Annotated in this window: 99 protein-coding genes and 1 other RNA gene (1 of these 100 only partly in view); 34 read left to right on the forward strand and 66 right to left on the reverse strand. The window is 57.4% G+C overall.

What is annotated here, in order from left to right; all coding sequences use genetic code 11:
• The 15 genes from ftsZ to rnpB all read right to left on the reverse strand — a co-directional run.
• Positions 1-532, reverse strand: partial view of a cell division protein FtsZ gene (gene ftsZ / locus KOE80_RS08760; protein WP_035271073.1) — the 5' end (the start) only. 635 nt of this gene lie to the left of the window's left edge; 532 of the gene's 1,167 nt are visible here — the first part of the coding sequence; the start codon lies at positions 530-532; the stop codon falls past the left edge of the window.
• Positions 533-703: 171 nt separating this feature from the next.
• Positions 704-1,930 (reverse strand): cell division protein FtsA, encoded by a 1,227-nt coding sequence (gene ftsA / locus KOE80_RS08765; RefSeq protein WP_009455039.1) that lies wholly within the window; start codon positions 1,928-1,930, stop codon positions 704-706.
• Positions 1,931-1,937: 7 nt separating this feature from the next.
• Entirely contained in the window at positions 1,938-2,729 is a 792-nt protein-coding gene (locus KOE80_RS08770) for a cell division protein FtsQ/DivIB (RefSeq protein ID WP_009455041.1), read from the reverse strand.
• 17 nt (positions 2,730-2,746) lie between these two features.
• Positions 2,747-3,697 carry a D-alanine--D-alanine ligase gene (locus KOE80_RS08775; RefSeq protein ID WP_035271076.1) on the reverse strand — a complete coding sequence of 317 codons (951 nt, stop codon included), beginning with the start codon at positions 3,695-3,697 and terminating at the stop codon, positions 2,747-2,749.
• Positions 3,694-5,100 (reverse strand): UDP-N-acetylmuramate--L-alanine ligase, encoded by a 1,407-nt coding sequence (gene murC, locus KOE80_RS08780; RefSeq protein WP_022983453.1) that lies wholly within the window; start codon positions 5,098-5,100, stop codon positions 3,694-3,696. The genes KOE80_RS08775 and murC overlap by 4 nt, the downstream gene beginning before the upstream one ends.
• Positions 5,097-6,170 carry an undecaprenyldiphospho-muramoylpentapeptide beta-N-acetylglucosaminyltransferase gene (gene murG, locus KOE80_RS08785; RefSeq protein ID WP_226348922.1) on the reverse strand — a complete coding sequence of 358 codons (1,074 nt, stop codon included), beginning with the start codon at positions 6,168-6,170 and terminating at the stop codon, positions 5,097-5,099. Before murG ends, murC begins: the two co-directional genes overlap by 4 nt.
• On the reverse strand, positions 6,167-7,360 hold the full coding sequence (gene ftsW / locus KOE80_RS08790; RefSeq protein WP_022983452.1) for a putative lipid II flippase FtsW: 1,194 nt from the start codon (positions 7,358-7,360) through the stop codon (positions 6,167-6,169). The genes murG and ftsW overlap by 4 nt, the downstream gene beginning before the upstream one ends.
• Positions 7,357-8,886 carry a UDP-N-acetylmuramoyl-L-alanine--D-glutamate ligase gene (murD, locus tag KOE80_RS08795; protein WP_226348923.1) on the reverse strand — a complete coding sequence of 510 codons (1,530 nt, stop codon included), beginning with the start codon at positions 8,884-8,886 and terminating at the stop codon, positions 7,357-7,359. Before murD ends, ftsW begins: the two co-directional genes overlap by 4 nt.
• A complete protein-coding gene (gene mraY / locus KOE80_RS08800) occupies positions 8,883-10,055 on the reverse strand; it encodes a phospho-N-acetylmuramoyl-pentapeptide-transferase (RefSeq protein WP_035271084.1) in 1,173 nt (390 codons plus the stop codon). The genes murD and mraY overlap by 4 nt, the downstream gene beginning before the upstream one ends.
• Entirely contained in the window at positions 10,045-12,822 is a 2,778-nt protein-coding gene (gene murF, locus KOE80_RS08805; protein WP_226348924.1) for a bifunctional UDP-N-acetylmuramoyl-L-alanyl-D-glutamate--2,6-diaminopimelate ligase MurE/UDP-N-acetylmuramoyl-tripeptide--D-alanyl-D-alanine ligase MurF, read from the reverse strand. Before murF ends, mraY begins: the two co-directional genes overlap by 11 nt.
• Positions 12,819-14,558 carry a peptidoglycan D,D-transpeptidase FtsI family protein gene (locus KOE80_RS08810; protein ID WP_035271088.1) on the reverse strand — a complete coding sequence of 580 codons (1,740 nt, stop codon included), beginning with the start codon at positions 14,556-14,558 and terminating at the stop codon, positions 12,819-12,821. The genes murF and KOE80_RS08810 overlap by 4 nt, the downstream gene beginning before the upstream one ends.
• Entirely contained in the window at positions 14,555-14,857 is a 303-nt protein-coding gene (gene ftsL / locus KOE80_RS08815; protein WP_009455049.1) for a cell division protein FtsL, read from the reverse strand. Before ftsL ends, KOE80_RS08810 begins: the two co-directional genes overlap by 4 nt.
• Positions 14,854-15,924: a 16S rRNA (cytosine(1402)-N(4))-methyltransferase RsmH gene (gene rsmH / locus KOE80_RS08820; RefSeq protein ID WP_009455051.1), complete on the reverse strand. Its 1,071-nt coding sequence runs from the start codon at positions 15,922-15,924 to the stop codon at positions 14,854-14,856. Before rsmH ends, ftsL begins: the two co-directional genes overlap by 4 nt.
• Positions 15,925-15,931: 7 nt before the next feature.
• On the reverse strand, positions 15,932-16,360 hold the full coding sequence (gene mraZ, locus KOE80_RS08825; protein ID WP_009455053.1) for a division/cell wall cluster transcriptional repressor MraZ: 429 nt from the start codon (positions 16,358-16,360) through the stop codon (positions 15,932-15,934).
• Between the two features lie 289 nt (positions 16,361-16,649).
• An RNA gene (gene rnpB / locus KOE80_RS08830) (RNase P RNA component class A) lies at positions 16,650-17,056 on the reverse strand.
• Positions 17,057-17,121: 65 nt separating this feature from the next.
• Here rnpB and KOE80_RS08835 point away from each other — a divergent pair.
• Entirely contained in the window at positions 17,122-18,936 is a 1,815-nt protein-coding gene (locus KOE80_RS08835; RefSeq protein ID WP_226348925.1) for an ATP-binding cassette domain-containing protein, read from the forward strand.
• Positions 18,937-18,951: 15 nt separating this feature from the next.
• Here the strand turns inward: KOE80_RS08835 and yfaE are convergent, their stop codons facing one another.
• The 8 genes from yfaE to KOE80_RS08875 form a co-directional block, all read right to left on the reverse strand.
• Positions 18,952-19,260 (reverse strand): class I ribonucleotide reductase maintenance protein YfaE, encoded by a 309-nt coding sequence (yfaE, locus tag KOE80_RS08840; RefSeq protein WP_009455057.1) that lies wholly within the window; start codon positions 19,258-19,260, stop codon positions 18,952-18,954.
• Positions 19,257-20,393, reverse strand: coding sequence for a class Ia ribonucleoside-diphosphate reductase subunit beta (nrdB, locus tag KOE80_RS08845; protein WP_026485169.1), 1,137 nt, complete (start codon positions 20,391-20,393; stop codon positions 19,257-19,259). The genes yfaE and nrdB overlap by 4 nt, the downstream gene beginning before the upstream one ends.
• An 18-nt stretch (positions 20,394-20,411) precedes the next feature.
• On the reverse strand, positions 20,412-22,691 hold the full coding sequence (gene nrdA / locus KOE80_RS08850; protein WP_035271093.1) for a class 1a ribonucleoside-diphosphate reductase subunit alpha: 2,280 nt from the start codon (positions 22,689-22,691) through the stop codon (positions 20,412-20,414).
• A gap of 198 nt (positions 22,692-22,889) precedes the next feature.
• A complete protein-coding gene (gene recQ / locus KOE80_RS08855; RefSeq protein ID WP_035271096.1) occupies positions 22,890-24,716 on the reverse strand; it encodes a DNA helicase RecQ in 1,827 nt (608 codons plus the stop codon).
• A 9-nt stretch (positions 24,717-24,725) separates the two neighbouring features.
• Positions 24,726-25,862, reverse strand: a complete 1,137-nt coding sequence (locus KOE80_RS08860) for a hypothetical protein (RefSeq protein WP_035271098.1) — start codon at positions 25,860-25,862, stop codon at positions 24,726-24,728.
• A gap of 21 nt (positions 25,863-25,883) precedes the next feature.
• Positions 25,884-27,656 (reverse strand): ClcB-like voltage-gated chloride channel protein, encoded by a 1,773-nt coding sequence (locus tag KOE80_RS08865; RefSeq protein WP_226348926.1) that lies wholly within the window; start codon positions 27,654-27,656, stop codon positions 25,884-25,886.
• 8 nt (positions 27,657-27,664) lie between these two features.
• On the reverse strand, positions 27,665-28,714 hold the full coding sequence (locus tag KOE80_RS08870; protein WP_226348927.1) for a cytochrome d ubiquinol oxidase subunit II: 1,050 nt from the start codon (positions 28,712-28,714) through the stop codon (positions 27,665-27,667).
• Positions 28,711-30,051, reverse strand: coding sequence for a cytochrome ubiquinol oxidase subunit I (locus tag KOE80_RS08875; RefSeq protein ID WP_081055354.1), 1,341 nt, complete (start codon positions 30,049-30,051; stop codon positions 28,711-28,713). The genes KOE80_RS08870 and KOE80_RS08875 overlap by 4 nt, the downstream gene beginning before the upstream one ends.
• Positions 30,052-30,212: 161 nt before the next feature.
• On the opposite strand from KOE80_RS08875, the gene KOE80_RS08880 reads away from it, so the two are divergent.
• From KOE80_RS08880 to KOE80_RS08900, 5 genes are all read left to right on the forward strand, one after another.
• Positions 30,213-31,970 (forward strand): glutamine--tRNA ligase/YqeY domain fusion protein, encoded by a 1,758-nt coding sequence (locus tag KOE80_RS08880; RefSeq protein ID WP_035271102.1) that lies wholly within the window; start codon positions 30,213-30,215, stop codon positions 31,968-31,970.
• Positions 31,971-31,980: 10 nt separating this feature from the next.
• Complete coding sequence (gene minC, locus KOE80_RS08885) at positions 31,981-32,751, forward strand: septum site-determining protein MinC (RefSeq protein ID WP_026485162.1); 771 nt, start codon at positions 31,981-31,983, stop codon at positions 32,749-32,751.
• A gap of 223 nt (positions 32,752-32,974) precedes the next feature.
• A complete protein-coding gene (gene minD, locus KOE80_RS08890) occupies positions 32,975-33,790 on the forward strand; it encodes a septum site-determining protein MinD (protein ID WP_009455077.1) in 816 nt (271 codons plus the stop codon).
• A gap of 1 nt (position 33,791) precedes the next feature.
• Positions 33,792-34,070, forward strand: a complete 279-nt coding sequence (gene minE / locus KOE80_RS08895; protein ID WP_009455079.1) for a cell division topological specificity factor MinE — start codon at positions 33,792-33,794, stop codon at positions 34,068-34,070.
• Between the two features lie 257 nt (positions 34,071-34,327).
• The gene (locus KOE80_RS08900) at positions 34,328-35,476 is read left to right on the forward strand and encodes an aromatic ring-hydroxylating oxygenase subunit alpha (protein WP_226348928.1); all 1,149 of its coding nucleotides are present in this window, start codon (positions 34,328-34,330) and stop codon (positions 35,474-35,476) included.
• Between the two features lie 122 nt (positions 35,477-35,598).
• Here KOE80_RS08900 and KOE80_RS08905 read toward each other — a convergent pair whose 3' ends face one another.
• The 3 genes from KOE80_RS08905 to ettA form a co-directional block, all read right to left on the reverse strand.
• Positions 35,599-35,826, reverse strand: a complete 228-nt coding sequence (locus KOE80_RS08905; RefSeq protein ID WP_035271107.1) for a glycine zipper 2TM domain-containing protein — start codon at positions 35,824-35,826, stop codon at positions 35,599-35,601.
• A gap of 125 nt (positions 35,827-35,951) precedes the next feature.
• Complete coding sequence (locus tag KOE80_RS08910; RefSeq protein ID WP_009455085.1) at positions 35,952-36,488, reverse strand: isochorismatase family protein; 537 nt, start codon at positions 36,486-36,488, stop codon at positions 35,952-35,954.
• A gap of 10 nt (positions 36,489-36,498) precedes the next feature.
• Positions 36,499-38,172, reverse strand: a complete 1,674-nt coding sequence (gene ettA, locus KOE80_RS08915) for an energy-dependent translational throttle protein EttA (protein WP_009455087.1) — start codon at positions 38,170-38,172, stop codon at positions 36,499-36,501.
• Between the two features lie 162 nt (positions 38,173-38,334).
• On the opposite strand from ettA, the gene KOE80_RS08920 reads away from it, so the two are divergent.
• Complete coding sequence (locus KOE80_RS08920; RefSeq protein WP_226348929.1) at positions 38,335-38,835, forward strand: hypothetical protein; 501 nt, start codon at positions 38,335-38,337, stop codon at positions 38,833-38,835.
• A 6-nt stretch (positions 38,836-38,841) separates the two neighbouring features.
• Here KOE80_RS08920 and KOE80_RS08925 read toward each other — a convergent pair whose 3' ends face one another.
• The gene (locus KOE80_RS08925) at positions 38,842-39,765 is read right to left on the reverse strand and encodes a glycosyltransferase family 2 protein (RefSeq protein WP_226348930.1); all 924 of its coding nucleotides are present in this window, start codon (positions 39,763-39,765) and stop codon (positions 38,842-38,844) included.
• A gap of 251 nt (positions 39,766-40,016) precedes the next feature.
• Positions 40,017-40,145, reverse strand: a complete 129-nt coding sequence (locus tag KOE80_RS20305) for a hypothetical protein (RefSeq protein WP_003803595.1) — start codon at positions 40,143-40,145, stop codon at positions 40,017-40,019.
• Between the two features lie 225 nt (positions 40,146-40,370).
• Between KOE80_RS20305 and uvrA the strand changes: the two genes are divergently transcribed.
• The 3 genes from uvrA to KOE80_RS08940 are packed head-to-tail and all read left to right on the forward strand — an operon-like array spanning position 40,371 to position 47,819.
• A complete protein-coding gene (uvrA, locus tag KOE80_RS08930) occupies positions 40,371-46,073 on the forward strand; it encodes an excinuclease ABC subunit UvrA (RefSeq protein ID WP_226348931.1) in 5,703 nt (1,900 codons plus the stop codon).
• The gene (pabB, locus tag KOE80_RS08935) at positions 46,046-47,158 is read left to right on the forward strand and encodes an aminodeoxychorismate synthase component I (RefSeq protein WP_226348932.1); all 1,113 of its coding nucleotides are present in this window, start codon (positions 46,046-46,048) and stop codon (positions 47,156-47,158) included. Before uvrA ends, pabB begins: the two co-directional genes overlap by 28 nt.
• Positions 47,159-47,168: 10 nt before the next feature.
• Positions 47,169-47,819 carry an aminotransferase class IV gene (locus KOE80_RS08940; protein WP_083054119.1) on the forward strand — a complete coding sequence of 217 codons (651 nt, stop codon included), beginning with the start codon at positions 47,169-47,171 and terminating at the stop codon, positions 47,817-47,819.
• Here KOE80_RS08940 and KOE80_RS08945 read toward each other — a convergent pair.
• Positions 47,796-48,596: a ThiF family adenylyltransferase gene (locus tag KOE80_RS08945; RefSeq protein ID WP_035271118.1), complete on the reverse strand. Its 801-nt coding sequence runs from the start codon at positions 48,594-48,596 to the stop codon at positions 47,796-47,798. The genes KOE80_RS08940 and KOE80_RS08945 overlap by 24 nt on opposite strands.
• Before the next feature lie 252 nt (positions 48,597-48,848).
• Here KOE80_RS08945 and KOE80_RS08950 point away from each other — a divergent pair, with 252 nt between their 5' ends.
• From KOE80_RS08950 to purU, 5 genes are all read left to right on the forward strand, one after another.
• Positions 48,849-49,520, forward strand: a complete 672-nt coding sequence (locus KOE80_RS08950) for a gamma-glutamylcyclotransferase (RefSeq protein WP_042483350.1) — start codon at positions 48,849-48,851, stop codon at positions 49,518-49,520.
• Positions 49,521-49,529: 9 nt separating this feature from the next.
• Entirely contained in the window at positions 49,530-50,162 is a 633-nt protein-coding gene (pdxH, locus tag KOE80_RS08955; protein ID WP_226348933.1) for a pyridoxamine 5'-phosphate oxidase, read from the forward strand.
• A gap of 39 nt (positions 50,163-50,201) precedes the next feature.
• On the forward strand, positions 50,202-50,714 hold the full coding sequence (locus KOE80_RS08960) for a flavin reductase family protein (protein ID WP_045930932.1): 513 nt from the start codon (positions 50,202-50,204) through the stop codon (positions 50,712-50,714).
• An 88-nt stretch (positions 50,715-50,802) separates the two neighbouring features.
• Positions 50,803-51,918, forward strand: a complete 1,116-nt coding sequence (locus KOE80_RS08965; protein WP_226348934.1) for an NAD(P)/FAD-dependent oxidoreductase — start codon at positions 50,803-50,805, stop codon at positions 51,916-51,918.
• Positions 51,919-51,943: 25 nt separating this feature from the next.
• The gene (gene purU, locus KOE80_RS08970; protein WP_221080299.1) at positions 51,944-52,798 is read left to right on the forward strand and encodes a formyltetrahydrofolate deformylase; all 855 of its coding nucleotides are present in this window, start codon (positions 51,944-51,946) and stop codon (positions 52,796-52,798) included.
• Positions 52,799-53,116: 318 nt separating this feature from the next.
• Here purU and ggt read toward each other — a convergent pair whose 3' ends face one another.
• Together ggt and KOE80_RS08980 are read right to left on the reverse strand one after the other, a co-directional pair.
• On the reverse strand, positions 53,117-54,862 hold the full coding sequence (gene ggt / locus KOE80_RS08975) for a gamma-glutamyltransferase (RefSeq protein WP_226348935.1): 1,746 nt from the start codon (positions 54,860-54,862) through the stop codon (positions 53,117-53,119).
• Positions 54,859-55,740: a LysR substrate-binding domain-containing protein gene (locus KOE80_RS08980; RefSeq protein ID WP_088451068.1), complete on the reverse strand. Its 882-nt coding sequence runs from the start codon at positions 55,738-55,740 to the stop codon at positions 54,859-54,861. The genes ggt and KOE80_RS08980 overlap by 4 nt, the downstream gene beginning before the upstream one ends.
• Positions 55,741-56,030: 290 nt before the next feature.
• Between KOE80_RS08980 and KOE80_RS08985 the strand changes: the two genes are divergently transcribed.
• Complete coding sequence (locus tag KOE80_RS08985) at positions 56,031-57,224, forward strand: acyl-CoA dehydrogenase (RefSeq protein ID WP_022983442.1); 1,194 nt, start codon at positions 56,031-56,033, stop codon at positions 57,222-57,224.
• A gap of 239 nt (positions 57,225-57,463) precedes the next feature.
• Here KOE80_RS08985 and KOE80_RS08990 read toward each other — a convergent pair whose 3' ends face one another.
• The gene (locus KOE80_RS08990; protein ID WP_226348936.1) at positions 57,464-57,910 is read right to left on the reverse strand and encodes a MaoC family dehydratase; all 447 of its coding nucleotides are present in this window, start codon (positions 57,908-57,910) and stop codon (positions 57,464-57,466) included.
• Positions 57,911-58,363: 453 nt separating this feature from the next.
• On the opposite strand from KOE80_RS08990, the gene KOE80_RS08995 reads away from it, so the two are divergent.
• The gene (locus tag KOE80_RS08995) at positions 58,364-59,179 is read left to right on the forward strand and encodes an alpha/beta fold hydrolase (RefSeq protein WP_226348937.1); all 816 of its coding nucleotides are present in this window, start codon (positions 58,364-58,366) and stop codon (positions 59,177-59,179) included.
• 65 nt (positions 59,180-59,244) lie between these two features.
• Here KOE80_RS08995 and KOE80_RS09000 read toward each other — a convergent pair whose 3' ends face one another.
• The 8 genes from KOE80_RS09000 to KOE80_RS09035 form a co-directional block, all read right to left on the reverse strand.
• Positions 59,245-60,270 carry an L-threonylcarbamoyladenylate synthase gene (locus KOE80_RS09000; protein ID WP_226348938.1) on the reverse strand — a complete coding sequence of 342 codons (1,026 nt, stop codon included), beginning with the start codon at positions 60,268-60,270 and terminating at the stop codon, positions 59,245-59,247.
• Positions 60,263-61,444 carry a 5-(carboxyamino)imidazole ribonucleotide synthase gene (locus tag KOE80_RS09005; protein ID WP_413228929.1) on the reverse strand — a complete coding sequence of 394 codons (1,182 nt, stop codon included), beginning with the start codon at positions 61,442-61,444 and terminating at the stop codon, positions 60,263-60,265. Before KOE80_RS09005 ends, KOE80_RS09000 begins: the two co-directional genes overlap by 8 nt.
• Positions 61,445-61,459: 15 nt before the next feature.
• A complete protein-coding gene (gene purE, locus KOE80_RS09010) occupies positions 61,460-61,972 on the reverse strand; it encodes a 5-(carboxyamino)imidazole ribonucleotide mutase (RefSeq protein ID WP_226348940.1) in 513 nt (170 codons plus the stop codon).
• A gap of 242 nt (positions 61,973-62,214) precedes the next feature.
• On the reverse strand, positions 62,215-63,096 hold the full coding sequence (locus KOE80_RS09015) for a phosphoribosylaminoimidazolesuccinocarboxamide synthase (RefSeq protein WP_009455127.1): 882 nt from the start codon (positions 63,094-63,096) through the stop codon (positions 62,215-62,217).
• A gap of 139 nt (positions 63,097-63,235) precedes the next feature.
• The gene (gene fba, locus KOE80_RS09020) at positions 63,236-64,300 is read right to left on the reverse strand and encodes a class II fructose-bisphosphate aldolase (protein WP_009455128.1); all 1,065 of its coding nucleotides are present in this window, start codon (positions 64,298-64,300) and stop codon (positions 63,236-63,238) included.
• 81 nt (positions 64,301-64,381) lie between these two features.
• Positions 64,382-65,011 (reverse strand): molybdopterin adenylyltransferase, encoded by a 630-nt coding sequence (gene mog, locus KOE80_RS09025; protein WP_042483318.1) that lies wholly within the window; start codon positions 65,009-65,011, stop codon positions 64,382-64,384.
• Between the two features lie 80 nt (positions 65,012-65,091).
• A complete protein-coding gene (locus KOE80_RS09030; protein WP_009455130.1) occupies positions 65,092-65,850 on the reverse strand; it encodes an SDR family oxidoreductase in 759 nt (252 codons plus the stop codon).
• Positions 65,851-65,986: 136 nt separating this feature from the next.
• Positions 65,987-67,429, reverse strand: a complete 1,443-nt coding sequence (locus KOE80_RS09035; protein WP_226348941.1) for an aldehyde dehydrogenase family protein — start codon at positions 67,427-67,429, stop codon at positions 65,987-65,989.
• 75 nt (positions 67,430-67,504) lie between these two features.
• Between KOE80_RS09035 and KOE80_RS09040 the strand changes: the two genes are divergently transcribed.
• Together KOE80_RS09040 and KOE80_RS09045 are read left to right on the forward strand one after the other, a co-directional pair.
• Positions 67,505-68,347: an NAD-dependent epimerase/dehydratase family protein gene (locus KOE80_RS09040; protein ID WP_080723725.1), complete on the forward strand. Its 843-nt coding sequence runs from the start codon at positions 67,505-67,507 to the stop codon at positions 68,345-68,347.
• Positions 68,337-68,609 carry a type II toxin-antitoxin system HicB family antitoxin gene (locus tag KOE80_RS09045; protein ID WP_226348942.1) on the forward strand — a complete coding sequence of 91 codons (273 nt, stop codon included), beginning with the start codon at positions 68,337-68,339 and terminating at the stop codon, positions 68,607-68,609. The genes KOE80_RS09040 and KOE80_RS09045 overlap by 11 nt, the downstream gene beginning before the upstream one ends.
• A gap of 64 nt (positions 68,610-68,673) precedes the next feature.
• Here KOE80_RS09045 and KOE80_RS09050 read toward each other — a convergent pair whose 3' ends face one another.
• The 3 genes from KOE80_RS09050 to tkt form a co-directional block, all read right to left on the reverse strand.
• Entirely contained in the window at positions 68,674-69,864 is a 1,191-nt protein-coding gene (locus KOE80_RS09050; RefSeq protein WP_319002401.1) for a phosphoglycerate kinase, read from the reverse strand.
• A 62-nt stretch (positions 69,865-69,926) separates the two neighbouring features.
• Positions 69,927-70,940 (reverse strand): type I glyceraldehyde-3-phosphate dehydrogenase, encoded by a 1,014-nt coding sequence (gap, locus tag KOE80_RS09055; RefSeq protein WP_009455139.1) that lies wholly within the window; start codon positions 70,938-70,940, stop codon positions 69,927-69,929.
• A 12-nt stretch (positions 70,941-70,952) separates the two neighbouring features.
• Positions 70,953-72,998 carry a transketolase gene (gene tkt / locus KOE80_RS09060; protein WP_226348943.1) on the reverse strand — a complete coding sequence of 682 codons (2,046 nt, stop codon included), beginning with the start codon at positions 72,996-72,998 and terminating at the stop codon, positions 70,953-70,955.
• A gap of 194 nt (positions 72,999-73,192) precedes the next feature.
• On the opposite strand from tkt, the gene KOE80_RS09065 reads away from it, so the two are divergent.
• A complete protein-coding gene (locus KOE80_RS09065) occupies positions 73,193-73,921 on the forward strand; it encodes a 16S rRNA (uracil(1498)-N(3))-methyltransferase (protein ID WP_226348944.1) in 729 nt (242 codons plus the stop codon).
• A gap of 3 nt (positions 73,922-73,924) precedes the next feature.
• Here the strand turns inward: KOE80_RS09065 and KOE80_RS09070 are convergent, their stop codons facing one another.
• From KOE80_RS09070 to KOE80_RS09085, 4 genes are all read right to left on the reverse strand, one after another.
• Complete coding sequence (locus tag KOE80_RS09070; protein WP_226348945.1) at positions 73,925-74,392, reverse strand: barstar family protein; 468 nt, start codon at positions 74,390-74,392, stop codon at positions 73,925-73,927.
• Positions 74,392-75,588, reverse strand: coding sequence for a patatin-like phospholipase family protein (locus tag KOE80_RS09075; protein WP_042483293.1), 1,197 nt, complete (start codon positions 75,586-75,588; stop codon positions 74,392-74,394). Before KOE80_RS09075 ends, KOE80_RS09070 begins: the two co-directional genes overlap by 1 nt.
• 8 nt (positions 75,589-75,596) lie before the next feature.
• A complete protein-coding gene (locus tag KOE80_RS09080) occupies positions 75,597-77,891 on the reverse strand; it encodes an NADP-dependent malic enzyme (RefSeq protein ID WP_086069022.1) in 2,295 nt (764 codons plus the stop codon).
• 216 nt (positions 77,892-78,107) lie between these two features.
• Positions 78,108-79,007 (reverse strand): hypothetical protein, encoded by a 900-nt coding sequence (locus KOE80_RS09085; RefSeq protein ID WP_226348946.1) that lies wholly within the window; start codon positions 79,005-79,007, stop codon positions 78,108-78,110.
• A 142-nt stretch (positions 79,008-79,149) separates the two neighbouring features.
• Between KOE80_RS09085 and KOE80_RS09090 the strand changes: the two genes are divergently transcribed.
• Positions 79,150-80,310: a pyridoxal phosphate-dependent aminotransferase gene (locus KOE80_RS09090; protein WP_203145079.1), complete on the forward strand. Its 1,161-nt coding sequence runs from the start codon at positions 79,150-79,152 to the stop codon at positions 80,308-80,310.
• A 94-nt stretch (positions 80,311-80,404) separates the two neighbouring features.
• Here the strand turns inward: KOE80_RS09090 and KOE80_RS09095 are convergent, their stop codons facing one another.
• Positions 80,405-81,244 carry a lytic transglycosylase domain-containing protein gene (locus tag KOE80_RS09095; protein WP_226348947.1) on the reverse strand — a complete coding sequence of 280 codons (840 nt, stop codon included), beginning with the start codon at positions 81,242-81,244 and terminating at the stop codon, positions 80,405-80,407.
• A gap of 96 nt (positions 81,245-81,340) precedes the next feature.
• On the opposite strand from KOE80_RS09095, the gene KOE80_RS09100 reads away from it, so the two are divergent.
• Positions 81,341-82,885 carry a UbiD family decarboxylase gene (locus KOE80_RS09100; protein ID WP_226348948.1) on the forward strand — a complete coding sequence of 515 codons (1,545 nt, stop codon included), beginning with the start codon at positions 81,341-81,343 and terminating at the stop codon, positions 82,883-82,885.
• Positions 82,886-83,010: 125 nt separating this feature from the next.
• Here the strand turns inward: KOE80_RS09100 and gloA are convergent, their stop codons facing one another.
• Both gloA and KOE80_RS09110 read right to left on the reverse strand, forming a co-directional pair.
• On the reverse strand, positions 83,011-83,427 hold the full coding sequence (gloA, locus tag KOE80_RS09105) for a lactoylglutathione lyase (RefSeq protein WP_226348949.1): 417 nt from the start codon (positions 83,425-83,427) through the stop codon (positions 83,011-83,013).
• A 94-nt stretch (positions 83,428-83,521) separates the two neighbouring features.
• Positions 83,522-84,457, reverse strand: a complete 936-nt coding sequence (locus KOE80_RS09110; protein WP_009455147.1) for a LysR family transcriptional regulator — start codon at positions 84,455-84,457, stop codon at positions 83,522-83,524.
• A gap of 294 nt (positions 84,458-84,751) precedes the next feature.
• Between KOE80_RS09110 and KOE80_RS09115 the strand changes: the two genes are divergently transcribed.
• Positions 84,752-86,131: an MFS transporter gene (locus KOE80_RS09115; protein WP_022983431.1), complete on the forward strand. Its 1,380-nt coding sequence runs from the start codon at positions 84,752-84,754 to the stop codon at positions 86,129-86,131.
• A 246-nt stretch (positions 86,132-86,377) separates the two neighbouring features.
• Positions 86,378-86,812 (forward strand): hypothetical protein, encoded by a 435-nt coding sequence (locus KOE80_RS09120; protein ID WP_109088826.1) that lies wholly within the window; start codon positions 86,378-86,380, stop codon positions 86,810-86,812.
• 58 nt (positions 86,813-86,870) lie between these two features.
• On the opposite strand, the gene KOE80_RS09125 is transcribed toward KOE80_RS09120, so the two are convergent.
• The 13 genes from KOE80_RS09125 to dacB all read right to left on the reverse strand — a co-directional run bounded on the left by KOE80_RS09125 (position 86,871) and on the right by dacB (position 99,041).
• Positions 86,871-88,181: an amidase gene (locus KOE80_RS09125; RefSeq protein WP_226348950.1), complete on the reverse strand. Its 1,311-nt coding sequence runs from the start codon at positions 88,179-88,181 to the stop codon at positions 86,871-86,873.
• Complete coding sequence (locus KOE80_RS09130; RefSeq protein ID WP_226348951.1) at positions 88,162-89,328, reverse strand: DUF1116 domain-containing protein; 1,167 nt, start codon at positions 89,326-89,328, stop codon at positions 88,162-88,164. The genes KOE80_RS09125 and KOE80_RS09130 overlap by 20 nt, the downstream gene beginning before the upstream one ends.
• A gap of 9 nt (positions 89,329-89,337) precedes the next feature.
• Entirely contained in the window at positions 89,338-89,952 is a 615-nt protein-coding gene (locus tag KOE80_RS09135; RefSeq protein WP_226348952.1) for an NAD-dependent dehydratase, read from the reverse strand.
• 47 nt (positions 89,953-89,999) lie between these two features.
• Entirely contained in the window at positions 90,000-90,872 is an 873-nt protein-coding gene (locus KOE80_RS09140) for an NAD-dependent epimerase/dehydratase family protein (RefSeq protein WP_035271165.1), read from the reverse strand.
• Between the two features lie 20 nt (positions 90,873-90,892).
• Positions 90,893-91,858: a PDR/VanB family oxidoreductase gene (locus KOE80_RS09145; RefSeq protein WP_226348953.1), complete on the reverse strand. Its 966-nt coding sequence runs from the start codon at positions 91,856-91,858 to the stop codon at positions 90,893-90,895.
• A gap of 18 nt (positions 91,859-91,876) precedes the next feature.
• Entirely contained in the window at positions 91,877-93,100 is a 1,224-nt protein-coding gene (locus KOE80_RS09150) for an aromatic ring-hydroxylating oxygenase subunit alpha (RefSeq protein WP_226348954.1), read from the reverse strand.
• A gap of 513 nt (positions 93,101-93,613) precedes the next feature.
• Complete coding sequence (locus KOE80_RS09155; protein WP_226348955.1) at positions 93,614-94,492, reverse strand: LysR substrate-binding domain-containing protein; 879 nt, start codon at positions 94,490-94,492, stop codon at positions 93,614-93,616.
• 158 nt (positions 94,493-94,650) lie between these two features.
• A complete protein-coding gene (locus KOE80_RS09160) occupies positions 94,651-95,040 on the reverse strand; it encodes a hypothetical protein (RefSeq protein ID WP_035271170.1) in 390 nt (129 codons plus the stop codon).
• The gene (locus tag KOE80_RS09165) at positions 95,037-95,426 is read right to left on the reverse strand and encodes a phage holin family protein (RefSeq protein WP_009455164.1); all 390 of its coding nucleotides are present in this window, start codon (positions 95,424-95,426) and stop codon (positions 95,037-95,039) included. Before KOE80_RS09165 ends, KOE80_RS09160 begins: the two co-directional genes overlap by 4 nt.
• 158 nt (positions 95,427-95,584) lie before the next feature.
• Positions 95,585-95,902 carry a DUF883 family protein gene (locus KOE80_RS09170; RefSeq protein ID WP_009455165.1) on the reverse strand — a complete coding sequence of 106 codons (318 nt, stop codon included), beginning with the start codon at positions 95,900-95,902 and terminating at the stop codon, positions 95,585-95,587.
• A 145-nt stretch (positions 95,903-96,047) separates the two neighbouring features.
• Entirely contained in the window at positions 96,048-96,770 is a 723-nt protein-coding gene (locus KOE80_RS09175; protein ID WP_009455166.1) for a hypothetical protein, read from the reverse strand.
• 101 nt (positions 96,771-96,871) lie between these two features.
• Positions 96,872-97,522, reverse strand: a complete 651-nt coding sequence (upp, locus tag KOE80_RS09180) for a uracil phosphoribosyltransferase (RefSeq protein WP_009455167.1) — start codon at positions 97,520-97,522, stop codon at positions 96,872-96,874.
• Positions 97,523-97,592: 70 nt separating this feature from the next.
• Positions 97,593-99,041 (reverse strand): D-alanyl-D-alanine carboxypeptidase/D-alanyl-D-alanine-endopeptidase, encoded by a 1,449-nt coding sequence (dacB, locus tag KOE80_RS09185; RefSeq protein ID WP_052159346.1) that lies wholly within the window; start codon positions 99,039-99,041, stop codon positions 97,593-97,595.
• Positions 99,042-99,199: 158 nt separating this feature from the next.
• On the opposite strand from dacB, the gene queA reads away from it, so the two are divergent.
• The 5 genes from queA (at position 99,200) to secF (ending at position 104,754) form a co-directional block, all read left to right on the forward strand.
• Positions 99,200-100,264 carry a tRNA preQ1(34) S-adenosylmethionine ribosyltransferase-isomerase QueA gene (gene queA, locus KOE80_RS09190; protein WP_060185585.1) on the forward strand — a complete coding sequence of 355 codons (1,065 nt, stop codon included), beginning with the start codon at positions 99,200-99,202 and terminating at the stop codon, positions 100,262-100,264.
• Entirely contained in the window at positions 100,261-101,397 is a 1,137-nt protein-coding gene (gene tgt, locus KOE80_RS09195) for a tRNA guanosine(34) transglycosylase Tgt (protein WP_226348956.1), read from the forward strand. Before queA ends, tgt begins: the two co-directional genes overlap by 4 nt.
• Before the next feature lie 89 nt (positions 101,398-101,486).
• Positions 101,487-101,831, forward strand: a complete 345-nt coding sequence (gene yajC, locus KOE80_RS09200; protein ID WP_003803689.1) for a preprotein translocase subunit YajC — start codon at positions 101,487-101,489, stop codon at positions 101,829-101,831.
• A gap of 60 nt (positions 101,832-101,891) precedes the next feature.
• Entirely contained in the window at positions 101,892-103,763 is a 1,872-nt protein-coding gene (secD, locus tag KOE80_RS09205; protein ID WP_022983425.1) for a protein translocase subunit SecD, read from the forward strand.
• A gap of 52 nt (positions 103,764-103,815) precedes the next feature.
• Positions 103,816-104,754, forward strand: a complete 939-nt coding sequence (secF, locus tag KOE80_RS09210) for a protein translocase subunit SecF (protein ID WP_009463846.1) — start codon at positions 103,816-103,818, stop codon at positions 104,752-104,754.
• Positions 104,755-105,350: 596 nt separating this feature from the next.
• Here the strand turns inward: secF and map are convergent.
• Both map and KOE80_RS09220 read right to left on the reverse strand, forming a co-directional pair.
• A complete protein-coding gene (map, locus tag KOE80_RS09215; protein WP_226348957.1) occupies positions 105,351-106,118 on the reverse strand; it encodes a type I methionyl aminopeptidase in 768 nt (255 codons plus the stop codon).
• Positions 106,115-106,336, reverse strand: coding sequence for a ParD-like family protein (locus KOE80_RS09220; protein ID WP_009463848.1), 222 nt, complete (start codon positions 106,334-106,336; stop codon positions 106,115-106,117). Before KOE80_RS09220 ends, map begins: the two co-directional genes overlap by 4 nt.
• Before the next feature lie 262 nt (positions 106,337-106,598).
• Here KOE80_RS09220 and miaB point away from each other — a divergent pair, with 262 nt between their 5' ends.
• From miaB to lnt, 5 genes are all read left to right on the forward strand, one after another.
• Complete coding sequence (gene miaB, locus KOE80_RS09225; protein WP_226348958.1) at positions 106,599-107,999, forward strand: tRNA (N6-isopentenyl adenosine(37)-C2)-methylthiotransferase MiaB; 1,401 nt, start codon at positions 106,599-106,601, stop codon at positions 107,997-107,999.
• 3 nt (positions 108,000-108,002) lie between these two features.
• Complete coding sequence (locus KOE80_RS09230) at positions 108,003-108,998, forward strand: PhoH family protein (RefSeq protein WP_035271175.1); 996 nt, start codon at positions 108,003-108,005, stop codon at positions 108,996-108,998.
• Positions 108,991-109,467 carry an rRNA maturation RNase YbeY gene (ybeY, locus tag KOE80_RS09235; protein WP_226348966.1) on the forward strand — a complete coding sequence of 159 codons (477 nt, stop codon included), beginning with the start codon at positions 108,991-108,993 and terminating at the stop codon, positions 109,465-109,467. Before KOE80_RS09230 ends, ybeY begins: the two co-directional genes overlap by 8 nt.
• A gap of 148 nt (positions 109,468-109,615) precedes the next feature.
• On the forward strand, positions 109,616-110,497 hold the full coding sequence (locus tag KOE80_RS09240; protein WP_009463852.1) for an HlyC/CorC family transporter: 882 nt from the start codon (positions 109,616-109,618) through the stop codon (positions 110,495-110,497).
• Complete coding sequence (gene lnt, locus KOE80_RS09245) at positions 110,484-112,103, forward strand: apolipoprotein N-acyltransferase (RefSeq protein ID WP_226348959.1); 1,620 nt, start codon at positions 110,484-110,486, stop codon at positions 112,101-112,103. The genes KOE80_RS09240 and lnt overlap by 14 nt, the downstream gene beginning before the upstream one ends.
• 53 nt (positions 112,104-112,156) lie before the next feature.
• Here lnt and KOE80_RS09250 read toward each other — a convergent pair whose 3' ends face one another.
• Entirely contained in the window at positions 112,157-114,979 is a 2,823-nt protein-coding gene (locus KOE80_RS09250; RefSeq protein ID WP_226348960.1) for a bifunctional diguanylate cyclase/phosphodiesterase, read from the reverse strand.
• Positions 114,980-115,343: the final 364 nt, after the last annotated feature.

Raw genomic sequence — 115,343 nt, forward strand, 5'->3', positions numbered from 1 at the left:
GTGTTGCGTCCTCATCCATCAAGTCGTACAGGTTTTCATTCAATACAACGATCAGGGAGTGAACGTGCTTGCTCAGCTCCTCGATCCCTTCTTCGGCCATGCGCAGACGGCGATTGCCTTCAAAGGAGAAAGGTTTGGTGACGACACCCACGGTCAAAATGCCCAATTCCTTGGCCACTTCAGCCACAACGGGGCTGGCACCCGTACCGGTGCCACCGCCCATACCGGCTGTAATAAACACCATGTTGGCGCCGTTCAAGGCTGCGCGAATTTCTTCGCGAGCGGTTTCAGCGGCTGCACGGCCTTGGTCAGGCTTGGCACCGGCGCCCAGGCCGCTGCGGCCCAGACGAATCTGGATAGGTGCATCGCTGCTGGCCAGCGCCTGCGAATCAGTATTGGCGCAAATGAAATCAACGCCCTGAACACCAGAGTTGATCATATGCGTCACAGCGTTACCGCCTGCGCCGCCCACGCCCACGACCTTGATGACCGTGCCGCTACCGCTGGTATCTAACATTTCAAAGTTCATCATGATTGACTCCCACTCAAACACTTAATTAGTCAAGTTTCTACGTACTTCCCCGATACAACTGAAATTTGGAATCAGCTCAAAACATCTGCCAACCAAGGGGTTCGCACCCGGTTTGAACTGCCTCCTGGACCGCCCTTTCAGGCTGCCCGACCTGAGCGTCTTGCAACGCCCTTAATTCATGAACCATTCCTTCATACGGGCCATCAGACCTTTGACGCTGCCTTTTTGCTGAGCCACCTTGCGGCCACGAGCGCTTTGCAGGCGTGCTTCAGTCAACAAGCCCATCACGGTCGAAAAGCGTGGGTTGCGCATGACATCAGCCAAGCTACCTTCATAGCTGGGCACAGCAATACGCACAGGTTTCAGGAACACGTCCTCGGCCAGCTCCACGATGCCCGGCAACATGGCCGTACCACCAGTCAACACCACGCCCGAGGACAGCAAGTCTTCGTAGCCCGATTCGCGCAGGCTTTGCTGCACAAAGGTAAACAGCTCTTCCACACGCGGCTCGATCACGGCACCCAGGGCCTGGCGCTTGACCTGGCGGTTGGGACGATCCCCCAGACCGGGCACTTCAATCATTTCTTCCGGATGGGCCAGCGATTGCTTGGCCACACCAAAACGCAGCTTGATCTCTTCCGCATCCGGCGTAGGGGTGCGCAACATGGCAGCAATGTCGCTGGTGATCTGGTCGCCCGCGATCGGGATCACGTCGGTATGACGAATCGCACCGCCGGTGTAGATGGCGATATCGGTCGTACCGCCGCCAATGTCTACCAGCACCACGCCCAGCTCTTTCTCGTCCGCCGTCAGGCAAGACAGGCTGGAGGCCAGAGGCTGCAAAATCAGGTCCTGTACTTCCAGACCACAACGACGCACACACTTGACGATGTTCTGCGCCGCGCTGACGGCACCGGTCACAATGTGCACCCGCACTTCCAGACGCAGACCGCTCATGCCTATGGGTTCGCGAATATCTTCTTGCGAATCCACGATGAACTCCTGCGTGAGCACGTGCAGCACTTGCTGGTCGGTGGGGATATTCACGGCCTTGGCCGTTTCAATCACGCGTGCCACATCGGTCGCCGTGACTTCCTTGTCTTTCACCGCCACCATGCCACTGGAGTTGAAGCTGGTGATGTGGCTGCCTGCAATTCCGGTGTAGACCTCACGGATCTTGCAATCGGCCATCAACTCCGCCTCTTCCAAAGCGCGCTGGATGGAATTGACTGTCGTCTCGATATTGACGACCACCCCTTTGCGCATGCCCTGGGATTCATGCTGTCCCAGACCAAGCACTTCAAACCGGCCTTCCGGCAGCACTTCGGCCACCACCGCAACCACTTTGCTGGTGCCGATGTCCAATGCAACGATCAGGTCTTTGATGTCACGAGTCATATGTTCTTTACTTCACAGGGGTAGATGAAACCGGAGCCAGCGTTATCGCAAAGCCATTCGGGTAACGTAAGTCGGCACTTTGCAAAGCACGGTCGCCAAGCCGTTGCATCAAGGCAGGCCAAGCCTGCACAAATCGTTCAACACGTACTGCAAAGGGCAATGCACCTTTACGACCGTGCGGGTCGGCAATATCAGCAGCCGGGTCACGCCCCAGGCTTAGCTGCATGCCGTTGGACAACACCACATCCCAGGCGTAGCGCGGGCTCAGCGTCACTTCACTGACCTGTACATCCAGCGGCCCAAACCAGCGTGCCAACTCGGCATACCGTTGCACCACCAGACGCTCCGAATTCGGAGGACCGCTTAGCTGGGGTAAATCCACGTCATCAGGCACCACGGCTTTATTGGCCGAAAATGATTCACCCCAGGTGTTGATCATTTCGTCTTCGTTCCAATAGGCCAGCGGCTGCTGTTCTTCAATCCGTACCGACAAGCTATTGGGCCAAACGCGGCGGATCTGCGCGCGACGTACCCAAGGAGCCGTTTCAATCAGAGCGCGGGACTTGTCCAGATCTACTGTGAAGAAGTTGCCTTGCAGGCGACCGGCAATCGTGGCTTTCACCCCTTCAGGAGTCACATAAGCTAGACGCTCGCCTTGCGAGGACTCGATCTGAATGCGTTCGATATTGAAGTACGGACGACGCACAGCCCAAACCACAACACTGATCACCAATGCCGATACCGCTAGCAAAGCCAGCGTATTGGCGATCAGGTTGGTCAGACGTGCATCGGAAAACATGAGTCAGGCTCCCCGTTCTATAGGCTGCGAGCAATGGCCTGCACCTTGCAGCGCGCCGTTGCCAAAATGTTCACGCACAACTGGGCGTAGCTGGTGCCCTCTGCTTTGGCTGCCATGGGCACCAAAGAGTGGCTGGTCATGCCCGGAGAGGTATTCATCTCCAGCAGCCAGGGGCGGTTTTGCTCGTCCAGCATGAAATCGGCACGGCCCCAGCCTTCGCAGCCCAGTGCATTGAACGCACGGACGGACAAATCCTGGATATGTGCCGTCAACTCAGGCGACAGATCTGCAGGACAGAAGTACTGGGTTTCGTCCGAGTAATACTTGTGTTCGAAGTCGTAATTGCCTTGTGGGGCCACAATATCGATCACGGGCAAGGCACGTGCCTGGGCGCCCACGCCGATGATGGGTACAGTCAATTCGCGACCACGAATGAATTGCTCAGCCAGCACGACCGTGTCGTAATGCATGGCGGTTTCAAAGGCGGCAACAGCCTCCTCGGCGCGATCCACACGCACCACCCCCACGGTGGAACCTTCATGGGGCGGCTTCATGATCAGGGGCACACCCAGACGTTCAACCGCAGCGGCAACCTGGCTGACATGATCCAGCTGCGCAAAACCGGGAGTGGGCAAACCCAGATGCTGCCAGATGTGCTTGGTCATGATCTTGTCCATGGCCAGGCCGGAGGCCATCACACCGCTGCCGGTGTAAGGAATGCCCATCCACTCCAAAGCACCCTGCAAGGTGCCGTCTTCGCCGTAACGACCATGCAAAGCAATAAACACGCGGTCAAAACCGGCCTGAGCCAGTTCGGTCAGTCCTTTCTCGCCCATATCGAACAAATGCGCATCCACGCCCATGCTGCACAGCGCTTCATGCACGCCTGCGCCAGACATCAAGGACACTTCACGTTCGGCGGACTTGCCGCCGTACAACACGCCGACCCGACCAAAATCCGCTGTCATGCCATTTCTCCCAATTGAGCAGGGATCCGGCTGATGGACCCTGCACCCATTACCAACACCACATCGCCGTCACGGACAAAGTCCAGAACGGCTTGTGCCATATCGCTGATTTCGGCCACGAAAATGGGTTCGACCTTGCCGAGCACACGCACTGCGCGACTCAAGGCACGGCCATCGGCGGCCACAAGGGGAGCCTCACCGGCGGGATAGACCTCTCCAAGGAGGACCGCATCGGCCTGGCTAAGTACCTGCACGAAATCTTCAAAGCAATCACGGGTGCGTGTGTAGCGGTGCGGCTGGAATGCCAGCACGATGCGGCGATCAGGCCAAGCACCACGTGCGGCCGCCAAGGTAGCAGCCATTTCGACAGGATGGTGACCATAATCGTCAACAACAGTAAACGTGCCACCACCTTGCGCCTGGGAAACCGGGAAGTCACCCACCATGGAGAAGCGGCGCCCCACGCCGGTGAACTCTTTCAGGCCACGGGCAATGACCTCGTCACTGACACCCAGCTCAGTGGCAACCGCAATGGCAGCCAAGGCATTGAGTACATTGTGCTTTCCGGGCAGATTCAGGCACACGGACAGCAGGGGAAGATCGCCTGTGGCCCCTTTGCGCTGCACATCAAAACACATGGTGGTGCCACGGCTTTCGATGTTGATCGCGCGGACCTGGGCATCGGTATCAATGCCGTAAGTCGTGACAGGACGCGATACAAAAGGAATGATTTCGCGCACATTCGCATCGTCGTTGCACACGATGGCGCTACCGTAAAACGGCAGGCGGTGCGTGAAGTCGATAAAGGCGCTTTTCAGTCGGGCAACGTCATGACCATAGGTGTCCATATGGTCGACGTCGATATTGGTGATGATGGCCATCACCGGCAACAGGTTCAGGAAAGAAGCATCAGACTCATCCGCTTCCACCACGATGTAATCGCCCTGCCCCAAGCGGGCATTGGCACCGGCCGAATTCAGGCGACCACCGATCACAAAGGTGGGGTCCAGATCAGCCGCGCCCAGCAGGCTCGCTACCAGGCTGGTGGTGGTGGTCTTGCCGTGCGTACCAGCCACGGCAATGCCGCGCTTCAAGCGCATCAGCTCGGCCAGCATCAGGGCACGTGGCACCACCGGAATGCGGGCGGCACGCGCGGCCAGCACTTCGGGGTTGTCACCCGCAATGGCGGTGGAGGTGACGATCGCGCCCATGCCAGCGACGTTTTCGGCTTTATGACCGATCACGATACGAGCACCCAGCTGCTCCAGGCGACGAGTCACCGCCGTTTCCTGAATATCCGAGCCACTGATGGCAAAGCCCAGGTTCAGCATGACTTCGGCAATGCCGCTCATGCCCGAGCCGCCAATCCCTACAAAATGAATATGTTGAATGCGGTGTTTCATCCCACCCTCCTTGCCGCCTGCTGACATGCTTCGGCAATCTGCTGCGTGGCATTCAACTGTGCATGTTCTTGCGCGTGGCTGGCCACACGACTTAACTCTTCACGGTTCAGTCCTTGCAACCACTGCGCAAGCCACTGAGCCGTCAACTCCGATTGTTTCTTGAGCCACGCACCCGAGCATTCGCTCAGGTAGCGGGCGTTGGCTGTCTGGTGATCGTCAATCGCGTGTGGCAGAGGCACGAACAGAGCCGCTACGCCGATTGCAGCCACTTCAGCTACCGTCATGGCACCGGCGCGACAAATCAGCACATCGGCCTCTTTCATGGCCTGCGCCATATCGCCAATAAAGGCCTTGCAGTCGGCCTGCACCTGATTGTCTGCGTAACTTTGCTGCAAGCTTTCCAGATGCTGCTGGCCGGACTGATGGGTTACATGCGGACGCTGCTCGGCAGGGATCAGCGCCATGGCCTCAGGCACCACTTTGTTCAGCGCCGCAGCCCCCAGGCTGCCGCCCACCACCAGAATGCGTAGCGGTCCGCTGCGTTTGGCATAACGCTCGGCAGCCGAACCTTGGCCTACGAAAGCATCGCGCACCGGGTTGCCCACAGTTACTGCACCAGGCAAGGCACCGGGGAAGCCGGTCAACACACTGGTCGCCATTTTGGCCAGGTAGCGATTCGCCGTACCGGCCACCGCATTTTGCTCGTGCACTACCAGCGGGCGGCGCGACACAAAAGACATCAGGCCACCGGGGAAAGCCACGTAGCCGCCCATACCCAGCACCACATCCGGCTTGGCTTCCTGCAGGCAGCGATGCGCCTGCCAGCAGGCACGGATCAAAGTAAAGGGTAAAGAGAGCAATGCCTTCACGCCTTTGCCTCGTAGTCCGGAAAATCGCAGAGGCAGCATTTTAATCCCATGCTGTGGGACCAAGCTACCTTCCATGCGCTCGGGATGACCCAGCCACAACACTTGCCAGCCGCGTTGCTGCATGGCTTCAGCCACGGCCAGCCCGGGCATGATGTGCCCACCTGTACCGCCTGCCATGATCAGGATGGTTGGAGTGCTCATGTGCGCTTACCTCGCATCATTTGCCGATTCTCAAAATCCACCCGCAGCAACAAGGCAAAAGCCACCAGATTCATCACAATGCCCGAACCACCGTAACTGACCAAAGGCAAGGTCAGACCCTTGGTAGGCAACAAACCCAGCACCACACCAATATTGATAAAAGCCTGCACGCCGAACCACAGCGCCACACCTTGAGCGACGACACCGCTGAACAAGCGATCCATGGCGCAGGCCTGACGACCAATATTGAAGCTGCGCCATACGACAAAGCCAAAGGTCAGGATCAGGGCGGCCACGCCAACAAAGCCCAGCTCTTCACCAATTACCGCGACGATGAAGTCGGTGTGGGCTTCAGGCAGGTAATGCAGTTTTTCCACGCTGGAACCCAGACCCACGCCAAACCATTCGCCTCGGCCCAAAGCAATCAGCGAGTGCGACAACTGATAGGCACTGCCATAAGCATTGTCAGGATTCCAGGGGTCCAGATACACGAACAAACGTTCACGACGCCAGGGCGAGAGCCAGATCAGCAAAAGGAAGCTGCTGACCATAATGCCCAGCAAGGCAGAGAACAACTTGCCGTTAATTCCGCCGATGAACAAAATGCCTACCGCAATGGCCACGATGACCATGAAGGCGCCCAAGTCAGGCTCCATCAACAGCAACACACCAACCAGACCCAGGGCCACCGCCATAGGCAGGAAACCCCGAATAAAGGTATGCAGGTGCTGCTGCTTGCGCACGGTGTAATCAGCGGCATACAGAACCATGGCTACTTTCATCAGCTCCGAAGGCTGGAAGTTGATGATGCCCAAAGGCAACCAGCGGCGTGCACCGTTTACTTCACGGCCAATGCCGGGAACCAGCACCACCAGCAGCAAGAAAATAGCCAGAGCAAACAGAGGCACGGCCAACTTCTGCCACACTCGCAGCGGCACGGTAGCGGTAAACATGGCCAGCACCACACCCACCACAATGAACAAGGCGTGGCGAATTACAAAGTAGTAACGACCGTAGCTTTCATAGCGCGGTCCGTCTGCCAAAGCGATCGAGGCCGAATACACCATCAGCAAACCAAACAGGGTCAGCATCAGTGTGGCGGCCAGCAAGGGGCGATCAAACGCAGGCAATGCCGTGCGTCCGGGACGTACGGCATTGACACCCGAGGTCAGCTCAGCAAACAGACTCATGCCGGCTCTCCTCTATCCAGTGCCATCTCGGTCACGGCGGCGACAAAACACATGCCGCGATGGTGATAGCTTTTGAACATATCCATGCTGGCGCAGGCCGGAGACAGCAAGACCACATCGCCCGAACGCGCCTGCTCGGCAGCAGCTTGCACAGCAGCTTCCAGACCCTCGCAGAAACGATGACGGACATCATGAGCGTCCAGAACAGAGGCAATCAGCTTGGCGTCCTGCCCAATCAAAAACACTTCGGCCACATTCGAGGCAGCCGCAACGGCCAGCGGCTCAAAATCCTGGCCTTTGCCCAAACCACCGGCAATCAGCCAGACACGCTGATCAAACCCGCGCAAGGCGGCAACAGTCGCGCCGACATTAGTACCTTTGCTGTCATCCAGATATTGAACACCGTCCATAACACGCACCAGTTCGACACGGTGCGGCTCCCCTTGATAGGTGCGCAGACCATTGAGCAACTCAGCCCAACCCAGACCCAGACAACGAGCCAGCAACAAGGCTGCTTGGGCATTCAAGGCGTTGTGGCGCCCCTTGATCTGCAAAGCCTCAACCGGCATCAGGCGTTTCAAGCCACCTTTACCGCGCACGGCAGGCTCAGCCGATGCATTACGTTTTTTCAGGCCTGTGGCCGGCAGCTCAAAATCGGTAGGCTCATTGGTCACCAACCACTGCATGCCGCCATCCGTCAGCAAGCCCATATCGCCCAGCAAAGCGGGCTGGTCCAAACCGAAGCTGCGCACCGACTCTTGGCTGGCATCGGGAATCATGGCCATAACGGCTGGATCATCACGATTGACCAAGGCCACATCACACATGCTGTACATGTGCTGCTTGGACTCGACGTAAGCGTCCATACCGCCGTGCCAGTCCAGATGATCCTGCGAAATATTCAGTACAACGCCAGCATCCGCCTGCAAGCTAAAAGTGCTATCCAGCTGGAAGCTGGACAACTCCAGCACCCAGACCTGCGGCAAGGCATTGTTTTCCAGAGCGTCGCACAGGGCGGTCAGCGCAGCAGGGCTGATATTGCCCACGGCCAGTGCAGAAACACCTGCCTGCTCCAGCAAGTGGCGCGTCATGGCCGTGACGGTAGTCTTGCCATTGGTGCCGGTAATGGCCACCACACGGCTTTCATGGCCTTGATCAGCCAGATCTTTCAAGGCACGGGCAAATAGCTCGATCTCGCCAATGACTTCGATTCCACGATCTCGTGCCTGGCTTAAAAAGGCGGCCAGAGCAGGATCCAGGGGCGACAAGCCGGGGCTGATCACCAGGGTCTGCACGTCGTTCAGGCTATCGGCCTGCAGGGCGTTTTGCCCCAGACGCGTATCCAGAGCCGAGCTGCTCAGGGCCTGAAGCTTGTCCAGACCCTGCACGTTTTCGCGCGTATCCGCCAAACGAATGCTGGCCCCCTGGGCCAAAGACCAGCGAGCCGCAGCAAAGCCTGTCTCGCCTAACCCCAGGATAAGCATGAGACCGTCTTTACGGATCGAAGGAAAACTCAACGCATTCATCGCAATTTCAATGTAGACAGACCGACCATGACCAGCATCATGGTGATGATCCAGAAGCGAACCACCACCTGTGTTTCTTTCCAGCCGCCAACTTCAAAGTGATGGTGCAGCGGCGCCATACGGAACATTCGTCTGCCCTGCCCGTAGCGTTTCTTGGTGTACTTGAACCAGGTCACCTGCAGCATCACCGACAAGGTTTCCACCACAAACACGCCACCCATAATGAACAGCACGATTTCCTGGCGAACGATCACCGCAATCGTGCCCAGCGCACCGCCCAGGGCCAGCGCACCCACATCACCCATGAACACTTGGGCGGGATAGGCGTTGAACCACAAAAAGGCCAGACCCGCACCGGCAATGGCCGCACAGATCACCATCAACTCGCCCGCGCCGGGGATATAGGGGAACAAGAGATATTTGGAGTAGTCGACCCGGCCAACCACGTAGGCAAAAATACCTAGGGCAGCGCCCACCAGCACGGTAGGCATGATGGCCAGACCGTCCAGGCCGTCCGTCAGGTTGACGGCGTTGCTGGAGCCAACAATCACTGCCCAGGTCAGTACCACAAAGCCCAGCACACCCAGCGGGTAGCTGACGGACTTGAAGAACGGCACGATCAGGTCAGCCTGCGTAGGCAGGGGCATGGTGAAGCCGCTCAGGACCCACTCTTTGAACAAGGGCCACAGCTCAGTATTGGCAGGCACCGAAACGGCAAAGCTCAGGTACACGGCCGCAACGATACCGATCAAGGCTTGCCAGAAAAATTTCTGACGCGAGGACATGCCTTCTGGGTCACGATTGACGACTTTCTTGTAGTCGTCTGCCCAACCAATCCAGCCAAAACCAAAAGTCACCAGCAGAACAACCCACACAAAACGGTTGGTCCAGTCTGCCCACAACAAGGTACTGATACCGATAGAAATCAGGATCAGAACACCGCCCATGGTGGGCGTGCCGTTCTTTTGCAAATGCGATTCCGGGCCGTAAGCGCGTACCGCCTGACCAATCTTCAGTTCGGTCAGCTTGCGAATCACCCAGGGTCCTGCCAACAAGCCAATTGCCAGCGCGGTGGCGCTGGCCAAAATAGCACGCAGGGTGATGTACTCAAACACCCCAAAGGCGCGAATATGATCGTCCGATAGCCAACGTGCCAGTTCAAGAAGCATGAGTGGCCCCTTCGTTATGGGAGAAGTGGTTTTCCAGGGCGGCAACCACACGCTCCATACGAGCGCTGCGCGAACCCTTGATCAACACATGAGACGGCTCCAGCGCCAGCAGGTAAGCCACCATGTCTTCCAAAGTCTCGAATTGATGCGCGCGCGCACCAAAAGCCTGGGCAGCATGGCTGGCATCGCCACCCAAGGTCAGCAATTCATCCATGCCACGCTCTTTGGCGTAGGCACCCACTTCAGCGTGCAATTCGGAGCTGTTATCACCGATCTCGGCCATATTGCCCAGCACCAACACCTTGCGGCCTTTCAGCTGTGCCAGCACATCAATGGCAGCACGTACCGAATCCGGGTTGGCGTTGTAGGTGTCGTCAATCAACTGGTAACCGGAAGACAGCTGCTTGGGCTGCATACGGCCCGTGACAGGACGGAAGCTTTCCAAACCCTGCACAACCGCGCTCAACGGCGCACCGGCGGCATGAGCGCAAGCGGCAGCGGCCAAGGCATTGCGCAGGTTGTGGATACCGGGGCTGTTCAAGGTCAGGGCAGCAGACTGGCCTGCCACATGCAACACAAAACGGGTTTGAGCTGGCTCGACAAACATATCGGCCGCAAAGACCGTTTCCTGACCGCTCAGGCCAAAACGCAATACGGGACGCTGACCAGCCTGCTCAGCCCACATGGCGCTGAAGGCATCATCATCAGGAATCACCAGCGCACCATCTTGTGGCAGCGCGTCAATCACGGCACCGTTTTCACGAGCCACTGCTTCCACACTGTGCATGAACTCCTGGTGTTCACGCTGTGCGTTATTGATCAGGGCAATCGTGGGGCGAGCCATGGACGCCAGCACGGCAATCTCACCGGGGTGGTTCATGCCCATTTCCAGAACGGCGGCTTTGTGCTCGGAGCTCAAACGCAAGATGGACAGAGGTACGCCCAGATCGTTGTTCAAATTACCGCGAGTTGCCAGGCTTTCTGCTTCGCCCAACCAGGCGCGCAAGATCGCGGCAATCATTTCCTTGGTCGTGGTCTTGCCATTGCTGCCGGTCACGCCGATGACAGGGATGTCAAAGCGCGAGCGCCACTCGGTCGCCAAGGTCATCAGCGCACGACGCGTATCGCCCAACACAATCTGAGGCAACTCGACTTCGGCATCACGCTGAGCCACGAGGGCCGCCACAGCACCCTGCTCTTTCGCTTTTTCCAGATAGCGATGACCATCGAACTGCTCGCCGCTCAGGGCCAGGAACACATCACCTTTGCTCAGGCTGCGGGAATCGGTGCTCAAACGCACGCCACGCAACCACAGCAAGGCGGCTTTGGCCCAGTCGGAATCGTCAAACACAGAGCGCTCGCCCTGCACTTCCTGATAGGTTTCGTGACCCTTACCGGCCAGCAAAACAATATCTTCAGGGCTGGCAGCCCAGATCGAAGACAGGATGGCGCGAGCCCGATCCATCTGCACGGCCGGCGCTTCAGGCATACCAGCCACGATCTGACGAATGATTTCGGCAGGATCTTCAAAACGAGGGTTGTCGGTCGTGACCAGAACGCTGTCAGCCAGACGGGCCGCCACTTCACCCATAATGGGGCGCTTGGCCGTGTCGCGGTTACCGCCGCAACCAAATACGCAAATCAGCTTGCCGCCACGTACGCTGGCCACTTCACGCAAGGCTTGCAGGGCGCGTTCCAGCGCATCGGCAGTATGAGCGTAATCCACCACGACCAAAGGCAAGGGCTGACGACCTGCGGTGCTCTTGGGCGTCACAATTTGCAAACGGCCAGGCACGGACTCCAGCTTGTCCATGATGCGCGCGATCTTGGACACAGGCCAACCCACTTCTTGCAGTACACCCGCCACCAACAGAAGGTTGGCCACGTTATGCTCGCCCAGCAAATGGGTCAAAATTTGTGCGGTGCCGTGAGCGGTCACCAGATTGAATACCTGGCCGTCGGCACCGGTATGCACGTCCTGAGCCAGCAAATCTACCTCGGGCTGGCTCATGGAGTAGGAAATCACACGGGCGGCCAGACCGGCCTGCATCAATTCACGGCCCGTTTCATCGTCAGCGTTCACGACGGCGCTACGCAGACCAGGCCAACTGAACAGGCGCAGCTTGGCCTGTTTGTACTCTTCCATGCTGTGGTGATAGTCCAGATGATCATGCGTCAGGTTCGTGAACCCGGCAATATCAATACGGACACCATCCAGACGGCCTTGTTCCAGACCAATGGACGAGGCTTCCAGGGCCACGGCATTGCCGCCTTGGGCGCGAATAGCAGCCAGGCTACGGTGTACGGTCAGCACGTCCGGCGTGGTCAGGACGCCACCCAGATTGGAGCCATCGGGCAAGGTCACGCCCAGCGTACCGATCGTGCCGCAAGGCACTTGGGAATGATTCAAGGCCGACGCCACCCACTGCACGGTGGACGTCTTGCCATTGGTGCCGGTCACCGCCACGACAGTCATGGCCTCGGAAGGACGGCCCCACCATTCGTGGGCCACTTCACCCAGCAAGGCACCCAGATTGGGAACTTGCAAGACAGGCACACCGGGATCAACCGCCTGATCGCCCTGCTCGCGCACAATCGCTACTGCACCTTGCTGCACAGCCTGAACTTCGTACTCACGACCATCACCCTGATGGCCGCGGCAGGCGAAAAACGCATCACCCGCCTTGATCTGGCGGGAATCCAAACACAGATTAGCCGTGGGCGCTACATGCTGCGCCAGCCACTCCAATATTGCTGCGGCGTTCATCGTACATTCTCCGCACCGGGGCCAACGGCCACCAGCGAATCTATGGGCGCATCAGGCTGGACACCTAGGCGTCGCAAGCTCCGGGCCACAATTTCTGAAAAAATCGGCGCGGCAATACGCCCACCGTAATAATTGGAACTATGTGGTTCGTCGATCGTGACGGCCACCACAATGCGAGGGTCGGAGACAGGCGCGAAGCCGACAAAAGAGCCGCGATACAAGGACTTGCTGTAGCGACCATCCACAATCTTGCGGGCCGTACCGCTCTTACCAGCGACGCGATAGCCTTGCACCTGAGCCAGACGGGCACCGGCGGGACCCGCCGCGGCTTCCAGCATGGCGCGAACTTCCGCGGCCACTTTAGGGGTGTAAACCTGAACGCTGGCGGGCTTGCCTTCGCGCTTGAGCAAAGTCATGGAAACCATGTCGCCATTACGCGCAAACGCCGTGTAGGCGTGGGCAATTTGCAGCAGGGAAACCGACAGGCCATAGCCATACGACATGGTGGCGCGCTCGATGGGACGCCAACGCTCCCAGGGGCGCAGTCTCCCACTGGCAATACCGGGAAAATCGGCCTGCGGAGAACGGCCAAAACCCAGCTCGGTAAACTTGTTCCACATTTCCTGCGAAGTCAGGCGCTCGGAAATCATGGTCATGCCAATATTGCTGGACCGACGCAAAATACCGGCAGCATCCAGCATGCCATTGTTGCGACTAACGTCACTGATCACGCTACCTTGGTAGCGGTACTGACCATTGCCCGTGTTGAACTGGGTGGCGGTGGTGATGCGGTTGATATCCAGCGCCAGAGCCACGGTAAACGGCTTCATGATGGAACCGGGCTCAAAGGTGTCGGTCAAGGCACGGTTACGCAGGGCCGGACCCTTACGATCGTCCCGGTCGTTGGGGTTGTAGGTAGGCAAGTTCACCAGGGCCAGAATCTCCCCGGTTTTCACGTCCATGACCACGGCCGCAGCGGCATTGGCCTTGACGTCTTCCATACCTTTTTTCAAGGCGGTGTACGCGTCGAACTGCAAGCCGGCATCAATGGACAAGTGCAAATCCTGACCGTGGGTAGGCGGGATGATGGCGCGCACGTCCTCCACCACACGTCCCAGACGGTCACGAATTACGCGGCGCGAACCGGGCGTGCCGGACAAGGCAGAGTTGAAGGCAAGCTCAATGCCCTCGATGCCCTGGTCTTCAATATTCGTAAAGCCCACAATGTGCGCCATGACATCCCCTTCGGGATAGAAACGACGCATTTCTTCTTGTTGGTGGATACCAGGGATTTTCAGTTCAGCGATTTGAGCCGCCACATCCACATCCACCTGACGCTTGATGTAGACGAAGTTACGATCTTCAACGGACAGACGACGCTCGATATCGGACTGCCCCATGCCAAGGAGCTTGGCCAACTGACCGATCTGCTCGGGTTTGGCATTCCGAGCATCATCAGGAATAGCCCAGATGGCTTTGACAGGCACACTGGAGGCCAGCACCACAGAACCCGTACGATCAAAAACCTTGCCACGCATGGGCGGCAGCACCTGGGTGCGCTCGTAACGGCGCTCGCCTTGCTGCTGCAAAAATTCGGTAGACAGGCCCTGCAAATACAAAGCCTTGACGATCAGGGCGCCAAAACCCAGAAACAAGAGGACCAGCACCAAACGCGAGCGCCAGAATGGAATCTGGACGCTCAGGACGGGATTTTCGTGATAGCCGAATCGTTTCATGGCCGCCCTCCGGACTGCACCTGGGTCGAGCTCAGCTCACCCCCTTGCAAATAGAGAGTGCGCTCGGGAGAGCTCAACACCAGGCCCAATTCGTTGCGACCAATATCGTCCACGCGAGCGTTACGGGCCAGCTCGGCCCGTTCCAGTTGCAGACGACGCCAGTCCGTATCCAGTTCACCGGCTTTGGTGACCAGACGATCGGTTTGCACAAACAGCTCGCGCGCCTGATAGCGCGCCGTCACCAAAGAGATGGCCGAAAGCATCAACACCAAAGAGAGGGTGATGACCAGGCGCATCATCGGCGGCCTCGCTTGCCGGCGGGCTGTCGGCTATAGGCGGCCTGTTGCAGCAGACGCTCGCTGGCGCTGCGCATCCAGTCCTGGGGGATGGGGGTGTCGGTGCGTTGCACCACACGTAATACCGCCGAGCGGGCTCGGGGGTTGTCGCTGGACTCCTCGTCGGTGGGCAAGATTCTGCCCAAAGACTGCACCAGAGGCTGGGGCAAGTCTTTTTCTAGGATAGGTAGACGTGACTGTTCCTGCGCGGGACGCGCAGCTGCGTTCATGAACTGTTTGACCATGCGGTCCTCCAGTGAATGAAATGCAATCACCGCAAGCCTGCCCCGAGTCGCCAATCGACTCAGAATTGACGGAAGCGCGTGCGCGAGCTCTTCGAGCTCACGATTGAGGTAAATCCGTATAGCCTGGAAGGTCCTGGTTGCCGGATGTTGACCCTTTTCGCGCGTGCGGACGACACCGGCGACGAGCTCGGCGAGATCACGCGTTGTATGTAGCGGGCGGGATTGGCGGCGATCAACAATCGCCTTTGCAATCTGGAAAGCAAACCGTTCTTCGCCATATTCTGCAATGACCTCCTTTAAAACTTCTACGCTGACCTCAGCCAGCCACTGTTCAGCGGTCAAACCACCGCTGGTATCCATGCGCATGTCCAACGGACCTTCGCGCATAAAAGAGAAACCTCGTTCTGCGTCGTCGATTTGTGGCGAGGAAATGCCCAAATCCATCATGACGCCTTGCAATGGCCCCACATCCAGCTCGTCCAGAGCCTGGGCCAAATCACCAAAACCACTATGTACAACCGTCACACGGCTATCTTGTGCTGCCAGCTCCTGGGCCACGGCGATCGCTTGCGGATCCTTGTCGATCACGATCAGGCGCCCCTGGGGACTCAAGTGCGACAACAACAGACGGCTGTGACCGCCACGACCAAAAGTGCAATCGACGTACACACCATCGGCCAAACCCTGGATTTCGGGGTTTTGCGCCCAGCGCCGGGCCTCAAAGGACGGATCCACGAGGGCCGCCACCGTAGGCTCCAGCAGCACGGATCGATGTACCAGCGTCATGACTTACTCAGAAAGAAAAAGTGTCGAATACGTCTGTGGAGTTTTCAGCCAGATCCTGGGCCTGTCGGCGTTCCAGTTCCTGCGCATTCCACAACTCAAAATGGGTGGCCATACCCAGCAGCATGGCGTCGCGCTCCAACCCCACTGCGGTGCGCAGTTCGGGAGCGATCAATATCCGACCAGCGGAGTCCAGATCAACGTCCTGAGCACTACCCAGCAGCAGGCGTTGCAAGAAACGGGCACTCATGGGGAAGCGGGCAATTTGTTCGCGCTTTTCTTCCCACACACTGCGCGGATACACCAGCAAACAGCCGTCGGGATGGCGAGTGAGGGTCAAGCGGCCTTGTTCCTGCTGCAAAAGCGCGTCACGGTGCCGAGTCGGAATGGACATCCGACCCTTAGCATCCAGTGTGAGTGCGCTGCTGCCTTGGAACACTATTTTCCCCCACTTTTTTACACTATTTCCTACTTTTCCCCACTCTACGGGGGAAAGCCTTTGCGGTCAAGGCAGTGGTTGCAATTTTTTCAATCACAACAAGCACTTAGCGCACTATCCTAGAAGTGGCTAAAAAAAAATACTGTGTGAAATCAAGAAATTGCAGGGCGCATTAAAAGTGATTTGTTATAAAAATGCGCGCAAGCGACTCTTGCCAAGGATTCAACATCCTTAACAATTGCTTTCAAATGTACGAAATCGGTGCAATTGGTGGCGAACGCCGGGAGAAGTGTGAGACAGGCCTATAGGCCGGATTCTGTATGCCAGCGGGAACCCGCTGGCCGGCAATCATTCCTCTGGACCGACCATTACTGGCCGGTTCTAGCTACCTACCCGCATACTAAGACGAGCCGCCTCTCGGGCTAAAAGCCTGCGTATGCCTATTTGGTATTGCTCCGGGTAGAGGTTACCGCGTTTCACCCCACAGCACTTTGCACCGAAGTACAAGAAAACACGGAAGTCGCCGTATCTGTGCCTGCTTGCGCAAGCCCTTGCTGTGGTCTCGTCTCTGTGGCCCTGGTCCTCGGCTCGTCTGGCGTGATGCCACACTTGCCGGACGGCTGTTAGCCGCTACCCTGCTCTATGGAGTCCGGACCTTCCTCGATACTTGCGTACCGCGACTGCCCAGCCTGCCTCACAGATGCATTGTAACCTGCGACAATAGAGAAATTCGCAGGACGCGCTGATTTATCTGGAGTCTTATGTCCACCAATCTGATTTCCCTGACCGATGCCCAATTGGCATTCGGCCACCATGCTTTGCTGGACCATGCCGATCTGGTCATTCAAAGCAACGAACGTATCGGTCTGATCGGGCGCAATGGTGCTGGCAAATCGTCGCTTTTGAAAATTCTGGATCAACGTCAAGCTCCCGACGATGGTCAGGTCAAACGACTGGGCGGGCTGAAAGTAGCCACCGTCGAACAAGAACCGGAGCTGGATCCGAATCTGAGCATTTACGATTTGCTGTGTGGCGATTTCACCGAAGCCGAAGACTGGCAACGCCCTGCCCGCGTCAACGCCCTGATCGACAAGCTGGGCTTGAATCCGGATGCACTGGCTGGCAGCTTGTCGGGCGGACAGCGTAAACGCGTCGCCCTGGCCAATGCCCTGGTGAACGAACCCGACCTGCTCTTGCTGGACGAACCCACCAACCACCTGGACTTTGACGGCATTCTTTGGCTGGAACAATTGCTGCTGGATTTCCGTGGCAGCGCGGTCATCATTACCCACGACCGCCGTTTCCTGGATGTGATAGCAACGCGGATTGTCGAGCTGGATCGCGGCAAGTTGTTCAGTTTCCCCGGTAACTTCAGCCAATGGCAGGAACGCAAGGCTGAATACCTGGAAGCGGAAAAGCAGCAGAATGCCAAATTCGACAAATTTCTGGCCCAGGAAGAAGTCTGGATTCGCAAAGGCGTGCAAGCCCGCCGCACCCGAGATGAAGGTCGTGTTCGCCGCCTGGAACAATTGCGCCGTGATCGTGCCGAGCGACGCGAGCGCTCGGGCGACGTCAAATTCGCCATTTCCGAAGGCCAGCGCTCCGGCAAGCTGGTCGCTGAATTGCAAGATGTCACACACGGCTACGACGACCGCATCCTGATCAAGGATTTCTCCACCGTGCTGATGCGCGGAGACCGTATTGGCCTGATCGGCCACAACGGCGCCGGCAAAACCACACTGCTACGCATCATGCTGGGTTTGCAAGAGCCTAATTCTGGCACTGTACGCCACGGTACCAAACTGAACATTGGCTACTTTGACCAGATGCGCAGTCGCCTGGACGAAAACGCCACTCTGGCGGACACCATCAGCCCCGGCAGTGAGTGGGTGGAAATTGGCAATCAGCGCAAGCACATCATGAGCTACCTGGAAGACTTCCTGTTCCCGGCAGCCCGCGCTCACTCCCCGGTACGCAGTCTGTCTGGCGGTGAACGTGCCCGACTGGCGCTGGCCCGCATGTTTGCCCAACCTACTAATGTATTAGTACTGGACGAACCGACCAACGATCTGGATATCGAAACTCTGGAGCTGCTGGAAGATCTGATTCAGGATTACACGGGCACCGTGCTGCTGGTCAGCCACGACCGTACCTTCCTGGACAACGTGGTCACCCAGGTGATTGCGGCCGAAGGCGACGGCCATTGGGGCGAGTATGTGGGTGGCTACGACGAGTGGCTGGCACAACGCCCGCAAGCCAAAGCCGAGACACCGGCAGCCAGCACTCCAACTCCCGCCGCCACTGAAAAGCCTGCTGCAGAGCGCAACAACAAGGCTAACAAGCCTGGCCGTCTGGCCCCGTGGGAAGAAAAGGAACTGGACGCGCTGCCCGAGAAAATTGCAGCCATAGAAAGCCAGCAAGCCGAACTGGCGGAACAGCTGAGCGCACCGGATCTGTATAAAGATGGCTCTGCTCGAGCTGACGAGATCAACCAACAACTGGATCAGCTCAACACTGACCTGGAGCAGTTATTTGAGCGTTGGGAAAAGTTGGAAGAAAAGCGCTTGGCCAGCTAAAGGGAGACAGAGGAATCAGGGATTCAGCCCGGTAAAGCCGAACTGATCCTCCGGTTCCTCCTCAATCCGGGCAATGCGCTGACAATCGACCATGATCGGTTCGAGTACCGTGCAACAACACGGCAGAACCTCGCCTGGGCCGACATACGCTAAAGGCTGCTCTTTATAAGCAACCTTTCCATACACAAGAGGAATACGGCAGGAGCCGCAATAGCCGCTCCTGCATTGATACTCAACCTGATGGCCGGTTCGTTCCAAACCTTCCAACAAAGTTTCGCCGTCCCGCAACTGAAAGTCATGATCAGTTGTCCGGACTTGACTCATAACTCGATACCGTCGAAGTCGCCAGCCGACACGGCCGAGTCGATCTGACCGACCAGGTAAGAGCTCAGTTCCACCTCTTGAGGTGCCACCTGCACGGTGTCCGAGGACAGCCAGGTGTTGATCCAGGGAATGGGGTTGTGTTTGACGGACTCAAACGCAGGCTTCAGGCCCACGGCACCCATACGGATATTGGTGATGTATTCCACGTACTGTCCCAGAATGTCCTTGTTCAGACCAATCATGGAACCGTCACGGAACAGATAATCCGCCCACTGTTTCTCCTGCTCGGCCGCGTCTTTGAACATATCAAAGCAGACCGGCTCCAGTTCGCGGGCAATCTGAGCGAACTCGGGATCATCGCTACCGGAACGCAGGATATTGATGATGTGTTGCGTACCAGTCAGGTGCAACGCTTCATCACGCGCAATCAAGCGAATGATCTTGGCATTACCTTCCATCAACTTGCGCTCGGCAAAAGCGAAGGAGCAGGCAAAGCTGACGTAAAAGCGGATGGCCTCAAGAATATTGACGCTCATCATGCACAGGTACAGCTTCTTCTTCAGCTCGTAGACGCTTAGCGTGCGGGTTTCACCGTTGATCTCATGCTCGCCCGCGCCCAGTTGGGCATACAGCATGGTGTCGCTGATCAGATCGTCGTAGTACGAAGAAATATCGGCCGCACGCAGCTGAATGTTTTCGTTACGCACGATGTCGTCAAAAATAACGGACGGATCATTGGCAATATTGCGAATGATGTGCGTGTACGAGCGCGAGTGAATTGTCTCGGAGAAAGCCCAGGTTTCAATCCAGGTTTCCAGCTCCGGAATCGATACCAGAGGCAGGAAGGCCACGTTGGGGCTGCGGCCCTGAATGGAATCCAGCAAGGTCTGATATTTCAGGTTGCTGATGAAAATATGCTTTTCGTGGTCAGGCAGGTTCTGGTAGTCGATCCGATCCTGGGTGATGTCCACTTCTTCCGGACGCCAGAAGAAGGACAACTGCTTTTCAATCAGCTTTTCAAAAATCGGATATTTTTGCTGATCGTAGCGAGCCACGTTCACCGGCTGCCCAAAGAACATGGGTTCTTTGAGCTGGTCGTTATCCGTTTTAGAAAAAGTACTATAGGTAGTCATGATGCTCTTTACCCTTGCTTAGATCTTGCACGCGCCGCCTGCGCAACCGTCGTCCTCTACTTCGCCATGCGAATCATCGGCACCGTCGCGGGTGTTGTGGTAGTACAAGGTCTTCACACCGTATTTGTAGGCCAGCAGCAAGTCCTTGAGCAGTTGCTTCATCGGTACGCGACCACCCTCGAACCGCTGTGGGTCATAGTTGGTGTTCGCAGAGATCGACTGGTCAACGAACTTCTGCATCACGCCAACCAACTTCAGGTAGTCGTCGTTACCAGGCATTTGCCACAGCAACTCGTACTGATCCTTATATTTTTCAAATTCAGGCACCACCTGACGCAAGATGCCGTCCTTGGACTGCTTGACGGACACCAGGCCACGCGGAGGCTCAATACCATTGGTGGCATTGGCAATCTGGCTGGAGGTTTCCGAAGGCATCAAGGCGGTCAGGGTGGAGTTGCGCAGACCGTGCTTGACGATGTCAGCACGCAGGGCTTCCCAGTCCAGGTGCAGCGGCTCGTTGCAAATACCGTCTACATCTTTCTTGTAGGTGTCGGTAGGCAGCAGTCCCTTGGCATAGGTTGTTTCGTCAAAGGCGTCGCAAGGACCGTATTCACGCGACAATTGCACCGAAGCCTTCAACAGGTAGTACTGGATGGCTTCAAACGTGCGGTGGGTCAGGCCCAAGGCAGCGGGATCGGAGTAACGGGTGCCGTTCTTGGCCAGGTAGTAAGCGTAGTTGATGACGCCAACGCCCAGGGAGCGACGCTTGTTGGTAGCATTCAGCGCGGCCTTGACCGGGTAGTCCTGGTAATCCAGCAGAGCATCCAGAGCACGAACAATCAGTTCAGCCAGACCGTCCAGCTCGTCCAGGGACTCCAGAGCACCCAGATTGAAAGCCGACAGCGTGCACAGCGCGATTTCACCTTCGGGATCGTTCAGATCGTTCAAAGGCTTGGTGGGCAGGGCAATTTCCATGCACAGGTTGGACTGGCGCACGGGAGCGCGGTCGGCCTGGAATGGGCTGTGCGTGTTGCAGTGGTCCACGTTCTGAATGTAGATACGGCCGGTGCTGGCACGCTCTTGCATCAGCAGGGAGAACAGCTCCACAGCAGGCAGGCTGCGCTTGCGGATGGCGGGATCTTGTTCGTACATCTCGTACAGACGCTCGAACTCGTCCTGGTCGGCAAAGAAGGCTTCGTACAGACCGGGCACGTCATGAGGCGAGAACAGCGTGATATGGCTGCCCTTGATCAAGCGTTGGTACAGCAAGCGGTTGATCTGAACACCGTAGTCCAGGTGACGGATACGGTTTTCTTCCACACCACGGTTGTTCTTCAGAACCAGCAGTGTTTCCACTTCCAGGTGCCACATGGGGTAGAACAAGGTTGCCGCACCACCACGCACACCGCCTTGCGAGCAGGACTTCACAGCGGCCTGGAACATCTTGAAGAAAGGCAGGCAGCCGGTGTGCTGAGCCTCACCACCGCGAATTTCGCTACCGACGGCGCGAATGCGACCACCGTTGATACCGATACCGGCGCGCTGCGATACGTAACGGACAATGGCGCTGGTCGTGGCATTGATGCTGTCCAGGCTGTCGTCACATTCGATCAGCACGCAAGAGCTGAACTGACGAGTGGGTGTGCGCACGCCAGCCATGATGGGCGTGGGCAAGGAAATCTTGAATTGCGATACCGCGTCGTAAAAGCGCTTGATAAAGCCCAGGCGAGTGTCGGCAGGGTAACGGGCGAACAGGCACATGGCCACCAGCATGTACAGGAACTGGGGGCTTTCGTAAATGCGCTTGGTCACGCGGTTTTGAATCAGGTACTTGCCTTCCAGCTGCTTGACGGCACCGTAGGAGAAGTTCATGTCACGCCAGTGATCCAGATGGGCATCCAGCTCATCGAACTCGGCGCGCGTGTAGTCTTGCAGCAGATGCGGATCGTAGCGACCTTCCTTGGTTTGCAAGGTCACGTGATCGAACAGGCTTGGAGGTTCAAACTGACCAAAAGCGATTTTGCGCAAATGGAAAATCGCCAGACGGGCAGCCAGATATTGGTAGTCAGGCGTATCTTCGGAGATCAGATCCGCAGCCGACTTGATGATCGTTTCGTGGATGTCGCTAGTGCGAATGCCGTTATAGAACTGAATGTGAGAGCGCAGCTCTACTTGAGAGACGGACACATTACTCAGACCTTCAGCGGCCCAATCAACCACTCGGTGAATCTTGTCGAGGTTAATAGGTTCTGTACGGCCATCTCTTTTAGTGACCATTAACTGTTCGGTTGATTGCATTTCAGTCTCGGAAATCGGTGAAGATTGACGGAAGACGCGGCTTTTGCAGCCGCCAGCGTCAGTTGATGCACACCATATATAGTGTGATATTGACGTCATTCTACTACATATAGCGGATTGAGCGAATAGCGGTTTTTGGACTGCAGAGCAGATTCGGCACATAAAAATGCAACCAAACTTTGCTCTGCTAACAATTTCCTATTGCGTCTGGAACTCTTGCACGCAGCGCAGCAAAGCCTCGCCATAGGCCTCTCTTTTGCGTACGCCTATGCCTGTAATCGGCTCCAGATCAGCCTCTGAACTAGGGCAACGAATAGCCACTTCGCGCAAAGTGGCATCATGGAAAATGACATAGGCCGGCACACCATGTTCGCGTGCGGTAGCCGCACGCCAGGCGCGCAAAGCCTCGAACCGCCTCTGTTGGTCGGGTTCCAGAGCAGGTCCGGCAGGCGCCTGACCTTTTACTCGGTGAGCAGCCGGTCCGCGTGTTACGGTTTCGCGCCGCAACATCAAGGTCCGCTCCCCTTTGAGCACTTCACGGCTGGCCTCGGTCAGCAACAAGGTGCCGTAGCCTTCCGGATCAACGGTAACCAGACTGTGTGCCAGCAACTGGCGCAGCACCCCGCGCCAGGCTTGATCGGTCAAATCCTTGCCCACACCAAAGACGGTAAGCTTGTCGTGCTCATGCTCTTTGACACGATCCGTCAGCTTGCCCAGCAAAATGTCGATCAGGTGCCCGGCCCCGAAGCGCTGACCGCGCTCACGCCACAATCTATAGATGGTGGAGAGCATTTTCTGCGCCGCCACTGTGCCATCCCAGGCTTCTGGCGCTTCCAGGCAGGTGTCGCAGTTACCGCAAGGTTCGATCTGCTGATCGAAATACGCTAACAAACGCTGACGACGGCAGGAAATGGTTTCGCACAGGCCCAACATGGCATCCAGCGCGTGACCCTGCTGGCGTCGGTGTGCCGCATCGCCTTGCGACTGGTTAATCATGCGGTGCAATTGCACCACGTCCTGCAGGCCATAGGCCAGCCAGGCCGTGGCCACTTCGCCATCGCGCCCTGCCCGCCCGGTTTCCTGGTAATACCCTTCCACCGATTTGGGCAGGTCAATGTGGGCCACAAAACGCACATCCGGCTTATTGACGCCCATGCCAAAAGCAATGGTCGCCACCATGACTACTCCTTCCTCGCGCAGAAAGCGGGCCTGATTGATGGCGCGCTGCTGCGCATCCAACCCTGCATGGTAGGGCAAGGCATGAATACCGTTCTTGCACAGAAACTCGGCCGTGTCTTCCACGCGCGAGCGCGACAGACAATACACAATCCCCGCATCTCCGGAGTGCTCTTCCTGAATGAAGCTCAAGAGCTGCTTGCGCACCTCGTTCTTTTCAATGATGCGGTAGCAAATATTGGGACGATCAAAACTGGCAACAAAATGCCGGGCCTCTTCCAGCTTCAGGCGCTGGGCAATTTCTACCCGCGTCAACTGAGTGGCGGTAGCCGTCAAGGCAACCCGTGGCACACCTGGCCAACGCTGGGCCAGCAAATCCAACCCCAGATATTCAGGGCGAAAATCGTGCCCCCATTGCGATACGCAGTGGGCTTCGTCAATGGCAAACAGGGAAATCTGGCCGCGTGCCAGCAAATCCAGGCAGCGGTCTGTCAGCAAACGTTCGGGAGCCACATAGAGCAGATCCAACTGCCCCGTCAGAAATTCGCGCTCGACCTCGCGGGCGGTTTGCCAATCCTGGGTGGAATTCAGATACGCCGCGTTAACGCCCAACTCGTTGAGGGCGTCCACCTGATCCTGCATCAAGGCAATCAGGGGGGACACAACCACGCCGGTGCCGGGTCGCACCAAAGCAGGAATCTGGTAACAGAGCGACTTGCCGCCGCCGGTGGGCATCAAGACCAGGGCGTCGCCGCCTTGGATCAGGGTCTCGATAATCTCGTGCTGAGAACCACGAAAACTGTCATAACCAAAAACTTCCTGAAGAACCTCAAGTGCTGACTGGGCCATGCCGCCTGCTTAAAAAATCGGAATAGAAAAACGCAGCGCGATGTTCGACTGACGACTTTCCAGATGACGGCGAGCTTGCAAACCCACCCTAAGGTGGGGACTGTACCAGAACTGCTGCGTGACCCCAAGGTAGCGGTTCTCCCCCCCGGCAACTACCTGCTGCACCTCGTACTGAGTCTTCACTTCACCCCAGCGGCGCAGGGGCACGGACAGGCCGACAATCTGCCGACTGCTAGCCGCATCCACCTTCATGCCCTGGTAACGGCTCAAATCCAGAAAATTGTCCTGGTAGCGTTCACCCTGCCACTGCAGATGCAAATCATCCAGCACATCCAGGCCATAGGCTGCCTGATAACGCCAACCTTGCCCCACCGCATGGGAAGCTTTGGCCACGCTGGCCTGCCACACGCCAAAGTCCGGCGATCGATAGGTTGCACCCAGACCGGTCAGCCCAAAATCACGAGCGCTTTCCATCTGAGTATCAATACTGGTACGACTGGTGACATCGGTGCTGAGCATCAAGCTGCCGGCCGAAGAGCCATACACCAGATCCCCGTTATCCTGCTTGCCCGTCATATCCAGCGCGCCAACAGCCAGGGCATAACGCCATGGCCCGGCCGGGCCCTGCTCGAACTGCTGAGTGATATTGATACCGCCCAGTTCCACGGGCCGCGCCCAGTCCGGTGCGGTAACCGTGTCATTGCCCAGGGTCAGCTGCAGCCCGTCTTCATTCACATAGCGCCAGTTGCGCTCGCCAAACTGCCAGACCTGGTCGGGCGCACTGCTCAACCAGCGGGCACTCCAAATTGGAGAGGACTGCTGACTATATTGGATGGAGCGCGCCAGACTGGCGGTGCTGGCACCGCTCAGACTGAAATCGGAAAATGTGTAATCCATGGAGGCCGCTGGACTGAGCAAGTCCTGATCTCCTTGGCGATGCCACTGCGTAGCATCAAAAAATGGCTCCACAGGCGGGAGCTCCTGGGCCGGAATGGCCTGTGCCTCATCCACGCCATACACGCGGGTAGCAGACAAATTCTCCAGCCCAACACGATTTTGAGCGGTGGCCAATGGAACAGCGAACAGCATGGCAAGACCGACCAACAGCCCGCCTGCCAAGCCTCGCTGGCAAGCTTTTGTACGCATGATTTATGTCACAAAAAGAGTTTAGCGCCGGGCATCCAGCATCACTTCGCCGCTCGCATCCAGGGAGCGTTTGATGGCGGAGTATTTTTCCAGCACAGCAGACTTATAGACTACACCAATCAGACGACCCGAGCCGTCACCATTCAATACGGGCAGACGCTCTCCAGCAAAGCTCACAAAGTGTTCCTGAGCCTCGTCCAGACTCATGTTCGGGTAGAGCGTCTTGACGAAATCCATGCGCAGAATATCGCCCACCACACGCTCCTGGGCAGCGTTGTCGTCCAACAACATTCGAGTCAGGTCAGGCTGAGCAATCACACCTTGATAAACCTGTTCTTCGTTCACCACATACAAATAACGCACGGGGTAGTCCAGAAACATCTGCAAGGCATCGCGCATCTGGGTGGTGGTGCTGACGACGGTATCAGCCGGACGTACCAGCTCGGCCAAGGTGGTGTGACGCAACTTGTGGCGCAGCAAGGCATCCCGCTCGCGCACCAGGGTGACTTCATACATGGCGACCTCGGCCACACCACGGGACACAAAATAAGCCATGACACAGGCCACAATCAAGGGCAGCACCAACTGATAGCTCAATGTCATTTCAAACAGCATCAGTATGGCCATGAAGGGAGCGCTGGTGGCGGCCCCCAGAAACGCGCCCATGCCCACCAGGGTGAACAAGTACAACGGTAAATCCAGACCCGGCAAGATCAGCAAAGTCAGTTGACCAAACAAGGTGCCAAAGGCCGCGCCCACAAAGATGGCGGGGGTAAACACACCGCCGACAGCGCCCGAACCAACTGTCAGCCCTGTGGCCAGAACCTTGAACGCCAGGATAAGCAGCACGCTGTACCAGGCCCAGTCGCTGTGCAGCATGGAGGACACTACGCTAAAGCCATTACCGGCCACGCGCGGCATGACAATCAGCAAAAGTCCCAGCAACAAACCACCCAAAGCCAAGCGCAAAGGCAAACCCAGGCCAGTACGCTTGAACAGGGTGCGGAACAGATTCAACAATTTCAGGAAAGCGGGTGCAGCCAGACCAATCAGCACCCCCAGGACCAGAAAGGGCAAGATGTCCCAACCTGCAACGGCCTGAACGTTCGTCATTTCGTAAGGGGCGTGATAACCACCCAGCATACGCATGGTCAGGTGAGCACTGACAGCCGCCATCAACAGGGGGCCAAAGCTGCTCATGGTCATGGTGCCCAGCACAATCTCGGCCACAAACACGGCACCGGCAATGGGGGCACCATAGGCGGCTGCCACACCGGCTGCGGCGCCACAGGCCACCAGCAGGCGCAGACGGGCTTCACCAAACAAGGTGAAACGGCCAATCGCGGAAGCGGACAAAGAGGCCAGATGCACCATCGCCCCTTCGCGGCCAATCGAGCCGCCCGAGGCCACCGTCATCAAGGACGACAAGGATCGCAGCAGCCCCTGGCGAATGGACAAACGGCCATCGCCAATGGCCACAGCTTCCATATAGTCAGAATTGCTTCCCGACGGCAGACGCCCTGCCAGCCATAGCAGGATACCGGCACACAAACCGCCCAAGGTGGGAAACAGGAGGCGCATGTACCAGGGCAGACTTTCCGTGACTGCGACGATCCCCCCGTGCTGACCCGTGACAACTTGCTGCACCAAGCGCATGCCCTGATGAAAGGCCAAAGTCGCCAAGGCACCCAAAATACCAGCCAAGACCGCCCAAGCCAGCATGGCGGGTATATCAGACAACCACTTGAAACCCTGCAGACGCTTGCGCATCGACAGCACGGAATGGGCAATCATAAAAAAGGTCAGCCTTTAAAGCTGGGCGGCAAAGGTGGGCGAGACAATCCAAACATGCGCCAGTACACCCACACGTTGAAAATCAGCACGATGGGCAAGGTAATCACAATCGCCGACAGGATCAGGCTCAGGGCTGGCACCCCGGCAGCGGCGTCCCAGATCGTCATCTCGTCCAGGATCAGATAGGGGAAGAAACTGAACGCCAGCCCGGCCATGACGAACACCATCACGAACAGGGTCAGCAAGAAGGGCAAGGTCGTGGTGCGATAGCTGCTGTTGATCATGCGCTGCAGGCTCATTTCAATCGACACAAAGCAGCTGAGAATCAAGGCCCACAGGAACAAGACCAAGCCCCAATACGGCCCGTCGCTCCATTTAAGCAGCACGCCGGCATTCACAAAGGCCAACACGACGGACACACCCACGGCACCGGCCGCAAACCAGCGTACCGAACGACGGCCCCAATTGACCGCCCGGGCACGCAGCTCGCCTGCTTCACGCATGATGAGCCAGCTAGCACCTAGCAAGCAGTACGCGGCAATAGCGCAAAAGCCCATGAAGACAGAGAACCAGATATAACCGGCATCGCTCTGAAAGCCCACTACGACCTGCGCCAGCAACACACCATGGGAGAACGCCGTCAACCAGGACCCCAGGGCAAAACCCATTTGCCAGCGGGACTGACGCTCTACCGGCGCGCGCAGTCGGAATTCGAAGGAGACGGAACGGGCAAAAACGCCCACGCCCAGCGCACATAACGGTCCGTACAGGCCGCCCATCACCGCCCCCCAGGCTTTGGGGAAAGCGCAGACAAACAAACCCAGGCCAAGAAACAGCCAGAACTCGTTGGCATCGCGCCAGGGGCTCAGCAATGACAGCATGCGGGGACGCAAGGAATCCGGTGCCAGCAAGGACAGACAGCCCACGCCAATATCGAAGCCGTCCAGAACCGTCCCGGCCACAATAATCAAAAAGAACAGGGCCAGAAACGCCAGCGGCATCCAGAACGCCGGATCATGGGCGCCCAGGCCCAACGCATTTGCAAAAGAGTCAATCATGCCCGCCCCCGATGACGCGCGATCGGTACCACACCAAAACGAACGGCATGTCGCAACTTCTGGAAAAAACCAATCATGCACAAGATATAGACCAGGCCGTAACTCAGCAAACCCAGCCCGACGGTAAAGACGCTCTCGGTGCTTTGCACTTGCACGGCCTGAATATCGTTACCGACCAGATAAGGCAAAAAGCCCAACAAGACGTAGGCTGCGCCACCCAGCAACATGATCCAGCCCAACACCGAGGCGACCACCATGAGCTGACGTTCTCTATAAGAAAGAGAGTGCGGGTCCAGGCCATAACGGCGAGTGCGCAACAAGACCCACAGCAGCAGGAACAGCATCAAGGCTCCTGCCAGCACGGCTACACGGAAGGACCAGAAGGTCAGGGTGACGGGCGGCATGGCGTCGGAAAACTGATCCAGACCCATCAAAATGCCACTGTCATTACGCCCCAACCAGCGTCCACCTGCATGAGACCAGCGCAGCACACCCAGAACACTGTCCTGCATGGCGGAGGGCGCCGCCACCAGAATCAAATCAGGCTGCGAGCCGCTTTCCCAGTACGCCGCCGCAGCCGCTGCCTTGGCAGGCTGATGCTCCGCAGTCATGAAACCATTGCCTATCACGGCGAGGATCAGGGCCAGCCAAGCCACCCCGCCCAGAAACAGGGCACTGCGAAAGGCCAGACGCTCCTGGTCGGTAACCGGCTTTTGCATGGTCTGGGCGCAGGTTACACCCAACATGAAAAAGGCCACCGTCAGCAAACTGCCTGCAAACAAAAGACCGGCATACCAGGGCAAGGCGGGCGTGCTGAGCACATCCAGCCATTCCATCACCACATAATGGCCTTCAATCACATCGACACCCGTTGGCACCTGCATCCAGGCCACAATCGCCACCAGCCAGAACGCCGTGACGGTAACGCCCAGGGCCACCATCAGCACCACCACGGTATGAACCAGATTGGACAGCATGCGCTGGGCAAACAGCATCACACCCAAAAAGCAGGATTTGAAAATGAACAAGGACAGCATGGAGGCGGCCAGCATGGGACCGATAACATCACCCACCTGCTCCATCAGGCCCGGCCAGACACTGCCAAACTGAAGCAGCACGGGCATGGACGCCGCAAAGCTTAAAATAAACGCCAGCGCAAACAGACGCACCCAAAAACGGTACGCCCCCATCCAGGCCGCCGCTTTGTTGCCAAAGGTTCTGATCTTGAAATACAGCAACACCCAGGCCAGTCCCAGCTCCAGGGCCAGAAACAGCAGCATGAAGCCCAGGCTAAGGAAAAACTGGGCATGAGACAGAGAAAGGGCGGAGTGCGTCATAATGAGCGCTAGTGTAGGGTGAATTGGCCTGCAAACGCCACCATACTACCCCAAGTTCTTCCCTGATTTTTTAGAACCCGTTCATGGGGTAAATACCCCTCTAAAACAAGAACGTGGCAAAATGGCCGATTAGTCTGTCGGCTTCTTTATTTCAAACGTGTATGACCTCTGACACCACTCCCGCTCCCGTATCTAATTTTCTGCGCACGATCATCGACCAGGATCTGAGCGCTGGCCGTTACGCACAAAAATCCTGGGCCGGTCAGCCAGGCCCGGCCAGTACCCAGGAAGGGGCGGCTGTTGATGCCGCGCGTATCCGTACGCGCTTTCCCCCCGAGCCCAACGGCTATCTGCACATTGGGCACGCTAAAAGTATCTGTTTGAACTTCGGACTGGCCAGCGACTACCAAGGTGCCTGCCACCTGCGCTTTGACGACACCAATCCTGAAAAAGAAGAACAGGAGTACGTGGACGCCATTATCGACATGGTGAAATGGCTGGGCTTTGACTGGACCTTCAATAAAGAAGAGAACCTGTACTTTGCCAGCGACTACTTCGACTATATGTACCAGTTCGCCGAAGCCCTGGTGAACGCGGGCCATGCCTACGTTGACGAGCAAAGCGCCGAAGAAATGCGTGCCAACCGTGGCACCCTGACTGAAAAAGGCGTGAACTCGCCCTGGCGCGACCGCCCTGCCCAGGAGTCCATCAAGCTGCTGCGCGAAATGCGCGACGGCAAGCACCCCGATGGCAGCATGGCCCTGCGCGCCAAGATCGATATGGGTTCGCCCAATATCAATATGCGCGACCCGGTCATGTACCGTATCCGCCATGCCGAACACCATCGCACTGGCGACAAATGGTGTATCTACCCCATGTACAGCTGGGCGCACCCCGTCGAAGACGCGCTCGAGCGCATCACCCACAGTCTGTGTACCCTGGAATTTGAAGACCAGCGTCCCTTCTATAACTGGATTCTGGAACGCCTGGTCGAACTGGGTCAGTTGTCCGACCCGCTGCCCAAGCAGTACGAGTTCTCGCGTCTGAACCTGTCCTACGTGGTCACCAGCAAGCGCAAGTTGCGCCAGCTGGTTCAGGAAAACCACGTATCGGGCTGGGACGATCCGCGCATGCCTACCCTGGCCGGTTTGCGCCGCCGTGGTTACAGCGCCGGTGCCATCCGCCTGTTCACCGACCGCCTGGGTGTGTCCAAGGCAGCCCAACATGTGGACTACAGCCTGCTGGAACAAGCCCTGCGCGATGATCTGGACCCGGTGGCCGACCGTAGCGTTGCCATTCTGGACCCGATCGAACTGATCATTACCAATTACCCGGAAGGCCAAAGCGAGCTGTGCCACGCACCGCGCAATCCGCACAATCCGGAAGCCGGCCAACGCGAGTTCCCCTTCTCCGGCCGCCTGTACATTGAACGCGAGGACTTCAAGGAAGAGCCGCCTAAAAAGTACTTCCGTCTGTTCCCCGGCAATACCGTGCGTCTGAAGTACGGCTATGTCGTGCGTTGCACCGGCTGCGTCAAGGACGAGCAAGGCAATGTCACCCAGGTTTTGGCGGAATACCTGCCCGACACCAAGAGCGGCACGCCCGGCGCGGACTCGGTCAAGGTCAAGGGCAATATCACCTGGATCAGCGCCGAGCACGCGATTGCCGCCGAGATTCGTCTGTACGACCGTCTCTTTGCCCACCCTCAGCCTGATGCAGCCGACCAGGACTTCCTGGAGCACATCAACCCGAACTCGCTGCGCGTGATTCAGGGGTGGCTGGAACCCGGCACCAAAGCTACGCCCGATGCCCGCTGGCAGTTTGAACGCCTGGGCTACTTTGTGGCGGACCGTGTAGACTCCACGCCAGAAAAACCCGTTCTTAACCGTACTACGACCCTGAAAGACACTTGGGTCTAAGGCTATTGACGTGAACGATCAGACTCATGCCAAAGGGCCGCAGGCCCTGGATTTCAAAAGCGCCACGCTGTACGCCGTGCGGGTGGTGCTGCGTTCGGCTGACACGGCCGAGCAGTTAGCCGCTCTGTCTCAACGCATGAAAGACGCTGGCTCCTTCTTTGAGGACGAACCCGTCGTCATTGATGCCAGCGCTATTGATGCGCCGGTGGATTGGGCCACCCTGGTTGCCGCTTTGCGTGAGCACAAGCTGCACCCGGTGGGTATCATTGCCCACCCTGACCATGCCGATAACGCCATCGACAGCGGCTTGCCGCATGTGGAGTTGTCCAATCCGCCAGCCCGCCCCCAAACCCAGGCCGCACCGGACAAGGAAGTGCCCGTGTTGTCGCAAGCCGCCCAGCAAGAAGCACCCGCGGCGGTCGCCCCGCCACCGCCCGCTATTGCTCCGGCTGCGCTCATCATCAACCGTCAGCTGCGTTCCGGCCAGCGCATCTACGCGCGCCACACGGATCTGATCGTGATCGGGGCGGTCAGTCAGGGTGCAGAAGTGGTAGCCGATGGCAATATCCACGTCTACGGACCACTGCGCGGCAAGGCCATGGCTGGTGCCCGTGGCGATGCAAAAGCACGCATCTTCACCACCGAGCTGGACCCGGAACTGATTGCCATTGCCGGTGTGTATCGCATTATTGAAACGCGACTGGATGCACAGCTACGCAACAAGCCCGTTGTCGTCACGCTGGAAGAAGATACGCTCAGATTTGATCCTCTGAGCTCCTAGCAGTACAAGGCGCCGGCTTTTGCCGGCGCTTTTTATAGAGGCTTGCACTGAGAGCCCGCATGAGAGCAAGCAAGTGCAAGCGCAACCGTGTAAGCTGACACGGAACAAAGCAATTGATATGTTTTGTTTCTAAGCAGTAGGCTAAGTGGCAGAACGGATGTCAAAATTAGGCCCGTTATGCTTTACGATTATGTGACTTGAAAAACAAAGGAATCCGATTGTCATGGCGCGTATAGTTGTAGTGACCTCCGGCAAGGGTGGCGTGGGCAAAACCACCACCAGTGCCAGTTTTGCATCTGGTCTTGCGATGCGCGGTCACAAGACCGTGGTCATCGACTTTGACGTTGGCTTGCGCAACCTGGACTTGATCATGGGTTGCGAGCGACGCGTGGTGTATGACTTCGTCAACGTGATCCAGGGCGAAGCCACATTGAACCAGGCCCTGATCCGTGACAAGCAGCTGGAAAATCTGTTCATCCTGCCCGCTTCCCAGACGCGTGACAAAGACGCGCTGACCCGCGAAGGTGTGGAAAAAGTACTGGAAGAGCTCAAGGGCATGGGTTTTGAATACATTGTGTGCGACTCGCCCGCAGGTATCGAAACCGGCGCCTTGATGGCCTCCTACTTCGCAGATGATGCGCTGGTTGTGACCAACCCCGAAGTGTCCTCGGTTCGTGACTCGGACCGCATCCTGGGCATTCTGGCCGCCAAATCGCGACGTGGTGAACAGGGCAAAGAGCCCATCAAAGAATATTTGCTGTTGACCCGTTATAGCCCCAAACGCGTGTCGGACGGCGAGATGCTGTCCTTGCAAGACGTTGAAGATATCTTGCGCATCAAGCTGATTGGTGTCACCCCCGAGTCGGAAACCGTGCTGCAAGCATCCAACCAAGGAGTACCCGTTATCCATATCAAGGAAAGTGATGTGTCCCAGGCCTATCAGGACATCGTAGATCGTTACCTGGGTGGCGAAAAACCATTGCGTTTTGTGGATTACGAAAAGCCAGGTCTGTTCAAGCGCCTGTTCGGAGGAAAGTAATATGTCTTTCCTGTCCTTCCTGCTCGGTCACAAGAAAACGTCGGCAACAGTTGCCAAGGACCGTCTGCAACTGATCCTTATTAACGAACGTGGCCAAGGGGGTGTTGCCCCGGACTACTTGCCCCGCTTGCAAAAAGAGCTGGTCGAAGTGATCTCGCGCTACGTGAAGATTAATCCCGATGACATCAAGGTGAACCTTGATCGCCAGGACTCGCTGGAAGTGCTGGAAGTCAAAATCGAAATGCCGCAAATTGATGCCAGCACGCTGGAAAACAAGTAAAGCGTCGCTGACAAAAAAACTTTGCTGCTTGAAATGGCCATCCCTTGCGGATGGCCATTTTCATGGCTGCTGCCTATACCAAAAGCAAGCCGCAAAACACCTGCAACGAGCAGCGCAATGCGGCTAGGCGGCTAATAGATCAGGTACAATTTTCCCTTGGTAATCGGCCCGTTCCGATTTTTCTTCGCGCCAGAGATGGCAAGTAGTGCCATCGATGCCCCCTGAGGCCTGGCTTATTGACCCATGCGGAGGGAATCATGACCGAGCTCGGTCAGATGGCACGTCTTGTGCCCGCTCACCCCCAGCTTCCTGTTAGCGCCTATTTCGACCACGCTCTGTTCGAGCGCGAACAAGAGCGTATTTTTCAGCAGTCGGCCTTGTACGTCGGCAATGAAAAACTTGTTCCCGAACCCGGCGACTGGCGCACCTTGATCCAGGAAAACGCTGCCCGTACTCTGATACGCAGCCAACACGGCGTAGAACTGCTCTCGAACGTCTGCAGGCATCGTCAGGCCCTGATGCTTGGTGGCATGCCCGGCCAGCCCAATCAGGCCAACCACGGCTCCCTGAGCAGCACAGGCGGCAATATTGTCTGCCCCCTGCACAACTGGACTTATAACGCGCAAGGCGACTTGCTGGCGGCTCCCCGTTTCAAGGACAAGCCCTGTCTGAACCTGGAACGCTACCCCTTGCGCGATTGCCATGGCCTGCTGTTTGAAGGCCCGCGCGATCCAGCCCAGGATATGGCCGCCTTGTTCAGCCGACCTGAATTCGACTTTAAGGACTATGTGCTGGATCACGTCGAAATCCACCAGTGCAACTACAACTGGAAGACCTTTATCGAGGTCTATCTGGAGGACTATCACGTCGCCCCCTTCCACCCCGGTCTGGGTCAGTTCGTGACCTGTGATGACCTGGAGTGGGAGTTCAGCGACTGGTATAGCCTGCAACGAGTCGGCGTGCATCAGGCCCTGGCCAATCCAGGCTCACCTACCTATCGCCAATGGCATGACAATCTGCTGGCCTACCGCCAGGGCGAAGCACCGGATTTCGGTGCCGTCTGGGTAACCTACTTCCCCACCCACATGATCGAGATCTATCCGCATGTGCTGGTGCTCTCTACGCTGTACCCCAAGGGGCCGCAGGAAACCATGAATGTGGTGGAGTTCTACTACCCGGAAGACATCGTGGCCTTCGAGCGTGACTTTGTGCAAGCACAACGCGCCGCCTATATGGAAACGGCCATAGAAGATGATGAGATTGCCGAACGTATGGATGCCGGCCGCCGCGCCTTGATGGAGCGTGGGGTCTGCGAGGTAGGCCCCTACCAGTCACCGCTGGAAGACGGCATGAAGCACTTTCACGAATGGTATCGCTCCATGATGGACGAGCGGCACCACCCGTAAGACATCACCACAAGCCTGCTTACTGCCCTAAGCAAGAAAAAAGCCTCAAAGCCGGGAGGGATCTCCCAGGCTTTGAGGCTTTTAATCCGATGAGCGTTTCAGCTCAATCAGAGAATTTGAATTTAGCGGTTCTTGCCGATCTGATCGCCGATCACGCCACCAATCGCTGCGCCACCGACCGTACCCAGAATGCCGCCGTCAGTAATCACTGCACCGGCAACACCACCCAGACCCGCGCCGGTTACGGCACCCTTTTGACGTTTGCTCATACCATCCCAGGAAGAGCAGCCCGCCATCACGACGGCCAGAACCGTGGCCATACCCACTTTAGTGATAGTCGTCATTTTCATCCGTAAACCTCCGTGAAGTATCCGTGCTCAACACGGCATTAAAGTCTATCTTCACCCTACGGAGCCAATTAGTCCAGACCCTATTGTTAGGCAACGCAACAGATGTAATTCAGCTTTTGTTCAGTTTATTTGATCAAAGCCAGAACCTGCTTGAATACAGGGTTAGCCGGCGTTTCCAGCCATTCAAACATGGCCATTTCGGCGCTAACGCGCTCCAATCCATGCATCGCCCAGCGATCCCAGGCGGCTTGTCGGGACTCGGGATGGCGCGAGCCTACGCAGTCCCCGACCAGCACAGGTTCATAACCGCGCTCCATCAAACCCAGGCCAGTTTGTAACACACACACGTGAGACTCTGTACCCAGTAACAAGACTCGTGTGCGCCCTACCGGCAAGGCAGGCAAAAAATCGGCTTCGCGCGTGGCATCGAAGTGGGTTTTATGCAGCACTTTATCAATATGTGGCAACAAAGAAGCATCGGTTGGGCCGATTTTCTCGGCCCAATGCTCGGTTGCCAGCACCGGCACCCCTAAAAGACGCGCCGCCTGTGCCAGCTTCCCGGCCCGTTCGACCAAGGCTTGGTGGTCTGCAATGGCGGGCAGGAGCCCCGTTTGCATATCCACAATCAGGACGAAAGACTGGTGAGCATTGAGCACAGGCATGGCACTTTCCTTATTTCAGGGACTTGTAGCGGATACGACGAGGTTTGGCAGCATCTTCGCCCAGACGTTTCTTCTTGTCTGCTTCGTATTCCTGATAGTTGCCATCAAAGAATACGACCTGCGAATCACCCTCAAAAGCCAGAATGTGGGTGGCGATACGGTCCAGGAACCAGCGATCGTGACTGATCACCATGACCGAGCCGGCAAACTCCAGCAGGGCATCTTCCAGGGCACGCAGGGTTTCCACGTCCAGGTCGTTGGATGGTTCGTCCAGCAGCAAGACGTTGCCGCCGGCGATCAGGGTCTTGGCCAGGTGCAGACGACCACGCTCCCCGCCAGACAGATTGCCCACGATCTTGTTCTGATCCGCGCCCTTGAAGTTGAAGCGGCCCAGGTACGCACGCGATGGCATTTCAAAGCGGCCCACGGTCAGCAGGTCTGCGCCATCGGCAATCGCGTCAAAGACGGTCTTTTCATTAGCCAGGGCATCGCGCGACTGGTCCACATAAGCCAGCTTGACGGTTTGGCCCAGTTTGACCGTACCGGAATCAGGCTGTTCTTTACCGGCCAGCATGCGGAACAAGGTGGACTTACCGGCACCGTTAGGACCAATAATCCCGACGATGGCACCAGCTGGCACCTTGAAGCTCAAGTTGTCGATCAGCAGACGATCGCCATAGCCCTTGCTGACGTTTTCAAATTCAATAACTTCATTACCCAGACGTTCGGCCACAGGAATGAAGATTTCCTGGGTCTCGTTGCGCTTCTGGTATTCGTGCGAGGACAGTTCCTCGAAACGGGCCAGACGGGCCTTGGCTTTGGCCTGACGTCCCTTGGGGTTCTGGCGCACCCACTCCAGTTCTTTCTTGATGGTGCGCTGACGAGCACTTTCCGACGCCTCTTCCTGCTTCAGGCGGTCGTCTTTCTGCTCCAGCCAGGAGCTGTAGTTGCCCTTCCAGGGAATACCGTGGCCACGGTCCAGTTCCAGAATCCACTCGGCGGCGTTGTCCAGGAAGTAACGGTCGTGAGTGACTGCTACTACAGTGCCGGGGAACTGGCGCAGGAAAACTTCCAACCAATCCACACTTTCCGCGTCCAGGTGGTTGGTGGGCTCATCCAGCAGCAACATATCAGGCTTGGACAGCAGCAACTGGCACAAGGCCACGCGACGCTTTTCACCACCGGACAGGTTGGCAATGGAGGCATCCCAAGGTGGCAGACGCAACGCATCGGCCGCGATTTCCATTTGGGTTTCGATGTCGTCCGCACCACTGGTCGCGGCGGCGGCAATAATGGATTCCAGTTCGGCCTGTTCGGCGGCCAGAGCGTCAAAATCTGCGTCGGGCTCGGCGTATTCGGCGTAGACCTGTTCCAGACGCTGACGCGCCTCGAACACCTGACCCAAACCGGCCTGCACGGCTTCGCGCACGCTGTGTTCGGGGTTCAGCTGAGGTTCTTGTGGCAGGTAACCGATCTTGATCCCCGCCATGGGGACGGCTTCGCCCTCGATCTCGGTATCTACCCCGGCCATGATCTTGAGCAAGGTGGATTTACCCGAGCCGTTCAGGCCCAGCACACCAATCTTGGCACCTGGAAAAAAAGACAAGGAGATATTGCGCAGAATCTGCCGCTTGGGCGGCACAATCTTGCCCACGCGGTTCATCGAATAAACGTATTGAGCCATATAAACCTAAAAAGGAAAAACAGGTCGTGTTCGGAAAACTGGGATTGTAGGCGTTTGGCGCCCGAAAGGTGCGCTTCTGTCAGGTTCAGAACGAAACACCCGGCCTGAGTGCAGGCCTGTCTCAGGTAATATACTCACTTTTGCTGACAATCCAAAAACGCCATGCCCACACCTGACGCCCCTGAACTTGTATTTACCACCGAAGAGATCGAAACCCTGGGCCGCACCGCCGATGCGCTGAGTGCCTACCTGGGTCGTGCCGTCCTGGCCGAGATCGTGGGAGCGGAAGAAACCGGCTTTGAATGGGTCATCTTTGCCATGCCCCTGGACAAGAATGAAGACGAAAGCGAATTCACGATTGTGCAGGTAGGCGGCGAACAGGCCCGCATCGTGGGCAACCGCGGCGGCTTGGACCCCAAGGACACGGCGGTCTACGCCTGCCGTTACCTGTGGGCCATCCAGTTAAGTGATGCCGAGCCTGTGCGCTTTATCAAAGTGGACGAAGAAGGCGAGGAAGTCGCCTGGACCGAGACCCTGGAAGAATTACTACCCTTCGCCCTGAGCGAAGATGCCTTCGCCGTCGAGGATGAGACGGATGAAGACGACGAGGACGACGATGATGACCGCCCGGAACCGGGCGTGCACGGCCACACCCTGCACTAATCGCGTTCAGGCCCGTCGCTTGTCCCGCAGATATAAAGCGACACCCACCGGCCACATCAAACTCACCAGCAGATAAGACGCCAGGCCTTTCAAGCCATAGCCTGCTGGTGGCTTGCGCCCACTGGCACGCAGGTGCAGCCCAAAGCGGGTGTAACGCGCGGCAGCCATCAAGAACGCCTTGGGTTCGTAGCGGAACCAGGGCAGACACTTCACCACCGTATCCTGCGCCAGCAGCCACAAGCCCAGTGCATGTTGCTGGCTGGTTTTGCCTTGCACCGACAAGGAGTCCGGGCTGTCGTGGTAGACACGGAATACGGTGTTCACAAATCGGTTCTTGTAGCCCGCACGGGCAATCGCCCGCCACACCAGGCTTTCAGGCACAAAGCCGTCGATCTGATCGGGAAAGGGAAACTTGCGCAGTACGGCGGTACTCAAACAGCCGAACTTCTCGCCCCGCACGTGGTAGCGAAAACTCATGTCCAAAGAGCTGGCATCAAAAATATCCTGGGGAAACATATCCCCGACGACCTTGCCATCCGGTCGCACACACAGACCCGTAATGCCTGCATAAGCTGCTCGCTCTGATACAGGGATGTCGGCCCAGATCTGCGCCATATCGTAGAGCGCATTCACCAGCAGGGTGTCATCACTGTCCAAAGCAACGACCAGTTCACCTTGGGCCAGAGCCACGCCGTGATTGAACGCCGCCTTCTTGTGACGATTTTCCTGCCAGGCATAATGAATCGGAAAGGAGGCTTGCTGTTGCCAGCCTTGCACCAGTTCCCGTGTCCCGTCTGTGGAACCATCGTCAATGACCACCCACTCAAAGTCCTGACAGGTTTGCTCGCACAAGGAACGATAGACGCGCTCCAAGGTGTGAGCGCGGTTATAGCTAGGTGTCAGGACGGTGAACAAATGGCGCCATTCCATACGCGGGTGTCCCCATAAACCACTGTTTTGATTATTGTTACGGGCAGCTACTTACATCTGCATCAGAATGACATCATCATAAAGCAAGCACGGCGCTGTACAGCGCACTATCTGCAGGGCTCCAGACAAACCCGAAGCAAAATCAAACGCGCACAAAAAAACCACAGGCAAGCCTGTGGTTTTTTTGCTGCTGGGTGTGATTTCAAGCTGAAAAATCAGGTTTCTGCTTGTACACCGCTCAAGCCAGGCACTTAGACGCGCTTGACCTTTTCCAGCATTTTGAAAACGCCCTTGGGTGCGCGCACAAACAGACGTTTGAATGCTTTACCCAGGCAACGACGCTCCAGCGTGTTGCGGCGAGTGCGTTTGATTTCCGCCATGGTGATCTCCGATCTTAATGTAAGCCCTGCCGGATGATCCCGACAAAAGCGCAATAGCTAACCAGAAATTCTACCGTAATCCGCGTTAAGATACAAAGGCTAGAGTGTGCATCCCTGGCAACACCTTGCTGGCGTGTACCGCTCTCACTGGCGCATGGGGCCTGTTTGACAGGCCTTTTCGCTGCCGCTTCCCTACTCTGCCCTCTCCAGAAAGCCGACCTTGCCATGAGCTCAGAAATTCGCATTTTTGGCGCCCGCCAGAACACTCTGAAAAACCTGAATGTACGTATCAAAACGGGCGAGTTATTGGTTATTACCGGCGTTTCCGGCTCAGGCAAAAGTTCGCTGGCCTTTGACACTCTGTATGCAGAAGGCCAACGACGCTATGTAGAAACCTTCTCCCCCTATGCGCGCCAGTTCCTGGACCGCATGGACAAGCCTCAGGTCGATCGCATTGAAGGCATCTTGCCCGCCATTGCCATTGATCAGGTGAACCCGGTACGCAACTCGCGCAGCACCGTGGGCACCATGACGGAGCTGAACGATTACATCAAGCTGCTGTACGCCCGCTTGGGCGAGTTGTATTGTCGCCAGTGCGCCCAGCCTGTGCGCCGCGACAATGCCGACAGCATCGCCAAACAGATTCGCAAGCTGGCAGAGGACCACGATGACCCACGCCTGGTTCTGACCTTTGCCGTCAAGGTTCCGGCCAACTTCACGCAGCAAGAAATTGAAACCTTGCTGCATCAGCAGGGCTACACCCGCCTGCACCACGAAGAAACACAGACCGTCACGGCCAGCAGCAGCACGAAAAAGGGCAAAAGCAGCAAAGCCGCCCCCACGGAGCAAAAGCTTCTCTATGTGATTCAGGACCGCTTCCGTGCCAGCACGGTAGAGCCGGAACGTTTCATGGAAGCGATCGAAGCGGCCTTGCGCCACGGACAAGGCAAGTTGACGGTGTATGCTTCGGCCAGTGCCGATGGCCCGGAAACCGCCTGGCGTTTCAGCCAGGGCCTGCACTGTGCCCAGTGCGATATTGAATACAGCACGCCGGTTGCCAGCACCTTCTCCTTCAACTCGCCCCTGGGCGCGTGTGAATCCTGCCGTGGCTTTGGCCGCGTGATGGGTATTGATTACGGCCTGGTCGTTCCCGATCCCAGCAAAAGCCTGCTGGAAGGTGCGATCCGCCCTTGGCAGACAGCCAGCTACAAAGAATGTCAGGTCGAGATGGAGCGCTACGCTCCGGCAGCCGGTGTACGCCTGAGCGTGCCCTGGAAAGACTTGAGCCAGGAAGAGCGCGACTGGGTGATTAACGGCACCCCGGACTGGAAAGGCGGCAATCAGGCCTGGAAAACCCAGTGGTACGGTGCACAGCGCTTTTTCGACTGGCTGGAGTCGCGCGCCTACAAGATGCACGTGCGTGTGCTGCTGTCCAAATACCGCAGCTACAACACCTGCCCGGCCTGCGCCGGCTCGCGTCTGAAACCCGAAGCCAGCTTGTGGCGTGTGGGCGATCAGGCGGCCCCCGCCGATTCCCGTTACCCACGTTTCATGCCCGTGCATTCAAACTGGCTGCGCGAGCAACTGGATGCCATGCCCGGCCTGAGCGTCCCGGACCTGATGCGTTTGCCTATCGAGCACGTACGCAGCTTTTTCCAAGGCCTGCACTTTGGCGATGCACGTGATGCGGCCATTGATCTGCTCTTGAAGGAAACCCTGTCCCGCCTGGATTATCTGTGCGATGTGGGCCTGTCCTATTTGTCGCTGGACCGCCAAAGCCGCACCCTGTCTGGCGGCGAAGTGCAGCGTATCAACCTGACCACGGCACTGGGCACCTCGCTGGTGAACACCTTGTTCGTGCTGGACGAGCCCTCGATTGGCCTGCACCCACGCGATATGCACCGCATTATTGAAGTAATGCATCGTCTGCGCGGCAATGGCAACACGCTGGTCGTGGTCGAGCACGACCCGCAAGTGATGGTGGCCGCCGACCGTATTCTGGACATGGGACCCGGCCCTGGCGAGCGTGGCGGTCAGATTCTGTTTGATGGTTCGCCCCAAGCCTTGCGCGGCGCGGAAACGCTGACAGGCCGCTACCTGAGTGGCGAGCTCAGCATCGAGTCGCCCCGCCCCATGCCTGTGGCCGACAACACCCCGCGCCTGCTGCTGGAAGACGTAAGCGCACACAATCTGCGTCATATCTCCGTGTCCATTCCGCTGGGCCGTCTGGTCTGCGTGACCGGTGTTTCCGGCTCGGGCAAATCCACGCTGATCCAGGACGTGCTCTACCCGGCCATCCTGAAACAGCAAGGCAAACCAACGGAAGCCCCTGGCCCTTACGGTGCCTTGCTGGGCGCCGAGCAAATTGCCGAAGTAGTGATGGTGGATCAGACGCCTATTGGCAAAACGGCCCGCTCCAACCCGGCCAGTTATGTCGGTGCCTTTGACCCTATCCGCAAGCTGTTTGCCCAGGCCCCGCTGTCCAAAGAACGCAGTTACACGCCCGGCACCTTCAGCTTCAATAGTGGCGATGGCCGCTGCCCGACTTGTGGCGGCACGGGCTTTGAGCATATCGAAATGCAGTTCCTGTCGGACGTGTACCTGCGCTGCCCGGATTGCGATGGCAAGCGCTTCCGCCCCGAAGTGCTGGAAGTGCGTATCGAACACTTTGGTCGCAGCGCCTCGATTGACGAGGTGCTGGACATGACCGTGCATCAGGCCATGGAGTTCTTTGAAGGCCTGCGCGATGTGCAAACCGGCCTGGCACCCCTGGCCGATGTGGGCCTGGATTACCTGAAACTGGGCCAACCTGTGCCTACGCTCTCGGGCGGTGAGGCACAACGCTTGAAACTGGCGGCTTATCTGGCCCAGGCTTCGCGCACCCGTCTAAGCCAGGTGAAGGTCGCCAAGAAAGGCAATCTGTTCCTGTTCGACGAGCCCACCACCGGCCTGCACTTTGACGATATTGCCCGCCTGATGCGCGCCTTCCGCAAGCTACTGGCCGCTGGTCACAGCCTGCTGATTATTGAGCACAATCTGGACCTGATCCGCGCGGCAGACTGGATTATTGATCTGGGCCCCGAAGGTGGCGAGCATGGCGGCCAATTGCTGGGCGCGGGTACGCCTGGCGACATCATGGCGCTGGAGCAATCGCACACCGGCCATGCCCTGAAAGAATACGAACAAGCCATTCTGGGTAAAGGCTCGGCCCTGTTCCAGGAACCCGAGGTGGATTACAAGGCCAGCTCGGGCGGCAGCAACGATGGCCAGATCGCCATCCTGAATGCACGCGAACACAACCTGAAGAACATCTCGGTGCACATCCCGCACAACACCTTCACCGTCGTGACGGGTGTCTCCGGTTCGGGCAAATCCACCCTGGCCTTCGACATTCTGTTTAACGAAGGTCAACGCCGCTACCTGGAGTCCCTGAACGCCTACGCCCGCGCGATTGTGCAGCCCGCCGGTCAGCCCGATGTGGACGCAATCTACGGTATTCCACCTACCGTTGCCATTGAGCAGCGCACCAGCCGTGGGGGTCGCAAATCCACCGTGGCCACCATGACGGAAATCCACCATTTCCTGCGCTTGCTGTATGTGAAGCTGGCCACCCAATACTGCCCGGACTGCCATGTGCCTGTGGCCCCGCAAACGGCCGAGCAAATCGCCGCGCAATTGCTGCGTGATCATAAGGGTGAGCATATTGGTTTGCTGGCTCCCCTGGTCACCGCTCGCAAGGGCTACTACACCGACCTGGCCAAATGGGCGCAGGGCAAGGGCTATACCCATCTGCGCGTGGATGGCGAGTTCATCCCCGTCAACCCTTGGCCTCGTCTGGATCGTTACAGCGAACACACGCTGGAACTGCCAGTGGCCGACCTGATTATTGATCCTCGCCACGAACTGCAACTGCGCCAAGCCATACGCGAGGCGCTGGAGCTGGGTCACGGCTCCTTCAGTGTGCTGGCTCCCCTGACGCCATCGGGTTCCATGTCGCTGGAACAACGCCGACAAGGTCAACCGCTGTCCACGGCCAGCCAGCAACACTTCTCCGTCAAACGGGCTTGCCCGTGCTGCGGCACCAGCTTCCCCGAGCCGGACCCACGCATGTTCTCCTACAACTCCAAGCACGGCTGGTGCAAGGACTGCTTTGGTACGGGCTTGAAGCTGACCGGCTTCGACCAGGAACAAACGGGCGAGGAAAACAGCTGGAATAACGGCTACGAAGGCGAAGCCGTGGAATGCCCAAGCTGTCACGGCCAACGCTTGAACCCGGTCTCTCTGGCTTTTGAATGGCGCGACCAATCCATTGCCAAGCTGGCCGGTTTGCCCGTGGATGAAGCGCAGACCTTTTTTGGCAGCCTGAACATGAGTGGCCGTGAGGCCGATATTGCGCGCGACATTCTGAACGAGATCCGCAGCCGTCTGGACTTCATGCACGAAGTGGGCCTGGGGTATCTGGCGCTGGATCGTGCCGCCCCCACCTTGTCCGGTGGCGAGGCCCAACGTATCCGTCTGGCCGCCCAGTTAGGCTCGAACCTGCAGGGCGTCTGCTATGTGCTGGATGAACCCACGATCGGTCTGCACCCGCGCGACAACCAGATTCTGCTGAACGCCATGGCGCGTCTGGAAGGCAACGGCAATACGCTGGTAGTTGTCGAGCACGATGAAGACACCATACGCCGTGCCCAGCACATTATTGATATGGGCCCCGGTGCCGGTAAACGCGGCGGTGAGGTCATCGCGCAGGGCACGCTGGCAGAAATCGAGGCCAACCCCAATTCGCTGACCGGCCGCTATCTGCGCGAACCGCTCAAGCACCCCATGCAGGCGCGCCGTCCCGTCCAGGCCGATGCACCCATGCTGACGGTGCACGATGCCAGCCTGCATAACCTGAACAAGGTCCAGGCCGGTATTCCGCTGGGCAAGCTCAGTCTGGTGACGGGCGTGTCAGGCTCCGGCAAATCCACCTTTGCCCGCGATGTGCTGCTGGATAATTTGCAGCGCGTTGTCGGCAGCAAAGAAAAACCGGTGTGGCAGGGTTGTTCCAGCATCAGCGGCTGGGAAAGCCTGGACCGCGTGCTGGAAGTAGACCAGACCCCCATTGGCAAAACCCCCCGCTCCTGCCCGGCCACCTATATCGGCTTCTGGGACGAGGTGCGCAAACTGTTTGCCAACACCAACGATGCCCGTCTGCGCGGCTGGAGCGCCTCACGCTTCTCCTTTAATACCGGCGATGGCCGTTGCCCCTTGTGCGAAGGCCAAGGCATGCGCACCCTGGAAATGAGCTTCCTGCCGGACGTGAAGGTGCCTTGTGACGCCTGCCACGGCCAGCGTTTCAATCCGGAAACCCTGGCGGTGACCTGGCGCGACGTCTCCGCCGGTCAGCTTTTGCAAATGGATGTAGACGAAGCGGTTGAATACTTTGCTGCTCATCCTAAAATATTGCGCCCCCTGCAGCTGATGCAAAGCGTGGGCCTGGGCTATCTGACCCTGGGCCAACCCTCCCCCACCCTGTCCGGTGGCGAGGCGCAGCGCGTCAAGCTGGTCAGCGAACTGGTCAAGGCTCGTCTGGACGAAGGTCTGACTCGCACAGGCCGCGCCTACAAGGCTCCGCACACCCTGTACGTGCTGGACGAACCCAGCGTAGGCCTGTCCATGGCGGATGTGGAAAAGCTGATTGTGGTGCTGCACCGACTGGTCGATGCCGGCCATACCGTGCTGGTGATTGAACATAATCTGGATTTGATTGCCGAAGCAGACTGGATTGTCGATCTGGGCCCCGAAGGCGGCTCGGGCGGCGGCAGGCTGGTGGTGCAAGGCACGCCGGATCAAGTACAAGCCAACCATGCCTCGCATACCGGCATGGCCCTGGCGGAATTTTTAAAGGAACACGGCGCATGTATGGCCGATTTGAAGACAGACTAAAAGGCTATGCGCTGGAAATGCAGGGCTACCTGGGCCATATCCAGGCTCGTAGCCCGGAAGACTTAAGTACTGCTTTTGAAAAAATCGAACAGGCTCGCCAAGCCGGCCACTGGGTGGCCCTGGCACTGGACTACGAACTGGCCGAGTTGTTCGAACCCCGTCTGTCTGCGCGTGATCCAGCGCCCCATGCGCCCCTGAATGCGCTGGTGTTTGAGCAGGCTCAGGAAGTGGCTTTATGGGATAGTCAGGCAAAGCCCGAGTTGAAGGTCAGCCTTCAAATCAGTCAGAAAGACTATCGGGATGCACTGGCCCAGGTTCAGCAAGGTTTGCAGGCCGGGGATTTTTACCAGATCAACTACACCATGCCCCTGTGCATTCAATCCGGCATGGGACCGCGTGATCTCTATACCGCACTGGCCAGCCGCCACCCTGTAGCCTACGGTGCTTATCTGGATCTGGGTGATCGTCATATCCTGTCGCTGTCACCCGAGCTGTTTCTGGAAAAACGTGGCAACACTGTGCGGACCCGCCCCATGAAAGGCACCCGCCCGCGCGATACCGACCCTGTTCAAGATCAGAAAAACGCCCAGGAGCTGCAAAGCAGCCTGAAAGACCGGGCCGAAAACCTGATGATTGTGGACTTGCTACGCAATGATCTGGGCCAGGTGGCCCGCACCGGCACCGTGCAAACCACCAGTCTGTTCGATGTAGAGCAATACGCTTCCGTCTGGACCATGACTTCCAGCATCCAGGCCGAGGTAGACCCGGACTGGAGCCTGCAGACCCTGCTACGCGCCCTGTTTCCCTGTGGTTCGATTACCGGCGCCCCCAAGCTGGCCGCCATGCAATGCATACGCCAACTGGAAACGCAGCGACGCGGTATTTACTGCGGCTCGGTGGGGTATCTCAGCCCCCAGGGCGACTTGTCCCTGAATGTCAGCATCCGCAGTCTGGAGCTGAACAATCATGGTCAAGGAACATTTGGCGTGGGCGGTGGCATTGTGCTGGATTCAGACCCGGACCAGGAATGGTTGGAGTGTTTGTGGAAAGCACGTGTCTTGCAGACCCCTGTAACACTGACTTAAAGGCAGCATCATGAGCCAAAGCAAACCTGAATTGATAGAAACCTTGCGGGTAGATGCAGACGGCCAGATCCCCCTGCTGGAACTGCATCTGGAGCGCGTGGCACGCAGCTGCGCGGAACTGGGCTACGACTGGGATGCACAAACCTGGTTGCAGGCCATGCATACCGCGTTGGGCCAGGCCCCGGTCAACACTCCCTTGCGACTACGTATCTTGTGGGGTGCCGACGCCAGCGCCCAGGCACAGGCGAACGCACTGCCAGCACTGGAAGGCCCCTTACAGCTATGCCTGTCCCGCATACCCCTGCCCGCTCAGGACCCGCTGCTCTCGCACAAGACGACGCATCGCCCCTGGTATCAAGAGGCCAGCGCCCTGCTGGAAAAGCATCCCCAAATCTTTGATGTGATCTATCTGGATACACAGAACCGGGTTTGTGAAGGCAGCCGCAGCAATATTTATATTCAGGACGAACAGGGCCAGTGGTGGACACCGCCCGCCCAAGGCTGGCTCTTGCCCGGCGTGCAACGGCAGGCGCTTCTCAATAGCAAGCTGGCTCGTGAAACCGAAATTTCCCTGGAGGATTTACTGAACGCCAAGGCAATCCGAGTCTCGAATGCCTTGCGTGGCTGGCAGGACGCCTTACTGGTTCAGTATCCGGTTTAAGGCGTAGTCGGCGGCCTGCATGCCCATGCTGGCCGTCACAGTGACCCCGGAGCCATAACCCGCGCAGGCCAGTCCTTGCAGCGCACCGTCTTCGGCCTGGGTCCAGTTCTGTGGCAGACGCGTTTCCTGCTCGAACCACAGGCAATCCACTCCCATGCGAGGCACACGCTTCAAGGCGCGGCCCTGAGCATCGCTGCCACGCGCAAAGCCATGCTGCTTGCGCAGGATCTGGCGCAGCTTGCCCAGCAAGGCATCATGGCGTGCTACCGACAAGTCTCCCCGGCGCAACGTCAGCGGGTCGGTTTTGCCTCCTGCCCCGCCGCAGCTCAGCAGGGGCACCTTGCAGCGCCTGGCCTGCAAGATCAGAGCAATCTTGGCACTAGCCTGGTCAGTGCAATCCAGAAACACGTCGGGACGCTGCTCCATCAGGCTGGCCGCATTATCCTCGGTGACAAAATCTTCAATCAGCTGCAGCTGGCACTGAGGATTGATCTGCGCAATGCGCTGGGCCATGGCTTCAATCTTGGCCATGCCCAAGGTGCTGTCCAGGGCAGGCAACTGGCGGTTGATATTCGATTCGGCAATATTATCCAGATCAATCAGGGTAATCCGGCCCACAGCAGAACGGGCCAGCGCTTCCACCGCCCAGGTTCCCACGCCCCCGATACCCGCCACCATCACATGGGCGGCCGCCAGACGCTCTCGCGCTCCGGCTCCATACAAACGATCCAAACCGCCGAAACGGCGTTCGGCATCCATGTTGTGCTGCTCTGTCATGCAATCTGTCCATCACCGGCCCATGCGGCCAAACCCGTTAATTCTACGTCTAATTGCCCCTGACCAGCCTGTGAAACGGACCTTATGCCCTGGTGGCTTGACTGTGCCCTGCCAAATAGCAACACTCATATAAGCAAATTAGTATTTTTCCTTAGTTATCAGCATCAAAGCCCGCTACAGTGGACTGTGCTTGCCCTACAATTGTCATAGGTTTCAAGCATCTGTGATTTTGGCTTACCACCCCTTTTTGCCGTGAACATCGATTCTATTTCCGCCTCGCCTTCCGCCGTACCCACACCGTGCAGCTTTCGTGTCCTGACTGACGAAGAGCGCAACGCCTCTTTGCGTCAATCCCTGGAAGAGGCGCAGTGGTGTGAAAAACAAGACCTGTGGGTCTATGGTTACGGCTCTCTGATCTGGCGTCCCGATTTTGAATTTGCCGAGCAGCGCCAAGCCTTGCTGCGCGGTTACCACCGGGCGCTGTGCTTGTGGTCACGTATCAACCGCGGTACGCCCGAGCAGCCCGGTCTGGTTTTCGGGCTGGATGTAGGCGGTTCTTGCCGGGGCATGGCTTTTCGTATTCCCGCCGAAAGCGTACCCAAGGTATTTGACGCCCTATGGCTGCGCGAGATGCCCAGCGGTGCCTATATTCCTCGCTGGTTGCGCTGCCGCACCAGCCAGGGCGATATTCGTGCCCTGGTCTTTACCATGAACCGCAAGACCGACGCCTACGTCCCCCGTATGCCGGACGAACAGTTGCGACAAGTGGTGTACTCGGCCCAGGGAACCAACGGCCCTTGCATCGAATACGTCATGGAAACCGCCTCGGCGCTGCAACGCTCTAAAATTCTGGATAAACGCCTGCAATCAGTGGTTCAATTACTACAGAGCCAGACTGCACTGCTTAATCCTCAACAAGCCTAAGAGCGCCCCATGTCCCTTGCCGATTTGCGTAACGAATACGAACGCTTTTCCCTGAGCGAAAACGAACTCTGTGCCGATCCTCGCCAGCAATTCCAACGCTGGCTGGATCAGGCGATTGAGCTGAAGGAAGTCGAACCCACGGCGATGACGCTGGCCACCGTGAACCCGGAAGGTCGCCCATCGGCGCGCATTGTTCTGCTCAAGGGTTACGACGAACAAGGCCTGGTGTTCTTTACGAATTACCAATCTCGCAAGGGTACGGACCTGGACCATAACCCTTGGGCCAGCCTGTCCTTTTTCTGGGCCTCCATGCAGCGCCAGGTGCGCTTTGAAGGCCGCATCAGCCGCATCAGCGCGGCCGAATCCGACGAATACTTTCACAGCCGTCCTCTGGGCTCTCGCATTGGGGCCTGGGCCTCGCCGCAAAGCCAACCCATCAGCCGCACAGAGCTGGATGCCCGTGCCAAGCAGTACACTGAAAGCTTAGGTGAACATCCCGCCCGCCCTGAACACTGGGGTGGCTTCCGACTGACTCCAGACCATGTCGAATTCTGGCAAGGCCGTGCCTCGCGCCTGCACGACCGGCTGGTGTTCGACCGCAAGGACCAATCTGACTGGCAGGTGAGCCGACTGGCTCCTTAAGACGTACCCTTGGGTACGCCTGCCCGCAGACTCGATGCAATGACTGTTTTTTCTTCTACCTTCGATAGCGACTTCTTTCGTTCGGCACTGGGCCGTTTCGCCACCGGCGTGACGGTGGTGACCGGAGCCAACAAAGACCACCCGGATCAGGCCATTGGCCTGACTGTCAGCTCCTTTAACTCTGTTTCCCTGGACCCGCCTCTGGTGCTGTGGTCGCTGGCCAAGCGCTCCCAGTCCCTGCCGCATTTTGTGGACGGCGAAGGCTATGTGATTCACGTGTTGGGAGCCAGTCAGCTATCGCTGGCCAAGCGTTTTGCCTGGGGCGAACAAGCCGAGCGCTTTCGCGATCACCCCACCAAACGCTCCCCGCACGGCTTGCCCATGCTGGACGACGAGCGTTGCAGTGCCTGGTTCGAGTGCAAGCCTTATGCCGTGCATGAGGCAGGCGACCACCTGATCTTTATCGGTGAAGTCACCCACTGCGAACGCAGCGCCCATCAGCCCCTGATTTACCATGCGGGCGACTTTGACCTGACCCCATCCCTGGCGTGACAGGGTGTTGCAACGCCCCCCTGACGACGGCTGCATGGCGGGAGTACACTACGCCTTTTGCTTTAACGCGCCAATAAGGTCCTAATTCATGGCAAACGATGTCGATTGCATAGTGCTGGGAGCGGGGGTCGTAGGTTTGGCCTGCGCCCGACAAATGGCCCAGCAAGGCATGGAGGTTCTGCTGATCGAGCAAACCGCCAGCATTGGCAATGGCGTCAGTTCGCGCAACTCGGAAGTCATACACGCGGGCATTTACTACACGCCGGGCAGCCTGAAGGCCCGCCTGTGCGTAGAAGGCAAAGCCCGGCTGTATGACTACTGCCAGGAACACCATGTCGACCACGCCCGTTGCGGCAAGCTGATTGTGGCAACTACGCCCGAACAGGAAGCAGACCTGCTGAAATTGCAGGCCCAGGCGCGGGCTTGTGGTGTGGACGACTTGCAGTGGCTGGATGCCGCCCAGGCCCAGGCTCTGGAGCCGGCCTTGAATTGCAGCGCCGCCCTGCTCTCTCCTTCCACCGGCATTGTGGATACCCACGCCTTGATGCTGGCCTTGCAGGGCGATGCGGAGAACCACGGTGCCCAACTGGTCTTCAATACACCCTTTGTCAGTGCGCGTGTCCTGCCCGGACAAGGTTTTGAGGTCCACGTCGGTGGAGCAGAAGCTTTCAGCCTGACGACTACCCACCTGATCAATGCCGCTGGTTTGGGCGCGGTCGCCGCCGCACGCCAGATCGAGGGGCTGGATGCCAGCCATATCCCGAATGCCTATCTGTGCAAAGGCAGCTATTTCTCTTTGGCGGGTCGCTCGCCCTTCAAGCACCTGATTTACCCCATGCCCAATAAAGCCGGGCTGGGTGTGCATCTGACGCTGGATCTGGCCGGTCAGGCCCGCTTTGGCCCGGACACGGAATGGGTGCAGGACGAGAACTACGATATGGACCCGCAGCGGGGCCAATCTTTTTACGCGGCCGTGCGCGAGTACTGGCCCGCTTTGCCTGATAACAGCCTGAACCCCGCCTATAGCGGTATCCGGCCTAAAATTGTGGCCGCAGGCCATGCGGCAGCCGACTTTGTCTTTTCGGGTCCCGCCGAGCACGGCATACCCGGACTGCTGAATCTGTACGGCATCGAGTCCCCCGGCCTGACCGCGTGTTTAGCGATTGCACAACACAGCCAAGAAGCCCTGGCCCAGGCAGCTTAAAAACTTTTCTGAAATCTTTACAATACTGTCGATGAACGATTACATCTTGACCCTATCCTGCCCGGATCGTACCGGCATTGTCCACAACGTATCGGGCTGGCTGCTAGAGCAGAACGGCAACATTCTTGAGGCACAGCAGTTTGGCGACGCCGCCACCAACCGCTTTTTTCTGCGTATCCAGTTTTCCCTGCCCGAAAAGCAGGACGTCAACGCGCTGCAAACCAGCTTCGCCCCCATTGCTGAAAAATTCAGCATGGACGCCAATATTTATGACGCCCAGCGCAAAGCCCGCCTGCTGATTCTGGTCAGCCGCCAGGGCCACTGCCTGAACGATCTGCTGTTCCGCGCTCATAGCGGCCAACTGCCGGTGGAAATTGCTGCCGTTGCCTCCAACCATACCGACCACGCCGGTCTGGCTTCTTCTTACGGCATTCCTTTCCATCACCTGCCCGTGACACCGGAAACTCGCCCCGAGCAAGAGCAGCAAATCATCGACCTGGCTCGTGATCTGAAGATTGATCTGGTTGTGCTGGCCCGCTACATGCAGATTCTGTCCACCAATCTGTGTCAGTCCCTGTCTGGCCGCGCCATCAATATCCACCACAGCTTCCTGCCCAGCTTCAAGGGTGCACGCCCCTACCACCAGGCACACGCCCGCGGCGTGAAAATTATTGGTGCTACCGCCCACTACGTGACGGCTGATCTGGACGAAGGCCCGATCATTGAACAGGACGTGGAACACGTCACCCACTCGGTCAGCCCAGCTGAGCTGACCCAGATCGGTAGCGATGTGGAGTCTCTGGTTCTGGCCCGTGCCGTGCGCGCCCACGTTGAGCATCGCATCTTGCTGAACGATCAGCGCACAGTGGTATTCCGCTAAGCAGCGAGATCAGGCCTACCTTAAGCCTAAAAAAGCCCTCAATGCTGTGGATATAGATCCACGCATTAAGGGCTTTTTACTGGTCACCCATTTTTTCAAAAGCCATACGATTTGAGCCTGCTAGCTACTTGGCAATTAGCTCTACCAGCCTCTGGCAACGATCGACTGCTGTCTCTGCCAATCTCTGACGAATATCTGGTTCAAATCGCCAACAGCCTCTCCCGAATACTGACTGCTTGCCCAATTCCAACATGCGCTTGCAGCATGTCTCGTAGGCAAGGCCCATGTTTACCTCGGGCACACGGCTACCAGCGCTGCTTATTGCCCTAACGCCAAACCTTCACGCCGAGGGTCTACCCCCGCTTCCAGTCCTTCCTGGGTCCAGCGTATGACATGCGTACCGCTGGGAAAAGGCTGCTCGCGTACCTCGTGCCCCATTGCCCTCAAGGCCTGCGCCTGTTCCGTCACAGCGGTTCCAGCCTCCAGCTCAGTCGCCCAATTGCGGCTGCCGTAATGCGGCAGGCTGACAGCTTCCTGCGCATCCAGATTCCACATCAACATGCCGGTCAGGGCCTGAGCCACGTAAGGAATAATGGCACTGCCACCGGGTGAACCCAGGGCAATCACAGGGCGACCATCCTGCAGCACCATCATCGGTGCCATGGAACTGCGCGGACGCTTGCCAGGCTCCACCCGATTCACGGACAAACGTCCCATTTCGTCTTTGGGGCTCAAGGCAAAGTCGGTCAGCTGATTGTTCAGCAAGAAACCATGCACCATGATCTTGCTGCCAAAAGCAGATTCTACCGACGTGGTCATGGACACCACTTGCCCCTTGTCATCCGCCACGGACAGATGCGTGGTGGAAGGCAGCTCGGGCGTGTTGTCGCTTGCGGCTTGTGAGTCAGCCAAAGGCTTGCCCGGCTGGGCATGACCCATGGATCGGTCGGGCTGGATCAAGGCGGCGCGGGATTTCAGATACTCCGGAGCCAGCAAAGCCTGTTGTGGCACAGACACAAACGCCGGATCAGCCACCCAGGCATCCCGATCCGCAAAAGCCAAACGCCCTGCTTCGGAAAAATAATGAATCGCTTCGACAGATTGCGGTTTTGCGTCAGCAATGGGCGTGTGCTGCAAGATACCCAACATCTGCATCACACTGATAGCCCCGGAACTGGGCGGCGCCATGCCACAGAGCGCCAGTTGCTGCCAGTCCATACAGAGGGGTTCGCGGCGCAGCGCACGGTACTGCGTCAAATCGGACACCGCCAAATCGCCCGCAATCGGATCGGCAGCAACGGCGGCCACCATATCCTGAGCAAGCTCACCTTGATAGAAAGTCTGTGCGCCCTGGCTGGCCAACAAGCGCAGCACCTGCGCATATTCCTTGTTCTGCAAACGATGGCCAACGGGCCAGGGCTTGCCTTGTTCGTCCAGAAAATAGGCACGTGTAGCAGCCTTGTCAGCCAGTTCGGGATTATCGGCAATCAAGGTATTCAAACGGGGGCTGACCTCAAAGCCGACCTCGGCAAGCTCAATCGCCGGGTCAAACAAATTCGCCCACGGCAGCACACCACCATCTTTATGCATCAACTCCAGGGCACGCAGCAAACCCGGTACGCCTACCGAGCGACCACTATTGACCGCCTGCTTGAAGGACATGGTTTTACCGACCAGCTCGAAGCGATCCAGACTGCTGGCTGCAGGCACCGTTTCCCGTCCGTCATAGCTCATCAAGCCGGTCTTGGGCTGGAACATCAGCAAGAAGCCGCCACCACCAATACCGGAGGACTGTGGCTCCACCAGCCCTAGCACCAGCTGAGCCGCAATGGCCGCATCAACCGCACTGCCGCCCTGTTCCAGAATGCGCAAACCGGCCTGAGTCGCCAAAGGGTGAGCTGTCACCACCATGCTTTTCTGGGTGACCAGCTTGTCGCGCTGCATGACACTGCTGGCGGTTTCCGGGTTCGAATGCTGGTTGGCTGCTTCCCGAGCGTGCGCAGGTAGCGCCAGAGCCAAGGTCAAGGCAGCCGACAACAGAGCCGGTTTCCAGTGCAATCTCATGTGTTCTCCTTTTGGTCCTCAAGCAGCCATTGTTCCAGCAAAAGCACCGCTTCGCTGGGCTCATTGGCCGTGGGATAACTAAAAAAATAGGCCTCACTGACAGGCATGGCATGGTCCAGCGGCATGATCAGCTCGCCCTGCTCCAGCGCCTGTTGCACCAGAAAACGCGGCATCAAGGCCACGCCCATGTCGGCATGCAATGCTGCCATCACCAAGCTGAACAGCTCGTAACGCGGGCCGGAACTGACACGCAAATCAGGCTCCAGACCGGCAGATCGATACCAGTCCGACCAGCTATCGGGGCGCGTGGACATATGCAGGTGAACCAGCTTTTGCCAGTCGTCACTGGCGGCCAGCTCGGGCGAGCAGACCGGCACCAGTTCGCCTTCATCAAACAGCTTGATGCCCTCGGTTTGCGGCCATAACTGCCGTCCATGATAAATGGCAGCATCAAAGGGGTGGTCCCCAAACTGAAACGGGGTGGTACGCACGGACAGGCTGACGGTGATATCCGGATAGCGCTGGGAGAAACGGGCCAGACGCGGCATCAACCAGACGGTCGACAAGGTAGGCAGCACGGCCAGATGGATGCTGCGGCCCACACCGGCGCGTGCAATCAGGCTGAAAGTATCCTTGCCGATTTGCTCCAGATGGTGACGGATGCGAGCAGCATAATCGCGCCCTGCCGGAGTCAGCACCAGACGCCGCCGCACCCGTGTCAGCAAGGTCACACCCAGCCGTTGTTCCAGGCCGCTGACCTGCCGGTACACCGCGCTATGCGTCAAGGACAGTTCCTCGGCCGCACGGGAAAAAGTCCCCAAACGGGCCGTGGCCTCAAAGGCCTGTAATGCGCCCAAACTGGGTACGCCTTGTCTCATAGGTCTTCCTCTTAATCATGCCGCCTCAGCCCTCCTCATTCAGTGCAGAGCCGGATCGTTACGCCAGAACACGACATTGTGCAATTTTATCAATTGCCTTGTGCGCTTTATGCACACTATGCTGAGACTTTATATTGATCTCGCTGATCCACAGCCACCTGAAGATGCGCTTGCTGCTCATAGTGGCGACTGTCAGCGATACTGAAGCAGCTCTTTTCTATTTTCCAGATTGATGGCGCCCATCCAGGCTCCACCTGACTGACCCTCTTTGATCTTCCCGGAGTACCTCTATGTCTGCCAATCCCTCTTTCCATTGGGACGACCCCCTGCTGTTGAATCAGCAGTTGAGCGATGAAGAGCGCATGGTGCGCGATGCCGCCCACGCCTATGCACAGGAAAAGCTGCTGCCACGCGTACTGGAGGCCTTTCGCCACGAACAGACTGACCCCGCCATCTTTGCCGAGATGGGCTCGCTGGGCCTGTTGGGGGCCACCATTCCCGAAGCCTATGGCGGCGCTGGTCTGAACTACGTCAGCTATGGTTTGATCGCCCGCGAAGTGGAGCGTGTGGATTCAGGCTACCGCTCCATGATGAGCGTGCAATCCTCTTTGGTCATGGTGCCGATTTTTGAATTTGGCAGCGAAGAACAAAAACAGAAATATCTGCCCAAGCTGGCCAGCGGCCAATGGATTGGCTGCTTTGGCCTGACTGAACCCAATCATGGCTCGGACCCCGGCGCCATGGAAAGCCGCGCTGTAAAAGTGGACGGTGGCTATCGTCTGAGCGGCAACAAGACCTGGATTACCAACTCCCCCATCGCCGATGTGCTGGTGGTCTGGGCCAAAGTCGTGGGTGGTGACGACGACGGCAAGATCCGCGGCTTCATTCTGGAAAAAGGCATGAAAGGTCTGTCCACCCCGGCCATTCACGGCAAAGTAGGCTTGCGCGCTTCCCTGACCGGCGAGATTGTCATGGCCGACGTGGAAATTGCAGACAGCCAGATGCTGCCCCATGTCTCGGGCTTGCGTGGCCCCTTCACCTGCCTGAACTCGGCCCGTTTCGGGATTGCCTGGGGCGCCTTGGGTGCTGCCGAATCCTGCTGGCACACCGCCCGCCAGTACACCCTGGACCGCAAGCAGTTTGGCCGCCCCTTGGCCGCCAACCAGTTGATCCAGAAAAAGCTGGCCGATATGCAAACCGAGATTACGCTGGCGCTGCAAGGCTGCCTGCGTCTGGGACGCATGAAGGACGAAGGCACGGCGGCCGTCGAAATCACCTCCATCATGAAGCGCAATTCCTGCGGCAAGGCACTGGATATTGCCCGACTGGCACGCGACATGCTGGGTGGCAACGGTATCTCTGACGAATTCGGCATTGCTCGCCACCTGGTCAACCTGGAAGTGGTGAATACCTACGAAGGTACCCACGACGTACACGCCCTGATTCTGGGTCGTGCACAAACCGGCATTCAGGCTTTCTTCTAAAGCAGACCGAACAGGGCAAAGCCAGAGGCTTTGCCCTTGTCCGTTCAGAGCCTGATCAAACTGATGGATTGCCTGCAGTAGTGGCGCATCCCCCCGCCTGCATCCGCAGTTTTTACTGCCGGGAAACCCGAGTTAAAAAGCCTGGTGTGGGTTGGGATTCTTTCCAGCTGCAAGGCCACTTCAGGATCAAAGCGGCCACTGGGAAATCGATAAACCGAAGCTATGCTGTGGTGATCTTTTTATTCTTGTTCGGACTTCAACTCAAACATGCTGGTCGCTTCCATCTCCAGCACCAGCTCATCGCGCTGGTTGAACACATTCCAGTTCCAGCGAATGATGCCCAGATCTGAACGGCTACTGGACACACGCTTGGATGCCACCGTGGCCTCCAGACGAATGGAGTCACCGGCCCGCACAGGCAAGACCCAGCGCAGACGTTCCAGACCCGGCGAGCCAAAGGACTCGGAATCGTGCAAGGCAGAATCCACGGCCATGCGCATGGCTTTGCCACAAGTGAGCCAGCCACTGGCGATCAAACCGCCCCAATGGCCGTCTTCGGCCTGCTTGTCGTCGATATGAAAAGACTGCGGATCATACTTCTGGGCGAAATCCAGCATCTCTTCGCGAGTCACAAGAACAAGTGGGTGCTTGATAAGCATACCCACTTCAAATTCAGCAAATTTCATGTTGTTGTACAACGAAAAAAGCCCCCACGCTGCGCCTTCGGCTTGCGCTCCACCTCGCGGCTTGCATGCCGCTCGGATTCGCCAGGCACACATCAGTCCGAAATGGACTGCTGTGTGTCCGGGCTCATCCCCGAGGGGGAGTTTTTGCCTTGGGGCGGCCCGGCGACAAAAAAAGCCCCCACGCTACGCCTTCGGCTTGCTGCCCCCCCCAAGGGGGAGCTTTCACCTTGGGATGGCCCGGCGGCAAAAAAGATCGAGATCGCCACTCTACCATCTCTGCCAGAATTTGCAGCCCCTGCCCCTACTGCGCCACAAACCGCAGCAAACTGTCCACATCCGGTATCAGGAGAAGCCAGCCTGTGCGTCTTATACCAATCTATGGCATAAAGAGAGTTTCCTGATTATTAATTACCTGAGCGCCCGGTTTGTTCGGGGCTATGCACAACCAAGGCTATGACAACACTCGATTCATCTTTGCAATTTGCGAGCCTGATTCAAGGCTCACAAGCCATCCAGCTGGAATATCAACGCATTGCCCCCGAACGGGAAACCGCCCCTTTGCTGGTGTTCCTGCACGAAGGTCTGGGCTCGATTGCCATGTGGAAAGACTGGCCGGCACAGTTGTGCGAGCAAACCGGCTGCAGCGGCCTGATGTACTCCCGCTATGGATATGGCCGCAGCACCCCGCGCCCGGACAATAGCCCCAAAGAGCCAGACTACCTGCATGAGCAGTCGCTGGAGGTGCTGCCCCAATTGCTGGAGCAACTGGGTGAAGACGGCAAGAAGCGCCCGATTGTGCTGGTTGGCCACAGCGATGGTGGCTCGATTGCCCTGCTGGCGGCCAGCGGCTTTAGCGACAAGCTGCAAGGCATTGTGGTGATGGCCCCGCACCTGTTTGTAGAGGATATTTCCTTGCGCGGCATTCTGGTCGCCCGCGAAGCCTACGAGCAAGGTTTTTTACGCGAACGTCTGGGCCGCTATCACGATGATGTGGAATCCGCTTTCTGGGGCTGGAACGCCACCTGGACAGATCCCCGGTTCCGCGACTGGAATATTGAACAAGAGGTCAGCCGTATCACCTGCCCGATTCTGGCGATTCAGGGCGTGGATGATGAATACGGCACGCTGGAACAGATTCGCCGCATCAAGGAGCTGGTGCCCCACACCGAGCTGCTGGAACTGGAGCAATGCGGTCACCTGCCCTACCGGGATAAGGAAGCGCAGGTGAACCAGGCGATTGTGGACTTTCTGAAACGAACAGCCCGCTAAGTAGCGAACTCACTCAGTCCCTAAGCTCAGCCCTTAAAGCACACACGCACTACTAAACAGCAGACTTATTCAAAGGCTGCTGCTGCTCGGCCCAGGCGGTCATTGACCGCCTGCCAGTCCGGCGTATCCGGGCAACGCTGCACCCAAATATGTTGGTACTGGCCTTGGTCCAGACGACGCAACATAGCGTACAAGTCCTGGGCATAAAGCTGCGCATCCGGGCTGCACACATACCAGTCGTGCACCTCCGCCGAAAATGGCGGCAAGGAGGCAAAAGCGACAATGGCCTGCTTGCCCCCCTGGCTCAAAGCAGCCTGCACCGCAGCCGCGCTGTCTTCATCAAACAAAGATAAAGGGGTACGAGGCGCATAGTGCGCTTTCAAGCTGCCCGAAACCTGTGGGGCTTGTTGATCCGGGCTGGCGGGTTCGTAGCCGATAACCTCGGCAATCATGGCGGCGCTAATGTGGCCAGGCCGCAAAAGCACGGCACCCACACCTTGATGAGTACGCGACACGTCCACAATGGTGGACTCGATGCCCACTTCCGACGGGCCCGCTTCCACAATCAGCAGTTCCTCTGCACCCATGTCCGCGAATTCATCGCGTACATGGCTGGCAGCCGTAGGCGATACCTGACCAAACTTGTTGGCCGAAGGTGCTGCTACTCCTGCCTGTCCGCTGGGCTTGAGTTCTGCCATGCGCTTGAGCAAAGCCTGTGCCACCGGATGGGAAGGGCAACGAATACCAATGCTGCTTTGCCCGCCACTGACCGTATCCGGAATAGCCGGATTGCGCGGCAAGATCAGCGTCAAAGGACCCGGCCAGAAGGCATCAATCAATTGCTGCGCCACGGGCGGAATATCCGTCACCCAATAACGCAAGTCGGCACCAGGGGCCACGTGCACAATCAAGGGATGATTCGCAGGGCGGCCCTTGGCCTTGTAAATCAGTTGCACCGCCGCCGGGTTTTCTGCATCCGCGCCCAGACCGTAGACTGTCTCGGTTGGAAAGGCCACCAGCCCCCCTTGTGCCAGCACACGGGCGGCTTGCTCTATCTGCTGCTCGGAAGGGCTACGGGTGGAATCACTCATGATCAAACGCGATACGCAAGGCAGCGGCGGCTCGGGCAGTGCGTTCACGCACTTGCTGATCCGACTCGCCCACAATATTGACGTGACCCATCTTGCGGCCAACACGGGCCTCGGCCTTGCCGTACAGGTGCAAGGACACGCCAGGCACAGCCAGCAAGGCAGCCCAATCAGGTTCACGCATCTGGCCCTGTTCATCAAACCAGATATCGCCCAGGATGTTGAGCATCATGGAAGGACACAAAGCGCTGGTATCACCCAAAGGCAAGGCCGCCATCACGCGGGCTTGCTGTTCAAACTGGCTGGTGACGCAGGCGTTCATGGTGTAGTGACCGCTATTGTGCGGACGGGGAGCCACCTCATTGGCTAACAAACGGCCATCTTCCAGAATGAAGAACTCAACACACAAGACACCCACGTAGTCCAGCGTACGGGCGATAGCGGCAGCCGCCTGACGTGCCTGCTCGGACAAGGCATCATCCTGAAACTGGGCGCTGATGGTGGACACGGCCAAAATGCCATCACGGTGCTCATTACGGGCACATGGGAAGGTTTTGACCTGATCGTCCAGGCCACGAGCCAGAACAACCGAAATTTCGGATTTCAAGGGTTGCAGGGCTTCCAGCACACAGGCCTGGGAACCGAACTCCTTGAAGGCAGCCAGCGCCTGTTCACGGTCTGCCACACGTGCCTGACCCTTGCCGTCGTAACCAAAACGCGCAGTCTTCAAAATGCCGGGGAACAAGGCGCTGTCAGCGGCCTGCAAATCGTCCAGGCTTTCGATGGCCGCATAAGGAGCCACCGGCACACCGGCCTGCGCGATAAAGGCTTTTTCACGAATACGATCCTGCACAATACCTACGGCATCACCAGACGGTGTGACTCGTGTGTGCTTGGCCAAGGTCAGCAAGGACTGCGCCGGGACGTTCTCGAACTCGGTACTGACGGCTTGGCTCAAGTCCCCCAGACGGGAAAGCGCTTGGGCGTCATCGTAGGCCGCACAGATATGCAGATCCGCCACCGCGCCTGCAGGGCTATGGGTGTCCGGGTCCAGCACGGCCACCTTGTAGCCCAGGCTTTGGGCGCTATGGCAGAACATGCGGCCCAGTTGGCCGCCTCCAATCATGCCCAGCCAGGAGCCAGGGACCAGAAGGGCAACATCAGTCATGGGGGTCATCATCACAAAATAAAATCAGGCAGTAGCAGGAGGAACACGCATAGCTCGGGCGGCCTCGGTCTGGCGGGCACGGTACGCAATCAGTTTTTCAGTCAGCACAGCATCGTTGACCGCCAGATTGGCAATCACGTGCAGCGCGGCATTGGCGGCACCGGCCTCACCAATGGCGAAGGTGGCAACCGGCACGCCCTTGGGCATTTGCACAATCGACAGCAGGGAATCTTCACCACGCAGGTAGCGCGAAGGTACAGGTACGCCAAACACGGGCAAGTGCGTCAGGGCAGCCAGCATGCCGGGCAAGTGAGCCGCGCCGCCTGCACCGGCAATAATGGCTTTCAGGCCACGGGCCGGAGCCTGGGCACCATAGTCCACCATATCAATCGGCATGCGGTGGGCAGAGACCACACGGCACTCATAGGACACGCCAAATTCGTCCAGAATGGCCACAGCCTGGCTCATGACATCCCAGTCGCTGGAGGAACCCATCACAATGCCCACTGTGGGGACCGCAGGAGTTTGTACGCTCATTAGAGATACGCCCTAAAAGGAAGAAGGCGCCATGCTGCCAGGCGCCTTGGTAAATAGAAAAACAGCAGGGTCCATCCAATGATGGGTTTTCCGGCGAGGCAGACTTTGCTCTGCCCATCGCCCTCCCCAAAAGCCCGGCTCGCTGTAGCTAAGTTGTCCAAGGACATGCAGCCGCTTGGCACCCTGCGGAGGACGAGCAGGCAGCTCGTTTACGGCGAGCGCCTGTCCGGGCTGCAAACCGTTCACGCTGTCAGGCGTTCCAGGGCTTCGCGGTATTTGTCAGCCGTACGCTCGGCCACCTCAGCAGGCAAGCGAGGAGCGGGTGGCGTCTTGTCCCAAACCTGGGTCTCCAGCCAATCGCGCACAAATTGCTTGTCGTAAGACGGTGGGCTGATGCCTTCGGCGTAGCTGTCGGCTGGCCAGAAACGCGAGGAATCCGGGGTCAGCACTTCGTCCATCAAATGCAGCTGGCCTTGATCGTCCAGGCCAAACTCAAATTTGGTATCGGCAATCAGAATGCCACGGCTGGCCGCATAGTCAGCAGCTTCGGTGTACAAACGCAAGGTCACATCACGGATTTGCTCGGCCAGCTCCTGACCGACTTCCTTGACCACATGGGCGAAATCCACGTTCTCGTCATGCGAGCCCATTTCTGCTTTGGCAGCCGGCGTAAACAGCACATGAGGCAGCTTGGCCGCTTGCTTCAGTCCTGCAGGCAAGGTGATGCCACATACCGCGCCGGTAGCCTGGTAGTCTTTCCAGCCCGAACCGATCAGGTAACCACGAGCCACCGCTTCCACCATGATGGGCTTCAAGCGCTTGACCACCATGGAGCGGCCTTCCACTTGGGCGCGCTCTTCAGGCGCCACCACATCAACCGGGTTCACGCCCGTCGTGTGATTAGGGATGATGTGTGCCAGCTTGTTCAGCCAGAACTCGGTCATCTGCGTCAAGACAGCGCCCTTGCCGGGAATGGGGTCGTCCAGAATCACATCGAATGCCGAAATGCGATCACTGGCCACAATCAACAACTTGTCCTCACCCACCGCATACATGTCCCGAACTTTGCCGCGCGCGAGTAGCGGCAGGGAGCTCAGGCTGGATTGATGTAAGGGCTCTTGCACGATTTCATCCTTAAAACGAAAACATCCCGCTGACTATGGATGCAGGCGGGACGACAATCCCGGCGCCTGCGGCACCGGGCAAAGACGCGGAGATCGGGGCGGGCAGTCGTGCTGCCCACTCCTGCTCCGCCTGACAAAATTACTGAACGATCTGGGACAGCTCGCCGGTGCTGTACTGGCGGGCGATTTCCTGCAAAGGAATGGCCTTGATCTTGGAGGCCTGACCGGCGGCGCCGAACTGCTGGTAGCGGGCCACGCACACTTTCTTGGCGGCTTCGCGAGCAGGTTTCAGGTATTCGCGTGGGTCGAATTTCTCGGGGTTTTCGAACAGGAAACGACGGATGGCAGCGGTCATGGCCAAACGGATATCGGTGTCGATATTGACCTTGCGCACGCCGTACTTGATGGCTTCCTGAATTTCTTCCACAGGCACGCCGTAGGTTTCTTTCATGTTGCCACCGAACTGGCGGATTTCAGCCAGCAGTTCCTGAGGCACGCTGGAGCTGCCGTGCATCACCAGGTGAGTGTTGGGCAAACGACGGTGAATTTCTTTCACGCGCTCGATGGACAGAATATCGCCGGTAGGCTTGCGGGTGAACTTGTAAGCACCGTGGCTGGTACCGATGGCGATGGCCAGTGCGTCCAGTTGAGTGCGTGTCACAAATTCAGCAGCCTGCTCGGGGTCGGTCAGCAACTGGTCCAGAGTCAGAACGCCGTCAGCGCCGTGGCCGTCTTCCTTGTCACCCTGCATGGTTTCCAGGGAACCCAGGCAGCCCAGTTCGCCTTCAACCGTCACGCCCAGCTTGTGAGCCATTTCGACCACTTTGCGGGTGACTTCCACGTTGTACTCAAAGTCGGCAATCGTCTTGCCGTCGGGCAACAGGGAGCCGTCCATCATCACGCTGGAGAAACCCAGCTCGATGGCGCCTTTGCAAATCTCGGGGGACTGGCCGTGGTCCTGGTGCATCACCACAGGGATGTTGGGGTAGGACTCGACAGCAGCTTCGATCAGGTGACGCAGAAACGCTTCGCCTGCGTATTTACGGGCACCGGCCGATGCCTGCATGATGACGGGGCTATCCGTCTCCGAGGCGGCTTCCATAATGGCCTGGACCTGCTCCAGGTTATTGACGTTGAACGCTGGAATACCATAACCGTGCTCGGCCGCGTGATCGAGCAGCTGGCGCATGGAAACTAGGGCCATGAGAAGACCTCCTGAAGACTAAAATAATTGAAAAACTTGGCCGGGCACGGTTCCGTGCACAGCCGATCGTTTGTAAGCGTGTTAACTGGCGGTCCGGCGCGCCGACTTGGGGCGGAACGCATTGACCACATGCTCGTGAGTTTGTGCGTAAGGTCCACCAATCAGGTCGATGCAATACGGGACAGCTGCAAAAATACCCGGCACCAATACTTGTCCGGTTTCCGTATCCCGTAATCCTTCCAGAGTTTCCTGAATGGCTTTGGGCTGCCCAGGCAGATTGATAATCAGAGCAGCGTGGTCCTGAATTTCTCGGATGACCGCAACTTGCCGCGACAAAATCGCTGTTGGTACGAATTTTAAACTGATTTGGCGCATCTGTTCACCGAATCCGGGCATTTCGCGCGTTCCAGCGTCCAGAGTCGCCTCCGGCGTCACATCGCGACGGGCCGGGCCGGTGCCGCCGGTGGTCAAAATCAGGTCGCAACCCGCTTCCACCAGCTCGACCAGAGTGCCGGTAATCTGGGCACGCTCGTCGGGAATCAGCCGCTCCAGATAGGCAGGCGCGACCGTCAAGGCCGAGTCCAGCCAACGACGCAGCGCCGGTATGCCTTGATCCTGGTACTGTCCGCTGGAGGCGCGATCCGAAACCGACACCAAGCCGATACGCAATTGATCCGGATGCTCGCGGGGAGACTGTCGATTGAATGTCATGCTTTTCCTTGGAAGCGAAATAAACTACAGGCCCTGAACGGGCCTGCCAATAGCACGATTGTAACGAATCGCAGTGGGGCTTAAATACAACGGCCGCCGTCTACCTCGATGCAGGTGCCGGTAATGAACTCGGCCTCGTCCGAGGCCAGATACAGCGCCGCTGCGGCCACGTCCTTGGGTGTGCAAAAACGTCCCAGCGGAATTCCCGCCAAAAAGCGGCTGCGGTTTTCCGGCGTATCGGGCATACCCATGAACTGTTCCAGCAACGCCGTGTCACCAATCACCGGATTAATGCAATTGACCCGAATGTTATCCGGCCCCAACTCTGCCGCCATGCCCTTGCTGATGGTCACGACTGCACCTTTGGTGCCGTTATACCAGACTAGTCCGGGGCGCGGACGCAAGGCTGCAGTGGACGCAATATTAATGAAGGAACCCGAGCCCTGGGCGCGCAGATAGGGCACAAAATGCTTCGCGGTCCAGTAAATGCTTTTCACGTTAACGGCATAGACCAGATCGAACTCGCTTTCGCTGACTTCCAGCAAAGGCTTGTTCCGATGCGTGGTGCCCGCATTGTTCACCACAATATGCAGCCCGCCGCATTCGCGCAGGGCAATATCCAACAGGGCATGAACTTCGTCCCCTTGCGAGACATCGCAAGCGGCAAAAATGGCCTGACCACCCTGTGCCTGAATCTGGGCTGCTGCGGCCTGCCCTTGCTCTGCATTCAGGTCGGCAATCAGTACACGCGCTCCTTCGCGTGCAAAGCGCTGTGCAATGCCCAGGCCAAAACCCGATGCACCGCCCGTCACGATAGCCACTTTGTCTTGCAATCGCATGTTTGTCTCCTTCTGCTTTTTATATAGAAATGGCGGCCTTGCGCCGCCATTGGTGAAACCTGTTTAGCGTTCAGCTGCCATGCTGCCAGAAAACCCGTACCGCCACAGCCGCGCTTACCCCTAAATACCCCTACGATCAGCTGGCCGCATGACGTAGCGCAACCGTTTTCAGGGAAGTCAGGGCGTACAAGGCTTCGAAACCCTTCTCGCGGCCTATGCCAGACTGACCCGTTCCGCCAAAAGGCAGCTCTACCCCGCCTGCTGCGCCGTAATTATTCACAAAGACCTGGCCGGCCCGCAGCTGTCTGGCCATACGCACCTGACGGGCCCCGTCGCGGGTCCAGACCCCGGCCACCAGACTGTAAGGCGTGCCATTGGCCATGGCGATGGCCTCTTCCTCTGTGCCGAAGGGCTGGGCGATCAGAACCGGACCAAAGATTTCCTCCTGCGCCAGTCGATGTTCAACAGGCACATGGCCCAATAAAACAGGTACCTGGTAGAAGCCACCCGCCGGGGCTTTGGAGTCCAGCTTGCCCTGGGCCAGCACCACAATACCGTCCTGGTCCAGATTCTCCAGATAGAAACGGACCCGTGCCTGCTGCTGTGCACTGATCAGGGGACCGCAATCCAGATTGTCACTGGCCGCGCCGGTCAGCAGCGCCTTGAAGGCTTCGGCCAGACGCTCGGTAAAGTCGCCATAGATAGCGCGCTGAATCAGCACCCGGCTGCCCGCCGAGCACGTCTGCCCCGCGTTCTGCACGATCGCATTGACCACGACCGGCAAAGCGGCATCCAGATCCGCATCCGAGAACACGATTTGTGGAGACTTGCCGCCCAGCTCCAAGGTGACCGGCACAAAATTCTGCGCCGCCTGCAAGGCCACCTGACGGCCCGTGCCGGGAGAGCCGGTAAAGGAAATGTGATTGATATCAGGATGTGCGGACAAGGCCTGCCCGGCCTCGCTCCCCAACCCCGTGCAGATATTCAGCACACCCGCTGGCAAACCCGCTTCGTGCAACAGCTCGGCCACCCGCAGCAAGGACAGGCTGGCATCTTCTGCCGGTTTCACCACGCAGGTATTGCCCGCTGCCAGGGACGCGGCCACGCTGCGCCCAAAAATCTGCAAGGGGTAATTCCAGGGAATGATATGCGCGGTAACGCCTAAGGGTTCACGCAAGGTAAAGGCCGTCATCTCCCAGCCCAGCGGAATGGTTTGACCATGCAACTTGTCCACCGCGCCCGCATAGAACTCAAAATAGCGGACAATGGCAGCAGCATCGGACTGGGCCTGACGCAAAGGCTTGCCGGTATCGCGGGATTCCAGCCGCGCCAGCTCCTCTCGGGCATCAGACAATGTTCGGGCGCAACGCAGCAACAACTGGCTGCGCTGAGCGGCAGTCAGGCGGCTCCACGGCCCCTGGCAGGCGCGGCGGGCGGCCTGTACGGCCCAATCAATATCCACCTCGGACGACTGCGCCAGGCGGGCGAAAGTCTCGCCTGTGGAGGGGTCGATAACCGGTAGCAAACCACCGCCCTCCGCGCCAAGTTGCTGTCCGTCAATCCAATTGCGACACTCCATGACCGCCTCCAATGCTATTGTTATCTCAGCCAATCGAGCCCTGCTCGAGATCATTCTACTCAAGGACTTGCTGCTTTGGACTCTCGACAACGTACTTTGCTCTTAGCGGGCGCTGGCGATCTGGGCACCCGCACCGGGAAGCTGGCCCGCCAACACGAATGGCCGGTGATCGGCCTGCGTCGCCACATCCCCCTGGACGATCACAGCGGAATTGAATGGGTGGAAGCCGATTTGAGCGAGCCCACCTCCCTGCGCCTGAAACACCGCAAAATCACCCACGTACTTTACGCTGTCTCTCCCGACCAGCGTAGCCAGGCTGCTTATGAGCGGGTATTTCTGCACGGTCTGGAAAACCTGCTCAACGAGCTGGACCTGAAAGCCCTGAAACGCTTTGTCTTTGTATCGTCCAGCGCCGTCTACGGGCCGAGCACTGAATGGGTGGACGAGAACTCGCCTACAGAGCCTACGCAATTCAATGGCCGAGTACTGCTGGAGGCCGAGCAGCTGCTGCACCACCGCATCCCGGCTCAAGCCGTCGTCATCCGCCCAAGCGGCCTGTACGGTCCAGGTCGTACCCAATTGCTGGACCGCCTGCGTGAAGGCCGTGCCACCGTGCCGGACGACCCGGAGCACTGGGCCAACCGCCTGCATATTGAAGACGCCGCGCGCGCCTGCTGGCACCTGCTGCGCACTCCCGCGCCCTTCCCTTGCTACATAGGTACGGATAGCCGCCCTTATCGGATTACCGAACTGTATGACGGACTGGCGGATCTACTGGAAGTGGCCCACCCAGAACGACGCCAATCCAATGAAGGTGGCAAACGCCTGAGCAACCAGCGACTGCTGGACAGCGGCTTTCAGCTGGATTGGCCGGATGCGATGCAAGGGTATGCTCAGTTGATTAAAGATGGGGCGTGAAGCGCAGTCCATGCTCTATCCACTCCACGTGCACAAGGATGAACATAGCGCCTATGGCGCGCGCTTCCCCGACTTCCCAGGCTGTTTTGCAGCAGCTGATGAATTACAGAATCTTGCTCGGGTTGCCCAAGAAGCGGTTAAGGCACACTGCTTCGGTGATAGCTCCCCCCTCCCCTCACCGACCACACCTGAAGACTGGTTAGAGCACGAGGACTATAAAGAGGGATTTTGGATGATGGTCGAGATTGAGCTATCCAAGTAGGCAAAAAACAAAAAAGCCAGCCAACTTTCGTTGACTGGCTTTTTCTTGCAAAGCAAAGACAGGCTTAAGCCTTGTCTTCCAACGCAGCCACGGCTGGCAAGCGCTTGCCTTCCAGGAATTCCAGGAATGCGCCGCCGCCGGTGGAGATGTAGTCCACATCTTCGCCGATGTTGAACTGGGCAATCGCTGCCAGGGTGTCGCCACCGCCAGCAATCGAGAAGGCCTTGGAGCCTGCAATCGCACGCGACAGGGTTTCGGTGCCTTGTGCGAAAGCCGGGAACTCGAACACGCCCAGAGGGCCGTTCCAGACCACTGTGCCCGCTTTGACAATGATGTCAGCGATCTGCTGAGCCGTTTGCGGGCCCACGTCCAGAATCATGTCATCGTCCTGGACCTGATCAGCAGCCTTGATTTCAGCCGCTGCATCGGCAGCAAAGGACTTGGCGCACACCACATCCACAGGGATAGGTACTTCTGCACCGCGCTCTTTCATGATGCGGATCACTTCGCGGGCTTCTTCCAGCTGGCTTTCTTCCACCAGGGATTTGCCCACGGACAGGCCGCTGGCCATCATGAAGGTATTGGCGATGCCGCCGCCGACCACCAGTTGGTCAACCTTTTCCGCCAAAGCGCGCAGGATGGACAGTTTGGTGGACACCTTGGCACCACCCACAATCGCAACCAAAGGACGGGCGGGCTGATTCAAAGCGCGGCCCAAGGCCTTCAACTCGGCTTCCAGCAAGGGACCGGCGCAAGCCATGGGGGCAAAGCGGGCGATACCTTCAGTAGTCGCTTCAGCACGGTGAGCCGTACCAAAGGCGTCGTTTACGTAAACGTCACACAAGGCTGCCATTTTGCGAGCCAACTCGGGATCGTTCTTCTTTTCCCCCACGTTGCAGCGGCAGTTCTCCAGCAAGACCACCTGACCGGGCGACACTTGCACGCCATCCAGCCAATTGCGACGCAGCTCAACGGGCATGCCCAACAACTCGGACAAACGTTGCACCACGGGTTCCAGCGAATCCACAGGCTGGCACTCGCCTTCTTTAGGGCGACCCAGGTGAGACGTGACCATCACCGCAGCGCCGGCATCCAGCGCCATGCGAATGGCAGGTACCGAGGCACGCACGCGCGTGTCTTCGGTAATACGTCCGTCTTGCAGAGGGACATTCAGATCAGAGCGGATAAATACCCGCTTGCCTCGCAGCGCGTCCGTTTCGGCCAGCGCAGACAAGGTCTTGATGCTTGTAGACATGGTTTTTTGTTCTGGGAATTAACGTGACAGGGGCGGGAAATCCCGCCCCTGCTATTCAGATCTTACTTGGCCGACATCAGTGCGATGGTGCTGTCGAGCATACGAATGGAGAAAGCCCATTCGTTGTCGTACCAGGCAGCCACTTTGACCATATTGCCGCCGGTAACTTTGGTCAGCAGGGAATCAACCGTGCTGGAAGCGGTGGTGTGGTTAAAGTCGATGGACACCAGAGGTTCGGTGCAGTAGTCCAGAATGCCCTTCATGGCGCCTTCCGACGCTGCCTTCAGAATGCCGTTCACTTCTTCAACGCTGGTGTTGCGGCTGGCCACGAAAGTCAGGTCAACCATGGACACGTTGATGGTAGGAACGCGCACAGCGTAACCGTCCAGCTTGCCATTGAGTTCTGGCAGCACCAGACCCACAGCAGCAGCCGCGCCGGTCTTGGTTGGGATCATGCTGCTGGTGGCCGAACGGGCACGGCGCATGTCCTTGTGACGCACGTCGGTCAGGACCTGGTCATTGGTGTAAGCGTGGATGGTGGTCATCAGACCGCTGACCACGCCCAGTTCCTTGTGCAAAGGAGCAACCAGGGGAGCCAGGCAGTTGGTGGTGCACGATGCGTTGGAAATAACGGTGTCGGTGCTCTTCAGAATGTCGTGGTTCACGCCGTACACGATGGTGGCGTCCACATCCTTGCCACCGGGGGCCGAGATGATGACTTTCTTGGCACCAGCTTGAATGTGCTCACCGGCTTTTTCCTTGGTGGTGAACGCACCGGTACATTCCAGCACCACGTCCACACCCAGTTCGGCCCAAGGCAGGGTCAGCGCATCGCGCTGGCTCAGCAGGCGGATACGGTCACCGTTGACCACCAGATGATCGCCATCCAGCGACACATCAGCGTTGAAACGGCCATGCACGGAGTCATAGCGAGTCAGGTGTTCGTTGATCTCGGCACCGCCCGAGGCGTTGATGGCCACGATCTCGATATCGTGTTTTTTGCCGTACTCGTAGTGGGCACGCAAGATCATGCGGCCGATACGACCATAACCATTGATTGCGACGCGAATCGTCATGTCAGACTCCAATTACAAAATTTCTTGAACGGCCGCAGCGACCTTCTCTGCTGTCAGACCAAAATGCTTGAACAGGACGCCAGCCGGGGCGGATTCGCCGTAGGTATCGATACCCACTACAGCGCCTTCCAGGCCCACGTACTTGAACCACAGACCTGTGGTACCGGCTTCAACCGCAACACGCGGGATGCCGGGTGTCAGGACCTGATCACGCCACTGCTTGTCCTGCGCGTCGAACAGGTTGGTACAAGGCATGGACACCACACGGGTCGCAATACCTTGCTGAGCCAGCTGCTCCTGTGCTTGCAGCGCCAAACCCACTTCCGAGCCAGTTGCCATGATGATGGCGCGCGCATCTTGCGCATCACGCAGCACGTAGCCACCACGACGGATGTTCTGGATGGTTTGCGCATCGCGCTCGACGAAAGGCAGATTCTGGCGCGACAAGAGCAAGGCGCTAGGACCACCGTCCTGTACGTCCATACCGATGCTGGTAGGACGCTCGACCGAGCAAGCCCAGGCCACCGCCGTTTCCGTGGTGTCGCAAGGACGCCAGACATGCAGGTTGGGGATCAAACGCAGGCTGTTGGCGTGCTCGATGGACTGGTGTGTCGGACCGTCTTCGCCCAGACCGATGGAGTCGTGGGTGAATACGTGCACAACACGCTGCTTCATCAAGGCAGCCATACGGATGGCGTTGCGCGAGTAGTCGGAGAAAGTCAGGAAGGTGCCGCCAAAAGGCAGGTAACCACCGTGCAGAGCCAGACCATTCATGATGGCGGCCATACCGAATTCACGTACACCGTAGTTGATGTGGCGACCGAAATGCACACCGTCGGCGTGGGCACGTACGGCTTCGGCACCCTTCCAGTCGGTGAAGTTCGAGCCGGTCAGGTCAGCCGAGCCACCCAGCATTTCTGGCAGCACATTGACCAAAGCGCTAATGGCCAATTGCGAGGCTTTACGCGACGCAATGGTTTCGGCTTTCTGAGCGGTTTCTTCAATAAAGGCCTGTACTTTGGCGCTGTAGTCGGCAGGCAGCTCGCCTTTCAGACGGCGAGCCAGTTCTGCGGCCAGTTCAGGGTAAGCCTGGCTGTAAGCGTCAAAGCGCTTTTGCCATTCCGCTTGCTGGGCGCCGCCTTTTTCGCGGCAATCCCAACCTTGGTAGACTTCCTGAGGAATTTCAAACGGTCCGTGGTTCCAGTCCAGTGCTGCACGGGTGGCGGCAATTTCATCAGCGCCCAGTGGGGCACCGTGAACCTTCTCGGAACCGGCGGCGTTAGGAGCACCCTTGCCGATCACGGTACGGCAGCAAATCAGGGTAGGACCCGTGCCCTCTTTCGCGTTGCGGCGAGCCTGTTCAATCGCGTTGTGGATCGAAGCGGCATCGTGGCCGTCAACAGCGCGGATCACGTTCCAGCCATAGCTTTCAAAGCGGGCGGGCGTATCGTCACCAAACCAGTTCTCGACCTTACCGTCGATGGAAATGCCGTTGTCGTCGTACATCACGACCAGCTTGGACAGTTTCCAGGTACCGGCCAAGGAACAAGCCTCGTGCGAGATACCTTCCATCAAACAGCCGTCACCAGCGAAAACCCAGGTCAGGTGATCGACCACATCGTGGCCTTCGCGGTTGAACTCGCGTGCCAGCAAGGCCTCAGCCAATGCAAAACCAACGGCATTGCCCAAACCCTGACCCAAAGGACCCGTGGTGGTTTCCACGCCAGCGGTAATACCCACTTCAGGGTGACCAGGAGTGCGCGAATGCATCTGACGGAAGTTGCGCAGCTCGTCCATGGGCAGGTCATAGCCACTAAGGTGCAACAAAGCGTAGATCAGCATGGAACCGTGGCCGTTTGACAACACAAAACGGTCGCGATCAAACCAGGCAGGGTCGGCAGGGTTGTGTTTCAGGTGCCGGGTCCAGAGAACCTGGGCGATATCGGCCATGCCCATGGGCGCACCGGGGTGGCCCGAATTAGCTTGTTGCACGGCATCCATAGACAAGGCACGGATGGCATTGGCTAGGGTTTTATCAGAGGCTGACGCAATATCCATTAGAAGCTCATTGGGGCGGCGGCGCGACAATTCCGACAGGCGGACGGCTCACGGCCCTGATTAGTTTATAAAACGCGCTATTTTAGCATTGCTGGCGCTAAATCGCCCCCACTTGAGCTGGGGCCTTGCGCTTTCTCCCCGAAGCCTGGGTACGGTATGCTTGTGCGGTTTTTTATGCTTGATGGTGTCTTGATATGGCAGCTCCCCGTTTCTACCACCCCCTGGACTTGACGGCCCAGACCGAGATCGCCCTGCCCGAGGCTCTGGCGCATCACGCTATCCGGGTGCTGCGTTTGAAGGACGGTCAGGACATTGTCCTGTTTGACGGGCGCGGAACCCAGTATCCCGCCACCTTGCGCATTGATGGCAAAAAGGGCTTTGCCAGCCTGGGCGATGCCCAAACACCTGTCCGCGAGCTGGCCGGTCGCATAACGGTGCTGCAAGGCATTGCCTCCAGCGACAAGATGGACTGGATTATTGAAAAAGCCGTGGAAATGGGCGTGAGCCGCTTTGTGCCGATTCGCGCGCAACGTAGCGTGCTGCAACTGAACGCGGAGCGGCAGGCCAAGCGTATGGGCCATTGGCAAAGAGTGATTGAGTCGGCCAGCGAGCAGTGTGGTCGCAACCGCTTGATGGAACTGTCAGCGCCGCTGACATTGGCCGAATATTTCCGCGAGGCGGAAACTGGCCTGCATCTGTTCTGTGATCCCGATGCGCCCAAACAGTTGGCGCAGGCCATTGGACCGCAAGATCAGGCCATGGCTATCTTGATTGGCCCCGAAGGCGGTTGGTCGCCCGAAGAGCAGAAGGTGGCACTGAGTGCCCAGGCTCAGGCGATTCGTTTCGGGCACCGCGTGCTGCGAACCGAAACCGCCGCCCTGGCGCTGACAGCAGCGATCAGCGCCTTGCAAGGCTGGGAGTAAGGCTTACTCCTCGTCCTGGCTGGAGTAGGAAGCAGGAGTCTCACCCGGTTCAGGGTCAGGATGCTTGCCAGCGTGCAGAACGACACATACAAAACGGCGCTCGTTATTCGAGGCCCAGGCATACACATCTTCACATACACCCAAAATAGCCTGGGCGTCTTTTTCCAATGCAGGATCACCACTGTGCAGATTGTCCAGCCATAGGGCCAGGCCTGCTTTCTGGTCCAGCACGGTGTCGCACAGGCAATCGTAGAGTGCATCCAGATTGCCGCCAAAAAATTCAGGGTAATCGACAGCCTTGGCGACTGCTCGCAACACAGCGGAACGATTGCGCGCACGATCGCAACTTACTTCCAGGGCGGTAAGCCCCTGGTCCTGTGCCTGCTCCAGAAAATCAGCAGCCGTCAGGCCCGTTGCGTCGAGCACGCCGCCTTGTTGCAAAACCTCTTGCAAAGTCAGGGATTGGCTCATCAGGACGCTTCCTTAAAAAACGCTAATACTTCTTCACGACGACTCATGGTATCGGTCTTTCCTAACTCGATCAGCTCTTGGGTGTAGCCGGACTCGAACAACAAATATGAAATTAATGCACCGCCTGTGGTCGGACCGGACTTTGAAGATACACCAAGTACTCGAAATAGGGTACGTGCAGCAGTTGGCATCTGATGAATATGCCGAGTGGCAATTTCATCCAGCGAGCGGCTGGGAGTGATGGCAAACGTGCTGACAGGACGCAGCGATTGGCTTTGTAATACATTTGCAGGCATATAGGCAAGCAATGTATTGATGCGTTCCATACGCTCAATATCCGTTGACACACTATCGAGGAATATGTTGGATAAAGCATAGCCACTGATCTGCGCCAAAGAGGGATAAGGCGGATCTTCGCACTCTTGCTCGTGGTAGGTGTTGTCCGCGTATCCCGTGCCCACAATCAGAACCTTGTGCGCCCCCAGATGAATCGCCGGGCTGATGGGTGCCAGCTGGCGCATCGTCCCGTCCCCGCACCACTGGGTTTGCTTGCCCACTTGCAAGGACTGGGCCGGAAACATGAAAGGAATCGCGCTGGAAGCCATCAGGTGATCCACCCCGATCACCCCGGGGATGGCGCGGCGCAGATTACGCGTCCAGGGTCGGATACGCTCGTCACACTGATAAAAAGTCAGGTGCTCACCCGTGGTGTAGGCCGCTGCCGTAATCGCCAGCGCGCCGACATGCTGCTGGGCCAGATTGCGCTGCAAGCGATCAAAGTCCAGGCTCTTTTCCAGCAGGTCCCGCAGCGGTGAGTTGTCCAGCATGGAGTGCGGCACATGGTCACGCAGACGCGGGGCCAGCCAGCCCAAGGCCAGCGTGGCCACCCAGTGCACACTGGTCGCCAGCAACTGCAAGGGGTCGGCATGAAAAATATCGTTGGTGCGCAGCGAGCCCCACAGCTGTTGTATATGGTCGACAGCCTCGTGAGGCTTGTCAGCACGGCAAGCCAATCCGGCAGCATTGATGGAGCCTGCCGAAGAGCCGCAAATAATATCGAAGGGATTGCGAAACTGAGGGTTGCGATCCGGGTCCAGCAGCTCCAGCAAACCGGCCAGCACTCCAGCCTGATACGCGCCGCGCGCCCCGCCCCCATTCAGGACCAAGGCCACAGGAGCGGGAGAGCGCTGGATCATGATAGCTATCAGCCTTCAGTAGCGACGTTGGCATCCACCACCGTGACCGCCGTCATATTGACGATACGGCGTACCGAGGAAGTAGACGTCATGATGTGAACCGGTGCCCGTGCCCCCAACAGGAAGGGACCGATCGCCACGTTGCCACCGGCAGCCGTCTTGAGCAGGTTGTAGGCAATATTGCCGGCTTCCACGTTCGGGCAGACCAGTAAGTTCGCCTCGCCAGTCAGGGCCGAGGTGGGCAGGATTTGATGGCGGGCCTTTTCATCCAGCGCGCAGTCGCCGTGCATTTCCCCGTCCACTTCCAGGCTGGGATCCAGCTTGCGCACACGTTCCAGCGCACCGCGCATGGTGACGGCGGCAGGCGAGTCGTTGGTTCCAAAGTTGGAGCTGGACAGCAGGGCCACCTTGGGTTCGATATTGAACTGGCGCATCTTGCGAGCCGCTGCCAAGGTAATCTCAGCTACCTGATCCGAATCGGGATCATGGTTCACGTGCGTGTCCGTCAAGGCCACGGTACGCTCACTGAGCAGCAAAATATTCATGGCCGCATAAGTCTCCACGCCCGGAGCTTTGCCAATCACCTGATCCACCAGTTCCAGATGGTTCTCGTAGCGCCCCACGGTGCCGCAGATCATGCCATCGGCATCACCCAGATGCAGCATCATGGCGCCGATCAAGGTTGGGCGACGGCGCATTTCCACACGCGCCATCTCTTTGCTGATACCGCGACGCGACATGATTTCCCAGTAGCTGGTCCAGTAACGGTGGAAACGATCATCTTGCTCGGGGTTGGTCACTTCCACATCAATGCCCAAGCGCAGACGCAGGCCATAGCGTTCAATACGCTGCTGCAGGACAGCAGGACGCCCCACCAGAATCGGGCTGGCCAGACCTTCGTCCACAATAATTTGTACCGCACGCAGGACGCGCTCGTCCTCGCCTTCGCTGAACACCACGCGCGACTTGGCACCGTCTTGCACCAGGCCACGGGCCAGCGAGTAAATCGGCTTCATGAAGGAGCCGGACTTGTAGACGAACTGGCGCAGCTGATAGATGTAGCTGTTCAGATCCGCAATCGGACGGGTCGCCACGCCCTCTTCCATGGCTGCTTTGGCAACGGCAGGCGCGATACGCACAATCAGGCGCGAGTCAAAGGGGCGGGGAATAAAGAAGGAAGGACCGAAAGACACTTCTTCCAGACCATAAGCGGCGGCTACGCCTTCATCCTGTTCTTCACGCGCCAGCTGACAGATGGCCAGCACAGCGGCTTTCTCCATACCGCGCGTAATCGTGGTGGCTCCCACGTCCAGCGCGCCACGGAAGATATAAGGGAAGCACAGCACATTATTGACCTGGTTCGGGTAATCCGAACGGCCGGTCGCCATGACCACATCGTCACGCACGGCGTGGGCATCTTCAGGCAGGATCTCGGGATTTGGATTGGCCAAGGCCAGAATCAGGGGCCGGGGAGCCATGTTCTTGAGCATCTCGGGCTTGAGCACGCCACCGGCGGACAAGCCCAGAAACACATCGGCCCCATCAATCACGTCACTCAAGGTACGGGCCTCGGTCTGTTTGGCAAAACGAGCCAGTTCAGGCACAGGATTACCGGGGCGACCCTCGTACAGCACACCATCAATATCGGTAACCCAGATATTTTCCAGCGGCAGGCCCATATCGATCATCAGGTCCAGGCAAGCCAGCGCGGCAGCACCGGCCCCGGAAGTCACCACTTTGACCTGCTTGATGTCTTTTTCCACCACGCTCAGGCCATTCAGAAAGGCGGCCGTCACACAAATCGCAGTGCCATGCTGGTCGTCGTGGAACACAGGAATACTCATGCGCTGGCGCAGCTTGCGCTCCACCTCGAAACACTCGGGCGCTTTGATGTCTTCCAGATTGATGCCGCCAAAGGTCGGCTCCAGGCCAGCAATAATATCTACCAGCTTGTCAGGGTCGGTTTCATTGATCTCGATATCAAAGACATCCAGACCTGCAAAGCTCTTGAACAGCACGGCCTTGCCTTCCATGACCGGCTTAGAGGCCAGCGCGCCAATATTGCCCAGGCCCAACACAGCGGTGCCGTTGGAAATTACCCCAACCAGATTGCCCCGACCGGTGTAGCGAAAGGCATTTTGCGGGTCGTTGACGATCTCCTCGCAAGCGGCCGCAACCCCAGGCGAATAGGCCAGTGCCAGATCGCGCTGGTTGGAGAGTTGCTTGGTCGGCGTGACCGATAACTTTCCGGGTCTGCCCTGCTCGTGATATTCCAGGGCTGCTTTCCGAAAATTGGCGTCCATGCTTATACCTACCCAAAAATCCATTCAAAACGGACCGGGATCGCCAGAGCGCTGCCATTGCCTGTCAGCGTGAATTCAAACAAGCGCGTGGCTTGATACGCTGAATGCTGTTCTTGTCTCCGAAACCCCAGTCACCTTGCCTGGCCCTCAAGGCCAAAGCAAGGACCATTCTAGCCCTTGAGTTACAACATGGGTCAAGCGCAGGCCTGGACAAACTTACAGCGTCTGGCCCGGATAGGAAAATCGGTCCGCTGGATCAAACAGGGCTTTGATGCGGCTATCCACATCCTGAGCTTGCCAGGACTGCTCCTGATTCGGCCAGGACCAATCTTGCGGGTCCGAGCCGCTTAAAACGGCATCATCCAGCACCAGCCATTCCACCCAGGCCAAATCACCGCCGTGGCCCAGCATCAGATGAGCCAGATTGATGCCCTCGCCTTCCATCGGCTCCAGCGCATCCAGGCGGTAGCGGCAAGGCCATTGTTCTTGTCTCAAGGCCTGGGTTTCCGAGTCTCCCATCAATTGAAACAGGGCGGGAATCAACTGCTGCATGCGCAGGCTATCTAGGGGATTACGGTTTTCCTGCCCAAAGGGGCCCAAGGCGGCTTGCGTGTTGTCAGCCAGAATAACCGAGCAGTGCAACACGCCCGACAAGGCGGTGCGACCGCTAGGCCAATCATGCTGACGCCGGTCGGCTAACCAGGCAGCGACGGTCATGCCAGCCGGAGCATTGGCCAAACCCTGAAAGCCTTTGGCTTCCATCTCGCCCAGCAGACAACCGGGCTGAACAAACCACCGATTGGAATTCGGTTCCAGACGATCACAGCGTGCCATCTGTCGGCCCGGTGCCAGAACAATCAAGGGACCATCGGTTTCACTGGCCTGCGGCACACCTTCCAGACACACCGTCACACCGTACTCGGCGGCCAGCGTCAACACCATATGGACATCCGCGCTGGAGGCAGGCTCCAGACGAGCCTGCTCGTGATCCGGTTCCGCACTGAGTTCTGACCACTCACCTTGAACCCGAGCTTTCAAACGTGAACAAAATGTCTGCCACGCTGTTTGGGGAGGACGACGCCCCATCAAAAATGCACGCCGCGACGAAGAAACCATAGACTTTTCCTGCAACAAACCTAAACTTGAGTCTCACTGGCCCGACGGTTTGTACCCCTACAGGGCACACGCACATGCCACAGCCACCTGACGCCCTTTTGAGCAAGGTCCTACAATACACTTTTTACCCGAGATTTGCCGTATGTCCCGCCTCGCCAGTCGTACCGAACATGTTCTTCCTTTTCATGCTGTTGAACTCTTCAAACAGGCTAATGCCCTGAAGGCCACGGGCCGCGACATTATCAGCCTGGGCATAGGCGAACCGGACTTCACCGCCCCGCACGCCGTGGTCGATGCGCTGCATCAGGCCAGTAATCAAGGCTTGAGTCAGTACACCGCCCCTGCCGGTCTGACGGCTTTACGTGAACGCATCGCCCTGTATTACGAGCAGCAGTTCCAGGCCCGTGTCGACCCCTCGCGTATTGTGGTCACGGCCGGTGCATCCGGTGCCCTGTCTCTGGCTACGCTGGCTCTGATCAATCCTGGTGACGAAGTGCTGATGCCCGATCCGTCCTACCCGGCCAACCAGAACTTCATCATGGCAGCCGGTGGTACGGCCCGCCTGATCCCGGCCTCGGCGGAGGAACGCTTTCAGCTAAGTGCCCAGCATATTCGCGAGCACTGGGGCCCCAAGACCCGCGGCGTTCTGATTGCGTCGCCCAACAATCCCACCGGCGCAACGATTTCCCGCCCTGCCCTGCAAGAACTGATCAAGGAAGTGCGCGCCCGTGATGGCTTCATCATCATGGACGAGATTTATCTGGGTCTGTTTTATGAAGAAGCCCCGCTCAGCGCCTTGACCTTGGATCAGGACATTATTGTTATCAATAGCTTTTCCAAGTACTTCCACATGACGGGCTGGCGTCTGGGCTGGTTGATTCTGCCCACCTGGATGACAGAAGCCTGCGAGCGCATGGCTGCCAGCCTGGCAATTTGCGCTCCCTCCCTGGCCCAACATGCCGCCCTGGCCTGCTTCGAGCCTGAAACCATGGCGATTTATGAAGAGCGTCGCCTGGCCTTCAAGCAGCGTCGTGATTACCTGCTGCCCGAGCTGGAGCGTCTGGGCCTGCGTGTACCCGTGCGCCCGGATGGCGCTTTCTATATTTATACGGATATTCGCGAATACAGCCAGGACAGCGATGCCTTCTCGCAGCAACTGCTGCACGAGGCCGGTGTGGCCGCTGTGCCGGGTCGGGACTTCGGTACGGCCCACGCGCCCTACACCTTGCGCCTGTCCTACGCCACTGGCATGGACCGCTTGCAAGAAGCGATCAGTCGTCTGGGACAATTTCTGGGCCGCTAAACCCGGCATCGTTTCAGTCTGCCGGGCAATGCAGCCCGACTCCAGTAAAGTATTTCGGGCCGCAAGGCCCGATTTCTTTTTCCATTCAGACCACTTAGCGTGCCCGGATCGGAATGCCCGAGGCCAAGGCAATACGGCGACGTTCAGCCAGCACCTTCGCGCCATAGCCGCCATCGCTAGGCCCGGTTGCGCCCACATAACAGGCCAGGCCACCTTCAATAGACCCTCGGCGGCGAATACAGTCCGACAGAATCTGCGCACCCACCCGAATATTTGCCTCGGGGCTCAGCACGGCCAACGTCCCTTCCATATAGATATCGAACTTCTCTTTATGGACTTTGGTCATCACCTGCATCAGGCCCTGCGCACCTACATGACTTTCCGCATAGGGGTTGTAGCGTGACTCAATGGCGATCACCGCCAGAATCAGTTGGGGGTCCAGATTCTTTTCCTTGCCCACAATAAAAGCGGTGTGGATCAAGGCCCCCGCCACCGAATAGGCAATCTTGTACTTGCGCGCCAAATAGCTGCGCAAGGCCTGCTGCTGAGCCGCCGTGACGCCCGCAATGGGCTGCCCGGTGACCGAAGCACGCAGGTTCTTCATAAAACCCTGATAAGTAGAGACAGCTTGCTGCTGTTCTGTCTGGCTCAAGTCTTCGCCCTCTTCGGACAGGTTGGGCTGTGTCTTGTCCGCTGGCCAGACCGCCTGGCTGTACGCATCGTATTTCACCGCCTCGGGGCGCAGGGTTTGCACGAGACCGGTATAAAGCTGGTTAAACTGAGCGCGCATCGACGGCACAACCACACAGGCTGCAATCGTCACCAGTACGGCAATGCCCAGGTACATGGCACACACGTGCACAAACTCACCGATGCGATACGTCAGGGTGCGGGCCGAGCGACTAAGTACATAGTCCATATCTTGGAAGCCCATGGGATCATCCTTAGTATTGCTAACTGCCCGATGTTAACCTTAGAACCTGTTCAAGGTCTTAACCAAAAATATCTGCAAGCGGAGCCCCGTTCTTCTGTGAAATACCGTGACTTGAGAGACTTTATTGCCCAGCTGGAAGCCAAGGGCGATCTGAAGCGGATTACGCAGCCAGTTTCCACCTCGCTGGAAATGACTGAAATCAGTGACCGGGTACTGCGTGCCGGTGGACCGGCGCTTTTGTTTGAAAATGCCCAGCATCAAGGCTCCAAAGCCGCCATGCCTGTCCTGGCCAATTTGTTCGGCACGCCGCAACGCGTCGCCTGGGGCATGGGTGCACAGGATGTGTCGGCATTACGCGACACTGGCGAGCTGCTGGCCAATCTGAAAGAGCCGCAAGCCCCCACCGGGATGCGTGATGCGCTGTCCAAAGTATCCATGCTCAAGTCCGCCCTGTGGGATATGAGCCCCAAGAATGTCCGCTCTCCCGCGTGTCAGGAAGTGGTGCTGGAAGGCAAGGATGTGGACCTGAACCAGATCCCCTTGCAACTGTGCTGGCCCGGCGACGTGGCCCCCTTGCTGACCTGGGGCTTGGTGATTACCAAAGGCCCCCACGCCAAGCGTCAGAACCTGGGTATCTACCGTCAACAGCTGATTGGCCGTAACAAGCTCATCATGCGCTGGTTGTCCCACCGTGGCGGTGCCTTGGACTTCCGCGATCATGCACTGACCAACCCCGGCAAGCCCTTCCCGATTGCCGTTGCCCTGGGCACCGACCCCGCCACCATTCTGGGTGCGGTCACCCCCGTGCCCGATAGTCTGTCCGAATACCAGTTTGCCGGTTTGCTGCGCGGCTCGCGCACCGAAGTGGCCAAAGCCCTGGGTAGCGACTTGTCCGTACCCGCCTGGGCCGAGATTGTCCTGGAAGGACATATCCTGCCCAGCAATCACCCGGATGCCCTGGCCCCCGAGGTGCCTGAAGGGATGAAGCCGTCCGCCGACAGTAGCTACGAAATGGCACTGGAAGGCCCTTACGGCGACCACACCGGCTACTACAACGAGCAGGACTGGTTCCCGGTCTTTACTGTCGAGCGCATCACCATGCGCCGCAACCCGATTTACCACAGCACCTACACCGGCAAGCCGCCCGATGAGCCTGCCGTTCTGGGCGTTGCGCTGAACGAAGTCTTTGTGCCCCTGCTGCGCAAGCAATTGCCTGAAATTGTGGACTTCTACCTACCACCCGAGGGCTGCAGCTACCGCTTAGCCGTGGTGTCGATTCGCAAGCAATACGCAGGCCATGCCAAGCGCGTGATGTTTGGTGTCTGGAGCATCTTGCGCCAGTTCATGTACACCAAGTTCATCGTGGTGGTGGACGAGGATGTGAACACGCGCGACTGGAAAGAAGTGATCTGGGCCATGACCACCCGTATGGACCCGGTGCGCGATACCGTGCTGGTGGAAAACACACCTATCGACTATCTGGACTTTGCCTCGCCCGTTTCGGGACTGGGCGGCAAGATGGGCATGGATGCCACCAATAAATGGCCCGGAGAAACCCAGCGCGAATGGGGTACCCCTATCCAGATGGATGAGTCCACCAAGAAAAAAGTGGACGATATGTGGAGTTCGCTGGGGCTGTAAGCCAGAACGCGCCTTCATATGGCAGGTTCCAAAAACAAACAAAGACCATCACCGCAACGGTGCATGGTCTTTGTTTTATTCTGCTCTTGAATGCGGGCCAGTCAACGCTACGCCCGAGGCCAGCATCAGGTCGGCAAGGCCAAAGGCTCCACCAGTTCAATCAGGTACTCATCCGGGTCAAACACAAAGGCAATAGTGCGTTTACCGTGATTCATCTGTTTAGGTGGCGTCTTGATCCTGACGCCCTGCTCCTCCAGATAACGCACCGCCTGATGCACGTCCTGGACCATCAAAGCCAGATGACCAAAAGCCCCACCCTTCTCATACGGCTCTTTTTGATCCCAGTTCCAGGTCAGCTCCAGACTGGACTGTGTGCTCTGGTCAAAGCTGAGAAACACATTGGTAAAGCGGCCGGACTCATAGTCCGTGTGGCGCACCACATGCATGCCCAGAATATCGCGGTAGAACGCCAGGGATCGCTCCAGATCCAGGACGCGCAACATGGCATGATCAAGGCCAAACTGTATTTGGGAAGTGCTCATAGCAAGGGGCAGAGGGTTGAAAATTGCAATGTAGCAAAACCGCCCTCCTTGCATCATGACCGCTCATCAAGGGTCCATGAGAAATACTCAAGCCTTACGCACTGGCTGCCATCAACTCCGACGAGATGGTCTGGATGAATAAAGGCACACAGGGATTGGCATTGCTTTCCTGCCACATGATGTTGATGAAGGACTGCGGATGCTGGCCCGACAAGTCCAGATCAATCGCCACCAGATCACGGTGCACGTACTTGCGCAAGGACTGCGACAAAACGGCAATGCCGATATTGGCCGCCACCATGCTCATGATGCCGGTGATGGTGCTGGCTTCCTGTACGGAATTGGGATGGAAACCGGCATGTCGACACAGGGAATAGAAATAGCGCCGCCAGACCTGCCAATGCGTCTTGCTGCCCACCACAAAGCGCTCATTGGCCAGTTCCACCAAGGGGATGGATTTTTCTTTTGCCAAAGGATGATCGCTCTGCAAAAGAACGATGGGATCATCACGACATACCGGCTTCCACAGCACGCCCAGTTCCTCGGGGTCATCAGAGAAAGCAAAGCCAAAGCCCAGGTCCAGACTGCCCTGCTGCAAGCCCTGTATTTGCTGCTGCGTGGGCATATATAACAAATCGGTTGTGATGTTCGAATACTGCTGCTTGAAGTGCTCCAGCGTTCTGGGCAGCACGTCCTGCACCGCATAGTCGTTATAGGCAATGATCAGGTGTCCGATATCGCCAAACTTGGCTTTCTGGGCCAGCTCGATACCGCGCTCCAGATGCACAAAAACCTGTTCGATTTCCTGCAGCAATAAAAAGCCTGCCGCTGTGAGCTTGACCTGGCGGGTGCTGCGTTCAAACAGGTCCACCTGCAAATCATCTTCCAGCTTTTTGATGATGCGCGTCAGGCCCGGTTGCGTGATGTGCAGCAGCTCCGCCGCCTTCTTGAAATGCAACTGTTCGGCCACCGTTTTAAAGGCGCGCAGGTGATGCAAATCCAGGCGTGCGGGAATCATGGTTTCGCTCATATTTTAGATTGATAACATCGCGATCAATAATAGTGCGCGAATAGTGAATGGACAAGCAATTTGCAGAGGATTAGCTTATCTAGCACGCACTGGATGGCGCTTTGCAAGCATGCCAGGACCGGATGCCCAGCCCCACGGAAAGGAGGAACTCATCCTGTTGCAGCCGATGCTCTAGCCGAACTTTCAACCAATACCAAGAAAAGATAGACACGTAGAAATAATAAAAAAACCAGCTACCCCCACAGGGTTTGATTTCAAAAAACAGATAGTCCCAATACTTGAGGAGACATAAGTATGCAAAGGGAAAGCACCGTGGCCGAATCGGAACATACCGATACGGGTCACATCAAGAAAGTAATGATGGGTTCAGCGGCCGGTACGATCGTTGAATGGTTTGACTTTGCCTTGTTCGGCTATATGGCCGTCTACATCGCACAAAACTTCTTCCCCTCGGAAGACAAGATGGCGGGCCTGCTGGCCACCTTTGCCGTATTTCTGGTGTCCTTTATTGTTCGCCCCCTGGGCGGCATCTACTTTGGCAGGCTGGGCGACCGCATTGGCCGCAAGAAGATTCTGGCCCTGACTGTCTTGCTGATGTCCGGGTCCACCGCCGCCATTGGTCTGATTCCAACCTATGAAAGCATTGGCATCTGGGCTCCGGTTCTGCTGATTATCATCCGCTGTATTCAGGGGCTGTCGGCCGGTGGCGAATATACGGGCGCCACCATCTACACCGTTGAACATAGCCCCATGAACAAACGCAACTCCTACGCCTGGGCCATGTCCGGTGCTACATACTTTGCGTTTGCACTGGCAGCAGGGATCAGCGCCGGTCTGGCCGCGATTGTCGGTACCGAGGCCATGGGCGATTGGGGCTGGCGCACCATCTTCCTGCTGGCCGTTCCCATGGGCATTGTGGCCTTCTTCATTCGGGATCATCTGGCCGAGTCGCCCGAGTTCCAGCAAATGCGTGCGGAGAAAAAAGGCCAGCTCAGCTACAGCGCGTCCCAGGTGTTCAAGGCAGAGGGTTCCAATATTGTGAAGCTGGGCGGCTTTATCGTGCTGTACGCCCTGTCCTTCTACATTTTCTCCACCTACATGAACACCTTCCTGCGCACGGTCATTGGCTTGTCCTCCGTCCAGTCCCTGACTGCGAACATGGTTGCCCTGCTGTTTGTCACCGCCCTGACCCCGCTTGCCGGTGTGATCTCGGACCGGGTGGGCCGCCGTCGCATGATGCAATTTGCCGCTGTCTGGCATGCGCTGTTCACCATTCCGGCCTATATGATCGTCAGCAAGGGAGCTTCGTTGGAGGCCGCCATTTTCGGCATGTTGATTATCGGCATTGGTCAGGTGGCAGCCAGTGTGGTGGCCGTCACCCTGCTCTCGGAAATGTTCCCGACCGACATGCGCTATACCGCTTCGAGCATGTGCTACAACATCACCTTCGCAATTTTTGGTGGCACCGCACCTTACCTGGCTATCTGGCTGACGGCGCAAACAGGCAGCTATCTGGCTCCCGCGTTTTACGTCACGGTGGTCGCGGTTCTGTGCTTTTTCTGGGTAACTGTGCTGATGCCCGAAACTGCCAACAAGCCTTTGCGCCGCTATCACACCGAACCGGCTCATGATGCCAAACCGGCTGTCAGCATGGGCAAGGCAGGCGCCAGTTAAGCCTTCTTTATTCCCGCTGGTTTTCCGCAATCAACAGCCCTGTAAAACAGGGCTGTTTTTTTATGGAAAAAGAGCATTGATTTACATTAAAAGCAATTCACATAAAGCTGATTCTGCCCATACAGAAACAGTATTCCCATACCGGCTTCTATAGAATAGCCTTCTATAGCCCGCGCCAAATATAGACTCATTTTCTACCGTAAACAGACTGAAGAATGCGCCTGCTCTGCCCAAGGGATTTGCACCATGACCACCATCAGCCTCACCGACGTAACCGTAAGCAGCGACGCCGACTCGCATGCCCAAGGGTGGCTGACGGTTCAATTCAGCAATGGTTACCGCATCCAGGCCTACTGCCCCGAAAGCAATGACAACTGGGCCCAGGGAGCCCAGCAGCTGTGCAAGCCGGGACATTATGACGGTCTGGCCCCCACGCAGGTGGATAAGTTGCTGCTGCAAGCGGCCGACGATGGCAGCTATGTCGTCCTGCAAGCCACTCTGCCCAAGGCGGCCGTTCCCATGACGTATGCCCGGCCCGCTGACGAGCACATCTATATGGAACTGTCCCACAAACAGCAAAGCGTTTTCAGCGCGGATTTCCTGGCCATTGCCGCGATTATTTTCGGGGCGCTGTATGGTTTGAAATGGCTATTTGAAAAGTATCTGCTGCCCAAACTATAAAAACGCAGCCAAAAAAAAGCGCCCTGTAAAAACAGGACGCCTAAAAGAAAAAAGAAAATTACGCCGTCAGAACTGAGCTGCTGTTTAAAAAGCGCTGCTGCAACTGACGCGCCTGTAAAAGCAAAACATCATCCTGATGCGGTTTACCAATCAACTGCAAACCCATGGGCAGTTTCTGGAAGTAACCCAACGGCAAAGACACCACCGGCAAGCCCAGTAACTGCCAGGCACGACTCATGAATGGCGCCCCTGTTCCTTCGGTTTTATAAGGCGCAACACCGGCTGCCGCAGGTGCCAGAATGAAATCCACCCCACTATCCTCAAACCACTGCAGCATCGCCTGTTTGAGCGTGTCCGCTCTTTGCAAGGCAGCAATGTACTCCTTGTAGGGAAAAGACAGACCCGTGCTCATCAAGGACTGCATATGGGCGCTCAAGGTTTCATGCTGCTGTTGCTCGTACACCAGATTCCGGGCCACTTCATAAGCCATGATCTGGGCATGCAAGGCCGTCAATTCAACAACGGCGTCCTGCAGGGGAAAATCCACCAGCGTATGCCCCTGTTCCGACAAATCCTGCTGGCAGGCCTGCAAGGTCTCCAGCATCTTATCCTGAACGTCGCCCAGTGCCTGCCCGGAGAAAACACCGAACACACAAGCCGCCTGCGCCCCTGGCGTGCTTAGATTCAAGGGTTTGTGCAGCAGGATATTGCGCAGCAAGAGCGTGTCGAGCACATCGTTGCTGAGTATGCCCAGGGAGTCCAGAGACTGAGCCAACGGCTGAATATTGCGCAAGGAAAACTCGTTCTTGCTGCCTACATAGCCAATGCAGCCGCAGTAAGATGCGGGCCGTATGACCGATGCCGCCGTCTGTGTACCGAAGGCTACCGGCACCATGAAATCAGCCACTGCGGCGGCAGAGCCGCTGGACGAGCCACCAGGTGTGCGTTCGACATCATGCGGGTTATTCGTCTTGCCAGCCTGAAAGTAAGCAAACTCGGTTGTGACCGTCTTGCCCATCAAAATGCCGCCTGCCGCTTTCATCGCGGTCACGCAGGAAGCATCCATATCCGGAATCCGATCCTGGTGAATGGCCGAGCCCATTGTGGTGGGAATGCCCGCCGTATCAATCACGTCCTTGACCGCAAAGGGCAGGCCCATCAAGGGCGAGGCCTTGTAGAAATCGCTGCGACTTTCGTACTCGGCCAGATAGTCGTCCTGATCAATCAGATACTGCCAGGCACCAATCCTGTCATCGCGTATGGCTATGCGCTCGTAGAAGGAGGCCACGATCTCCGGCAGACTGGCTTCGCCCGTATGCAGAGCGTGCAGCAATTGATGCAAAGGCAGCTTAAACCACTGTCGTTTCATGCTGCCACTCCTTGAGAGCTTGCAATAAAGAGGCATCCACCGTCGCCACCCCACCACCAACACGGCCACGTTCTCCGGCACCGTCGATCATGCCCAGCAGCACCAACGGCCCGGTATTGTTGGCGATCACCTGCGCAAAATCGCTAATACCATGGCGTCCAGCCAGAAAGGGCAAGCGAGTTTTCAAGAACTGGCCTTGACGAGTCAGGTAGTCCGAGGGCAAAAAGGCGTGCAGATTCCTGGCGCTAATCCCGGCCAGATCCAGACACTGGCCACCCAGCCCTACAAAATCCACCACCGCACTATCACCCAAGGCTCCCAGCGCTTGTGCCTGCTCATTGCCCGGCTCTTTATTGCCGGCGATGACAGGAGCGTCCGTAACCAGCCAGGTCGTGGAACTGGCCAGTTGCAGACCAAAGCGCAAGCCATTGCCGCCGACCTTAACGATGGCATCCGCGCCATCCGCCGGCGTCTGGTTTGCCAGAACCAAGGCACTGGCAGCCATCCAGTAATTCAAGGCCCAGGCCATCGCACCGTACAAAAAGCTCTGGCTGGCGTCGTCATTAATGCCCCAGGAGACAATAATGTCGGCCAATTGCCGGGAACCATGCATAGTACGAGCATGGCCATCATCACCATTCAGCAAGGAAGCCTGAACGATGGGAGCCAGATCTACCGGCCCCTGAAACTGTGCAGCCAGCCGTGCACCCAAATCCTGATGCAGCCAACGCAGATGCGGCATCATTTCGTCGGCAAAAATACCCAGGCGGGTGCACCACTGCATGCCTTCATTCAGCACCGAGTATTTCTTGTTGTCGGGCCGATTGCTGTCGCTGACCTCAATCAAATACATGGACGGCGTCACCACTCCGGCCAATGGCACCACCACGCCGTAATCCTGCGCGGGAGCCAGTTGCACGCCCCCTGCATCCAGCAAGGCTTGGGCCTCTTGCTTGCTAGCTGCCCAGCCCTCATACAGAATGCCGATCAAAGCCGAATTTCGGATTGCGGCAGGCAACTCCTGTGCATCCCGAAACGGTGGCCCGGCATGCAGGACCAGACGGCCTTGCGAGGGCAAAATGGATTGCAGGGACCGGACTCCTGTCCAGGCGGGCATCACGGCCTGCGTCTCTACATGCTGAGCCATATCGTCTCCTTACGCCACGCGCACCCAGGTTTCGCTGTTCGCCAGGCTGGCGGACTGCGCACGCGAGCCGTTAAAGTCCCGCTCTATGGTGTTGCCTGGCAGGGCCGTGCCATTGATCAGCACCCTGGCTTGCTGCGCTGGGTGGAACACACACATCATTTCGTGTTTCTGGGTTTGGGTCTGGCTTTGTGGCAAGTCCACACAAATCGCTGGCTGCGTCATTTGATGCCATTGCAGCTCCACCGTCAGACCAGCACTGGCGGAGGTAACTGACTCGCTGACCAGTTCAGGGAAACGATTCACGGTCTGGAAAACACCGTCACCCAAGACCTGCAACTTATCCAGTGCCACCGCCTTGCGAAACAGACCGAAATGGCTCACGAAATCCTGTACCAGATACTCGGCCAAGGGCTTGTTATCCGTGATCAGCAAACGCGTGTCACTGTCCTCCCCGTCCTCGTAGGGCTTGTCCAGAACCAGGATGGCCTGGCCGCTGCCATACGCCGAGCTGGCAATGCGAAAGTACAGGGACAAAGACGACCAATCCTGTTCAGGGTCAGTCTTCAAGTAAATAAAAGGGTTGTCACCCGTCCAATCCAAGGTGCCGGTTTTAATTCCCGTCATGCTCAAGTCTCCGTGTTCAATGTATTCGTTATGGGAGCCTGGACGTTTCACGCCAGGTCTTTTTCCACCGCGTATTCCTGGCGCAGTTGCTGGAAGTCCGTGCTTGGTTGCCAGCCCAGAATTTCCTTGGCCGCATGGCTGCTGAAAATGGAGGCACGCGGATTGTTCTGATACCAGCGTGGGTTCTTGATTTCAGGCACAGGGCCAATAATCTGCTGATACCAGTCTGTGGTTGCCAAGGGGTGGGAGCTATCGTCTGCGCTAATGAAAAACACGCCGTAGCGCAAACCTTGCAGATTCACGGCGGCCTCAAAAGCACGCGCCAGATCTGCAGCCCAGATGTAATAGAACAGCCAGTTACGCTGCGGGCTGTCGACAAACTGGATGTACTCGGCAATGGTTTCCGGCAGCACCACGGCCAGTGGACGCAAGCAGATCACTTCCATATCGCTGGCATCACTAAAGCTTTTTGCCATCTGCTCCATGACGATCTTGCTGACGCTGTAGGCCTGATAAGGCTTGTTTTCATGGGCCTCGTCCACAGGCAGATACTGGGGTTTCCAATCAGCTCGCATCTCGGACAGACCGCAAGCCGAAATACTGGAACACAGCACCACTTTCTTGACACCGTTTTCGCGACAGGCTTGCAGCACATGCCAGGTGCCACGCACATTAACGTTGATGTACTGCTCTTCAGCGGCCTTCCAGTCAAAATCAATTGCCGCCAGGTGAATCACGGCATCGGCATCTTTGGTGGCCGCACGCACGGCCTCCAGATCCATCACATCCGTTTGAATAAAAGAAACCTGATGCTGGCTGGGTTTCAGATCCGCCACGACCACATCCATGGTCTGCATCAATTGCTGTACAACGTACGAGCCCACACGGCCCGAGCCGCCTGTAACCACCACTTTTTTCATGGTGTTTCTCCTGTTTATTGTTATAGATCCAAAACCAGTTCGGCCGACAAGGCGCGCGAGACGCAGATCATCATGGTTTCATTCAGTTGCCGCTCTTCTGGCGACAGCACAAAATCCCGATGCTCAGGCAGGCCGGAAATCACTACGGTCTCGCAGGTGCCGCAGGTGCCGTTCTGGCATGAGCACTTGACCCGTATGCCTTCCCGTTTCAAGGCGGCCAGAATCGTTTCATCCCCCGCTACCGCGATGCTTTTGCCCGATTTTTGCAAAGTCACGGTAAAGCCCTTGCCTTGCAGCAGGGCCGGATCGGTCTCTACCGAGAAGCGTTCCAGCACCAGTTGCCAGCCAATATCGGCCTGTTCCTGTTGATAGTTTTCCAAGGCGGTCAACAATGGTTGCGGACCGCAGGAATAGACGACGGTTTGTGCATCCAGCGTTTTCAATGCGCCTTGCAGATCAAACAGCCCGTCCTGATTGGAGGCATGCGTGGTGATACGCGCAGCATCCACTTGTTGCAGCTCTTGCAGAAAAATAAAATCCGCTGCGTTTCTTGCCAGATACAGCAAGTGCCAGTCCAGGCCGGCTGCCGCAGCGGCCTGGACCATGGGCACGATAGGCGTGATGCCTATGCCCCCGGCCACAAAAAAGCACTTCTTGTTTGCAGCAAAGGGAAAGTGATTTTTCGGCACGCTGACAGCCAGCGCATCACCTTCCTGCAACACCTCATGGATATACGCAGAGCCGCCCCGCCCGGCTTCTTCTTTCAGAACGGCAATTTGCCATTCACGGGTATTGGCCTGCTGGCCACACAAGGAATATTGACGGTAAAGCGGCTCGGTCTTTGACACCGCCAGCTCCAGCTCAATATGCGCACCCGGCTCCCAGACAGGGAACGCGTCCCCGTCTGGCAAACCCAGGGTCAGGCCTACGACTCGCTCTGACAGCCTGGTTTTCTTCAACACGCGTGTTTGCAAAGTTTGCTGCATGATGCTGCTCCTGCTCCCTTAGGCAATCACTCGGATCGGCAATACCCGGCTTTGCTCGTCCACACGGCGCTCTTCGGCGCGGTACAGATCAATCAGCCAGTTTTGCAAACGCTTGATGACCAGCTCTTCATTGGTCAAACGACCACGGGAGGCAAAGTTGGATTGCATGCCCTGATGCGAACGACGCCAGGCAAACAAGTCCTCAATCATCACGGGGTACAGATCATCGTGTTCCTGATCGAACTTCTCTTTGTGGTCCTCGCGCTCCAACGTTTCCTGCGGGTACATCCAGGACACGCCATAGGTGGACTGCTTGGCGCTTTTGGGCAGCCACATGAAGTACTTCACCTTGTCAGGCATGGCCACCAGCAAAAGGTTGGGCGCTACCGTCACGTAGGAAAGCTGAGTTCGCTCCTGGTCAGTCAAGCCCTTCATGGGCGGCTGCAAGATAGAGCCGGTATGCGTGGGGGCTGCGTCTTTGTGGGTGGAGATCAGGTTGTAGGAGACAATGCCATTGGCCACGTCATTGAAGACAGCGGTTTCGTCCACACGATCCGGATTGGTTTCGTACATGCCGCCCCAGGACGAAGCGTGCAGAAAGCTGCAGTGGTAGCACTCGTCATTGAAGATCTTCCAGTTCCAGTCGAAACCTTCCATCTTCAGGGGTTCCGAAGACTTCAGCTCGGACATGCGATAGTTCGCCAGCTGCTTGCCCAGATTGCCCAGGCGGGTGTGCAAGGCCGGCGCCATGGCGTCGTAGTTGATGAAGATAAAGCCTTCCCAAACCTCGGCGCGGATCTTGGGCAAACAGACGCTCTTGGGGTCAAAGCTGGCCCCGGTATCGGTCAGACCTGGGGCGGAAACCAGCTCGCCTTCCATGTTGTAGACCCAGGCGTGCAAGGGGCAGCTGATGCGGCGTACATTGCCTGCCCCTTCCAGCAACAGCATATTGCGGTGACGACAGACATTGGACAGCACATTAATGCCGCCTTCGCGGGTGCGGATGGCAAACAGCGCATCATTGCCTACATCGAAGGTGAAGAAGTCACCAGCATTGGGGATGTCAGTGGCACGGCCCACACAGAACCACTGCTTTTTCCAGACGGCATTCAGCTCAAACTGGAAAAAGTCTTCCGAGGTAAAGCACTCGGGCGGCAAGGCGAAAACCTCGTCGGTTTCCTGCTGAAAGTAGCTGCGGTCAAATTCTTCAATCGCAATGGGCGAGCGTAGAGCGGTATTCATCTCAATATCTCCTCTGGTTTGCATGAGCACCATGAATGGCTTTTATTAGGTCAGGCCAATCATGCGACAGGGAGCGACGCTTGAAAATTGAGCAAATTTGACGGAACGATGAGTTTTTTTTGTTGTTGAATATGGGTAAAGGGGTAGTGGTAGGTCGCAAGCACTGCAAAGTGTGGAAATTCGCAGCGTCATGAAACCCGATTCATGGCTGCGTGTCAGGTATTTGGCAAGCACGTATGAGCGGTGTGAGAACTATGCGGAGCTTGAGAAAGCCCCCAGTCACACGCGTCAGATCTGGGTTCCACACCCTGATCGCCGAGAAATGAGCGATGAGCGATGAGCGATGAGCGATGAGCGATGAGCATCCAGCCTGGTTCGGAAAGGCCGACACATAAAAAAACCTGCATATTTGCAGGTTTTTTTAAAGACGCAGGGACAGCGACAAGATCAGCAAAGAGCGGAGAAAGCCCGGTCACCGAGCACAACACAGGGAAGCCATCTAGCAGCTATCGCCTAGCGTATTGCAATCGACGCCACCCAATCCACAAACTCCTGCTCCTGTCGACTAAGGTTTGCCTCCTTGGGGTAGGCCAGGAAATAGGCGTACTCTTCCAGGCAAACATCGAACAGCTGGACGATTTCCTTCCTGTCGATCAAAGGCTGCAACAAGGCCGGACAGCCCAACATGACCCCTTGGCCGTTCAAGACCGCATTCATGCGCACATTGGTGTCATCAATGTGAAAGCTCTTCTTGGCCGTCAGCTCCTGTCCCGCCGCCTTGCGCAACCACTGCTCCCAGCACAGCTGATTTTCTTCATGAATCAGCACATGCTGGTTCAGATCTTCTGGGGACGTAATCTTGCCTTGCGCCTGCAGGTAAGACGGCGCACAAACAGGCGTCAAATTGCCGGGAATGATGCGCAAGGTTTGCAACTGCGGCCAATCGCCCTGCTTGCCCCAGACGATAGCAAAATTGATGTTGTCCCTGAAAAAATCCGGAGCCTGCAGCCTGTGCAGCAAGTTGATTTCAATGTCTGGATGCTTCAGCCAGAAGTCTCCCAACTGCCCGGTAAACCACATGCTGGACACAAAGGGCCGCAAGGATAGATTGATGCGGCTCTTGCCGTGCGGCATGCGCAATTCGCTCAAAGCCTGATTGATCTCGTAAAACGGCCGTTGCAAACGGTCGAATAGAAACTGACCCTGATCCGTTAGTTCCAGAGACCGGTTCTTGCGCAGAAACAGCTTGCAAGCCAAATACTCCTCCAGCACCTTGATCTGGTGGCTGACTGCCGAGGGAGAGACCAGCAGGTCTTCTGCCGCCTTGGTGAAGTTCAACCTTTGCGCCGACACCGTAAAGGTTCTTAAGGCATTCAGTAATGGCACCTGCATGACGGGCTATGTCTCCTGATGTGGGTAGCTTTGTTCTGGAATTATTTATTATCGGAGCATAAGCCTTGCCGCCTTCAAAAACCAGTCAGGCAGAACGCCGAGCTTGCGGCAGGCAAAAAAAAACCGGCCTGGGCCGGTTTTCAAACAGACAAGCAGACTTACTCGTCCACATCGGTTTTGCGTCGTACCGGAACCAGTACATTGCGTGCTTTCTCGCGTGCCGACTTGGAAGAATCAAACAGCTTCCAGGCTCCCAGAGCCAAAGCCCCGATACGCATCCAGCGCCCGCCGAAACTGCTCAGCACGGCAGAAGCACCGGACAACAGGAACGGATAACGGCGCGACAAGGACAGCGCGCTGGTGACCACACCGCCCATGCTCAAACCCGAAGGCTTGACGCTGTTCCACAAATTGCCGGGGCTTAAATCTTCGCCCAGGGAGTGGATCTGGGACGACATGGTCTGCCGCTCCAACGAGGCGCGGACTCGCAACAGTTCAATACGCACAGCCCGCTCCTGGGCGGACATGCTCTCTTGCTTCGTGCTCATTTGCCGTCTCCCTCGGAATCCCTCAAGCGCTCAATAAATGCGACATCGCGACGCAACTCGGACAAGGTGGCTGAAAAAGGAATCGGGCCTGTGGTCAGACGGCGGCGTACGGCCAGGAAAAGCCCCACCCCCAAACCAGCATACAGAACGACCAGCACTCCCAAAGCCCAGTAACGATAATCCGTAGGCCAGAAGTACAACGCCAGCAACAAGCTGAAAACCAGCACCGCCAGAGTGGAGAACAGCAGTGCGCCAAACACCATGCTGAAGATGGTGATCAGGCTTGCCTTTTGCTGACCGGCTTCCAGAGCGAACAGCTCCAGCCTGGTACTGACAGCCCCTATCAAGGTAGAACCAAGCTGACTGATAGTTTGCCTAAGCGCCATGATTTATCCCTGCTCTGCGACATCCTGCCATTGCATGCAATGACAAGAGCCTGATTTCTAAGAGGCTGCCGATCTGGACCGCAAAGTCCAGATCGGCAGGGCTGCTTTTTATGCTGCTGCAGCCCAGCAAAGGGCTCGCAGCGCAGAGCAAAGACAGATTAACGTCGGCTGATCAGCATACCGAACATCAGACCCACAATACCGGCCACGCCGATGGCTTGCCAGGGCTTGTCGTGGACATAGTTGTCGGTTGCCTTGGCGGCACGCACACTGTGCTCGACCACGGCTTCCTGAGCATCATGCAGGGAATCCCGGGTCACACGCAGAGAGCGCAGCGCTTTCTCACGCAGCTCACCGGCCTTGTCGCCCGTGGCTTCAGCGGCCTCACGCATCAGTTTTTCAGCTTCATCCAAGCTCGCTTTCACTTCTTCGATGAATTTGTCTCCGCTGTTTTCCACACTTTTCTTGGTAGCCATAAATAACTCCTTGCAGTTGAAAGGGACACGCGACAAATACGTATCGCCAAGTGAATGGCGCCATAGCAGCGCCGCACAAAATTCTTTAACCCGCTGTTTTCAGGATAAAGATACTCGGTGTACCTGAGACCAGTCAGTCGCAGGTTTACTTCAGTTGCGTCACATCCACCGTGGACGGGACACCGTTCTGAATACTTTCTTGCTTCATCACCATCTGCACATCCGGGCAATACCAATCCGTAACCTGGGAGTTGATGCCCGGTATGGGCAGGCTGATGCCACTGAAACTGGCCTGGGTAGGCTCGATCTCGCGTTGATAACGAATAGGCCAACATTGGTAATTGCCCAATGCGGTCTGTACCGATTGTTGAGCTCCAACCGTCTTCGCACCGGTATGAATGCGCAAGACATTGGCGTTGGACTGGGAGCGCTTGTCCAGATTGATCTGGAAATCCTGGCGCGGGAAGGTCTGCCCTTCCTGCAGCCCACCGTGTTCGTAGGAAAACAGGCCCAGCAGGCGCAGGTCAAACGAACCTTGAACGGCTTCCAGACCACCACGGCCATCATCGCGCTGGAAACGGGTGCGGCCATCGCGCACCGTCATCACGTAGTCAATATTGGGCTTGCTGGCCGGCAAACCGGCCAGGGCTACACTGGCCTTGCCCTGTACACGCGCCTGGCACTGATCACCGCCCTGCTTTTTCACGTCAGAAAAAGCCAGATCAGCGCCCAAGGCCAGAAAGCCCGAGCCAGTCAGTTGTATCTGCCCACCGTCACGCATGAAAGGCACGTCACACAAACCAGCCTGAGCCGAGCTCAGGCCCAACATGACCAACAGCGGTGCAGCCATCCAAGCATTCAGTTTCATGTACATCCTGATTCAGTGAAACTTAGATTCGACTCTTTATTATGCCTATCCCCTCTGGCGTACTAGCAAGGGATTGTAAAAAAGCACGACAAGTTCTGGACTTAGAGTTCGCCGTCCTGAACCTTCTGGCGAGTACCAAAAATACGGTCGCCCGCATCACCCAGCCCCGGCACGATATAACCATGCTCGTCTAGATGCTGATCAATGGACGCGGTATAGATATGGACATCAGGGTGATGTTTTTCAAGAGTGGCAATGCCTTCCGGAGCAGCCACCAACACCAAAGCGCGAATATTCTTGCAGCCTGCTTTTTTCAGCAGATCAATCGTGGCGACCATGGAACCACCTGTTGCCAGCATGGGGTCGATAATCAGGGCCAAACGCTGATCCAGCTCGCCGACCAGACGCTCCAGATAGGTCTGGGCTTCAAAGGTTTCTTCGTTGCGAGCAATACCGATCACGCTGACTTTGGCGCCAGGAATCAAGCTCAACACCCCGTCCAGCATGCCAATACCAGCGCGCAAGATGGGCACAACTGTCACTTTCTTGCCAGCCAGCTTTTCCACTTCCACATTGCCACACCAACCTTCAATGGTGGTGGGTTCCAGAGGCAGATCCTTGCACGCCTCGTAGGTCAGCAAAGAGGCGATTTCCTGGGACATTTCGCGGAAATTTTTCGTGCTCAGATCTGCCTTGCGCATCAAGCCCAGCTTATGGCGGATCAAAGGGTGGCGTATTTCGTGTATGGGCATGATTGCTTCATCAAATTAGGGACTAACTAAAAACAGGGCTGCAGCACAGCAGCCCGCACTATCGTGATCGTCAACGCACTGCCAGCCACTTCACCACCGCATCAAAAAAGGGTCGGGCAGAGGCAGAACGTTCGTCATTGACCATCATGACGACAATATACCGCTTTCCGCTGGCTCCCAGCACGTAACCGGCCAAGGCACGGCTATCGCGCAGCGTGCCGGTTTTCAAGTGGGCACGGCCCTGAACCTCGTCATCGCGCAAGCGCGAACGCACCGTGCCGTCCACACCGGAGATCGCAAAGGAGGAAATGTACTCGGGCATCCAGTTCGAGCGCCAGGCGACTTTCAGCATGTCAGCCATACCGCCCGCCGTGACACGGGCATTGCGGGACAGGCCCGAGCCGTTATCCACGGTCCAGCCTGCGGTATTCACGCCCTGGCGACCCAGCACGTTCATGACGGCGCGCTCGCCGGTGGCCACCGTGGCACCGGGACCATTCATTTCTGCGCCCACGGTCAGCAAGATGGTACGGGCCATCACATTGTTGCTTTGCTTATTAATAAGACGGATCAGGTCAGACAGGGACTGCGAGTCATGCCAGGTAATCGCCTGCGCACGAGCCGGCACACGGCCTGCCTTGATGTCGCGGGCCAGGGTGCCGCCCAGATCACGCCACAGGCTGCGGAACAGCTTGTCGAAAAACTCGGTTTGGGAATGAACCAGACGGTAAACGCTGAACTCACCGCAAGAAGCGGCGGCCTTGCCACTGACACGGACCACCATGCCACCGGCTTCAGGCTGAATCTGGGTACCAACAACAGGCGAACCAGGGCAGGTCGCCGTCGACCACTCGACTTCACCCTGTACGCGCACTCCGGGCAAAGGCGGGTCAATAATCGCAATCCATTTGCGCGCCTGTGTATCTGGCTGGAACACCAGCCGGGAAGCGCCTAGCCCCACCATCATGGCATCCGGGCTGGCGTTATAGGGACGGTCACCCGCATTATCGAAGTCACCCGGATTGATGGTGACGTTGCCGAAGATGGAACGATCCACAATAACTTCGGTCAGATTCTTCACCCCACGCAAGCGGAGCTCGCGCAACATGTCCCATAACTGCGGCACGGTCAAAAACGGATCGCCCCCCGCCTTGATGTATAAAGGCCCTTTCAAGGTGCCTTGTTCGTCCACCTGCAGGCCATCCTGGGCCATTAACGTCGTACGCCAAGTATATTCTGGCCCCAGAGCGGACAAACCGGCCCAGGTACTAACCAGTTTCATTACCGAGGCGGGGTTACGGGGCTCCTGGGGATTGACGCCGATCAGGCGCGGACCGTCCGCCTCGTCTACCACGATGGACAGAGACGATTGCGGCAAGCGGCTGGCGTTCCATACCGAAGCCAGCTCGGGCGGCAAGGCCTGGGCCAGGGCTAGTGATGCGCCTTGCACCATGAGCAAGGTGGCCAGAGCCACGTGCTTGCAACGACTCAAAACAGGCTTTGCCTTTAAAACGCCCATGCCCTCGTCTCCAACAGATCAATTCAGGAAAGACCCAAGCATACCGAAAGAAAAACACCACGGATATGGCCGTTTCAGCAATCTGGCGGCAAAGCGTTAAAATAGTCGGTTACCCCATCAGGCCCGGCCTTCTGGCCAGTGGCCCTTTACGACAAACCATGAGCATCGACCCCTCTTTAACTATCGCCCAGTTCGACTACGAGCTTCCCCCTGATCTGATCGCTCAAAGCCCGCCGGCCCAGCGCCAGGGCAGCCGTCTGCTGCATCTGGACGGTGCCAGCCAATTGCATGACCGCCAGTTCACCGACCTGCCCAGCCTGCTGCGCAAGGGTGACCTGCTGGTCTTTAACGATACGCGCGTCATCAAGGCCCGCCTGCATGGCCAGAAAAGCAGCGGCGGCAAGGTGGAAGTGCTGATCGAGCGCGTAACCGGCCCCGATACGGCTCTGGCCCATATCCGCGCCAGCAAGTCCCCCAAACCTGGCACTTTGCTGGAACTGGCCGACGGCAAGGTACTGGCCGATTGCACCGGACGGGAAGACGCCCTGTTTGCGCTGCGCTTTCACGAGCCTGTGCTGGACATGCTGGAGCAATACGGCGCCACGCCTTTGCCACCCTACATTACCCACGCAGCGGACGAGGAAGACGACTCGCGCTACCAGACTGTTTACGCCCGTCACCCCGGTGCCGTGGCCGCCCCGACGGCTGGCCTGCACTTTACCGACGACATGCTGAACACCTTGCGCGAGCAAGGCGTGGACCAGGCCTTTGTGACCTTGCACGTGGGTGCAGGCACGTTTCAGCCTGTGCGTGTGGACAATATCAGCGAACACGTCATGCACGCCGAGCGTTACCATGTGCCCGCCGCCACCCTGGCCAAGATCGAAGCCACCCGCGCTGCCGGTGGCCGCGTCATTGCCGTGGGCACCACCAGTGTGCGTTCGCTGGAGTCTGCCGCCAGCAAAGAGCCCGGCATGAACCAGCGCTGCGCCGATGGCAGCATTGAAGGCGACACGCGCCTGTTCATTACCCCCGGCTTCCAATACCAGTGGGTGGATGCACTGATCACCAATTTTCATTTGCCCCAGTCCACCTTGCTGATGCTGGTATCGGCCCTGGCGGGGATCGAACCCATACAACGTGCCTACCAGCACGCCGTCCAATCCCGGTATCGCTTCTTTAGTTACGGCGATGCTATGTTCATTGAGCCTCCTACCCCATGAGTGGACTGAAGTTTGACCTCTTAAGCACCGATGGCGCCGCTCGCCGTGGCCAGATCACCCTGAACCACGGTGTGGTGCAAACCCCCATTTTCATGCCGGTAGGCACCTATGGCAGCGTCAAGGCCATGATGCCGCACGAGCTGAACGAGATTGGCTCACAGATCATATTGGGCAACACCTTTCACCTGTGGCTGCGTCCGGGCACGGATGTCATGGACAAGTACCAGGGCCTGCATAATTTCATGCAATGGGACAAGCCCATCCTGACGGACTCGGGCGGTTTTCAGGTATTCAGCCTGAAAGGCATGCGCAAGATTACCGAGGAAGGGGTGAAGTTTGCCTCCCCCATCACCGGCGAGCGCCTGTTTCTGACGCCTGAAGTGTCGATGCAAATCCAGTACTCCTTGAACTCCGATATTTCCATGGTGTTCGATGAATGCACGCCCTACTTGATTGACGACCGTCCCGCCACGCATATCGAAGCGGCTAAATCCATGCGCATGTCCTTGCGCTGGGCTCGCCGTTCACGCGAGGAATTCAAGCGTCTGAATAACCCCAATGCCCTGTTTGGCATTGTGCAAGGCGGCATGTACGAGGACCTGCGCGACGAATCCCTGGCTGGCCTGACCGAAATCGGCTTTGAAGGCTATGCCATTGGCGGCCTATCCGTAGGCGAACCCAAAGAAGACATGATGCGCATTCTGGCGCACACCACCCCGAAACTGCCCACGCATGCCCCCCGCTATCTAATGGGTGTGGGTACACCGGAAGATCTGGTGGAAGGGGTCAGCCAGGGCGTGGACATGTTTGACTGCGTCATGCCCACCCGCAATGCGCGCAATGGCTGGCTGTTTACCCGTTACGGCGACATCAAGATACGCAATGCTCGATACCGCGACGATATCCGCCCGCTGGATCCCAGCTGCACCTGCCATACCTGCAAGCATTTCTCGCGTGGCTACTTGCATCATTTGCAGCGTTCAAATGAAATTACCGGCTCGCGTTTGAATACCTTGCACAATCTGCATTTCTATTTGCAGATCATGCAAGAGATGCGCGATGCTATCGAGCAAAAGCGTTTCGCGGCCTGGCGGGAGCAGTTCCACCAGGATCGGGCGCGCGGTATTGAATGACACGCTGTTTGTGATACCGCAATAAAGTGCCGCTACAATACACCGTTAGTTTTTGACAACCCACACAAAAAAATCCTCAGGAGCCCCACATGTCCGCTGTTGACATTCTGACTCTCATCCCCGCCCAGGCAGCTGCCGGCGGCGAAAATGCCTTGATGGGCATGCTGCCCATCATCTTGATGTTCGTTGTGCTGTATTTCTTGATGATTCGTCCTCAAATGAAGCGTCAGAAAGAGCACCGCAACCTGGTCTCCAACCTGGCCAAAGGCGACGAAGTAATCACCTCCGGCGGTCTGCTGGGCAAAGTCAGCAAAGTTCACGACAACTACCTGACCGTTGAAGTGGCCAACCTGACCGACAAGCCTGTTGAAGTTCTGGTCCAACGCGTGGCCGTTACGACTGTTCTGCCCAAAGGCACGATCAAGTCGCTGTAATGCCTCCGACCCCGGACCTCGGTCCGGGGTTGCCATTTCTGCACCCGTCGTAGATATCCCATGAATCGTTATCCTCTCTGGAAATATGTCATCGTCTTGGTCGCGCTGGCGATCGGCCTGATCTATACCTTGCCCAATCTGTTTGGTGAGTCTCCTGCTGTCCAGGTTTCCAGCGCCAAATCCACGGTCCGGCTTGAAACCAACCTGATCAGTCACGTTGAAGAGCTGCTCAAGAAAAACAATATTCCTACGACGGGCTCGTATTTTGAACAAAACGGACCTAGCGCCACTGCGCGTTTCCGTTTTGAGTCCACCGATGTTCAGCTCAAGGCCAAAGACCTGATCGAGCGCGAACTGAACAAGGACTCCACAGCTACCGCCCCCGACTACACCGTCGCCCTGAACCTGGTGTCTGCGTCGCCTGCCTGGCTGACCGCACTGGGTGCCCACCCCATGCACCTGGGCCTGGACTTGCGCGGTGGCGTGCACTTCCTGCTGCAAGTGGATATGCAAGGCGCGCTTCAAGCCCGCTACGACTCCATGGTGGCTGATGCCCGCAGCGTGCTGCGCGAAGCCAAAGTGCCTGTTGGCGGTATCGAGCGTGATGGTCACTCGCTGCGCATGAGCTTTGCCTCGGCAGACGATCGCGACCGCGCTCAATCGGAAATGCGTCGCGCCATGCCTGATCTGGCTTTCACCCCTGCCGGTGACAGCGGTCTGACAGCCCGTTTGACCGAAGCCGCCACCATTCAGGTGCAATCGAACGCCCTCAAGCAAAACATCACCACCTTGCATAACCGAATCAATGAGCTGGGCGTAGCCGAGCCTGTAATTCAGCAGCAAGGGTCCGATCGCATCGTGGTTCAACTGCCCGGCGTGCAGGATGTAGCCAAAGCCAAGGAAATTCTGGGTCGTACGGCCACACTGGAACTGCGTATGGTGGAAGACTCGCCTGCTGCCGTTGCGGCCTTGAACTCGGGTACCGTGCCCTTTGGTCTGGAGCGCTACACCGAGCGTGGTGGTGCCCCCCTGCTGCTGCGTCGCCAGGTCATCCTGACAGGTGAAAACCTGCAGGACGCCCAGCCCGGTCGTGATTCGCAAACCCAGCAACCCACCGTCAACCTGACGCTGGACAATAAGGGCTCGCGCATTTTCCGCGACATTACCCGCAACAACATCAACAAGCGCATGGCGATTGTGCTGTTTGAAAATGGCGTGGGTGAAGTGGTGACGGCTCCGGTTATCCGTAGCGAAATTCCTAACGGCCAGGTACAGATCAGCGGCAGCATGAATGCTCAGGAAGCCGCCGATATTTCCCTGCTGCTGCGTGCCGGTTCGCTGGCCGCCCCCATGAGCATCATTGAAGAGCGCACCATTGGCCCTAGCCTGGGTGCCGACAATATTCGCCAAGGCTTTAACGCCACGCTGTACGGCTTTATTGCGATCGCCATCTTCATCATGCTGTACTACCACCTGATTGGTCTGTTCTCCACCATTGGCCTGACCTTCAACGTGCTCTTGCTGCTGGCTGTCTTGTCCATGCTGCAAGCCACCCTGACCTTGCCGGGTATTGCCGCTATCGCCCTGACCCTGGGTATGGCCATTGACGCCAACGTGCTGATCAACGAGCGTATCCGCGAGGAGCTACGCAATGGTGCCTCGCCGCAACAAGCCATTCACCTGGGTTTTGATCGTGCCTGGGCCACTATTTTCGACTCCAACCTGACCAGTCTGATTGTGGGTGTCGCTTTGCTGGCCTTCGGTTCCGGTCCTATCCGTGGTTTTGCGGTCGTACACGTGATCGGTATTCTGACCTCCATGTTCTCTTCGGTGGTTGGGGTTCGTGCCCTGGTCAACCTCTGGTATGGCAACCGTCGTCGCCTGCAGGGTATTTCCATTGGTCAGGTCTGGAAACCACAGGACAAGAAGTAAAGTGCCGGGGCCGGTGCAAACCGGCCAGGCCCAACTACAGGCATAAAGCATCATGGAATTTTTTCGTATTCACCGCACTATCCCGTTCATGCGCCATGCGTTGGTGCTGAACCTGATCAGTTTTCTGACATTTATTGCAGCGGTCGTCTTCATTATTGTGCGCGGCTTTCACCTGTCCATCGAATTTACCGGTGGTACGGTCATGGAAGTGCACTATCAGCAAACCGTGCAGGTCGAAGATGTGCGCGGCTCGATTCAGTCGCTGGGCTATACCGATTTCCAGGTACAGAACTTCGGCACGTCGCAGGACATCATGATCCGCTTGCCCGTTCTGGACGGACAAGACTCTACCCAGCAAAGCGAGCAAGTACTCCAGGCCTTGAAGCAGCAGCACTCGGACGTGGAGCTGCGCCGTGTGGAGTTCGTCGGCCCACAGGTGGGGCAAGAACTGCTGCATAACGGTTTGATGGCCCTGGCCTTTGTGGTCGCCGGTATCTTGCTATACCTGGGCTTCCGCTTTGAGTGGAAGCTGGCGCTGGCTTGTGCGATTGCCAACTTGCACGACGTGGTCATCATTCTGGGCTTTTTCGCGTTCTTCCAATGGGAGTTCTCGCTGTCGGTGCTGGCCGGTGTCCTGGCGGTGCTGGGTTACTCCGTGAACGAATCCGTTGTGGTGATGGACCGTATCCGTGAAAACTTCCGCAAGCAGCGCAAGATGTCGGTGTCGGACATTATTGATCTGTCCATCACCCAGAACATCTCGCGTACCATCATCACCCACGGTTCTACCCAGATGATGGTGCTGTCGATTTTCTTCTTCGGTGGCCCAACGCTGCACAACTTCTCGCTGGCGCTGACCATCGGTATCTGGTTCGGTATTTACTCCTCCGTGTTCGTGGCCGCCGCCATTTCCATGTGGCTGGGCGTGAAGCGTGAGGATCTGGTCAAGCCGATCAAGAAAGACGAAGGCGGCGAGGTTGTAGAAGGCTAAGTTGCTTCTTGGCTCGCTATTAAAGAAAAGCCCGACATTGTTTTAATGTCGGGCTTTTTTGTTTCCAAGGCTGCTGGATTGCGAGTAATAGAGTGGCGGCAGTAAGCCTCTTTTTGTTTTATTGAGGGCCGGAGCAGGTCGGCGGGCGAGTCAGGTTATTCGCCGCGGGCAGAGGCCGGATGCGGGGGTGCAAGGGTCGTGCTGTTTGAGGAGCACGCTTGCGGTTTGTCCGGGGGACAAACCGCGCTCCGAGTTCACGACCCGCCCGCATCTGGACTCTGACAAGGGGACCCGTGCGCAGCACGGGCGAATGACCCGCCAAGCCGACCTGCTCCGGCCCTCAATAAAACAAACGCCTGCCACCCTATATTGATCTGAAGGGATACTTCGGCACGACGGTTAGACAACGGGCAATACTGCCATCACGATATGACGGGATCTCGCAGCTGTGGCGGCATCAACGAGGTTTACAGAAAATCTCATTTCCATCGGGCTGAAATAACTTGCTGCTGTCGTTTTCAGTGCACAAGCTGCAATGACTGGATGACACACTACAAGCCGTAAGTAGTGCAAGGGAGGGACGACCAACTACTTAATTAATTCGGGATGGTTTCATCAGGCCGTAAGGTCAATACGCGCACCCCACTGTCTGTCACCGCTACCGTGTGCTCAAACTGTGCTGACAGCAAGCCATCGCAAGTGCGCACGGTCCAGCCATCTTTCCCGGTTTGCACCGCATGGCCACCTTGATTCAGCATGGGTTCAATCGTGAAAGTCATCCCCTCTTTCAGTCGCAAACCTGTGCGCGGCATGCCCCAGTGCAAAACTTCAGGCGCTTCGTGCATTTCCCGCCCGATGCCGTGCCCACAGTAATCACGTACAACGGAATAGCCGTTCTTGCGTGCGTACTGGGAAATGGCAAACCCCACATCACCCAAAGTCGCGCCGGGGCGCACGGCTTGTATACCTTTCCACATCGCCATATAGCAGGCATCGACCAGTTTTTGCGCAGCAGGAGTCACCTGCCCCACCGTGTAGGTTTTGCTGGAATCCGCGATAAAACCGTTCTTCTCCAGGGTGATGTCGAAATTCACGATATCCCCCTCCTTCAGTACATCCGTCGTGGACGGCATACCGTGACACACGACTTGATTAGGCGATGAGTTCAGAACATAGGCATAACCGTACTGCCCTTTGCTGGCGGGCCGGGCTTGCAGATCATGGACGATGTAGCTCTCGACCAGATCATTGATCTGCATGGTATTCATGCCAATCAGATCTAACTGATCCAGGCGCGTGAACACTTGAGCCAGCAAACGGCCCGATTCGGCCATCAAGGCAATTTCATCTGCCGTCTTGATCATGCTGACTCCACCTGATCCAGAGGCACGGCAGGCTCACCCAAACCAGCCGCCTTCATCTCACGGGCGACAATCTCGTTAAAACTCATGGTCGGGTTCAGTTCGCACAACAACCCCATACGTATCCAGAAAGCCGCCTGCGCATTGATGGAGCGACATGAAACCGTACTCGCCTTGCGTAGCTGGTCGTGCAGCTCGTCATCAATATTCACGATACCCATTTTTCAATCCTTATATGATCCATATACGAATCATATAATCCACAAAAACAGGACGCAAGTAGAAGCTGACTGAAAATCCTGATCCAGCCTCATGCCCCGACAAGACTATTTCCAGCCTTCTCACCCCAAAGGGCGGCCTGTCTGCAACAAGTCCTCCCACATGATCCCAGCTTGCTTGTGGCTCACGGGAGGCTGGGCGTTATAATGCCCGATTCATCATTTTCAATGGCCCGCGGGATATACACCCGTCACGGCTCCTTCTATGACCGACACCACAATCTCTACCCCCGCCAGCGCGGATGCTGCTACCAAGCCTGCCCGCAAGCTCTTCATTCGCACCTTTGGCTGCCAGATGAACGAGTACGACTCCGAAAAAATGGCCGATATCCTGAATCAGGATCGCCCCGTGGAGTTGACCACCAACCCCGAGGAAGCAGACATCATCCTGTTCAATACCTGTTCGGTGCGCGAAAAAGCGCAAGAAAAGGTGTTCTCGGATCTGGGCCGGGTTCAGCATTTGAAGGCACTCAATCCCGATCTGGTCATTGGCGTGGGTGGCTGTGTCGCCAGTCAGGAAGGTGACACGATTATTCGTCGTGCTCCCTACGTGGATGTCGTGTTCGGACCACAAACCTTGCACCGCCTGCCCGAGCTGATCGTCAAGCGCCGCAACAGCGGCCGCTCGCAAGTAGATATCAGTTTTCCTGAAATCGAAAAATTCGACGCCCTGCCTCCCGCACGCGTGGAGGGTTATTCCGCCTTTGTGTCCATCATGGAAGGCTGCAGCAAGTACTGCAGTTTCTGTGTAGTGCCCTACACCCGTGGCCCCGAAGTCTCCCGCCCCTTTGACGACGTGCTGATGGAAGTGGCTGACCTGGCCGACCAGGGTGTGCGTGAAGTGACGCTGCTGGGCCAGAACGTGAACGCCTACCGTGGCCCTACCGATGTTGCCGGCGAAATTGCCGACTTCGCCATGCTGCTGGAATACGTGCACGAGATTCCCGGTATCGAGCGTATTCGCTATACCACCTCGCACCCCAAGGAAATGACCTCGCGCCTGATCGCCGCCCACGGCAATCTGCCCAAGCTGGTGCCCTTCCTGCACCTGCCTGTGCAAGCCGGCAGCGACCGTATTCTGGCTGCAATGAAACGCGGCTACACTTCGCTGGAGTTCAAATCCATCGTCCGCCGCCTGCGCGAGGCCCGTCCCGACATCGTCCTGTCCTCGGACTTTATTGTGGGCTTTCCCGGTGAGACGGAAGAGGATTTCCAGAAGACACTGAAGCTGATTCGCGATGTGAATTTCGACCAGTCTTTCTCCTTTGTGTATTCCCGTCGCCCCGGCACACCCGCCGCCGACCTGGAAGACAACACCAGCAAAGAAGAAAAGCTGGACCGCCTGCACCGCCTGCAAGCGCAAATCAACGAGCAGGCCCAGGCCATCAGCCAGGCCATGGTCGGCAGCGTACAACGCATTCTGGTCGAAGGCACCTCGCGCAAAGACGACTCGGAACTGAAAGGCCGTACCGAAAACAACCGCATCATCAACTTCCCCGGCGACCCTCGCCTGATCGGACAAATTGTGGATGTGCACGTGACCCAAGTACTGACCAATACCTTGCGCGGAGAAATCGTGACCCATGACCGGGTTGCAGGAGCCTGATCTATGACTAGCCAACGCCGCCGCATGCCCACTTCCTTGCGCCTGGACGGGGACAATACCCATCTGGCCAATCTGTGTGGCCCTTTGGACGAGAACATCAAGCAGATTGCCATTGCCTATGACGTCACCCTGCGTCGGCGTGGCAGTCATGTTTCGATTGAAGGCGAGCGCGCGGAGGAGGCTGCCAAGGCCATTGACTGGTTCCATTCGCGTGCCGTACACCGTGCGCTGAATATCGACGATATTCAGTTGGGCCTGGTTGAGCTGGGCGCCAGCCGCCGCCACGAAAAAGAGGAAAAGCCCGAGCCCCTGCCCGAGCTGCCCCCCGTCGGCCAGGAAGAAATTTCCCTGCGTACCGCCAAACGCGACCTGCGTCCTCGCACACCCGGTCAACGCGAGTACCTGCGCAATATCCTGAACAATGACATCAACTTCGGCGTAGGCCCGGCCGGGACTGGCAAGACCTGGTTGGCAGTGGCCTGCGCCATCGATGCGCTGGAGCGCGAATCCGTCCATCGCTTGGTGCTGACACGTCCTGCTGTCGAGGCGGGTGAGCGCCTGGGCTTTTTGCCCGGTGATCTGGCCCAGAAGGTAGATCCCTATCTGCGCCCTTTGTACGATGCTTTGTATGACTTGATGGGTGTGGAGAAGGTACAGCGCCTGTTCGAAAAACAAATCATCGAAATCGCACCGCTGGCCTATATGCGCGGCCGCACGCTGAACCATGCTTTCGTGATCCTGGACGAAGCCCAGAACACCACACCGGAACAAATGAAAATGTTCCTGACGCGCATCGGTTTTGGCAGCAAGGCGGTGATTACCGGCGACCCCACTCAGGTGGACTTGCCCAAAGGCCAGCGCAGCGGCTTGAATCATGCCGTCAAGGTGCTGGAAAACGTGCAGGGTATTTCCTGCTCGCGCTTTAGCAGCCGTGATGTCGTGCGCCACCCGCTGGTTGCGCGAATTGTGGACGCCTACGAACGAGCCGGTGATGCCTGATCTGTCCCTGAGCGTCCAGTACGCTGTTGATTGCCCCGAGCTGAGCCGCTCCCGTATCCGCCGCTGGATGCAGCGCACGATTGATATGGCAATCGAACGCATCCACCCCGAAGATCGTTTCACCGCCCTGTCCGCCACCTTGCGTATTGTGGACGCCGAAGAAGGCCAGAGCCTGAACCTGAGCTACCGGGAACGCGACTACGCCACCAATGTGCTGACCTTTGAATATGGTCAGGACGAGGACGGCGTGGTCCACGGCGATATCGTCTTGTGCCTGCCCGTGCTGGAGCGTGAAGCCCAGGAACAGCAAAAGCCGTTTCTGCACCATGCCGCTCATCTGGTGGTGCACGGCTGTCTGCATTCCCTGGGTTACGACCACATTGAAGAGGACGAAGCCCAGGACATGGAAGCGCTGGAAACCGCTGTTCTGGCCAGTTTGCGCATCCCCGATCCCTACCAGGAGCGCTAGCTCGCCCACTTGTCACAAAGGGTCTCCCATCCCTGACAAAGCTGCGCCAATCCTCACTTCCCTTCCCGCATTCCGAATGATGACAGGTACATACCTTGTCATCATTTTTCGGTTATGCTTGTTTCTTCCTTAACTCGTCCTTCGGACAATGTCAGACTCTGCTCCCGACCCCGAGCCCCGCCCTTCCAAGGCCAGCTCAAACAATCCCATCTCTCGCTTAAGTGCTTTTTTCAATCGGCGTCACGAACCCGAAGACCGAGAAGACCTTAAGTCTGTCCTGGTTGCGGCCCACGCCCGCAAAGTTATCGACGACGAATCGCTGTCCATGATCGCCGGAACACTGGATATGGCCAACAAAACAGTAGCCGATATCATGGTGCCCCGATCCAAGATCGATATGCTGGACATCGCCAAGCCGTTGACCGAGATGCTGCCCATCATTATTGAAACGGGCCACAGCCGCTTTCCGATCTACGAGACGGAGCGCGACAATATCATCGGTATCTTGCTGGCCAAGGACCTGCTGCTCTCGATCGCCAATCCCACGCTGGATTTGCGCCCGCTGATTCGCCCTGCGGTATTCATTCCCGAGACCAAGCGCCTGAACGTCTTGCTGCACGAGTTCCGTGGCAGCCGCAATCACCTGGCCGTCGTTATTGACGAGCACGGTGGTACAGCAGGCCTGGTCACCATGGAAGACGTGCTGGAACAAATTGTGGGCGACATCGAAGACGAATACGATGAAGACGCCGAGCAGACCATTTTCCAGGCCGGCCCCGACAGCTGGCGTGTCATGGCACTGACTGAAATCCCCGATTTCAACGAAGCCTTCCAGACCCACCTCCCTAACGACGACTTTGACACCGTAGGTGGTTGGCTGGCGTCCGAATTGGGACATATCCCTCGCCGGGGCGATGTGGCCCAGCTTGATGGCATCAGCCTCACGGTTGTCCGTGCGGATGCCAAACGAGCCCTTTGGTTGCACGTTCAGCGAGCCACACCCGCCGAGCCTAATCTTGAACAAGCCTGATTCCAAACCTTTACCCCAGGCGCTTGGCGTCGCTTTACTGCTGGTCCTGGGGGGCTTGCATGCCCTGTCCTTTTCCATTGGCCCGCTGCCATCCTGGATTTTGCCTTTCTACCAGATCACCCTGCTGGCCATTGCCTGCTCGCAGATCATGGGTTCGACGTCCGTGCGCCAGGCCTTTGGTCGCAGTTATCTGTTTGGGCTGGGGCATTTTGGCGTAGGGGTTTACTGGCTGTACATCAGCATGCACCAGTATGGTGGCATGCCCTCCTGGATGGCCGCCCTGGGCGTTTTGCTGCTGGCTGCCGCCCTGGCCCTCTTTCCTGCTCTGGCTTCAGCGGTTTGGCAAAAACTGCGCCCCAAGCACGATAGTGACTCCTGGCTACTACGATTATTGTTATCAGCAGGCTGGGCAAGCTGCTGGGCACTCAGCGAATGGCTGCGCGGCAATTTGCTGACCGGCTTTCCTTGGTTGAATATCGGCTACGCCCACGCAGAAGGGATGTTTACCGGCTGGGCACCCGTTGTGGGTGTGTATGGCTTGGCCTGGCTGTCGGCTTTCAGCGCCGCCGTGATTGCCCAGTTTGCCGCCTCCAAAGACAAGAACCAAAGCCCTTCCAGCGCGATCGGCATTGGTATTGCCATGATTTTCGGCCTGATCGGGATCAGTCTGCCGCATATTGCCTGGGTCCAGCCCCATGGCGCGCCCTTTATTGCCCGCCTGGTGCAAGGCAATATCGATCAAAGCGCCAAGTTCGGCCCCAATATGAGCGAAGGCATAGAGCGTTACTACGAGCTGGCAAACCTGCCGGCCAAGACCCCCGAAGACGCGCCGCGCCTGATTGTTCTGCCTGAAACCGTTATTCCCGTGTTGCAAAACCGCCTGGAAACCAGCTTCTGGTTGCGCTGGACGGAACTGGCTCAGCGCCATCAAGCCAATCTGGTGCTGGGTGTCCCCATGGACCGTGGCACGGTCAACGGCAAGCTGAGCTACACCAACAGCGCCTTGCTGATCAGCCCCGAGACTCAGCCCCAGGACATCATCAACAGCACGGCCAGCTACTACGACAAGCATCATCTGGTGCCTTTCGGCGAATTCATCCCCACCGGCTTTCAATGGTTTGTGGACATGATGAATATCCCGCTGGGGGACTTCCATCGTGGCGCCTTGCCGCAAGCGCCCTTCAAGATGGCAGAGGGTCGTGTTGCCCCCAACATCTGCTATGAAGACGTGTTTGGTGAAGAGATCATCCAGGCCGTGCAAGGCAGTCCTGGCCAGGAAGGCGCTACCTTGCTGTTGAACATCAGCAATCTGGGCTGGTTTGGCGATTCCTGGGCCTTGAGCCAGCACTTGCAGATCTCACGTATGCGGGCTCTGGAAACAGGCCGTCCCATGCTGCGTGCCACCAATACCGGCATGACAGCCGCCATTGATCCTTATGGGCGTGTTCGTGCGGTTCTGCCGCCCCTGACACCGGGTGTGCTGGATGTGGAAGTTCAAGGCACAACGGGCCTGACTCCCTACGTGAAATACGGCAATCTGCCCTTCTTGATCTGGGCAGGCCTGCTTCTGATTATTTTTGCCTGGCGCTCTCGTCGTCAGGACTGAGCACCAACAAACTCACGGCAGGCTTTGCGCTAGCAGGGATTGAAAGGATTCTGCTATTGCAAAGCCTGCGGTGCATTCGGGTACAAGCGCGCGGCAAAACCACCGGCTCGCTCCCGATTCCAGGTCTTGCACCAGTCCACGAACTCATCCGCCGGAATGGGCGTAGAGCACAAATAGCCCTGCATATAGTCGCAACCGGCGTTGTTCAACAAATCCAGTTGCTCGTGACTGGTCACACCTTCTGCCACTACCCGCAAGCCCAGCTTTTGCGCCATGACAATCATGGCCTGAGTCAGCACCAGATCCTCGCTGCTCAGGGCCAGATTGCGGATATAGCACTGATCAATCTTGAGCACATTGATGGAAAACCGCTTCAGGTGCGACAGCGAGGAGTAGCCGGTGCCAAAATCATCCAGCGCCACACTCATGCCGTACTCACGCAAGGAGCGCAACTGCTGCAAGGCTTGCCCCTGATCGTCCAGCAACAAGCGCTCGGTAATTTCCACCACCAGCGCATCGCCCGGAATGCCTTGGGTTTGCAGATACTCCACCCATTCGCGCGCGCAGGAGCCATTAAGCTTGAACTGCGCGGGCGAGACATTCAGGCTGACCCGGAAACCGGGGTCCAGCTCGTTGCGTAGTTTCACCGCGGCCTGGGCAGCCGTCTCGAACACCCATTCGCCAATCAGCACAATCAGACCGGAATCTTCGGAAAACGGAATGAATTCTGAAGGGGGCACCAAGCCCAACTGCGGGTGTTCCCAGCGTATCAAGGCCTCGGCACGGGTGACCTGCCCTGTACGCAAATCCACAATGGGTTGGTAATAAAGCTGGAACTGCTGCTCGCTTAGTGCCTTTTGCAAATCCTGCGAGAAACGCAGGCGCGCTTCCACGGCTTCGCTCATGGCAGGCAGGAAGCGGCAGTATTGATTACGGCCGCAAGCCTTGGCAGCGTACATGGCCATATCCGCATTCTTCAAAAGCTGGCCGGCATCATCGCCATCTTCGGGGAACAGCGTGATTCCCACACTGGCAGAAACAGACACCGAGTTCTTGCCCAACTGGAAAGGCTCTTCAATCGTGTCCAGCAAACAGCGACAAGTGCGCTCCACAATCGAGGTATCGCTGATATCCGAGATGATGACGGTAAACTCGTCACCACCAATACGGGCCACGGTATCCGTTACCCGCACACAGCGCTGCAAACGCTGGGCCACTTCCTGCAGCAGGACGTCGCCCTTCTCGTGCCCCAAGGAATCGTTCACATCCTTGAAAAAATCCAGATCCATAAAGATCAGCGCGAAAGGCAAGCCTGTGCGACGCGACTGCTCGCGCGCTTGCTGCAAGCGATCCTGGAACATCTGCCGATTGGGCAAGCCCGTCAAATGATCGTAATGCGCCTGCTTCCACATCTGCGCTTCACGCTTCTTATGGCTGGTGATGTCGGTGAACAAGCCAATATGGCGATACACCGTGCCATCCGGGTTCCAGGCAGTGCTGATGGTCAAACGCTCGGCAAAATCCTCGCCGTTCTTGCGTCGATTCCAGATATCACCCTGCCACCGCCCGGTTTCCGAAATCTCGCGCCACATCTTGCGGTAGAACTCCGTGTCCTGACGCCCCGAGTTCAGGATAGACAAGGTGCGGCCCCGCACTTCGTCCAGCTCGTAGCCGGTGATGCGGCTAAACGCCGGGTTGGCATCTACCACATGGCCAAAACGATCCGTTACAACAATGGCTTCGCAAGTGTTCTCGTACACCACGGCCGCCAAACGGCCCGTCACTTCGTTGCGCACCCGCGTGGTGATGTCCTGCACTACTGCCACCATGCCCATACGGCCCTCGAGCTCGATGGGAATGGCACAGATCTCGACATCAATGGATTTGCCGTCATAACGCAATGCCCGCGTTTCATAGCGCAAACTGCTGCCACCAGAACGCGAATCGGGCACCACTTGAGTCAAAGAAGGAAATCGCGGCGACAGAAAGACTTGATCAACCGTGAACTCCTGGCGCAATTGTGCACGGCTATATCCCAATGTCTCAGCCAGCTTTTTATTGACGAAATCAAAGCGGCCATCGCGGGATAAATAAACTCCCAATAAAGGGTTGTGGCTCAAACTGCGGCATATGGCGTTGAGCTGGGACAAATTGCGCTGCTGAATAGAAAGCTGCGCATCCAGCTGTTGAATCTGCAAACCGCAGTAATTCAAAATCTGCGACAAATAACGCGTTTCACTAGTGCCTGAACTGGTGCTTTTTGCACGGTAATTGTCGCCAGTAAAAGCCTGGCCTTGAGCCACCAGCTGTCGCAAGGGATCGGCTGCCCACGCACGCAACATGAAGTAGGACAGACACAGCGCGATCAAATCCAGACCCAGCATGAAGAACACCGTCCAGCGGTGCTGCGAGCGGACGCTTTCACGCGAGGCATCAAACGCATCCAGCAATTGCTGGGTGTTATGACGAAATAACGAGTCTTCCGCGTTCAGGCTGGCCGCTGGCAAGAGCACTTGCTCGGAGCTGACCGGAAAATCCAGACGCATCAAGCGCCGCTGCCATTCATTACTTAGTTGGGAGACCAGCCCCAGCAAGGGCTTGTCCAGCGGGACCAGGACCACACCATCGACTACCCCGCCATCGCGCAACAACTGCACCACCCCTTGGAACTGCTGATCCAAGTGGCGCAAACGGGCAGGCGTCGAACTGGAAGGCGCGGCCAGCGCCACGGAATAGCTGATATCAGAGAGCTGGCGCAGGAGGCCGCTACTTGCCTGCAGGCGAATTTCTGCCTGGTTTTGCTTGTAAATGACAGTAACCGTTGCGGAGATCAACAACAGCCAGACCAACAGCACCCAAATCAGCAAAGCACTCAAACTGATTCGTCTTTGTGCATCCACTGGAACAGGCAGAGGTGATGATATGCACTGCTTTGCTGACATAGCGCCATTAAATAAAAAAATGCAGGCTAAGTGAGGGGCCTACAAAACGTAATTATTGCAGGTGAAATGTTACTCAACGAAGCATACCATCATTAGATTACAGAGCAGCGCAAATTTCTCACAAACCCTGAATTTATGCGCCTAAGAAGGGAATTAGACGAGCCTGAAAGGGACAAAAAAACGACGCTAATAGTTGAAAGCATTTCCTTCTATTGAGCCACAAATGAAATGTTATGACACAAAGAAGATACAAAACTCCGTATAAAACAAAAAGATACAAGCGCATTTCAGGCTCACC

This window comes from Alcaligenes sp. 13f (assembly GCF_020496585.1).
GTDB lineage: Bacteria > Pseudomonadota > Gammaproteobacteria > Burkholderiales > Burkholderiaceae_B > Alcaligenes > Alcaligenes phenolicus.

Excerpts from the sequence above, each read along its gene's own strand:
- KOE80_RS08775 (WP_035271076.1), bottom strand. The coding sequence starts at position 3,697 with ATGACAGCGGATTTTGGTCGGGTCGGCGTGTTGTACGGCGGCAAGTCC.
- KOE80_RS09175 (WP_009455166.1), bottom strand. The coding sequence starts at position 96,770 with ATGAAACTGAATGCTTGGATGGCTGCACCGCTGTTGGTCATGTTGGGC.
- KOE80_RS09165 (WP_009455164.1), bottom strand. The coding sequence starts at position 95,426 with ATGGCGCTTAGGCAAACTATCAGTCAGCTTGGTTCTACCTTGATAGGG.
- purE (WP_226348940.1), bottom strand. The coding sequence starts at position 61,972 with ATGAGCGTACAAACTCCTGCGGTCCCCACAGTGGGCATTGTGATGGGT.
- KOE80_RS08985 (WP_022983442.1), top strand. The coding sequence starts at position 56,031 with ATGTCTGCCAATCCCTCTTTCCATTGGGACGACCCCCTGCTGTTGAAT.
- KOE80_RS09000 (WP_226348938.1), bottom strand. The coding sequence starts at position 60,270 with ATGAGTGATTCCACCCGTAGCCCTTCCGAGCAGCAGATAGAGCAAGCC.
- KOE80_RS09240 (WP_009463852.1), top strand. The coding sequence starts at position 109,616 with ATGTCAGACTCTGCTCCCGACCCCGAGCCCCGCCCTTCCAAGGCCAGC.
- recQ (WP_035271096.1), bottom strand. The coding sequence starts at position 24,716 with ATGGCCCAGTCAGCACTTGAGGTTCTTCAGGAAGTTTTTGGTTATGAC.
- ybeY (WP_226348966.1), top strand. The coding sequence starts at position 108,991 with ATGCCTGATCTGTCCCTGAGCGTCCAGTACGCTGTTGATTGCCCCGAG.
- KOE80_RS08870 (WP_226348927.1), bottom strand. The coding sequence starts at position 28,714 with ATGATTGACTCTTTTGCAAATGCGTTGGGCCTGGGCGCCCATGATCCG.
- ftsA (WP_009455039.1), bottom strand. The coding sequence starts at position 1,930 with ATGACTCGTGACATCAAAGACCTGATCGTTGCATTGGACATCGGCACC.
- KOE80_RS08910 (WP_009455085.1), bottom strand. The coding sequence starts at position 36,488 with ATGCCTGTGCTCAATGCTCACCAGTCTTTCGTCCTGATTGTGGATATG.
- ettA (WP_009455087.1), bottom strand. The coding sequence starts at position 38,172 with ATGGCTCAATACGTTTATTCGATGAACCGCGTGGGCAAGATTGTGCCG.
- KOE80_RS08900 (WP_226348928.1), top strand. The coding sequence starts at position 34,328 with ATGACCGAGCTCGGTCAGATGGCACGTCTTGTGCCCGCTCACCCCCAG.
- KOE80_RS08920 (WP_226348929.1), top strand. The coding sequence starts at position 38,335 with ATGCCCACACCTGACGCCCCTGAACTTGTATTTACCACCGAAGAGATC.
- KOE80_RS09045 (WP_226348942.1), top strand. The coding sequence starts at position 68,337 with ATGGGGCGTGAAGCGCAGTCCATGCTCTATCCACTCCACGTGCACAAG.
- gap (WP_009455139.1), bottom strand. The coding sequence starts at position 70,940 with ATGACGATTCGCGTCGCAATCAATGGTTATGGTCGTATCGGCCGCATG.
- KOE80_RS08770 (WP_009455041.1), bottom strand. The coding sequence starts at position 2,729 with ATGTTTTCCGATGCACGTCTGACCAACCTGATCGCCAATACGCTGGCT.
- murD (WP_226348923.1), bottom strand. The coding sequence starts at position 8,886 with ATGAATGCGTTGAGTTTTCCTTCGATCCGTAAAGACGGTCTCATGCTT.
- KOE80_RS08810 (WP_035271088.1), bottom strand. The coding sequence starts at position 14,558 with ATGAAACGATTCGGCTATCACGAAAATCCCGTCCTGAGCGTCCAGATT.
- yajC (WP_003803689.1), top strand. The coding sequence starts at position 101,487 with ATGTCCGCTGTTGACATTCTGACTCTCATCCCCGCCCAGGCAGCTGCC.
- ftsW (WP_022983452.1), bottom strand. The coding sequence starts at position 7,360 with ATGAGTCTGTTTGCTGAGCTGACCTCGGGTGTCAATGCCGTACGTCCC.
- KOE80_RS09150 (WP_226348954.1), bottom strand. The coding sequence starts at position 93,100 with ATGAATACCGCTCTACGCTCGCCCATTGCGATTGAAGAATTTGACCGC.
- KOE80_RS09085 (WP_226348946.1), bottom strand. The coding sequence starts at position 79,007 with ATGGTTTCTTCGTCGCGGCGTGCATTTTTGATGGGGCGTCGTCCTCCC.
- tkt (WP_226348943.1), bottom strand. The coding sequence starts at position 72,998 with ATGGATATTGCGTCAGCCTCTGATAAAACCCTAGCCAATGCCATCCGT.
- KOE80_RS08990 (WP_226348936.1), bottom strand. The coding sequence starts at position 57,910 with ATGAAATTTGCTGAATTTGAAGTGGGTATGCTTATCAAGCACCCACTT.
- ftsL (WP_009455049.1), bottom strand. The coding sequence starts at position 14,857 with ATGATGCGCCTGGTCATCACCCTCTCTTTGGTGTTGATGCTTTCGGCC.
- KOE80_RS09075 (WP_042483293.1), bottom strand. The coding sequence starts at position 75,588 with ATGATCCAGCGCTCTCCCGCTCCTGTGGCCTTGGTCCTGAATGGGGGC.
- KOE80_RS09155 (WP_226348955.1), bottom strand. The coding sequence starts at position 94,492 with ATGCAGGTGCCATTACTGAATGCCTTAAGAACCTTTACGGTGTCGGCG.
- KOE80_RS09035 (WP_226348941.1), bottom strand. The coding sequence starts at position 67,429 with ATGGAGTGTCGCAATTGGATTGACGGACAGCAACTTGGCGCGGAGGGC.
- mraY (WP_035271084.1), bottom strand. The coding sequence starts at position 10,055 with ATGCTTCTTGAACTGGCACGTTGGCTATCGGACGATCATATTCGCGCC.
- KOE80_RS08880 (WP_035271102.1), top strand. The coding sequence starts at position 30,213 with ATGACCTCTGACACCACTCCCGCTCCCGTATCTAATTTTCTGCGCACG.
- murG (WP_226348922.1), bottom strand. The coding sequence starts at position 6,170 with ATGAGCACTCCAACCATCCTGATCATGGCAGGCGGTACAGGTGGGCAC.
- gloA (WP_226348949.1), bottom strand. The coding sequence starts at position 83,427 with ATGAGCACTTCCCAAATACAGTTTGGCCTTGATCATGCCATGTTGCGC.
- KOE80_RS09230 (WP_035271175.1), top strand. The coding sequence starts at position 108,003 with ATGACTAGCCAACGCCGCCGCATGCCCACTTCCTTGCGCCTGGACGGG.
- murF (WP_226348924.1), bottom strand. The coding sequence starts at position 12,822 with ATGAACGCCGCAGCAATATTGGAGTGGCTGGCGCAGCATGTAGCGCCC.
- KOE80_RS08835 (WP_226348925.1), top strand. The coding sequence starts at position 17,122 with ATGTCCACCAATCTGATTTCCCTGACCGATGCCCAATTGGCATTCGGC.
- KOE80_RS09135 (WP_226348952.1), bottom strand. The coding sequence starts at position 89,952 with ATGACGGGAATTAAAACCGGCACCTTGGATTGGACGGGTGACAACCCT.
- KOE80_RS08875 (WP_081055354.1), bottom strand. The coding sequence starts at position 30,051 with ATGACGCACTCCGCCCTTTCTCTGTCTCATGCCCAGTTTTTCCTTAGC.
- rsmH (WP_009455051.1), bottom strand. The coding sequence starts at position 15,924 with ATGACGCTGGTACATCGATCCGTGCTGCTGGAGCCTACGGTGGCGGCC.
- KOE80_RS08905 (WP_035271107.1), bottom strand. The coding sequence starts at position 35,826 with ATGAAAATGACGACTATCACTAAAGTGGGTATGGCCACGGTTCTGGCC.
- KOE80_RS09050 (WP_319002401.1), bottom strand. The coding sequence starts at position 69,864 with ATGTCTACAAGCATCAAGACCTTGTCTGCGCTGGCCGAAACGGACGCG.
- KOE80_RS08865 (WP_226348926.1), bottom strand. The coding sequence starts at position 27,656 with ATGATTGCCCATTCCGTGCTGTCGATGCGCAAGCGTCTGCAGGGTTTC.
- KOE80_RS09095 (WP_226348947.1), bottom strand. The coding sequence starts at position 81,244 with ATGGGCTTCCAAGATATGGACTATGTACTTAGTCGCTCGGCCCGCACC.
- KOE80_RS08995 (WP_226348937.1), top strand. The coding sequence starts at position 58,364 with ATGACAACACTCGATTCATCTTTGCAATTTGCGAGCCTGATTCAAGGC.
- tgt (WP_226348956.1), top strand. The coding sequence starts at position 100,261 with ATGAGTGGACTGAAGTTTGACCTCTTAAGCACCGATGGCGCCGCTCGC.
- map (WP_226348957.1), bottom strand. The coding sequence starts at position 106,118 with ATGATCAAGACGGCAGATGAAATTGCCTTGATGGCCGAATCGGGCCGT.
- KOE80_RS09115 (WP_022983431.1), top strand. The coding sequence starts at position 84,752 with ATGCAAAGGGAAAGCACCGTGGCCGAATCGGAACATACCGATACGGGT.
- miaB (WP_226348958.1), top strand. The coding sequence starts at position 106,599 with ATGACCGACACCACAATCTCTACCCCCGCCAGCGCGGATGCTGCTACC.
- nrdB (WP_026485169.1), bottom strand. The coding sequence starts at position 20,393 with ATGACTACCTATAGTACTTTTTCTAAAACGGATAACGACCAGCTCAAA.
- KOE80_RS09110 (WP_009455147.1), bottom strand. The coding sequence starts at position 84,457 with ATGAGCGAAACCATGATTCCCGCACGCCTGGATTTGCATCACCTGCGC.
- pabB (WP_226348932.1), top strand. The coding sequence starts at position 46,046 with ATGTATGGCCGATTTGAAGACAGACTAAAAGGCTATGCGCTGGAAATG.
- fba (WP_009455128.1), bottom strand. The coding sequence starts at position 64,300 with ATGGCCCTAGTTTCCATGCGCCAGCTGCTCGATCACGCGGCCGAGCAC.
- KOE80_RS09170 (WP_009455165.1), bottom strand. The coding sequence starts at position 95,902 with ATGGCTACCAAGAAAAGTGTGGAAAACAGCGGAGACAAATTCATCGAA.
- KOE80_RS09220 (WP_009463848.1), bottom strand. The coding sequence starts at position 106,336 with ATGGGTATCGTGAATATTGATGACGAGCTGCACGACCAGCTACGCAAG.
- dacB (WP_052159346.1), bottom strand. The coding sequence starts at position 99,041 with ATGGGCGTTTTAAAGGCAAAGCCTGTTTTGAGTCGTTGCAAGCACGTG.
- queA (WP_060185585.1), top strand. The coding sequence starts at position 99,200 with ATGAGCATCGACCCCTCTTTAACTATCGCCCAGTTCGACTACGAGCTT.
- KOE80_RS09125 (WP_226348950.1), bottom strand. The coding sequence starts at position 88,181 with ATGAAACGACAGTGGTTTAAGCTGCCTTTGCATCAATTGCTGCACGCT.
- KOE80_RS08940 (WP_083054119.1), top strand. The coding sequence starts at position 47,169 with ATGAGCCAAAGCAAACCTGAATTGATAGAAACCTTGCGGGTAGATGCA.
- KOE80_RS09140 (WP_035271165.1), bottom strand. The coding sequence starts at position 90,872 with ATGAAAAAAGTGGTGGTTACAGGCGGCTCGGGCCGTGTGGGCTCGTAC.
- nrdA (WP_035271093.1), bottom strand. The coding sequence starts at position 22,691 with ATGCAATCAACCGAACAGTTAATGGTCACTAAAAGAGATGGCCGTACA.
- KOE80_RS08925 (WP_226348930.1), bottom strand. The coding sequence starts at position 39,765 with ATGGAATGGCGCCATTTGTTCACCGTCCTGACACCTAGCTATAACCGC.
- KOE80_RS08945 (WP_035271118.1), bottom strand. The coding sequence starts at position 48,596 with ATGACAGAGCAGCACAACATGGATGCCGAACGCCGTTTCGGCGGTTTG.
- KOE80_RS09145 (WP_226348953.1), bottom strand. The coding sequence starts at position 91,858 with ATGCAGCAAACTTTGCAAACACGCGTGTTGAAGAAAACCAGGCTGTCA.
- KOE80_RS08965 (WP_226348934.1), top strand. The coding sequence starts at position 50,803 with ATGGCAAACGATGTCGATTGCATAGTGCTGGGAGCGGGGGTCGTAGGT.
- KOE80_RS09120 (WP_109088826.1), top strand. The coding sequence starts at position 86,378 with ATGACCACCATCAGCCTCACCGACGTAACCGTAAGCAGCGACGCCGAC.
- KOE80_RS08960 (WP_045930932.1), top strand. The coding sequence starts at position 50,202 with ATGACTGTTTTTTCTTCTACCTTCGATAGCGACTTCTTTCGTTCGGCA.
- pdxH (WP_226348933.1), top strand. The coding sequence starts at position 49,530 with ATGTCCCTTGCCGATTTGCGTAACGAATACGAACGCTTTTCCCTGAGC.
- KOE80_RS09130 (WP_226348951.1), bottom strand. The coding sequence starts at position 89,328 with ATGGCTCAGCATGTAGAGACGCAGGCCGTGATGCCCGCCTGGACAGGA.
- secD (WP_022983425.1), top strand. The coding sequence starts at position 101,892 with ATGAATCGTTATCCTCTCTGGAAATATGTCATCGTCTTGGTCGCGCTG.
- KOE80_RS09070 (WP_226348945.1), bottom strand. The coding sequence starts at position 74,392 with ATGAGCCAATCCCTGACTTTGCAAGAGGTTTTGCAACAAGGCGGCGTG.
- ggt (WP_226348935.1), bottom strand. The coding sequence starts at position 54,862 with ATGAGATTGCACTGGAAACCGGCTCTGTTGTCGGCTGCCTTGACCTTG.
- KOE80_RS09160 (WP_035271170.1), bottom strand. The coding sequence starts at position 95,040 with ATGAGCACGAAGCAAGAGAGCATGTCCGCCCAGGAGCGGGCTGTGCGT.
- yfaE (WP_009455057.1), bottom strand. The coding sequence starts at position 19,260 with ATGAGTCAAGTCCGGACAACTGATCATGACTTTCAGTTGCGGGACGGC.
- mog (WP_042483318.1), bottom strand. The coding sequence starts at position 65,011 with ATGACATTCAATCGACAGTCTCCCCGCGAGCATCCGGATCAATTGCGT.
- KOE80_RS09030 (WP_009455130.1), bottom strand. The coding sequence starts at position 65,850 with ATGCGATTGCAAGACAAAGTGGCTATCGTGACGGGCGGTGCATCGGGT.
- minD (WP_009455077.1), top strand. The coding sequence starts at position 32,975 with ATGGCGCGTATAGTTGTAGTGACCTCCGGCAAGGGTGGCGTGGGCAAA.
- KOE80_RS09005 (WP_413228929.1), bottom strand. The coding sequence starts at position 61,444 with ATGACCCCCATGACTGATGTTGCCCTTCTGGTCCCTGGCTCCTGGCTG.
- minE (WP_009455079.1), top strand. The coding sequence starts at position 33,792 with ATGTCTTTCCTGTCCTTCCTGCTCGGTCACAAGAAAACGTCGGCAACA.
- uvrA (WP_226348931.1), top strand. The coding sequence starts at position 40,371 with ATGAGCTCAGAAATTCGCATTTTTGGCGCCCGCCAGAACACTCTGAAA.
- KOE80_RS09090 (WP_203145079.1), top strand. The coding sequence starts at position 79,150 with ATGTCCCGCCTCGCCAGTCGTACCGAACATGTTCTTCCTTTTCATGCT.
- KOE80_RS20305 (WP_003803595.1), bottom strand. The coding sequence starts at position 40,145 with ATGGCGGAAATCAAACGCACTCGCCGCAACACGCTGGAGCGTCGTTGC.
- KOE80_RS09080 (WP_086069022.1), bottom strand. The coding sequence starts at position 77,891 with ATGGACGCCAATTTTCGGAAAGCAGCCCTGGAATATCACGAGCAGGGC.
- secF (WP_009463846.1), top strand. The coding sequence starts at position 103,816 with ATGGAATTTTTTCGTATTCACCGCACTATCCCGTTCATGCGCCATGCG.
- KOE80_RS08860 (WP_035271098.1), bottom strand. The coding sequence starts at position 25,862 with ATGCGTACAAAAGCTTGCCAGCGAGGCTTGGCAGGCGGGCTGTTGGTC.
- KOE80_RS09065 (WP_226348944.1), top strand. The coding sequence starts at position 73,193 with ATGGCAGCTCCCCGTTTCTACCACCCCCTGGACTTGACGGCCCAGACC.
- KOE80_RS08980 (WP_088451068.1), bottom strand. The coding sequence starts at position 55,740 with ATGAGACAAGGCGTACCCAGTTTGGGCGCATTACAGGCCTTTGAGGCC.
- murC (WP_022983453.1), bottom strand. The coding sequence starts at position 5,100 with ATGAAACACCGCATTCAACATATTCATTTTGTAGGGATTGGCGGCTCG.
- upp (WP_009455167.1), bottom strand. The coding sequence starts at position 97,522 with ATGCCCATACACGAAATACGCCACCCTTTGATCCGCCATAAGCTGGGC.